Source organism: Gluconobacter cerinus (assembly GCF_025961355.1).
GTDB lineage: Bacteria > Pseudomonadota > Alphaproteobacteria > Acetobacterales > Acetobacteraceae > Gluconobacter > Gluconobacter cerinus.
Genome location: NZ_JAOQNM010000001.1, coordinates 920,331 through 1,035,673 on the forward strand (window position 1 = coordinate 920,331; position 115,343 = coordinate 1,035,673).

General features: G+C 56.5%; 98 protein-coding genes, 1 tRNA gene, 1 other RNA gene, 1 pseudogene and 1 riboswitch (2 of these 102 cut by a window edge). Of the genes and pseudogenes, 36 read left to right on the forward strand and 65 right to left on the reverse strand.

Annotation, left to right across the window (positions count from 1 at the left end):
* Nucleotides 1-594: the 3' end of a hypothetical protein gene (locus M2305_RS04305; RefSeq protein WP_408871488.1), read on the forward strand. The gene continues 1,350 nt to the left of window position 1, outside the view; 594 of the gene's 1,944 nt are visible here — the last part of the coding sequence; its start codon lies beyond the left edge, outside the window; the stop codon is at nucleotides 592-594.
* A gap of 53 nt (nucleotides 595-647) precedes the next feature.
* On the opposite strand, the gene M2305_RS04310 is transcribed toward M2305_RS04305, so the two are convergent.
* From M2305_RS04310 to exbB, 4 genes are all read right to left on the reverse strand, one after another.
* A complete protein-coding gene (locus M2305_RS04310) occupies nucleotides 648-1,388 on the reverse strand; it encodes a siderophore-interacting protein (protein WP_264648662.1) in 741 nt (246 codons plus the stop codon).
* A 196-nt stretch (nucleotides 1,389-1,584) separates the two neighbouring features.
* Nucleotides 1,585-2,421: an energy transducer TonB gene (locus M2305_RS16280; protein WP_264648663.1), complete on the reverse strand. Its 837-nt coding sequence runs from the start codon at nucleotides 2,419-2,421 to the stop codon at nucleotides 1,585-1,587.
* Nucleotides 2,418-2,852: a TonB system transport protein ExbD gene (gene exbD, locus M2305_RS04320; protein WP_046900084.1), complete on the reverse strand. Its 435-nt coding sequence runs from the start codon at nucleotides 2,850-2,852 to the stop codon at nucleotides 2,418-2,420. Before exbD ends, M2305_RS16280 begins: the two co-directional genes overlap by 4 nt.
* Before the next feature lie 8 nt (nucleotides 2,853-2,860).
* On the reverse strand, nucleotides 2,861-3,574 hold the full coding sequence (gene exbB / locus M2305_RS04325) for a tonB-system energizer ExbB (protein WP_264648664.1): 714 nt from the start codon (nucleotides 3,572-3,574) through the stop codon (nucleotides 2,861-2,863).
* A gap of 236 nt (nucleotides 3,575-3,810) precedes the next feature.
* Here exbB and M2305_RS04330 point away from each other — a divergent pair, with 236 nt between their 5' ends.
* A complete protein-coding gene (locus M2305_RS04330) occupies nucleotides 3,811-4,494 on the forward strand; it encodes a Fe2+-dependent dioxygenase (RefSeq protein ID WP_264648665.1) in 684 nt (227 codons plus the stop codon).
* Between the two features lie 42 nt (nucleotides 4,495-4,536).
* Here M2305_RS04330 and M2305_RS04335 read toward each other — a convergent pair whose 3' ends face one another.
* The 6 genes from M2305_RS04335 to M2305_RS04360 all read right to left on the reverse strand — a co-directional run bounded on the left by M2305_RS04335 (nucleotide 4,537) and on the right by M2305_RS04360 (nucleotide 11,745).
* Nucleotides 4,537-5,091 (reverse strand): hypothetical protein, encoded by a 555-nt coding sequence (locus tag M2305_RS04335; protein WP_264648666.1) that lies wholly within the window; start codon nucleotides 5,089-5,091, stop codon nucleotides 4,537-4,539.
* 47 nt (nucleotides 5,092-5,138) lie between these two features.
* Nucleotides 5,139-5,744: an O-methyltransferase gene (locus tag M2305_RS04340; RefSeq protein ID WP_211499880.1), complete on the reverse strand. Its 606-nt coding sequence runs from the start codon at nucleotides 5,742-5,744 to the stop codon at nucleotides 5,139-5,141.
* Nucleotides 5,737-7,548, reverse strand: coding sequence for a tannase/feruloyl esterase family alpha/beta hydrolase (locus tag M2305_RS04345; RefSeq protein WP_264648667.1), 1,812 nt, complete (start codon nucleotides 7,546-7,548; stop codon nucleotides 5,737-5,739). Before M2305_RS04345 ends, M2305_RS04340 begins: the two co-directional genes overlap by 8 nt.
* 109 nt (nucleotides 7,549-7,657) lie before the next feature.
* Nucleotides 7,658-8,011: an SEL1-like repeat protein gene (locus tag M2305_RS04350; protein WP_264648668.1), complete on the reverse strand. Its 354-nt coding sequence runs from the start codon at nucleotides 8,009-8,011 to the stop codon at nucleotides 7,658-7,660.
* Between the two features lie 223 nt (nucleotides 8,012-8,234).
* Nucleotides 8,235-10,562 carry a TonB-dependent receptor gene (locus tag M2305_RS04355; RefSeq protein WP_264648669.1) on the reverse strand — a complete coding sequence of 776 codons (2,328 nt, stop codon included), beginning with the start codon at nucleotides 10,560-10,562 and terminating at the stop codon, nucleotides 8,235-8,237.
* 235 nt (nucleotides 10,563-10,797) lie between these two features.
* Complete coding sequence (locus tag M2305_RS04360; RefSeq protein WP_099210867.1) at nucleotides 10,798-11,745, reverse strand: LysR substrate-binding domain-containing protein; 948 nt, start codon at nucleotides 11,743-11,745, stop codon at nucleotides 10,798-10,800.
* 190 nt (nucleotides 11,746-11,935) lie between these two features.
* Between M2305_RS04360 and M2305_RS04365 the strand changes: the two genes are divergently transcribed.
* From M2305_RS04365 to M2305_RS16285, 4 genes are all read left to right on the forward strand, one after another.
* Nucleotides 11,936-13,594, forward strand: coding sequence for an MFS transporter (locus M2305_RS04365; RefSeq protein WP_264648670.1), 1,659 nt, complete (start codon nucleotides 11,936-11,938; stop codon nucleotides 13,592-13,594).
* Nucleotides 13,595-13,612: 18 nt separating this feature from the next.
* Nucleotides 13,613-14,689 carry an HlyD family secretion protein gene (locus tag M2305_RS04370; protein WP_264648671.1) on the forward strand — a complete coding sequence of 359 codons (1,077 nt, stop codon included), beginning with the start codon at nucleotides 13,613-13,615 and terminating at the stop codon, nucleotides 14,687-14,689.
* An 8-nt stretch (nucleotides 14,690-14,697) separates the two neighbouring features.
* Nucleotides 14,698-16,203: an efflux transporter outer membrane subunit gene (locus M2305_RS04375; RefSeq protein ID WP_264648672.1), complete on the forward strand. Its 1,506-nt coding sequence runs from the start codon at nucleotides 14,698-14,700 to the stop codon at nucleotides 16,201-16,203.
* Between the two features lie 318 nt (nucleotides 16,204-16,521).
* Entirely contained in the window at nucleotides 16,522-18,324 is a 1,803-nt protein-coding gene (locus M2305_RS16285) for a sensor domain-containing protein (RefSeq protein WP_211499873.1), read from the forward strand.
* Between the two features lie 85 nt (nucleotides 18,325-18,409).
* Here the strand turns inward: M2305_RS16285 and M2305_RS04385 are convergent, their stop codons facing one another.
* Nucleotides 18,410-20,674: a TonB-dependent receptor gene (locus M2305_RS04385; RefSeq protein ID WP_086633769.1), complete on the reverse strand. Its 2,265-nt coding sequence runs from the start codon at nucleotides 20,672-20,674 to the stop codon at nucleotides 18,410-18,412.
* Between the two features lie 169 nt (nucleotides 20,675-20,843).
* On the opposite strand from M2305_RS04385, the gene M2305_RS04390 reads away from it, so the two are divergent.
* Nucleotides 20,844-23,111 carry a TonB-dependent receptor gene (locus M2305_RS04390; protein ID WP_264648673.1) on the forward strand — a complete coding sequence of 756 codons (2,268 nt, stop codon included), beginning with the start codon at nucleotides 20,844-20,846 and terminating at the stop codon, nucleotides 23,109-23,111.
* 9 nt (nucleotides 23,112-23,120) lie between these two features.
* Here the strand turns inward: M2305_RS04390 and M2305_RS04395 are convergent, their stop codons facing one another.
* Nucleotides 23,121-23,774: a TetR/AcrR family transcriptional regulator gene (locus M2305_RS04395; protein WP_046900097.1), complete on the reverse strand. Its 654-nt coding sequence runs from the start codon at nucleotides 23,772-23,774 to the stop codon at nucleotides 23,121-23,123.
* Nucleotides 23,775-24,242: 468 nt separating this feature from the next.
* Between M2305_RS04395 and M2305_RS04400 the strand changes: the two genes are divergently transcribed.
* Nucleotides 24,243-24,566 carry a hypothetical protein gene (locus M2305_RS04400; protein ID WP_264648674.1) on the forward strand — a complete coding sequence of 108 codons (324 nt, stop codon included), beginning with the start codon at nucleotides 24,243-24,245 and terminating at the stop codon, nucleotides 24,564-24,566.
* 23 nt (nucleotides 24,567-24,589) lie between these two features.
* Here M2305_RS04400 and M2305_RS04405 read toward each other — a convergent pair whose 3' ends face one another.
* The 4 genes from M2305_RS04405 to M2305_RS04420 all read right to left on the reverse strand — a co-directional run bounded on the left by M2305_RS04405 (nucleotide 24,590) and on the right by M2305_RS04420 (nucleotide 28,845).
* Nucleotides 24,590-25,135, reverse strand: coding sequence for a cupin domain-containing protein (locus M2305_RS04405; protein ID WP_064273653.1), 546 nt, complete (start codon nucleotides 25,133-25,135; stop codon nucleotides 24,590-24,592).
* Nucleotides 25,136-25,408: 273 nt separating this feature from the next.
* Complete coding sequence (locus M2305_RS04410; protein WP_086633767.1) at nucleotides 25,409-26,176, reverse strand: sulfite exporter TauE/SafE family protein; 768 nt, start codon at nucleotides 26,174-26,176, stop codon at nucleotides 25,409-25,411.
* A 15-nt stretch (nucleotides 26,177-26,191) separates the two neighbouring features.
* A complete protein-coding gene (locus M2305_RS04415) occupies nucleotides 26,192-27,877 on the reverse strand; it encodes a bifunctional protein tyrosine phosphatase family protein/NAD(P)/FAD-dependent oxidoreductase (RefSeq protein WP_264648675.1) in 1,686 nt (561 codons plus the stop codon).
* A gap of 41 nt (nucleotides 27,878-27,918) precedes the next feature.
* A complete protein-coding gene (locus M2305_RS04420; protein WP_264648676.1) occupies nucleotides 27,919-28,845 on the reverse strand; it encodes an MBL fold metallo-hydrolase in 927 nt (308 codons plus the stop codon).
* Nucleotides 28,846-28,950: 105 nt separating this feature from the next.
* Between M2305_RS04420 and M2305_RS04425 the strand changes: the two genes are divergently transcribed.
* The 4 genes from M2305_RS04425 (at nucleotide 28,951) to M2305_RS04440 (ending at nucleotide 31,578) form a co-directional block, all read left to right on the forward strand.
* A complete protein-coding gene (locus tag M2305_RS04425) occupies nucleotides 28,951-29,595 on the forward strand; it encodes a peroxiredoxin (RefSeq protein WP_099210887.1) in 645 nt (214 codons plus the stop codon).
* The gene (locus tag M2305_RS04430) at nucleotides 29,592-29,993 is read left to right on the forward strand and encodes an ArsR/SmtB family transcription factor (protein ID WP_046900104.1); all 402 of its coding nucleotides are present in this window, start codon (nucleotides 29,592-29,594) and stop codon (nucleotides 29,991-29,993) included. The genes M2305_RS04425 and M2305_RS04430 overlap by 4 nt, the downstream gene beginning before the upstream one ends.
* A 96-nt stretch (nucleotides 29,994-30,089) precedes the next feature.
* Entirely contained in the window at nucleotides 30,090-30,347 is a 258-nt protein-coding gene (locus M2305_RS04435) for a hypothetical protein (RefSeq protein WP_408870796.1), read from the forward strand.
* A gap of 142 nt (nucleotides 30,348-30,489) precedes the next feature.
* Nucleotides 30,490-31,578, forward strand: coding sequence for a LacI family DNA-binding transcriptional regulator (locus M2305_RS04440; protein WP_264648677.1), 1,089 nt, complete (start codon nucleotides 30,490-30,492; stop codon nucleotides 31,576-31,578).
* Nucleotides 31,579-31,589: 11 nt separating this feature from the next.
* Here M2305_RS04440 and M2305_RS04445 read toward each other — a convergent pair whose 3' ends face one another.
* Genes M2305_RS04445 through M2305_RS04455 form a run of 3 tightly spaced genes read right to left on the reverse strand, consistent with a single transcriptional unit; the run spans nucleotide 31,590 to nucleotide 34,121 of the window.
* Nucleotides 31,590-32,252: an HAD family hydrolase gene (locus M2305_RS04445; protein WP_264648678.1), complete on the reverse strand. Its 663-nt coding sequence runs from the start codon at nucleotides 32,250-32,252 to the stop codon at nucleotides 31,590-31,592.
* A gap of 46 nt (nucleotides 32,253-32,298) precedes the next feature.
* Complete coding sequence (metF, locus tag M2305_RS04450) at nucleotides 32,299-33,165, reverse strand: methylenetetrahydrofolate reductase [NAD(P)H] (RefSeq protein WP_264648679.1); 867 nt, start codon at nucleotides 33,163-33,165, stop codon at nucleotides 32,299-32,301.
* A gap of 29 nt (nucleotides 33,166-33,194) precedes the next feature.
* Nucleotides 33,195-34,121 (reverse strand): ArsR/SmtB family transcription factor, encoded by a 927-nt coding sequence (locus tag M2305_RS04455; protein ID WP_264648680.1) that lies wholly within the window; start codon nucleotides 34,119-34,121, stop codon nucleotides 33,195-33,197.
* Nucleotides 34,122-34,188: 67 nt separating this feature from the next.
* Nucleotides 34,189-34,392: riboswitch (cobalamin riboswitch) on the forward strand.
* A 116-nt stretch (nucleotides 34,393-34,508) separates the two neighbouring features.
* Here M2305_RS04455 and metE point away from each other — a divergent pair.
* Nucleotides 34,509-36,821, forward strand: a complete 2,313-nt coding sequence (gene metE, locus M2305_RS04460) for a 5-methyltetrahydropteroyltriglutamate--homocysteine S-methyltransferase (RefSeq protein ID WP_264648681.1) — start codon at nucleotides 34,509-34,511, stop codon at nucleotides 36,819-36,821.
* A gap of 43 nt (nucleotides 36,822-36,864) precedes the next feature.
* Here the strand turns inward: metE and M2305_RS04465 are convergent, their stop codons facing one another.
* From M2305_RS04465 to M2305_RS04485, 5 genes and pseudogenes are all read right to left on the reverse strand, one after another.
* A complete protein-coding gene (locus M2305_RS04465; RefSeq protein WP_264648682.1) occupies nucleotides 36,865-38,934 on the reverse strand; it encodes a M13 family metallopeptidase in 2,070 nt (689 codons plus the stop codon).
* Between the two features lie 134 nt (nucleotides 38,935-39,068).
* On the reverse strand, nucleotides 39,069-41,219 hold the full coding sequence (locus M2305_RS04470; protein WP_264648683.1) for a beta-N-acetylhexosaminidase: 2,151 nt from the start codon (nucleotides 41,217-41,219) through the stop codon (nucleotides 39,069-39,071).
* Between the two features lie 69 nt (nucleotides 41,220-41,288).
* On the reverse strand, nucleotides 41,289-42,245 hold the full coding sequence (locus tag M2305_RS04475; protein WP_264648684.1) for an ABC transporter substrate-binding protein: 957 nt from the start codon (nucleotides 42,243-42,245) through the stop codon (nucleotides 41,289-41,291).
* Nucleotides 42,242-42,949 (reverse strand): annotated as a pseudogene (locus M2305_RS04480) (ABC transporter ATP-binding protein); the annotation flags it as partial. The pseudogene M2305_RS04480 and the gene M2305_RS04475, both read right to left, overlap by 4 nt.
* A gap of 71 nt (nucleotides 42,950-43,020) precedes the next feature.
* The gene (locus tag M2305_RS04485; RefSeq protein ID WP_099210907.1) at nucleotides 43,021-44,043 is read right to left on the reverse strand and encodes a FecCD family ABC transporter permease; all 1,023 of its coding nucleotides are present in this window, start codon (nucleotides 44,041-44,043) and stop codon (nucleotides 43,021-43,023) included.
* Nucleotides 44,044-44,473: 430 nt separating this feature from the next.
* Between M2305_RS04485 and M2305_RS04490 the strand changes: the two genes are divergently transcribed.
* Genes M2305_RS04490 through M2305_RS04500 form a run of 3 tightly spaced genes read left to right on the forward strand, consistent with a single transcriptional unit; the run spans nucleotide 44,474 to nucleotide 48,616 of the window.
* Nucleotides 44,474-45,808: a c-type cytochrome gene (locus M2305_RS04490; protein WP_211498799.1), complete on the forward strand. Its 1,335-nt coding sequence runs from the start codon at nucleotides 44,474-44,476 to the stop codon at nucleotides 45,806-45,808.
* Nucleotides 45,809-45,834: 26 nt separating this feature from the next.
* Entirely contained in the window at nucleotides 45,835-46,311 is a 477-nt protein-coding gene (locus M2305_RS04495; RefSeq protein ID WP_046900117.1) for a (2Fe-2S)-binding protein, read from the forward strand.
* Complete coding sequence (locus M2305_RS04500; RefSeq protein WP_264648686.1) at nucleotides 46,304-48,616, forward strand: xanthine dehydrogenase family protein molybdopterin-binding subunit; 2,313 nt, start codon at nucleotides 46,304-46,306, stop codon at nucleotides 48,614-48,616. The genes M2305_RS04495 and M2305_RS04500 overlap by 8 nt, the downstream gene beginning before the upstream one ends.
* A gap of 71 nt (nucleotides 48,617-48,687) precedes the next feature.
* Here the strand turns inward: M2305_RS04500 and M2305_RS04505 are convergent, their stop codons facing one another.
* Nucleotides 48,688-49,704: a 1-aminocyclopropane-1-carboxylate deaminase gene (locus tag M2305_RS04505; protein WP_264648687.1), complete on the reverse strand. Its 1,017-nt coding sequence runs from the start codon at nucleotides 49,702-49,704 to the stop codon at nucleotides 48,688-48,690.
* A 141-nt stretch (nucleotides 49,705-49,845) separates the two neighbouring features.
* Here M2305_RS04505 and M2305_RS04510 point away from each other — a divergent pair, with 141 nt between their 5' ends.
* A complete protein-coding gene (locus M2305_RS04510; protein WP_211501855.1) occupies nucleotides 49,846-50,322 on the forward strand; it encodes an Lrp/AsnC family transcriptional regulator in 477 nt (158 codons plus the stop codon).
* A 98-nt stretch (nucleotides 50,323-50,420) separates the two neighbouring features.
* Nucleotides 50,421-51,599 (forward strand): nucleoside hydrolase, encoded by a 1,179-nt coding sequence (locus M2305_RS04515; RefSeq protein WP_264648688.1) that lies wholly within the window; start codon nucleotides 50,421-50,423, stop codon nucleotides 51,597-51,599.
* Nucleotides 51,600-51,639: 40 nt separating this feature from the next.
* Here M2305_RS04515 and M2305_RS04520 read toward each other — a convergent pair whose 3' ends face one another.
* The 3 genes from M2305_RS04520 to M2305_RS04530 all read right to left on the reverse strand — a co-directional run bounded on the left by M2305_RS04520 (nucleotide 51,640) and on the right by M2305_RS04530 (nucleotide 54,201).
* Nucleotides 51,640-52,566 (reverse strand): lysophospholipid acyltransferase family protein, encoded by a 927-nt coding sequence (locus tag M2305_RS04520; protein ID WP_264648689.1) that lies wholly within the window; start codon nucleotides 52,564-52,566, stop codon nucleotides 51,640-51,642.
* 219 nt (nucleotides 52,567-52,785) lie between these two features.
* Entirely contained in the window at nucleotides 52,786-53,841 is a 1,056-nt protein-coding gene (gene add, locus M2305_RS04525) for an adenosine deaminase (RefSeq protein WP_264648690.1), read from the reverse strand.
* 81 nt (nucleotides 53,842-53,922) lie between these two features.
* Nucleotides 53,923-54,201, reverse strand: coding sequence for an MliC family protein (locus M2305_RS04530; RefSeq protein WP_264648691.1), 279 nt, complete (start codon nucleotides 54,199-54,201; stop codon nucleotides 53,923-53,925).
* A gap of 239 nt (nucleotides 54,202-54,440) precedes the next feature.
* Between M2305_RS04530 and M2305_RS04535 the strand changes: the two genes are divergently transcribed.
* Complete coding sequence (locus M2305_RS04535; protein ID WP_264648692.1) at nucleotides 54,441-55,034, forward strand: DUF4339 domain-containing protein; 594 nt, start codon at nucleotides 54,441-54,443, stop codon at nucleotides 55,032-55,034.
* Nucleotides 55,035-55,043: 9 nt separating this feature from the next.
* On the opposite strand, the gene M2305_RS16290 is transcribed toward M2305_RS04535, so the two are convergent.
* Together M2305_RS16290 and M2305_RS04545 are read right to left on the reverse strand one after the other, a co-directional pair.
* Entirely contained in the window at nucleotides 55,044-56,075 is a 1,032-nt protein-coding gene (locus tag M2305_RS16290; protein ID WP_264648693.1) for a glycosyltransferase, read from the reverse strand.
* A gap of 12 nt (nucleotides 56,076-56,087) precedes the next feature.
* A complete protein-coding gene (locus tag M2305_RS04545; RefSeq protein WP_046900126.1) occupies nucleotides 56,088-56,621 on the reverse strand; it encodes a hypothetical protein in 534 nt (177 codons plus the stop codon).
* 145 nt (nucleotides 56,622-56,766) lie between these two features.
* On the opposite strand from M2305_RS04545, the gene M2305_RS04550 reads away from it, so the two are divergent.
* On the forward strand, nucleotides 56,767-59,466 hold the full coding sequence (locus M2305_RS04550) for a M16 family metallopeptidase (protein WP_099210923.1): 2,700 nt from the start codon (nucleotides 56,767-56,769) through the stop codon (nucleotides 59,464-59,466).
* Nucleotides 59,467-59,511: 45 nt separating this feature from the next.
* Here the strand turns inward: M2305_RS04550 and M2305_RS04555 are convergent, their stop codons facing one another.
* From M2305_RS04555 to aroA, 7 genes are all read right to left on the reverse strand, one after another.
* Nucleotides 59,512-59,841 carry a hypothetical protein gene (locus M2305_RS04555; RefSeq protein ID WP_046900128.1) on the reverse strand — a complete coding sequence of 110 codons (330 nt, stop codon included), beginning with the start codon at nucleotides 59,839-59,841 and terminating at the stop codon, nucleotides 59,512-59,514.
* 73 nt (nucleotides 59,842-59,914) lie between these two features.
* Entirely contained in the window at nucleotides 59,915-60,937 is a 1,023-nt protein-coding gene (locus tag M2305_RS04560; protein WP_086633807.1) for a CgeB family protein, read from the reverse strand.
* Between the two features lie 47 nt (nucleotides 60,938-60,984).
* The gene (locus M2305_RS04565) at nucleotides 60,985-63,966 is read right to left on the reverse strand and encodes a glycosyltransferase (RefSeq protein WP_264648694.1); all 2,982 of its coding nucleotides are present in this window, start codon (nucleotides 63,964-63,966) and stop codon (nucleotides 60,985-60,987) included.
* Between the two features lie 19 nt (nucleotides 63,967-63,985).
* Complete coding sequence (locus tag M2305_RS04570; RefSeq protein WP_264648695.1) at nucleotides 63,986-67,336, reverse strand: glycosyltransferase family protein; 3,351 nt, start codon at nucleotides 67,334-67,336, stop codon at nucleotides 63,986-63,988.
* 234 nt (nucleotides 67,337-67,570) lie between these two features.
* A complete protein-coding gene (rpsA, locus tag M2305_RS04575; protein WP_086633806.1) occupies nucleotides 67,571-69,280 on the reverse strand; it encodes a 30S ribosomal protein S1 in 1,710 nt (569 codons plus the stop codon).
* Nucleotides 69,281-69,531: 251 nt separating this feature from the next.
* Nucleotides 69,532-70,170, reverse strand: coding sequence for a (d)CMP kinase (gene cmk, locus M2305_RS04580; RefSeq protein ID WP_264648696.1), 639 nt, complete (start codon nucleotides 70,168-70,170; stop codon nucleotides 69,532-69,534).
* On the reverse strand, nucleotides 70,167-71,492 hold the full coding sequence (aroA, locus tag M2305_RS04585; protein ID WP_408871490.1) for a 3-phosphoshikimate 1-carboxyvinyltransferase: 1,326 nt from the start codon (nucleotides 71,490-71,492) through the stop codon (nucleotides 70,167-70,169). Before aroA ends, cmk begins: the two co-directional genes overlap by 4 nt.
* A gap of 150 nt (nucleotides 71,493-71,642) precedes the next feature.
* On the opposite strand from aroA, the gene M2305_RS04590 reads away from it, so the two are divergent.
* Both M2305_RS04590 and M2305_RS04595 read left to right on the forward strand, forming a co-directional pair.
* The gene (locus tag M2305_RS04590; RefSeq protein WP_046900134.1) at nucleotides 71,643-71,975 is read left to right on the forward strand and encodes a TIGR02300 family protein; all 333 of its coding nucleotides are present in this window, start codon (nucleotides 71,643-71,645) and stop codon (nucleotides 71,973-71,975) included.
* The gene (locus M2305_RS04595; protein ID WP_244974508.1) at nucleotides 71,917-72,516 is read left to right on the forward strand and encodes a chorismate--pyruvate lyase family protein; all 600 of its coding nucleotides are present in this window, start codon (nucleotides 71,917-71,919) and stop codon (nucleotides 72,514-72,516) included. Before M2305_RS04590 ends, M2305_RS04595 begins: the two co-directional genes overlap by 59 nt.
* Before the next feature lies 1 nt (nucleotide 72,517).
* Here the strand turns inward: M2305_RS04595 and M2305_RS04600 are convergent, their stop codons facing one another.
* From M2305_RS04600 to M2305_RS04635, 8 genes are all read right to left on the reverse strand, one after another.
* Entirely contained in the window at nucleotides 72,518-73,264 is a 747-nt protein-coding gene (locus M2305_RS04600) for an SDR family oxidoreductase (RefSeq protein WP_264648698.1), read from the reverse strand.
* Nucleotides 73,261-73,854 (reverse strand): recombination mediator RecR, encoded by a 594-nt coding sequence (gene recR / locus M2305_RS04605; RefSeq protein WP_264649931.1) that lies wholly within the window; start codon nucleotides 73,852-73,854, stop codon nucleotides 73,261-73,263. The genes M2305_RS04600 and recR overlap by 4 nt, the downstream gene beginning before the upstream one ends.
* Before the next feature lie 33 nt (nucleotides 73,855-73,887).
* Nucleotides 73,888-74,211, reverse strand: a complete 324-nt coding sequence (locus M2305_RS04610; protein ID WP_264648699.1) for a YbaB/EbfC family nucleoid-associated protein — start codon at nucleotides 74,209-74,211, stop codon at nucleotides 73,888-73,890.
* 16 nt (nucleotides 74,212-74,227) lie between these two features.
* Complete coding sequence (locus M2305_RS04615; RefSeq protein ID WP_264648700.1) at nucleotides 74,228-76,171, reverse strand: DNA polymerase III subunit gamma/tau; 1,944 nt, start codon at nucleotides 76,169-76,171, stop codon at nucleotides 74,228-74,230.
* A gap of 100 nt (nucleotides 76,172-76,271) precedes the next feature.
* Nucleotides 76,272-76,368, reverse strand: an RNA gene (gene ffs / locus M2305_RS04620) — signal recognition particle sRNA small type.
* A 45-nt stretch (nucleotides 76,369-76,413) separates the two neighbouring features.
* Nucleotides 76,414-78,213: a gamma-glutamyltransferase gene (gene ggt, locus M2305_RS04625; protein ID WP_264648701.1), complete on the reverse strand. Its 1,800-nt coding sequence runs from the start codon at nucleotides 78,211-78,213 to the stop codon at nucleotides 76,414-76,416.
* The gene (gene map / locus M2305_RS04630; RefSeq protein ID WP_046900141.1) at nucleotides 78,210-79,013 is read right to left on the reverse strand and encodes a type I methionyl aminopeptidase; all 804 of its coding nucleotides are present in this window, start codon (nucleotides 79,011-79,013) and stop codon (nucleotides 78,210-78,212) included. Before map ends, ggt begins: the two co-directional genes overlap by 4 nt.
* 86 nt (nucleotides 79,014-79,099) lie before the next feature.
* The gene (locus M2305_RS04635) at nucleotides 79,100-80,155 is read right to left on the reverse strand and encodes a D-alanyl-D-alanine carboxypeptidase family protein (protein WP_046900142.1); all 1,056 of its coding nucleotides are present in this window, start codon (nucleotides 80,153-80,155) and stop codon (nucleotides 79,100-79,102) included.
* A gap of 247 nt (nucleotides 80,156-80,402) precedes the next feature.
* Between M2305_RS04635 and clpS the strand changes: the two genes are divergently transcribed.
* Together clpS and clpA are read left to right on the forward strand one after the other, a co-directional pair.
* Nucleotides 80,403-80,831: an ATP-dependent Clp protease adapter ClpS gene (gene clpS, locus M2305_RS04640; RefSeq protein WP_408871459.1), complete on the forward strand. Its 429-nt coding sequence runs from the start codon at nucleotides 80,403-80,405 to the stop codon at nucleotides 80,829-80,831.
* Nucleotides 80,832-80,955: 124 nt separating this feature from the next.
* Nucleotides 80,956-83,268, forward strand: coding sequence for an ATP-dependent Clp protease ATP-binding subunit ClpA (gene clpA / locus M2305_RS04645; RefSeq protein WP_264648702.1), 2,313 nt, complete (start codon nucleotides 80,956-80,958; stop codon nucleotides 83,266-83,268).
* A gap of 46 nt (nucleotides 83,269-83,314) precedes the next feature.
* On the opposite strand, the gene M2305_RS04650 is transcribed toward clpA, so the two are convergent.
* The 14 genes from M2305_RS04650 to M2305_RS04715 form a co-directional block, all read right to left on the reverse strand.
* Nucleotides 83,315-83,779: a DUF3465 domain-containing protein gene (locus M2305_RS04650; protein ID WP_211499846.1), complete on the reverse strand. Its 465-nt coding sequence runs from the start codon at nucleotides 83,777-83,779 to the stop codon at nucleotides 83,315-83,317.
* A gap of 72 nt (nucleotides 83,780-83,851) precedes the next feature.
* Nucleotides 83,852-84,871 carry a type I glyceraldehyde-3-phosphate dehydrogenase gene (gene gap, locus M2305_RS04655; RefSeq protein WP_264648703.1) on the reverse strand — a complete coding sequence of 340 codons (1,020 nt, stop codon included), beginning with the start codon at nucleotides 84,869-84,871 and terminating at the stop codon, nucleotides 83,852-83,854.
* A gap of 91 nt (nucleotides 84,872-84,962) precedes the next feature.
* On the reverse strand, nucleotides 84,963-86,363 hold the full coding sequence (locus tag M2305_RS04660) for a sugar porter family MFS transporter (protein WP_099210947.1): 1,401 nt from the start codon (nucleotides 86,361-86,363) through the stop codon (nucleotides 84,963-84,965).
* A gap of 122 nt (nucleotides 86,364-86,485) precedes the next feature.
* Nucleotides 86,486-88,138, reverse strand: a complete 1,653-nt coding sequence (locus tag M2305_RS04665) for an electron transfer flavoprotein-ubiquinone oxidoreductase (RefSeq protein WP_264648704.1) — start codon at nucleotides 88,136-88,138, stop codon at nucleotides 86,486-86,488.
* Nucleotides 88,139-88,172: 34 nt separating this feature from the next.
* On the reverse strand, nucleotides 88,173-89,099 hold the full coding sequence (locus M2305_RS04670) for an electron transfer flavoprotein subunit alpha/FixB family protein (protein ID WP_264648705.1): 927 nt from the start codon (nucleotides 89,097-89,099) through the stop codon (nucleotides 88,173-88,175).
* Nucleotides 89,099-89,860: an electron transfer flavoprotein subunit beta/FixA family protein gene (locus M2305_RS04675; RefSeq protein ID WP_203548268.1), complete on the reverse strand. Its 762-nt coding sequence runs from the start codon at nucleotides 89,858-89,860 to the stop codon at nucleotides 89,099-89,101. Before M2305_RS04675 ends, M2305_RS04670 begins: the two co-directional genes overlap by 1 nt.
* A gap of 16 nt (nucleotides 89,861-89,876) precedes the next feature.
* On the reverse strand, nucleotides 89,877-90,734 hold the full coding sequence (locus M2305_RS04680) for a sugar phosphate isomerase/epimerase family protein (RefSeq protein WP_264648706.1): 858 nt from the start codon (nucleotides 90,732-90,734) through the stop codon (nucleotides 89,877-89,879).
* A gap of 2 nt (nucleotides 90,735-90,736) precedes the next feature.
* Nucleotides 90,737-91,885: a dihydrodipicolinate synthase family protein gene (locus M2305_RS04685; protein ID WP_264648707.1), complete on the reverse strand. Its 1,149-nt coding sequence runs from the start codon at nucleotides 91,883-91,885 to the stop codon at nucleotides 90,737-90,739.
* 9 nt (nucleotides 91,886-91,894) lie between these two features.
* Nucleotides 91,895-92,662, reverse strand: coding sequence for a 3-ketoacyl-ACP reductase (locus M2305_RS04690; RefSeq protein ID WP_264648708.1), 768 nt, complete (start codon nucleotides 92,660-92,662; stop codon nucleotides 91,895-91,897).
* Complete coding sequence (locus M2305_RS04695) at nucleotides 92,659-93,801, reverse strand: acyl-CoA dehydrogenase family protein (protein WP_046900154.1); 1,143 nt, start codon at nucleotides 93,799-93,801, stop codon at nucleotides 92,659-92,661. Before M2305_RS04695 ends, M2305_RS04690 begins: the two co-directional genes overlap by 4 nt.
* Before the next feature lie 160 nt (nucleotides 93,802-93,961).
* Nucleotides 93,962-95,221 (reverse strand): glycerate kinase type-2 family protein, encoded by a 1,260-nt coding sequence (locus M2305_RS04700; RefSeq protein WP_211516293.1) that lies wholly within the window; start codon nucleotides 95,219-95,221, stop codon nucleotides 93,962-93,964.
* Nucleotides 95,222-95,265: 44 nt separating this feature from the next.
* On the reverse strand, nucleotides 95,266-96,837 hold the full coding sequence (locus M2305_RS04705) for an acyl CoA:acetate/3-ketoacid CoA transferase (protein WP_099210963.1): 1,572 nt from the start codon (nucleotides 96,835-96,837) through the stop codon (nucleotides 95,266-95,268).
* A 91-nt stretch (nucleotides 96,838-96,928) separates the two neighbouring features.
* Complete coding sequence (locus M2305_RS04710) at nucleotides 96,929-98,521, reverse strand: GMC family oxidoreductase (RefSeq protein WP_083956318.1); 1,593 nt, start codon at nucleotides 98,519-98,521, stop codon at nucleotides 96,929-96,931.
* A 2-nt stretch (nucleotides 98,522-98,523) separates the two neighbouring features.
* On the reverse strand, nucleotides 98,524-100,020 hold the full coding sequence (locus M2305_RS04715) for an aldehyde dehydrogenase family protein (protein WP_064273575.1): 1,497 nt from the start codon (nucleotides 100,018-100,020) through the stop codon (nucleotides 98,524-98,526).
* Nucleotides 100,021-100,056: 36 nt separating this feature from the next.
* Here M2305_RS04715 and M2305_RS04720 point away from each other — a divergent pair, with 36 nt between their 5' ends.
* Nucleotides 100,057-100,197 carry a hypothetical protein gene (locus tag M2305_RS04720; RefSeq protein WP_211495841.1) on the forward strand — a complete coding sequence of 47 codons (141 nt, stop codon included), beginning with the start codon at nucleotides 100,057-100,059 and terminating at the stop codon, nucleotides 100,195-100,197.
* Nucleotides 100,198-100,498: 301 nt separating this feature from the next.
* The gene (locus tag M2305_RS04725) at nucleotides 100,499-101,152 is read left to right on the forward strand and encodes a TetR/AcrR family transcriptional regulator (protein WP_264648709.1); all 654 of its coding nucleotides are present in this window, start codon (nucleotides 100,499-100,501) and stop codon (nucleotides 101,150-101,152) included.
* Nucleotides 101,153-101,249: 97 nt separating this feature from the next.
* Here M2305_RS04725 and M2305_RS04730 read toward each other — a convergent pair.
* Together M2305_RS04730 and dksA are read right to left on the reverse strand one after the other, a co-directional pair.
* A tRNA-Thr gene (locus M2305_RS04730) sits at nucleotides 101,250-101,324 on the reverse strand.
* A 55-nt stretch (nucleotides 101,325-101,379) separates the two neighbouring features.
* A complete protein-coding gene (gene dksA / locus M2305_RS04735; protein ID WP_046900902.1) occupies nucleotides 101,380-101,793 on the reverse strand; it encodes an RNA polymerase-binding protein DksA in 414 nt (137 codons plus the stop codon).
* A 231-nt stretch (nucleotides 101,794-102,024) separates the two neighbouring features.
* On the opposite strand from dksA, the gene M2305_RS04740 reads away from it, so the two are divergent.
* From M2305_RS04740 to M2305_RS04750, 3 genes are read left to right on the forward strand one after another with little or no spacing between them, the layout of a single operon-like run.
* Nucleotides 102,025-103,155, forward strand: coding sequence for a flagellar basal body P-ring protein FlgI (locus M2305_RS04740; RefSeq protein ID WP_264648710.1), 1,131 nt, complete (start codon nucleotides 102,025-102,027; stop codon nucleotides 103,153-103,155).
* The gene (locus M2305_RS04745; RefSeq protein WP_086634242.1) at nucleotides 103,155-103,454 is read left to right on the forward strand and encodes a rod-binding protein; all 300 of its coding nucleotides are present in this window, start codon (nucleotides 103,155-103,157) and stop codon (nucleotides 103,452-103,454) included. Before M2305_RS04740 ends, M2305_RS04745 begins: the two co-directional genes overlap by 1 nt.
* Nucleotides 103,451-103,858: a flagellar protein FlgN gene (locus M2305_RS04750; protein WP_233126204.1), complete on the forward strand. Its 408-nt coding sequence runs from the start codon at nucleotides 103,451-103,453 to the stop codon at nucleotides 103,856-103,858. The genes M2305_RS04745 and M2305_RS04750 overlap by 4 nt, the downstream gene beginning before the upstream one ends.
* A 12-nt stretch (nucleotides 103,859-103,870) precedes the next feature.
* Here the strand turns inward: M2305_RS04750 and M2305_RS04755 are convergent, their stop codons facing one another.
* Nucleotides 103,871-105,163 (reverse strand): hemolysin family protein, encoded by a 1,293-nt coding sequence (locus M2305_RS04755; protein WP_064273570.1) that lies wholly within the window; start codon nucleotides 105,161-105,163, stop codon nucleotides 103,871-103,873.
* 155 nt (nucleotides 105,164-105,318) lie between these two features.
* Nucleotides 105,319-106,515 (reverse strand): adenosyl-hopene transferase HpnH, encoded by a 1,197-nt coding sequence (gene hpnH / locus M2305_RS04760; protein ID WP_099210969.1) that lies wholly within the window; start codon nucleotides 106,513-106,515, stop codon nucleotides 105,319-105,321.
* A gap of 302 nt (nucleotides 106,516-106,817) precedes the next feature.
* On the opposite strand from hpnH, the gene M2305_RS04765 reads away from it, so the two are divergent.
* From M2305_RS04765 to M2305_RS04785, 5 genes are all read left to right on the forward strand, one after another.
* A complete protein-coding gene (locus M2305_RS04765; RefSeq protein WP_264648711.1) occupies nucleotides 106,818-107,474 on the forward strand; it encodes an ABC transporter substrate-binding protein in 657 nt (218 codons plus the stop codon).
* Nucleotides 107,475-107,532: 58 nt separating this feature from the next.
* Nucleotides 107,533-108,747, forward strand: coding sequence for a bacteriohopanetetrol glucosamine biosynthesis glycosyltransferase HpnI (gene hpnI, locus M2305_RS04770; RefSeq protein ID WP_264648712.1), 1,215 nt, complete (start codon nucleotides 107,533-107,535; stop codon nucleotides 108,745-108,747).
* The gene (hpnJ, locus tag M2305_RS04775; RefSeq protein WP_086634238.1) at nucleotides 108,744-110,168 is read left to right on the forward strand and encodes a hopanoid biosynthesis associated radical SAM protein HpnJ; all 1,425 of its coding nucleotides are present in this window, start codon (nucleotides 108,744-108,746) and stop codon (nucleotides 110,166-110,168) included. The genes hpnI and hpnJ overlap by 4 nt, the downstream gene beginning before the upstream one ends.
* A gap of 97 nt (nucleotides 110,169-110,265) precedes the next feature.
* A complete protein-coding gene (gene hpnK / locus M2305_RS04780; RefSeq protein WP_264648713.1) occupies nucleotides 110,266-111,090 on the forward strand; it encodes a hopanoid biosynthesis-associated protein HpnK in 825 nt (274 codons plus the stop codon).
* A 101-nt stretch (nucleotides 111,091-111,191) separates the two neighbouring features.
* The gene (locus M2305_RS04785; protein ID WP_202206239.1) at nucleotides 111,192-112,004 is read left to right on the forward strand and encodes a c-type cytochrome; all 813 of its coding nucleotides are present in this window, start codon (nucleotides 111,192-111,194) and stop codon (nucleotides 112,002-112,004) included.
* A 56-nt stretch (nucleotides 112,005-112,060) separates the two neighbouring features.
* On the opposite strand, the gene M2305_RS04790 is transcribed toward M2305_RS04785, so the two are convergent.
* Together M2305_RS04790 and M2305_RS04795 are read right to left on the reverse strand one after the other, a co-directional pair.
* Nucleotides 112,061-113,041, reverse strand: coding sequence for an adenosine kinase (locus M2305_RS04790; protein ID WP_264648714.1), 981 nt, complete (start codon nucleotides 113,039-113,041; stop codon nucleotides 112,061-112,063).
* 134 nt (nucleotides 113,042-113,175) lie between these two features.
* Nucleotides 113,176-113,442 (reverse strand): hypothetical protein, encoded by a 267-nt coding sequence (locus M2305_RS04795; RefSeq protein WP_167386095.1) that lies wholly within the window; start codon nucleotides 113,440-113,442, stop codon nucleotides 113,176-113,178.
* Here M2305_RS04795 and M2305_RS04800 point away from each other — a divergent pair.
* Nucleotides 113,336-114,019, forward strand: a complete 684-nt coding sequence (locus M2305_RS04800) for a bactofilin family protein (protein ID WP_249211332.1) — start codon at nucleotides 113,336-113,338, stop codon at nucleotides 114,017-114,019. The genes M2305_RS04795 and M2305_RS04800 overlap by 107 nt on opposite strands.
* Before the next feature lie 302 nt (nucleotides 114,020-114,321).
* Nucleotides 114,322-115,343, forward strand: partial view of an efflux RND transporter permease subunit gene (locus M2305_RS04805; RefSeq protein ID WP_064273557.1) — the start only. It continues 2,152 nt past the right edge of the window; the window shows 1,022 of its 3,174 coding nt (coding positions 1-1,022); the start codon lies at nucleotides 114,322-114,324; its stop codon lies beyond the right edge, outside the window.

Sequence of the window (115,343 nt, forward strand, 5' to 3'; positions counted from 1 at the left end):
ATCCTGCATTTCCCACATGATCGGGTGACCATCAATCATACAGGCCACAACAACACCGCCATTGCCGGTGGCGCAGGAGGATCGCTGATCCTGCCAATCATTTCAGGCAAGCTAGAATTCCGCGCAGCCGGTCTCGCGGGATGGGGCATCAACCGCTACGGTTCCGTGCTGCTTCCAGACGCGACACTGAATGCCAAGGGCGACCCGGTGCCCCTCTTCGGTCTTCAGGCACAGGCAGGCCTGATTGCACATCCCAACCCGCATATTGATGTGTATGGATATTTTGGAACACAGCGCGTGGGACATGCTTATTTCAACAGTGAAGGGTCGTCTTACGGCTACGGCAACCCGCTGTACTCAAATGCGGGCTGCCTGCAGGAGCTTTCGTCCCTCACCTGCTCCGCCAACACACGCGGCGTTTCAGAGGCGACGATCGGTGCCTGGTGGCGGTTCTTCAAAGGTCGTTTTGGTACCGTTGAAGGTGGCACCCAGCTTGCCTATGCACGGCGAGACATCTGGAAAGGCATTGGCGGCGATCCGCATACCAGTATGAGCCAGATCTTCTTCGACTTCCGCTATCTGCCCTTCCAGTAACGCACGCCTGCCCTAAAAGCCGCCTGCTCAATACACGCGGCTTTTTTTCATTTTCAGCCCTTCGTCCAGTACCCAGACGCCTTGATCCACTGCGGCGAAATTCCACGCTCGTTTTCCAGAACACTTCGGATAGAGCGTGCAACGGATGCTTCAGCCGCAACCCAGATGAATGTCTGCGGCACGATCTGAATGGTTTTCAGGGCGCGTAAGAACGGCTCCGCCTGATGCGCCTGTTCGCTTGGACGATGAACCCAGACAGGTGTGTAGGACGCCTTCGTTTCGAAGGACTGTTCCTCTGAAGCATCTGTCACCGCAGCCAGTGTGGTGACAGGCGTTCCGGCATCCAGTTCCTCGACGCGCCTGCCAATAGCGGGAAGTGCGGTTTCATCCCCGATCAGAAGCCAGTTGCGAATATCCCCCGTAATGACGCGCGATCCTTTAGGGCCACCAATGGCCAGATGATCACCGAGCTTGGCATTCCGGGCCCAGTCCGCCGCCGGTCCGCCATCATGGTCCACAAAATCCAGAACCAGCGTCCCAGCAGCGCGGTCAAACACGCGCGGCGTGTAATCCCGACGGGCCATGTCCCCATCACCCTGTGGAACAAAGATCTTGATGTGATCATCCGGTGACAGGCTGGGAAAATCCCGAAGGCTCTCATCCTGAAGCGTGATGCGGATCATGTGTGGCGTCACACGCCCGACGTCCACAACGGTCAGGTCTCGGCGCTTCAACTCGTGCATGACACGACGGATTTCCGGGGGAGCAATGGTTGTGGTGTCAGTAACGGTCATCTTCTCATCCTTGCATTAACCCTGAGCAACGGGTCTGAGGACTGCATGACGACAGACGCACAGGCCCGGCACAGCGCAGGGGGGCTGTTCGGTTCTGTGCGTTGATTGACGTTAACGCTTACGGAAACTGGAGACGTCCAGCCTCGATGTCATCTCCAGCCACGATCTGACTGGAGCATTCCTTCAGCTTTTCCCCTTACTGGTCCTCGACGGAAAATTCGATAGGAACAGTGAGAGAAACTGTCGTCCCTGCAATCTCTTCCGGCGGCGGCGGGAACGGTTCTGCACGCCGGACAACCGCCAGTGTTTCTTCGTCCAGCAATGCAAAACCACCACTTTTCCGGATTTTTGCAGACAAAACATGCCCGCGTCGATCCATGACGAAAAACAGCACAGGAGTTCCTTCCTGATGCTGCGCCAGAGCGTCTGCCGGATAACGCTTGAAGCGTTCGAGACGCGCCAGAATATCGCCCTGCCAGGTCACGGGCGCGTTGCTGGAGTGACTCGCGTGAGAGGCAGACGCCGCGCTGCTGCTCTGGGAGGGCGTACTATCGGCAGCAGGCGGAGCGGTCATCTTATCAGCAACAGGAGCTTGCATCGGGATCGGTTTCACCGGCTGAGGCAGGCTCTTTGCTGTTTTCTTGTGAACCTTGACCTTCTCCACCTTTGGAACAGGCACGGGCGGATGCGGTGCCGGAGACGGCGGGGCATCCACCTGTTGAGGCGTATCCGGCTGCGGTTCCGGCGGCGTGACCATCTGCTGCGGCCCGGGATCGACATCCTGTGGAGGAGCCGGCGCAGGTGTCGGCATGGGGGACATGTCAATTGCAATGGCAGGCGGGGGGGCAGCACTTGGGGCCGCAACCTGTGGCGGCGCATGTGTCACGGCCCACCAGAGTGCGATGCCTGTCAGAACAGTCATGGCAGCACCAGACAGACCCCAGACACGGACACTCCGCTGGTCTTCGGTCTGCTGATACCACTGATACCAGTCCCGGAAGGTTGTGGGGAGAGACGCGGGTGAAGAACTCACGGCCCTTCCCCAGCCTCCTGCCCCTGGAGCGTGACAAGCGCGACCTTGAGGAAACCGGCCTTCCGAAGCTGCCCCATCACATCCATCAGCGTTCCATAATCGACGGTCTTGTCCGCCCGCAGAAAAATGCGCTCTTCCTTGTTCCCTTTGCTCGCTTTGCCGAGTGCATCAATAAGCTGATCCGAACTGACGGCATCTTCGCCCAGAGCCAGCGTATGGTCAGCCTTGACGGTCAGGAAAACCGGTTCATCCGGGCGGGGAGCAGGCGTTTCAGTAGAAGATGGCAGATCAACCGGGACATTGACTGTCGTCAGAGGTGCAGCAACCATGAAGATCACGAGCAGAACGAGCATGACGTCGATAAAGGGCGTCACGTTGATTTCATGCGCTTCCAGCACCGCCTCATCGGCATGACGAATATGAATGGCCATGCCTGCGATTACTCCGCGGCAGCCATGAAGCGGACGACATTGCCGCTTGCTGCAAGCGCCGTGCGGGCCAGATCACGGGAGACCAGACGCATCACAAGTGACGTCAGATCCGCGACGCAGGCGCGACAAGCCGCGGTCTGGCGGGCCAGATGGTTGTAAATCACAACGGCAGGAATAGCCGCGACCAGACCAAGCGCCGTGGCCAGCAGGGCTTCTGCAATGCCTGGAGCAACAACGGCCAGGCTGGTCGCATGAGCGGCAGCAATGCCGGTAAAGGAGGACATGATGCCCCATACCGTTCCGAACAGGCCAATGAAGGGAGACGTCGCACCAATCGTGGCGAGCACGCCGGTCCCCCTCATCAGGCGGCGGCCTTCAGCAGCTTCCAGACGCTCAAGATGCAGGACAATCCGCTCCTTGATGCCGTCACGATCGGCAGGAATATCTTCCGAGCGGCGGCGCTCCGCTTCTGCGGCCAGCACCATGGCATGAGCGATACCCGCACCATCGCGCGTCCATTCTTCTCCCAGATGCAGTGTGTCTGCGTCTTCCAGCGCCGTTTCTGATTTTTTGAGCTGCGCCCGCAAACGGATCAGCTCAACAGTTTTGGCAATGAAGATCGTCCATGTGACGACGGATGCCGCCGCCAGAAGCGTCATGACGCAGCGGACAACCGGCCCGGCGCCAAGAAACATCTGCCAGGGGGAGAAGGTAAGAGACATTACTGTGCCTGTCGGGGCGACACGCTGCGCCCTCCTGTCTCGGGGTTGAACCATACCTGTTCTTTGCTGGATGCTGACGCGGAACGCGCTCAACCCCCTGACACAAAACGCCACATGGATTGCAGAAATCCGCAAAGAGTTTTATGAACGATAATGAGAGTCATTCTTATTTACAAGCGAGTTTTTGAACCGGCCTTGAGAAAGGTCGAATCTCAAAACAAGGAAGCCCCGGAAACATGCTGATCCACGTCCCGAATGTTCTGTCCGTAGAGGAAGTCCGCTACTGCCGTGAACGCCTGGAGGCAGCGGAATGGACGGATGGCCGCGTCACGGCAGGGGAGCAATCCGCGAAGGCAAAACTGAACCTGCAGGTCCCTCAGGATTCAGAGGTGTGTCGGGAACTTGGGGACATTGTTCTGCGTGCCCTCGGCCGCAATCCTGTCTTCAACAGTGCAGCCCTGCCCCTGCGGGTGTATCCGCCGCTCTTCAATCGGTACGATACCGGAATGCATTTCAACGCTCATGTTGATAATGCTATCCGGCCTATTCCGGGCGCAGGTTTCCGCATCCGGACGGATGTTTCCTCAACGCTGTTCCTGTCTTCGCCCGGAGATTACGACGGTGGAGAACTCGTCATCCAGGACACGTACGGCAATCAGAACGTCAAACTCCCTGCGGGCGACATGGTGGTCTATCCGTCTACCAGCCTGCACAGCGTTAACCGCATTACGCGTGGGAGCCGATGGGCATCGTTCTTCTGGTCGCAATCCATGATCCGCGACGATACAAAGCGCGCTCTTATGTACGATTTTGACCGCTCCATCATCGAGACCCGCAAGGCGCTTCCCGATGATCACCCAGCGGTTCTGGGTCTGACCTCAACCTACCACAACCTTCTGCGGCAATGGGCTGAGCTTTAAGCTGGATTGCCCCGTTTCCTGAACGGGGCAATCCAGCGTTTATCAATGCTCGTGATGGTCGTGTTCTGATGAGCCATGCTGATGTCCATGGCCACCACTCTGAAACGCCATGGCCAAAACATCGTTGGTGTTCTTGCCATTCGCCTCAGCAATCTGCGCAATCGACTGGTCTTCAGATGTCACCGTCAGGCCATGCGCAGAGAGCTTATGGGCCAGCATTCCCCCATCCATATGCGCGAGTGGAGCGACCTGAGACAGAGTAGCCTGCGTCACCAGCGGTACCAGCATGAAGGCAACCTGCTTGTTGCCAGCATGGCCTGAGGACGATTGCGGCAGGAAGAAATAGGCTGTTGAAGCCAGTGCCACCAGAAGCGGAATGTAGAGTGTTCCGCGCCGGGCGTAATTGACGAGTGACGTCCAGTTCTTGATCAGATGCAGCGCGAACGGCACGAGCAGGACCATACTCAGCCATTCATGCATCGGATGGAAAGCGCCGGGGCCCCAGTGGAAGAAAAGTGCCACCCCGGTAATGGCCGAGATCAGGAAAAATCCTGTCGTCAGTGGGGTTCCGTAACGGTTCATGAAAGTTCTGAACATTGAGCTTTCCAGAAAAGGACGCACACGCCCTGTTAGAGAATGAAAATTTAGCCGGGCAGAAAACGGCTGACTTCCAGCCCGGTCCCGACGGAGAGCGGAACACTCAAAATCCCCGGCTGTGAGCGAACGAATTCCTGGTAGCGCCGGGCGTCCTCACCGCCCGGAATAATCATATTATCCGCGACCAGAACGGCGCCTGGCCGCAGATGCGGCATCAGGGCTTCAAGGCAAGGCACATAGAGATCTTTCCAGAGATCCAGGAGGACGAAATCAATGCTGTCCTTCAGCTCTGAAATCATCTCAACCGCATCACCGATACGATACTCAATGTGTTCTTCCACACCGGCACGCGCTGCCATGTCTCTGGCGAAGGCAACCTTCTCCCGCTCCAGTTCCATGGTGATGACACGCCCACCCGTCCGGCGTGCTGCTTCCGCTAGCCACAGGGTGGAGTAGCCAAAAGACGTTCCCAGTTCGAGGATCGTCGGCGCCTTGAGATTGCGCGCCAGGATGTTGACCAGTTGCCCGGTCTGCGGGCCTACTGCCATAAAACGCTCGGACGCGGGGCGGGAAATCCCGTCCGCATGGTCCTGCCGTTCTTTCAGGATCAGCTCATAATAAAGATCCAGAACGGCGTTCAGTTTATCATCCATGAGTATGCTCCTGTACGGCCAGCTTCCCATCGCGCACCGTGTAATCCTTCTGATTATCGGGCCCGATCAGAGAGTTGGAATAACTGTCAAACGTCATTGGCAGGACGCCAGATGTCTTCACAGGATGGTAATTCGCAGCGGAATTCACATCGCCATGCCCCGTATAGCGGGCAATAAACGGGTAAGGATAAACCGACCGGCTGGCAGTTGGTGCAGCGTTGGGTCGAGCATACGGCTGACTGGGCATCACCGCTGCATGGATCTGACCGCCCCCGGCTTTCCCTGCGCTTCCCGCCTTTCCCATGGGCATATCGGACTGTGCGATTTTTTCCGTCAGGATCGCGTTCGGTGCAGTCCCGGTTTCCGTCCACGCCATCAGCGGAGACAGGAAGTCCACCTGCGGGAAGCCGTCACCATTTCCACAATGCCCAACACCCGGCAGCAGATAGAAACGCAGGAAACGGTCCGTCAGGGTACGTCCCATTTCCTTCTGCACACCCTGATAATAGGCAATCGTGTTGACGGGGGAAATCGACTGATCGGCCAGTCCATGCCAGAGGATCAGATGGCCGCCGCGGCGCTGAAACGGATGAAGGTTCGTATTCTCGGCATTATAGAGCGGTGCCAGTTCGTTCATGACGTCGAACGTCGCATGATCGAACTGGAACAGCGTCAGATCCGTGGCCTTTTCGTTCACCTCTGGTGAAATGACATAGGCAATGGCAGACGCGGCAATTCCATTACTCATGCTCTCGCCCGTTGGGGACGAAGGCAACGCCCACTGCGTTTCAGAACCGGGGAATGGCCCGTGCAGAATATAGGACCGTCCGGAAGCGTCGGTTGCACCACTATAGATCCGGAGGGCTGCCTGTGTTTCCTCTGCTGTCAGGCAATGGGACGTATTGGTCTGACCGGCCGGACACCGCACCCACGCAGGATCGAAATGACAGGCTCTCGGCTCTTCCAGAATACCATCCGCAACTCCAGACAATGTGGAGCAGTGCTTAACAACCGCGTCATGCAGAATAGAAACACGATCCTGTAGCAGGATGCTCGTGCCATCAGCGCGCTGGTTCCCGCGGACATTCCACGCATGGTAGAATGAGTTCTGCACGGTGAAGAGTGCGGCCGGAGCACCAGCGGAAATACCGTCAAAATCATCCGGGAAACGCTGCGCTTCCATAAGAGCTTCGCGTCCGCCATCCGAACAGCCCACAAAATAGGAATATTTTGGAGCCTGTCCGTAAAACGCTTTCGTCAGCGCCTTGGCTGCAACCGTCGTCAGATGATTGGCGCGATATGCAAAATCGATCCGCTTCTGCGGGTCTTTGCCGAAGAAGCCCTGTTGTAATCCCATCATGGGACCAGTGTGACCCAGATCATCACCGGCCATGACAAATTCACCATTCAAAGCAGGAGCGCAGGCGCCAGCATTGCTGACACCGACGCGCGTCATGCCACACAAGCCACCGCAACCGCCCAGCAGAAACCGCTGCGTCCAGTGTTCCATGGGCAAGTCAACTTCAAAGGAAATGGTCGGAGCGATCTGCCCGGTAACCTTGCAGAACTTGCCTTTTGGCGTTTCCAGAACAACCGCACCCTGATGATCAACAGACGCACCGACAAACGGTGCCAAATCCGTTTTTCCAAGCATTTCACACGATATGACAGGCGCAACCGGAAGCAGACCTGCAATGGAGGCGGCCTTTGCAGACTGCCCGATCCCAAGAGCCAGCATGATCGGAAATATCGCGGCCAGCAGGCTCCATACCGGACGCCGACAGTATTGGAAAATAGACCTCAAGACGCACGTCTCCATGAACAAGGTTTAAATAGCTCGATCATATGACATCGCTTGCCCGTCCCGCGCTGCGACAGAAGTGTATGAATTTGTAAGCCCAAGGCAGACGTCGCTACTCCGCACATAATCTTTCGCCGGACGAAAGCTGACCCAATGTGGTGGAGACAATGCGCGGCGGCTCTTTCTGTACAAGCTGCCGGATGGCCTGTGCTTTCACGGCGTGCAAAGCAGAATTTTCACAAAGCCCAATCAGACCAATAATAGCCTGGGAAACATCCGGGAAACCGGATTGCAAAGCCCTCTGGAAACAGGATACCGCAACAGGGACATCCTGCTGTGCCAGCGCAAGACGAGCGAGATTAAGGTCTGCCCAGCAGTCCCCTCCTTCCGATGCGGCCTGAAAGAAAACTTTCGCGCCTTCCGGATCAGGCACCCCGCTGATGCCGTCTTCGTGCAGCCGCTTCAAAATATGGAAAAGCCTCAGCCAACCATCCCCTGTCTACATGCATTTGGCCCAAAAGTAATTGAGCCTGTACCTGCGGAGGGCAACTCACAACTGGCATTTCGTTTTCAAAATCTGGACCAACGGGCTGTCCGCACGACGCCATGATATTTCACCGATACTCACCATAAAAACCCTCCCGGCCAATGACCGGAAGGGCTGCAAACAGTTCTGTCTGAAGCTCGCTTCAGAAATTGAGGCCAAAGCTTCCCATGAACGTCCGCCCTGACATCGGAACAGCGCGGCTTGAGCTGAACGCTGAACCATAATTCAGATGGTTAGTCAGATTATTGGCATTAAACTGCACATGATAACGGCTGTAGTCGTAGGACACGATACCGTTCAGCGAGAAGTTGTAAGGCATGCGCGCCGTATTGGCCTCGTTAGCCCAGTAGCCGGAGCTATACTGTGCACCGCCGCCAGCCTTCAGCGTACCCTGACCAGCTCTTAACACCAGATGTGACAAGTTGTAGGTGCTCCAGACCGAGAACGTATTGTGCGGAAGCTGGGGCGCCTGATTGCCATACATCGTAGCGCTGTTCGTCACTTTGCCGCCCATATATGCGTAGGTGGCATAGATATCCCAGGCCTGCGTGATCTTGCCGGTCGCACTCAGCTCGACACCCCGGATCCGGCGGCCTGTTCCAGCATCCTGGAAACCCGTGATGATGCTGCCATCGTCATCATACGTGTAAGAGTTGTTCTGGTTGATCTGGAACAGTGCTCCCGTCACACCGAGGCGCTTGTTGAAGAAATCCAGCTTGCTTCCAACTTCAAACAGATCACTGCGCTGCGGCTTCAGATCACGACCATTGACCGCAACGTCTCCGACGCTGGCCTGATTGGTAATCTGGGAAGACACATCGGTTCCGACAGGCTTGTAAGAGCGAGCAAACGTGAAATAGACGGTCGCGTCTTTGGTGATGTCATACATGATGCTGGCAGACGGACTGAACTTGTTGGAGCTCTGCGCCTGAGTACCAGAAGAGGCAGCCGCAGCACTCCAGTACGTGCTCTTATAGCTATCCCAGCGGAACGTTCCAAAAATGGACAGTTTCTTGGTGAGATGAACCTTGTCTGCCAGGAACAGGCCCAGATCCCGGAAATCTGCGGTCCGATGCCCGCTGGATGGCCAGGTGATATATGTGCCTGGCGAAGAGTAGTATGGGTTGCGGATGGTCTGATTGTTCGTCCGGTTTACGTACGTGCCCATGATCCGGTCGTCCTTGGTGTAGTTGATATCCACACCCGCCCGCAGATCATGCTTCAGGAACCACGTGTCAAATTTCGACCGCGTCATCATAACGTTCTGAATGCCCCAGCCATCCTGCTGGTAAGCAGCACCACCGCCTGCACCATAGGCCAAAGACGGATTTCCGCCGGCAAGAAAACTGGAAGCACAGGTGCCGGAACAGGCACTGGGATTGGTCGCTGCGTAATCACGATGATAATGGCTGAAACGCGTGTCGTTGCTGAGTGTCAGCCACTTTGCAATTTCAGTTGCGAATTTCGACGTGACCATGTGGATATTGGAATTATCCCGGTCAAAATTGCGCGTATATGTCGTGTTTCGGTTCAATCCGTGTTCGGTAATTGGCGTGTACGTATTGCCAATCTGGATCATCGGCACACCGTAATCCGGCGTTCCGCGGCTTCCGAGCCACTGGTAGTTCAGGTGATAAGTCGTTTTCGTTCCCAAGCCAAAACCAAGATCAGCCGCCACACCATAGCGGTCTGACCGAACATTATTCCGGTCTGTCACGTCCTGCTTGTTGTACATGCCGTTCACGCGAAGAGCAGTATGTTTGCCAAGCTGGTAATTAACGTCTGCGGACCCACGATACTGCATCCCGCTTCCGATGGACTGATCCAGTGCGTAATGATTTCCCAGATGCGCCTTTTTCAGCGTCTGGTTGATCACACCGCCCACGTTGCCCGCACCGAAATACTCGCCGCTCGGACCTTTGACCACTTCAACACTTTCGGTGTTGAACGTGTCACGCACATAGGTGCCGAAATCCCGCAAACCATCTTCGTAAATGTCGCCGCGGGCCTGCTGGCCACGAATACGGAACTGATCGCCATTCAGGCCGCCGTTCCCCTCACCGGTAGACATGGTGATGCCCGGAACATTGGCCAGAGCCTGATCCAGCGTGAACAGACGCTGCTGTTCGATCAGCGCTTTGGGAACGACGCTGATGATCTGAGGCGTTTCCCGAACGGTATCCGGCATACGCCCGATATCGAGTGTGGTGTTGTTCGTATTGGTCTGTTCCGGCGCAGCCGTGTCGGTCTGTCCGTGAACTTTAACAGCAGGAAGACTGACGGAAGCCGCATCGTTGGCAGCCCCGGCATCCTGAGCGTCTGCCTCTCCGGTTTCCGTCACGCCCAGCCCGGCTCCCAGAGCCAGAAGAGCCAGTTTCTGCCATTTGACGGTGGAGGATTGACCTGCCTCGGTGGAAATCAGGCTATCTGTCAGAGATCGCGGGCTGAGATGTTCGTTTTTCGAAGGCATGAAACCACCTGAACTGATTGGCCGACAGCACACAGACGAAACAGTCGCCAGCCTTGATCACCCGGAACAATCCCGTCGCCATCATCGCATTCCAACGGACGGCTTATTCGGGAAATGCATTCCTCCAAGACCATGCACATCACATCTGCATGCCGAAACTGGCGCTATCTTCCTCAGAACGAGTGCGAATGCAAATGATTCTCAACAATAATATAAAATATTCTTCAAACACATCTCACACAGTGCGAATTCGCCACAGTTCCTGCCGCACGGCATGATGCACGGTTTCACGTAACCAACGATGCAACTGGTCCATGTCAACGCGTGGATGCCAGGCCTGAAAAGGCCGAACGGGCGGCAGTTCGAACGGAAATTCGAAGCTGTCCAACCCCATGCGTTCAAGCGGAAAACGCTCAATAACAGTTCTGGGCAAAGGCAGAATGAGATCAGTTTCGCCAATGGCTGCGATCAGAGAATGATAGGTCGGCACAACCATCGCAATCCGGCGTGACAACCCATAGCGTTCCTTCAAGATCGCATCGATCGGTCCGTTTGAGCGGCCTTTTCTGGACACACTCACATGGTCGTACGCGGCCAGAGACTGGGGCGTTATCTTATCCTTCAGGATAGGATGGCCTTTCCGGACCAGCGCACTAAACGACGTTTCAAACAGGGTTTGTCGCATGATTTCAGGACTCAGTTCATCCGTCGCGCCAATATAAAGATCAATCTTGTTCCCCCGCAGAGCTTCACTGGCCGTGCCTTCGGATTCCGGTGAGAACACGATCCGGCAGTCAGGACATTCCTTTTGCAGCGCCTGAAGAATGGGTCGGCCGAACGCTCCCACCACAATATCATTCGCCCGAATGGTAAACTTCGGGGACATGGCTTTCAGGTTCAGCGTGGCGCCATCATTGAGCAGGTCATCCGCTTCCCGAACGAGCGTCTGCACACGATCCCGAATACGGTTCGCAAAGGCTGTCGCCACCATGCGCCGCCCTGACATGACAAGGATCGGATCCCCGAACACGGTTCTCAAACGCGCCAGATGCCGGCTCATGGCGGGCTCACTCACCTTGAGACGGCGCGCCGCAAGGGAGACGCTCTGCTCCTCCACCAGCACCTGAAGGTAACGCAGGAGATCCAGATCATAACGACGTCCGAGAGGCTGCTTGTCTGACATGCGACATCCTTCCTGCGTGTAACGGCAAACGTTCCTGTGAGCATAAACAGGAACGATGCGGTCCAACATACAGAAATGAAAGACTTCTCGCTCACCCTTCCGAAAAGTGGAATCCTCACTTACCTGAAGTGAGGGTTTTCTGCGCCTGCCATGCCTCGATAGATGCGCTCAGACACCAAGAGAGCAGCTGATGGCATTACCTTCACAAACCGCAGCGCCACCCGCGCAACCCTCTTACATGCCGCCCTTCGGGATGCGCACCCTGATCGGGTGCCTTGGCATGTTGCTGGCCGTTCATGTTGCGGGGTTCAACGAACACATCACCGAAATCGGCCTGTCGGACATTTGTGGCGCCATGCATATCGGCCATGATGAAGGCACCTGGTTCATCTCGACCTATGAAGCCTTTAACATTGCCGCCATGGCCTTCACGCCATGGTTTTACATGACGTTCTCGATCTACCGGTTTTCGATCTTCATGACGGCAGTGCTTGCCCTGCTGTCCATTCCGCTGCCGTTCATGCCGGACATGATTTCCCTGTGTTTTCTGCGCGCAGCACAAGGCCTGAGCGCGGGATGTCTGCCGCCTGTCCTGATGACGGTCATGCTCAAATACCTTCCGCCGCCCATCAAGGTGTTTGGTATTGGGGGTTACGCCATGAGTGCGACCTTTGGCCCTAATCTGGGTGGCCCACTGGAAGCCTTATGGTTCGAGCATTTCGGCTGGCACTGGCTGTATTGGGAAGTCATCCCTCTCAGTGCGATAGCCATTGCGATGATGGCTTATGGCCTTCCCAAAGACCCCGTACACCTCGAACGTTTCATGAAGTTCAACTGGCGCGGGTTCTTCATTGGTGTGCCGTCCATTCTCTGTGTCGTGACGGTTCTCTATCAGGGAGACCGGCTGGACTGGTTCCGCTCTCCCATTATTTCCCACCTGACATTCTGGGGAGGCGCCCTGTTTCTGGGCTTCCTGTTCCACGAATGGCACCATCACACACCATTTTTCCGGCTCCAGTACTGGAAGAACCGTAACATTGCCATGTCGATGCTCACGCTTGTGGGTGTCCTGGTGATCTGTGGCCTCATGATGGAGGTTCCATCCACCTATCTGGCAGAAGTCCGGGGGTATCGCCCATCGCAAACGGCACCTATTGCGCTCATGGTTGCCCTGCCACAGCTCATCATGCTTCCGCTGACAGCAGCTCTTTGCAACATGCGTTCAGTGGACTGCCGCTATCTGCTCGGCATTGGCATGAGCTGCCTCGGACTGGCTGCATTCCTCGGAACGTGGCTCACCCCGGACTGGGTGCGAGACAATTTCTATCTTCTGCAGGGCCTCCAGATCGTGGGGCAGCCCATGGTGGTCATTCCCGTCCTGATGCTGGCCACGATGTCTCTCGGACCGGCAGATGGACCATTCATTTCCGGCATGGTGAATATGCTCAAGGGCATGGCGAATGCTGTTGCTGCCGCCTTGTTCGAAATCCTGCTCAGACGGCGTGAGCAATACCATTCCAACATGCTGCTCGACCGCTCCGGCAACAATGCGACGGCATTGTCAGGCATGGGAAATCCGATCGAGAACGCCATCCAGAACAGCTCACCTGACAGTGCACATGTCTCACGCAATGCGCTGCAAATCTTCCACACCTACGTGCATGAACAGTCCGTCGTGCTTGCTCTGGCAGACATATACCTCGTGATTGCAGTGCTGTGCGCAGCTTACGTCGTTCTGGCCATTATCCTTCCAAAACGCGTTTATCCGCCCGGTAAAGGCCCGGCGCCCAAACCTGCACCCACTCCCACCTCTGTTCCAGCGGCTCCCCTCACCGCCCCCGCCCATTAAGATCCGGATCTCTCAGACATGATTTATGGAAAACCTCTTCTTCTCGCCGGGTGTGCCGTCGTTGTGCTGGCCGGACTGGCCTGGAGCGCCGATCGCTTCTTCGTGGGTGATGGCGTGCACCAGAAAACCAATGATGCTTACGTCACAGCCGACTTCACAGCCGTCGCCCCGAAGGTGTCCGGCCGTATCGACCGCGTTCTGGCGGAAGACAACGAATACGTTCACGCGGGGGAAGAACTCGCCCATATCGAAGACGATGACTATCGCGCAGCGCTTGCAGCAGCCAAGGGCGATGTAGCCGCAGCCGAAGGCGAAGTTGGTAATCTACAGGCAGCCCTCGCACGGCAGGACAGCCTGATCGCCGCCGCATCCGATACCGTCAAAGCCGACGAGGCCAGCCTTGTTTTCGCCCAGCAAAATGCAACGCGCTACCACAATCTATCTGCCCGGGGGGCCAGTACTCTGGAGCAGCAACAGGGCGCGGATGCCCGTCTTCGTGAAGCCATGGCGGCCATCGCGCGCGACAAAGCCGGCGTGGACAGTGCGAAACAACAAATTCCCGTTCTTCAGGCACAAATCCAGCGTGCTCAAGGCGCTCTCCTCAAGACACAGAGCACAGAACATCAGGCCGAACTCAATCTGTCTTATTGCACCATTCCTGCCCCGGTTGATGGCATTATCGGTGAGCGTGGCGTCCGCGTGGGTGCCTATGTGCATCCCGGCACAGGCCTGCTGGCTGTCGTGCCGGTACAGAAAGCTTATGTCCTCGCCAACTTCCAGGAAACCCAGCTGACCAAAATGCAAACAGGTCAGCGGGCAACCATCTGGGTCGATACCTTCCCCGGTCATCCCCTCCATGCCCACGTGGACAGTCTGGCTCCTGCGACTGGCGTGGCCTTTGCGGCAATCCAGCCCGATAATGCAACTGGCAACTTTACGAAGGTGGTCCAGCGCGTCCCGGTCAAACTCACATTCGATGCAGGTCAGCCTCTCGCCGCCAAGGTCCGTGTCGGCATGTCTGTTGAAGCGGAAGTCGATACAGCCTCACAGCCTGAGGGGCCCCACGCCCGCGACAACCGTTACGCCTGGCAGTGAGACACCCCATGCGCCTTTCTTTCTTCTCTCGGGTTACGGCCCTGCTGTCCGTCACGGCCCTGACTGCGTGTACGGTCGGTCCGGACTATCACGCCCCACCAGATCACGCGCCTGCGCAATATCATCAGAGCGTCACACCAGCCGCGGATCATCCGACGCAGGCTGCACTCGATCCACAATGGTGGCGTCTCTACAACGACCCGGTGCTGACACAGCTTGAAGCTGACGTGGCTCGCAGCAACCTTGATCTGCGAACAGCAGCCCTGAATCTGGCTGAAAGCACCGCAGAACGACGGATTGCCAGTGCCGCGCAAATGCCCCGCCTGGATGGAGCAGCGTCCTACGCACGGGAGCGCGCCAGCACCAACGGTATCCTTGGACTTCTGGGAACAACCGAGCAGGCCAGTCCCGGCGATATTGCCAGTGGTGCGCAGGGATTTGGCCCTGCCGCCGCTGATGGCGCGAAGGGCAATCCTTCGTTCAACCTTCCCCAGTACGGCTTGAGTGCTTCTTGGGAAGTTGATTTCTGGGGGCATGTCCGGCGGCAGGTTGAAGCCGCCACAGCGGCCATGCATGCAACGGAAGACATGCAGCGCAATGTGCTTGTCTCCCTCATGGCGGAGACCGCACAGGACTATATTGCACTCCGCAATGTGCAGGCTCAGATTGCCATTACTCAGCAGAGCATCGAGATTGCCCATCACAGCGTGAACCTGACAACGCTGCGCTTTACACAGGGAACTGCCACCAAACTGGATGTCGCCTATTCCCGTGGACAGATGCACAGCTTCGAAGCCCGTCTGCCTCCTCTAAAAAGCCAGAGCGTGCATCTGATCAATGCCCTCAGTTTCCTTGTGGCACGTGAACCCGGTGCCTTGGCCAGCACACTGAACAAACCGGGCATTATTCCGCCCGTCCCAACCAACATTCCAACGGGCCTCCCATCTCAACTCGCGGACCGGAGACCGGATATTCGCGCGGCCAAAGAACGCCTGCATGCTGCAACGGCAAGTATCGGTGTGGCGATTGCAGACTTCTACCCGCGCATCACATTGTCTGGCAGCCTGGATATTCAGGCACTCCAGTTCAGCGGACTTGGATCATGGGCGTCGCGTCAGTACGGCTTTGGCCCAACCATGACATTGCCCCTCTTTGAGGGCGGCCGTCTGACAGGACAGTTGCACCTTCGCAAGGCCCAGCAGAAAGAAGCCGCCATTGCTCTGCAGCGCACAATCCTCCACGCATGGGAGGAAATCGATGATGCCATGACGGACCTCAGTACAGCTCAGGACCGGCAAAAACGACTTGAAGAAAGCGTTACCGAGAACGAAACAGCCGTTCACATTGCGCAGCTACAATACAGTCAGGGTGCAGGCGACTTCCTGAACGTTCTCACCGCACAAAACGCGCTTCTCGCAACACGCAGCGCCCTTTCCGAGGCAAGAGCAGGCGTTTCCGTTTCAATGACAGATCTTTACCGCGCTCTAGGGGGCGGTTGGGAAGGCTCTCTTTAAACACTCCGGATATTCCCAATCCGACATTCTGTCGTTCGGTACCCCACCAGCCGGACGACAGATCTGACACCTTTTCGGTGCATCCTCTGCTGAGGATAAATTCAGCAAATCCATGAAATATCGTGCGCTAAAGCCCTTCTGTATTTCCCAGAAAGCTATTTCTGGCGAACAGAACGGTTTTGCCTTAACGCTTATGACCTGAAAAAAGGTCTTTTTGTGATATTATCTTTCAGATATACCCACACAAAAGAACGTTGTTAGTATTTTTTTAGTGTTTTCTCGCGACACTCGGATTTATGGTCAAGCGGGACAGGCTTAGTGAACACTTTTCAGGAACAGAATTTCGGAACTTATCTTGAATCACTTCAGGCATGGTCCGAAAGTTCTCACGATTCCTTTGTTCTCCATGCTCTTGATTGCTCGGCTATTGTTGCCGTAACGAATACTAAAGGAAAAATTCTTTCCGTTAATGAAAAATTCGTCGAAATCAGTGGCTATTCCAGGGCTGAACTGATTGGGCAAGATCATCGAATGCTTCATTCAGGCGTTCATGATTCCAGTTTTTTTCAGAAGATGTACCGCACCATCGCGCAAGGTGGCGTTTGGCACGGTGAGATCTGCAATAAAAAGAAGAACGGAAAATTATACTGGGTCGATACGACTATTGTTCCCCGATGCAATGAAAAAGGGAAAGTCATCAACTATGTGGCCATCCGCTTTGACATCACCGCCCGCAAACGTGCCGAACAACGCCTGACAGCAAACCGGCTGAAACTGCAGGAAGCCGTCAACACTGACTTCCTGACCAATATCTCCAACCGCACATCATTTTCACAGTATCTGAAGGTCCTTTTCGCACAGGAACATCCGGACAACCGGCATTTCTGCCTTTGCCTGCTCGATATCGATACGTTCAAGATCATCAATGATACATCGGGCCATGAATCCGGTGATCGCCTGCTGAAAAAAATTGCAGGTCGTCTGAAGACCTTTCAGTCGACCGACTGTTTCATCGCACGCATTGGCGGCGACGAATTTGCCATCATCATGGTGTCAAACGATCCACAGATCTTTGAAATCAAGCTTCAGAAAATTCTTGAGGCCATGCGATTTCGGTTTCGTAGCGGAAGTTTGACGCATCTGTGCAGTGCCAGTCTGGGATATGCCGTCTCAAAACTGAATGACAGTCGGAAGCGCGAAATTCTGCGCTGTGCAGACCTTGCACTTTATGAAGCCAAAGCAGACGGCCGCAATAGAATCAAAAAATATGCTCCCTTCATGAAAGAAAAAACGGAGCGTCGGTCGCGGCTACGGACAGCCATGCAGGCCGCGTTGAAAAAGAAGCAGTTCAAACTTTTCTATCAGTTGGTCCTCCCTTTAAATCAGGAACGCCCTCCCTCCTTCGAGGCTCTCTTACGGTGGGATCATCCAGAGCGCGGTCTTCTCAGCCCGCAATATTTTTATGATGCTTTCGACGATGCGGAGCTTAGTATTGCAATTGGGAATTTCGTGCTGCGACAGGCTCTCACGGACATCCGGTATCTGCTGCAACACAAGATTCCTTTTGACCGCATTTCCATCAACGTAACGTCAGATGATTTTCGGGATCATAATTTTACGGAACGGCTTTTCCGTGAAATGAAGAAATATGCTGTTCCGGCTGAAAAACTGACAATCGAGATTACGGAAAAAATTCTTTTCGGTCAGCACAACCAGCATATTCTGGATGAACTCAAGAAACTCAATCGCGCAGGCGTCCAGATTTCACTGGATGACTTCGGAACCGGCTTTGCATCTCTCACCCATCTCCGAACCGTGACATTCGATCATATCAAGATCGACCGCGTCTTTACCTCAGGCGTTACGGAACGCGGTATCGATACAGCCATTATCCAAGGTGTTATCGATATTGTTCACAGCATGAACCGTGTTGTTGTCGCGGAAGGCGTAGAAACAGCTGAGCAAGCAGAAGAGCTGCGTCTGATGGGGTGTGACTTCCTGCAAGGCTGGCATTTTTCAAAAGCCGTTCCCTTGTCTCAAATCCCACACGTTCTGAATATGGACGGCCCACCCTGGATCAGAAGTGAGTCGATCGTCCCTGAAATGGATGTTGCCGAATAGGCCTTTTCAGCCGCGTTCCATACAAAAACGGAGGCAAACTGCTTTCGCAGCTGCCCCCGTTTTCAACTCTGGATAGTTCAGACGATCAGAACCGCTGATCAATACCGGTCAGGATTGTACGGCGCAGACCATACTGTGGCGCACCAACGCCAATTCCACTGCCATCACGCAGAAGATACGTCTTGTCGAACAGGTTCGTCACATCCAGACGAACCTGCGTCTGCTTCAGGAATGGAACGTGGAACAGATCCTTGAAAGACTGGACCAGCGACAGGTTGAACGTCGCATATTGCGGGACAGAAGCACCATTCGGCGTCGCCCCATCCGCTCTCAGACCACTTCCATAAACCATCGTTGCTGACAGACGCAGCGGATGACCAGTTCTGTAGAAAGCCGTGTAGCTCGTCCCCGCAGAAGCCGTCCAACGCTGGTCATGATCAAGATGGACCCAGTGCTTCTTGATATACGACAGATCTTCCGGATCGAAGTTCCATTCACCAGACACCACATCCTTGCCGATGGCGCGCGACCAGGAGAAGTTGCCGTAAACACTGAAGGCACCCCGTGTGTAGTCTGTGGAGAACTCGTACCCGTGGACCTGTCCGCGACGATAGTTGAACACAGACAGGATGACTGGGGAGCCGAACTGCCCTTCGTCGATCATGTTCTTCGCCAGTTTGACGTAGGCATCAAACGACGCATGCCAGCCCGGCAGGATCGTCTGGGAGAAACCTGCGTCAAAGTAATGGTCGCGCTCAGCCTTGACCGTGCTGTTTTTGTAGTTCGCGGGCTGTGCAGAGGTGCCCGTATATTTGTACAGGGCCGTTCCGGTCACGAGTTCGAACGGCGGTGGCGTGAAGTAACGCGAATAGCCCGCGTGGAAGGTTCCACCATGCCAGGGCTTATAAACGATATTGATGCGCGGGCTGACCTGCTTTGAATGGGTGTATTCATCCACACCATCAAAGCGCAGACCGTAATTGATGGTCAGGTTTTTGATAGGGCGCCATTCATCCTGAGCGTACAGACCGTACATCCAGCCAGTCCGGCCAGAACCATCATGAATATTGGTCGTATCGCCGGAGTAAACGGCATTGCCGTCATCATCTTCACCCGTCTGCGTATAAACGGTTGAATCAGACTTGGACGTATTACGCTCAACATAGACCTGATATCCGAAACGGACGGTATGGTTCTTCGCGGCCTGCCAGGTCGCATCCGTCTGGTTTCCGGTTGAGAAAACCGAGCGTGCTGCGCGCTGTGCAATGCCGTTATAAACCAGATCGCCCAGCGGATCAGGCGAATAACGCAGGGAGCTGTATCTCAGCACGGCAGACGTCTGGAAGCTCAGGCGGCCCATGTCCTTCTGAAGGGACAACATGCCGAAATCCGTGATTTCCTTCTGGTGCTCGCTCAAGCTGTTACTATCGCCGTTTCCATACTGGTTCTGGGACAGAGTGCTGCCCGTATAGGACGGATTGGCAAACTGGCGCTGCTGACCCGGATTATTCGGGAGTTGATATTCGGCATTGGACACACCGGCGGTCAGGCTGATCCGGGTGTTCTCGTCAACCGTGTAACGGGCGTGACCGAGGAAGTGATACTGGTTGGTCAGATCGTGAATCGCATTGAAGCTGGGGGTCGTGTTTTCAATGCCAACACGGTTGTGGACATAATCAGCCGTAGCGAACCAGTCCCACTTCCCCTTGTGACCACCATATTGCAGAGACGGGAAGAAATAGTCGCGCGCGCCACCGTAGATGGAGATGCTGCCGCCGGGATCGGAATAGCCGTTCTTGGTGTTGATATCGATCACACCGGCCTGAAGAAATCCGTACTCGCTGGGAAGCGCGCCCGTCGTCAAAGACATGGAATGTGCGAAGCGGGTCATCAGCGCCTGCCCGAAAACACTCATGCCTTCCGGTAGGGCAACGCCATCCAGACGGAACTGGACTTCGTTATGGTCGCCACGAACATGGATCTGTCCATAACTATCCTGCGCAACACCCGGAGCCTGAAGCAGAACGGACGTGAGCGGGGCATTGTCACCGCCCGGATTGGTCTCAATATCCTGACGGCTGAAATGATAGGTCGTGGCACCCGTGGAAGACTGAAGCGCGTCGCGGGCACGTTCCAGATGGGCATTGACGACAATATTGTCTTCACCCTGACGGCTCGTTTCCGTCACGGTTGTGCCGTGCTGGTCGTCAGAATGACCGAAGCTGGAACGGGACGTTTCCGTATCGGTTGTCGTGCCTGTCGTTGCGTCCTGAGCATATGCCGTACCACACAGGGCAGTCGTGCACCCAAGCAGCAGAATAAAAGATCGAGCAGACACAAAAGGCAGCATGTTGTCCTCAGAAGGCGAAGAAGGTTCTAAGTGCGACTCCTTATTATGTTATATCATAACAAATCAAGCGGAACTGGACCTTTTCCCTCCTGATTGTTGGCTCTGCAGTTCACGTGCGGTATAAAAGCCACAATTTCCCGTTCTTCCGCTCCCGGAGACCAGTGTCCCCATGTCGTTCCGCAGGGTTCTTCTTCTCGGAGCCAGTCTTGCTGGCCTTCCATCAGCCCTGTGGGCAGCGCCTGCCGTACAGCAGCATGACAAGACACCCCGGCACACACACCCGAAATCGGTTAATGCGCAGGCTGATGAGACGATCAAAGTCAGCGTCAAACGAACGGATTTCGCCTTCCAGTCCGCACAGAAACAACCGGACGCAGACACGCGTCTGACTGCCGAGCGGCTGATTGAACGTGGCGTTGTCACGTTACGGGATGTCGAACGCGTGGCACCCAATCTGACGATCCAGTCCATTAACGGCACGGCTTCCACAAACTTCTACCTTCGCGGGATCGGCTTCAACGATTTCACACAAAACAATATTCCGACCGTTCTGACCTATTTCGATGACGTGCCTTTTGCGTTCTCAACCATGGCCAGTGGCCTGATGTTCGATCTGGCAGATGCAACTGTCACTCCCGGCCCAGTCGGCACCATGCACGGACAGTCTGACACAGGCGGCGAGGTCCGCTTTCGGACAGCGGACCCAACAAGCACCTGGCACTATGGCTCGAGCGAAGACATTGCGTCCTACGCCCGTAGCCGGAGCGAAGCCTATGTGTCCGGCCCCTTGGCGAAAGGACTGGATTTCCGTCTTGCCGGTCAAACGCGACAGGGCGGTGGCTGGCAGACCAATCCTCTCACGGGCGCACATCTGGGGGACGCAGATTCCTGGGCCCTACGCGGCAAGCTCCGCTGGCGCCCCGATAGTCGCACGACCATCATGCTATCCGGTCATTTCGTGCAGGATAACAGCGAAGTCGTCACCGGCGTTCCGGTCTATCGCCTGATCGGCTCACAGAGCCTGCCCTCACTGGGGCGACAGCAAGCTGAATGGTCTCTCAAGCCACAGTTCGCCGATTTGATCGGCCGACCTCGCAGCCTCAAACCAAGTGAGCACAACCAGTTCTGGGGTTTTGACCTGCATATGGACCGTGATCTCGGCTTTGCCAAAATCACGTCCATCAGCGCTTTCGAGACGGAACGCCAAGGGGAATATACGGATCAGGACGGCACATCTGCGTCACAGGCGGATACGTACAGAACGATCAGTGCGAACGCATTTACGCAGGAGTTGCGCCTGTCTTCAAACGACCCGAACAGTCGTTTGCAATGGGTTGTCGGAGCATTTTATCAGCGCAGCCGTATGAAACAGCGCTTCCTGTTCGATTACACAGACTACTCGGCCCGTGGCTATATGATGTCCACCAATTTTGGAATGAACCAGGAAAGTACGTCCGAGTTCGGTCACATCAGCTATCGTCTGCCGCATAACGTCACGCTGTTTGGGGGCCTACTGCACGAGATCGACGACCGCTCTCTGACGGGTCTGAAATCAGAAATTTTTGGTGGCTCGACACATATTTTCCAGCCTGAAAGCACTGCCTCGGCTCAGTTCGCAGGACAGGTCGGCGTGTCTTGGCAGATGTTGCAGAGCACGATGGTGTATTACAAGCTGAGCAAAGGTTTCAAACCCGGCGGGTTCAGCGCCAATAATACCCAGATTCAGGCGCAGCTTGATCCGTTTGGCCCGGAAACGGTCCTGACCCACGAGGTTGGCTTCAAAAGTGATCCAATCCCGGGAAAGCTCCGCCTGAATGGCGCGGCATTCTATAATGATTTCCACGGACAGCAGGTTGTCGGGACCGTGATGATCCCGAATTACGGCCCACTCAGCGAAATCACCAATGTCCCAAAGTCCGAGAGCTGGGGCTTTGAGGGTACGGTGGAAATGCACCCGGTTCGGCATGTCTTTGTCACGCAGAACATTGGCTGGCAGCGTGGCAATTATCAGGATTTTCCGAACGTCAATCGTGCTGCCACAAACGCCTACTATGCCAAGACAGGTGTCTGGAAGGCCATTAACAATAACTTCGCTGGTGTTGATAACGGCCAGCCAAAACTCACCCTGAACGGACAGGCAGAGTGGCGGCAGGCACTGACTGACCATCTGGGACTGGATATTGGCCCGGATTGGTCTTATCGCGGCAGCCAGGCCATTGCCGTAGGAGGCACCGGCTTTTATCGCCTGCCTCCCTACTTCCTACTCGGCGCCCATGCGACCCTTCGCCCCTCATCCGGGCATTGGGAAGCAACGATTTACGCCTCGAACATTCTGAACCGCCAGTATTTCGAAAGCGGAGGAATGGCGACAACAACGTATTTCTACATTCCCGGCACACCACGTTTCATCGGCGGCCGCGTCTCCTGCGGCTTCTGAAACACACCCCTATTGGCGCGTCCCAATCAGGCAGCGGGTCAGAGCCTTGAGGTCACGGATGTTTACTTCCGTTTCGATGCTCTTGTTCCACAGCGTATCCATGGCACGGAAGTGGATGGTGCTGAGAATGACATCCAAAACTGTATCCGCCGGATAGCAGAAAGCCTCTTCGTCTCGCTTCTTTGCGCGCTCAAGAAAGCGATGCATCTGCTGTCGAGCTGGCTCAATACTGACTTCGCGAAGCACAGTGCCGAATTCCGGGTTATGCACGGCTTCACCCAGGAGCGTACCATATGTGCGGCCCAGCGGAGTTGCCAGGAAGCGAATACGCGCTTCGATCAGCTGGTCGACGTCTCCCAGAAAACTGCCCGTATCGATTTCAGGCGTGAGGCTGAACTTCCACTGACGGATGGCATCAAAGAACATGGCCTGCTTGGTAGGCCAGCGGCGATAGACCGTCGCGGTAGACACACCTGCCTGTTTGGCAACTTTTCCGATCGTGAGGCCCTGATAGCCCTCTTCCGTCAGGACCGTGGCAATCGCTGAAAGAATCGTATCCTTCAGCAGAAGATTGATAGGCCTGCCCGGTGAGCGACTGACCCTCATATCTGCCAGATGCGGCGGAAAAGCTTCCTTTACCGCTAAAGATGATGACTGGGACATGCCCTGCCTCCCTGATTGAATAAGGTCTTGCATCTAGCCTTAACGAAACCGAGAGGCTTTCCACAAGCCTTAAGATTGGTGCGTTTCTCCTAAAAAACACCCCTCATGAAATTGTGAGCAGTGAACGGTAAAGTTCAGGGCCAATCATTTCTGCCCATTTTGGACGGGATAGCGAAGTGGGTCCGATCTCTTTATATATTTCTATGAACACGAGCCGGACCCTGCGATCAGACGCATGACCTGTCTGCACTGGCGCGATGGATCACGCATTACGCCTGGCTCTTCGGGTTCGAAAACCTCACCATTCTCGATAACGACTCAGTCGATCCACAGACAATCTCCATCTGTGATGACGGGCAACATGAGCCGCGCTCAGCGATCCGCGATGAGTTCAAGAGTACTGTTTTCACTTATCTGCATGACCATCACCTTCCCTATGCGGCCTGGAGAGATCGTCTGAAAAACAAGGTGACGGGGCTTGTTGATGCTGATGATGAGGCTGCTCTCCGCGCATACCTGACCAAACCTCATACAGAAGGTGCTCATGCTGTTCAGGCTCTTCTGGTAACAGCCGAAGAATACACGCATCTGTATGATGACAGCGTGCGCGTTTTCATAGGGATTGGCGCAACAGAGCTCGCTTTCGTTGAGGGGCCGGGACTAGCCACGACATTGTGGAACAGTGAGGCCTATCTTGCTGCCCATCGTGATGTAAGGCGCCACTACACAATCGGCCCGCTACAACATTATCTACGCGACGGCTTCAGGGAAAAGCGCGCTCTGACGGCATAGAGCCATTAGCGCTTGCGGCGTTTTTAAAACGTCGGAGGTGTACACGAACTGATCACTTCGCAGGCTTCGTCGCTGATACAGCGAAAGCGATGAGGCTTGCGACTGTCAAAGTAATAGGCGTCTCCCGGCCCAAGAATATGGGACTGGTTCTCCACCGTCACTTCCACCTGACCGCGAATGACAACGCCAGCTTCTTCACCGTCATGCGCATACGCGACACCGGTGTCAGCCCCAGGGTCATAACGCTCGTGCAGGACCTGGAGTGCGCGACCAAACAGGTTCCCGCCGATTTGCCGCAGAGAAATACCACTCTGCCCGATTTCAGTTAAATCATCAGCCAGATAGAAGTATTTTTCCTGCCCTTCTGTTTCGAAACTGAAGAAATCGCCAAGGGTGACGGGAATACCGTCCAAAACACGCTTCAAAGTGCCGATTGAGGGGTTCATATCCCCCGACTCAATCAAGGAAATTGTGGAATTGGTGACACCGGTACGCTTGGCCAACTCACGCTGGGAAAGATTTTTTGCAACACGAACGAGCCGCAACCGCTGACCAACATCCGTCACCATTCATTCTCCCAATCGTCTGACCATTACATCTCAGTATGTCATAACGATTGAGGAATGGAACATGAAAAAAGCCCGATACACCAATGAGATGCTGGCAAATTACTTTTCCGGTGACCTCGTTTTGACAGACGCGTTCAAAAACCCCTCACAGGTTTCTTTCAGCTCTTCCTGAAGCGTAGTATTTCCTGCATAAACGGGATAATTAATTTAATTATGAATGCCTCAGCACCACATCACAGATGATGGACGTCGCCAGAAATCCAATATGCAAGTTTAGATGGCAGTAAGACTCCGCCAGATCATATACGTAGCCACCACAAAGATCACACATGCAAAGAACGTAGTCAGAGTACCACCGGCTCCCGCCAGGCGTCGGGCTGCTGAGGTCCCAAGCGTACTACCCACCACACCGCCAAGAACAAAAAGCGCGCCCATCGTCCAGTCAACGTACCCGGACAGCATGTAGCTGAGAGCAGTACTGGCCCCAAAAGCAGCGACGGCGACCAAAGACGTCCCTATTGCATTCAGAATGGGCATCCTCGTGCAGGCAACCAGCGAGGGCACAATAAGAAACCCACCACCAATGCCAAAGAAGCCCGACAAAAGCCCTGTGGCCGTTCCGCTGGCCATGACCTTGGGCATATTGTCGCGATTACAGGCGGCGCCCGCGATGCCAGGATTCCGACGTCCCCTAAGCATCAGAATACCGACAACAATCATCAGGACTGCAAAGCAAAGCAGCAGTTTTTGCCCGTCAACAGCCTTACCTAGCGCAGCGCCCACCAAGGCGCCGACAACACCAAAAGGCGCAAAAACCGCGGCACACCGCCATTTGACGGTTTTCTGTCGCGCATGACTGACAAGCCCCGCCAGTGCGTTGACGGCAACAGCCATGGCGCTTGTCCCGATCGCGACATGGGGATTTTTCACTCCCACGACATAGACCATCAGCGGAACAGCCAAGATTGATCCGCCACCGCCAATCAGCCCCAGCGTAAAACCGATAATGACACCACAGAACAGCTCAAGCGCGATTTGCATCAGTCTGGCCGATACTTATTTCTTACCGGACTTCAGGGACTTGGGCGCAACGAAGAGCTCATGCCCCTTGAGCATTCCTTTCCAGTACAGAGCCGGCATGACGTATTTTTTGAGCCACCAAGCGAGGCGGGTCGCCTTCTGGCCATTGAGCAGCCACTTCGGCAACGTGGGCGCCAGCTTCCCGCCATAAGCGAACTCAGCAAGAACAATCTTGCCGTTCTCAACGGTCAAGGGACATGCGCCATATCCGTCATATCCAGACACCGGATCTTTGCGCTTCAAGAAAGCCAAAACATTCGTTGCAACCACAGGGGCCTGTACCCGCACAGCGGCTGCCGTTTTGGCGCAGGACGTTCCAATCACGTCCCCCAGAGCGAAGATCTGCGGATACCGGACATGCTGGAGCGTCTCCGGATTTACCTCAACAAAACCGTCCGACCCGGCAATGGCACTTTCCCTGACAACCTTGGGGGAAACCTGAGGTGGCACGACATGCAGCATGTCAAACGTGCTCTCCACACGCTCCACGCCTGCGTCCGTCTTCCGCTCAAAAACGGCAGTCCGGGCAGGACCATTCACCTCGACCAGCTTTGATCCCAGATGGAGGGCGATACCGTAATCCCGCACATAATTCATCAAAGGGGGAACAAACTCTTTCACCCCAAACAGACCCGGTGTGGCCGTGTTGAATTCGACGGAAATATTTTTCAGAACGCCCCGACGACGCCAGGCGTCACTGGCCAGATACATGGCTTTCTGTGGAGCACCGGCGCATTTGATGGGCATAGGCGGCTGCGTAAAAATAGCCTTACCGCCCTTAAGCTTTTCAACCAGCTGCCATGTGTAAGGCGCCAGATCAAAGCGATAGTTGGACGTCACCCCGTTCTTGCCCAGCGTTTCGCTCAGGCCAGGGATAGCGTCCCAGTTCAGGGAGATGCCTGTCGCTACAATCAGCGCATCATAGGACAGAACCGTGCCATCCTTCAGGACAACCTCACGCGCCTCGGGGCGGAAAAGTTCAACAGACGTTTTCAGCCAGACAGCACCCTTGGGAATCAGGTCCTGTTCCCGACGACGTGTTTGAGATGCCTTGAAAACACCGCCCCCTACGAGGGTCCAACCCGGCTGATAGAAATGCTCTTCTGAGGGTTCAACAATCCCCAGAGCCAGGGCAGGATTACGCTTGAGCAGACTGGCGGAGGCGGAAAGGCCGCCCGCACCGCCGCCGATAACCAGAACCTGAAAATGCCGCGCGCCTTCACGTGCAGCCATGGTCGGCGCAGGCACAGAATCCAGACGCGACTTCAACCCACCCAGATCAATACCGGCACGCGCGGCATCTGCGAGAATTTCCGAAGCAGGACGCGTACCAGCTTCTGCGAGCGCCCAGATCTGGGCGGCCCGTGTTCCTGACCGACAATAACCAACAACCGGAGCCGGAAGAGACGCCAGTGCCTCTCTGGCCTGCAACACCTGAGCATCGCTTGGCACCGTTCCCGCCTTCACAGGAATTGCGATAAACGCCAGCCCTTCCGCCTTTGCAGCCGCTTCGACGGCAGCCGCATCCGGCTGATCCGGCGCTTCACCATCCGGGCGAAACGAAACGATGCTCCGGAAACCTTCGGCCTTAAGATCCGCAACATCCTGCGGCGTGACCTGAGGGGAAACAGCGTAGCGATCCGTTAAAGACGTGGTTGGCATGACGTGCTCTCCGACAAAAATATCTGAATCGGTCAACCGGCTCAGAGGCGATTGACGGGTATCTTGATGTAGCTGATGCCGTCAGCCTCTGGTTCTGGCATATGACCGCCACGCATATTGACCTGCACTGACGGCATCAGAAGCTTCGGCATCGCCAGAGTGGCGTCACGCGTTGTGCGCATCGCCACGAAATCTTCCTCGCTCACACCATCATGAACGTGAATATTATGGGCACGTTCCAGAGCCACAGTGGTCAGCCATGCGTAGTCATCGCGGTCCGGCGCTTTATAGTCATGGCAAAGAAAGAGGCGGGTTTCTTCCGGAAGGGACAGAAGCCGACGGATGGACTGGAAAAGCTGACGGGCATCCCCGCCGGGAAAATCGGCGCGTGCGGTCCCGAAGTCTGGCATGAAGATCGTATCGCCCACAAAGGCGCAGTTTCCGATCACGAACGCCATGTCTGCTGGCGTATGGCCTGGCACATGCAAGACCGTGACCGGCAGATCACCAATGGAAAACGTCTCACCATCCTGGAAAAGATGGTCGAACTGAGATCCGTCCCGTGCAAAACGCGTACCCGCGTTAAAGATTTTTCCAAATACATTCTGGACGCGCACGATGTTCGCGCCAATTCCCAGTTTTCCGCCGAGCTGCTCCTGAAGCCAGGGTGCTGCAGACAGATGGTCGGCATGCGCATGGGTTTCCAGCTGCCAGTCAACAGACAACCCTTCCCGGCGCACATAATCTACAATCGCCTGTGCAGAACCATTGGATGTCCGGCCCGCAGCAGCATCATAGTCCAGCACGCTATCGAGGATCGCAGCGCGCTTGGTAATCGGGCAGTGAACAACGTGACTGGCTGTATTTGTCGCTTCATCAAAGAACGTGCAAACTACAGGGGATGGAACCTCACCACTCTGCACACGTCCAATCTGGGCAGTTGCAGCGTCAATGGCAGCATCAGGCATGGCGTTTTCACCTCTGGAGTTACACATTTCCAAGAAAACAATTATGTGTTTAATAAAGTAATAAACTATCAACAGTCAAGACCCGGACAGGCTGGATACAGCATCATGACAGGCCCACTCACTGAAGACTCCGCCTTTTTCCCCCTTCGCATAGGCGACGAGGCCCCCGATTTTACGGCACGCACAACCCACGGTGAATTCGTACTGAGTTCGCTGAGAGGCCGCTGGGTCATGCTGTTCGCACACCCGGCGGACTTCACACCCGTTTGCACGAGCGAGTTCATTGCCTTTGCCAAAGTGGAGACCTTTTTCCGCGAACGGAACTGCGTTCTCCTTGGGCTTTCCGCTGACAGTCTTCCCGCTCACCTGGCGTGGATTACGGCCATTGAAGAACGCTTCAATGTCCGCATTCCTTTCCCGATCGTTGAAGACCCCTCCATGGAGGTCGCCCGCGCCTACGGAATGATGGATCTGGAAGCACAGGACAGCGCCACGGTACGGTCCGTCTTTTTCATTGATCCGACGGGAATTATTCGCGCCATCCTGAGCTATCCTGCCAGCGTTGGCCGGTCAGTGGCCGAGTTGCAGCGTATGCTTTCCGCCTTGCAGGAAGTGGATCGCTCCAACGTGCTGACACCGGAAGGCTGGCAGCCTGGACAGGCTGCTATTGCCCCCCCTCTTCAGACCCAGGAAGCAGTTCAGAAAGCAGGTCCGAACTGGTTCCTTCAGCCGAAGAAGCCGCGCCCATGACTCTTCTCGCCCTCGAAGAAAGCCGAAATCTTGCCGAATGGCTGCGCCTGCTCGCGCAGCCTCAACGCCTCATGATCCTGTCGGCCCTGCTCGATGGCTCACATGCTGTCAGTGAAATCGAGACCATGACGGGCATTGGCCAACCAACACTGAGCCAGCATCTCGGCACCCTTCGCCGCAGCGGACTGATTGAGTCTCAGCGAGAGTCCCGCGCCATCAGTTACTGCATGGCTGATACGCCCGATGCCGCTCGCGCCAGAATGCTCATCATGACACTCCGCCCTGACGGACTGGCAGTCTCACCAACGGCTACAGCCCCTTCACGCAAACCCGGTGCCCAACGCTCTTCCCTGGAAGGCGCAAGGTTTGCGCGCATCGTCCGTCCGCTCTCCCGATGACCAGAACCCGGCTTGCACCGCCCCCTGTTTCACCGTGCGAGCCAACGGAAACTGTGCTGCTTTTCAAACGCTTTTAGATGGAAAAGGAGAAGGTCCATGACCCGCTATCTGATGCTTCTGGCCTGCCTGACCGGTTTTGCCGCCCTGTCTGGCACGGCGTCAGCCGCGACACGCGACGAGCAGAAACAGGCCTGCCAAGGTGATGCCATCCGCCTGTGCACGTTTGCCATTCCTAACGAAGCCAAGATTACAGCCTGTATGAGAAAGAAGATGGATCAGCTCAGCCCGAAATGCCGGGCGATGTTTGAACCAGCTCCGCAGAAAAATACTGCGACAACAAAGCCCAAAAACTGAGACGTTTACCCTCTTGTCGTAATCGTGAAGATGGGCAGACGACGTTCAGACCAGCATTTACCTGAGGCACTTGCATATTAGGTGCCTTCTCGTTCTTCCGTCAGGATTGCACGAAGGCAGCGTTTTCATTATTGGATAACATATGAAAACACCCCGTCAGTACGGTCGTCGCAAGGTTACGCTCAAGGATGTAGCGGCACAGGTCGGGGTGTCCCACACGACAGTCTCGAATGCCTATATCCGGCCGGGCCAACTCTCGGCTGCGCTGAGGGAAAAGATCTTCGCGGCGGCACAGGAGCTTGGATATACAGGCCCTGATCCGGCAGCGAAACAGCTTGCGACCGGGCATTCCGGGGCACTGGGCTTTCTCTTCAGTGAAGATCTTCCATACGCATTTTCTGATCCTGCCGTTCTCGCCGTGCTGAACGGCGTCGCAAAAAGCTGCGATGAGATGGAAACGGATCTGGCCCTGATTTCAGCAGGCAGCAGCCTCCGCAACATGAACACACCTGTTTCGCTAGGCAATGCTGCGGTCGACGGGTACATCCTTTATTCCGTGGCCCCCGATAGCCGGTGCGTTTTGATGGCGCAGCAGCGGAACGTTCCGCTCGTTGTGGTGGACCAGCCCCGTTTGGACAACGTGCCATATGTCGGCATTGATGACCGTGGAGCCGCCTACAACGCGGCAAAGACCCTGCTTGAGCTAGGACACCGTCGCTTCGGTATCCTGTCTCTCAAAACAGCCCATGACGACTATTTTGGCATCCTGACAGCCAAGCGTCGCGCCAATATTGCACACAGCACGATTGCCATGCGTCTTGAGGGGTACTTAACAGCCCTTCAGGAAGCCGGTATTGCCCCCGAAAACGTGCCGGCCTGGGAAATTCCGATCAACTCTGAAGAGTCCGGTGCTGAAGGCGCGCGCTTTCTACTGAACCGACAGAATGCGCCGACAGCAATTCTGGCAATGAGCGACCGCGTTGCAATTGGCGCCATGCAGACAATTCGTGCGGCGGGTCTCAGCATTCCTGAAGACGTGTCGATTTTTGGATTTGATGACATTCCTGCCGCTGCCCTGTCGGACCTCAGCACAATCCGCCAGCCTCATGAGCGCAAAGGCATGGAGGCAGTCCGTCTCCTGACCCAGCAGGACGGCCGCCAGAACAAGAACGTCATTCTGGAAACAGAACTCGTCGCTCGCGGCAGCATTGGTCCAGCCCCCAAGGGCTGAACCGCACTGTATTAGCGGGCGACGTTCAGAAGCCCGGCAATACTGTCGATCTGGAAATCCGGCTTCAGATCAATGCACTGCGTTGCAGACCCGTGCCCATAACTCGCCCAGCAGGATGCAATGCCACTATTGCGGGCAAACCCAAGATCTGCCGCCGTGTCACCAACCATTAGAAAATTCGATGCAGGAACTTCCGGGAACAACGGCCGCACACGGTCCGTCATAACGCGGGGGTCTGGCTTGTGCGGGTAGGCTGGTTCGGACGCAATCACATTGCTGATCCACCCACCAAGCCCGAAGCGCTCGATACTGGCATGAACAGTTGGAGCATGTTTGTTGCTGAGAATTACCAGCGTTGCCCCGTCAGCCTTAAGATCGTCGAGTACTGACTTCACCCCGTCAAACAGAACGGTCTCTTCCTGATCGGCTTTAGGGTAATATGCCCGATAGTGACGAACAAAAGCCTGTGCATCATCAACATCACTGTCGGGAACGATCGCCTGAAACAGCGTCTGAAGCGTCCCACCCTTTGACAGCTGATGCTTCAGGGCGTCTGATGAAGGGCCCTTGTAGCCGCTGGCTTCAAAGGCTTCCTTCAGGCTGCGAAGAATGGCCGGCTGCGTTTCCGCCAGAGTACCATCGTAGTCGAGAAGAACGATCGGGAATCTTGTCATTCCCTTTTGTCACCCCGTTTACGCAGGAAATCCAGCCCTCTCCGTTTCAGATCGGACGTCGCCCAAGAAGGCGGCAAAGGGCTGATGCTGTATCTGCATGATTCAACGTATAGAAATGGAATTGCTCCACCCCTTCAGCTTTAAGTGTCTGACAAAGCCGGTCTGCAATCGTGGCCGCGACAAACGCCCGCGCCTGGGGCGTTTCATCCAATCCATCGAACAGGTCGCGCATCCACTTCGGCACGTTTGCACCACACATATCGGCAAACTTCCAGGCCTGCGCAGCACTTCCAACCGGAAGAATACCCGGCACGATCGGCCGCTCGATTCCAATGGCCGCAGCGCGGTCCCGGAAGCGTAGAAATGTGTCCGCTTCGAAGAAGAACTGCGTCAAAGCCCGGTCCGCACCCGCATCAATCTTCGCTCGCAGATGCTCCAGATCCGACTGCGGGCTAAGCGCGGCAGGATGCGTTTCCGGATACGCCGCAACGGAAATTTCGAACGGCGCAATCTCCTTCAATCCGCGCACCAGATCCACAGCCCCCGCGTAGCCTTCCGGATGAGGCTCATAGACGCCCCCGGCTGACGGTGGCGGATCGCCACGCAGGGCCACAATGTGCTTCACACCCGCGTCCCAGTACGCTTGCGCCACAGCATTGACGTCTTCCTTGGAAGCCCCCACGCAGGTCAGATGCCCAGCCATTGGCGCGCCAGTTTCCCGAACCATGTCTTTAAGGGTGGCCAGGGTGCGGTCCCGTGTTGACCCACCTGCCCCATACGTCACGGACATGAACTGCGGACCAAAAGCAGCTAGCGTTTTTGCGTTTTCCAGCAGCGTGGCGGCTGCCTTTTCCGACTTTGCAGGAAAAAACTCGAACGAAATTGCGGGCAGAGGCCCTGTCTGTGCGGGCATCACGCCAGCTCCTTATTCAATAATTCAGCTTAGTTGGGGCGTTGGCCGAGCCAGAGTTTCACAGTCAGTTCGCCCTCAAGAGCCACTGGCTCTGCGGGAACTAGACCCGCAGCGCGAAACCACATCGCCATCTGCGCATCGGTGAACCCAAGCCGGACATGCGCATCCCGTGTGCGAAGTTCTTCCCGGTTATGGGAGGCAAAATCGATAATCAGCAATCGACCGTTGGCATCCAGAATACGCGCGGCTTCCGCAATCACAGCAGCCGGATGTTGCGCATAGTGCAGAACCTGATGCATGACCGCGACATCGGCTGAATGCTCCGGCAGCGGAAGGGCCTGAAAGTCCCCTTGCCGCAGATCAGCCTGCTCCAGACCAGCTTCCGCCAGTTTGGTACGCGCCAGCCGCAGCATGGCGGGACTGCGATCAAACCCGATGACTGTTTGAGCGCCGACCCCCAGCAGCTCCATCATGCGACCTGTTCCCGTGCCTATATCCACGAGCCGGCCGATCGGAGATGCTGAAAGCGTCTTTACGATCGCTGCTTCGACCTCCTGTTCGGACACATGCAAGGAACGCAATGCGTCCCATTCTGCTGCGTGGGTTTCAAACCAGTCTTCCGCCGCGAGCGCACGAACATCCCGAATGGCCTGCAAGCGAATACGATCCGCACGGATTTCCGCCGGTTCCCGCGCAGTCCATCGATCCAGCGCCATAAAGACAGGCTCCAGACGTTCCGGAACACCCAAAGTCAAAAAGACCCAACTTCCTTCCTTGCGGCGCTCAATCAATCCCGCATCTGCCAGGATCTTCACATGCCGTGACACGCGGGGCTGACTTTGCCCGAGCACCTGCGCCACCTCGCCGATGGACAGTTCCATCTCGCGCAGAAGGGCCAGAATCCGCAGACGGGTCATGTCTGCCAGTGCCTGGAAAATGATGAGGGCCTGTTCCATACGGATTTACATATAAGGAGTTCTTTATATGAGCAAGAGCTATTGACTCTTTTTCAGAACATGCGGCAGTCATAAGGCTTGTCATGGATCCATGTCGGATGTTCACGCATCCGGCTTGGCTAAGAGGGAAGCCGGTGCAAAGCCGGCGCTGCCCCCGCAACTGTCAGCGGCGAGTGCCGATTCCATACAGGCCACTGGGCGAAAGTCCGGGAAGGCGGAATCAGCGCGGAGACCCGTAAGCCAGGAGACCTGCCACGGCACATAACATCCTCCGGCGGGGCGTTCCGGACGGGTCACGCATGTCTCCACGCCGCACATTTCCTGTTCGGGGCGTGAACGATCCTGCATGCCCTGCGAGCGCACTGCCACGAACCTGTCGAGGCTTTCATGACCGTCCGCGTCGCAACTCTGGGCTTTCCGCGTATCGGCACCCGCCGTGAACTGAAAACCGCTCTTGAACAGTACTGGGCGGGAAATTCCTCCGCCGATGATCTACTTTCCACAGCCGCATCCCTTCGAGCGTCCGCCTGGCAGCGCCAGAAAGACCTCGGTGCCGAGATCATCCCTTCCAACGATTTTTCGCTTTACGATCATGTGCTGGATACATCCGCAATGGTCGGTGCTGTTCCTGCCATTTACGGCAACGTGCAGGGCAAGGTGGACTTGGGAACCTACTTCGCCATGTCCCGCGGCTCCCAGACGACATCCGAAGAGTGTGGCTGCGGTCATGCTCATGGCGCACCTCAGGACGTTCCTGCCGCCGAAATGACCAAGTGGTTTGACACGAACTACCATTACCTTGTCCCGCAATTCACAGCAGACCAGACGTTCCGCCTCGCCTCCACAAAAGCGGTGGACGAATATCGGGAAGCCAAGACGCTTGGGATTGAGACACGCCCTGTTCTGCTCGGTCCTGTCAGTTTCCTGCTTCTGGGAAAATGTGACGGCCCGGCGTTTGCTCGCCTTGATCTGCTCCCTGCCCTGCTACCCGTTTATGAACAGGTTCTGAAAACCCTCCAAGCAGAAGGCGCAGACTGGGTTCAGATTGACGAGCCGTGTCTTGTTCTGGATCTGCCGGACAATGCTGCCGCAGCTTTCAAAACGACCTACAACACTCTGACAGCCGCTGTTCCAGACCTCAAACTGATGCTCGCCACTTATTTCGGTGCGCTCGGAGACAATCAGGACATCGCCCTAAGCCTGCCAGTTCACGGCCTGCATGTAGATCTTGTCCGCGCTCCCGAGCAGCTTGCATCCATCCTGGAAAAAGCACGACCTGACCTACTGCTATCTCTCGGCGTAGTGGATGGGCGAAATATCTGGAAGGCCGACCTGAACGCGCTTCTGGACCATCTTGAACCGCTGGCGCGCCAGCGTGACCTGATCCTTGCGCCGTCCTGCTCTCTCCTCCACACACCGATTGATCTGGAACGGGAGACAGATCTGGACGCGGATGTGAAATCCTGGCTCGCATTCGCCGTTCAGAAAATTGAGGAGTTGCACACACTGGCGCGCGCGCTGAATGAAGGCCGGGGCGCTGTGCAAACCACTTTAGCCGAAAATGCTGCGGCGCTTCAGGCACGTCGCTCTTCCACAAAAATCAACAATCCTGCCGTTCAGGCACGCTCTGCAGATCGCAACCCAGCTCTCGCCCAGCGCCATTCACCCTTCCCCGCGCGCCGTCCGTTGCAACAGGCCAAACTCAAGCTGCCTTTGTATCCGACGACAACAATCGGTTCCTTCCCCCAGACACCTGAAGTCCGCAAAGCCCGTGCGGATCATGCACGAGGAGAGCTCTCTTCCGAGACTTACGACGCCTTCCTGCGGGAAGAAACCGCCCGGACCATCCGCTGGCAGGAAGAGATTGATCTTGATGTGCTGGTGCATGGCGAGTTTGAGCGCAATGACATGGTGCAATATTTCGGAGAGCAGCTTTCCGGCTTTGCGTTCACGAAGCACGCCTGGGTTCAGTCCTACGGATCTCGCTATGTCCGGCCCCCCATCATTTTCGGAGATGTGTCACGCCCAAAAGCCATGACGGTTGAGTGGTGGGAATACGCCCAATCCCTCACCAACCGCCCTGTGAAAGGCATGCTGACGGGGCCCGTCACGATCCTGAACTGGTCTTTCGTACGAGACGATCAGCCGCGTGCGGAAACATGCCGACAGATCGCTTTCGCGATCCGGGATGAAGTGTGCGATCTGGAAAAAGCCGGGTGCGGCATCATCCAGATTGATGAAGCCGCCTTGCGTGAAGGCCTGCCGCTCCGTCGCGCAGACTGGCAATCCTATCTGGACTGGGCCGTGGAGAGCTTCCGCATTTCAGCCTCGGGTGTGCAGGACGCCACACAGATCCACACCCATATGTGCTACTCGGAATTCAACGATATTATTGCCGCCATTGGCGCAATGGATGCGGATGTGATTTCGATTGAAACCGCCCGCTCCCGCATGGAACTACTCGATGCGTTCGCAGCCTATCGCTACCCTGCGGAAATCGGGCCGGGCGTTTACGATATCCATTCCCCACGCGTGCCGTCTGTCGAGGAAATGGTGGACCTGCTTCGGACAGCCAGCAAAGTCATCAGCCCGGATGCCCTTTGGGTCAATCCGGATTGCGGACTGAAAACCCGCCAATGGCCGGAGACGAAAGCTGCACTCATCAACATGGTTGCGGCAGCCCATTATATGCGCCCATAAACCAGCGAGTAGATGGGGTGGATCACCACCCCATCATACGCAATTACCAGATTTTGACGCGCTGATCCGGGGTCAGATAGAGCTTGTCACTCGGCTGTACATTCCAGGCTCTGTACCAGAGATCCACGTTGTGCATCGGGATGTTTACCCGAGCTTTCGGCGGCGAGTGCGGGTCGATAACAACCATCTGCTTCTCCGTGTCTGGACGAACCTTCTCACGCCAGACCTGTGCCCATCCCATGAACACGCGCTGATCGCCCGTCAGACCATCAATGACCGGAGCTGGCTTCCCATTCAGGGAGGCATGGTAAGCATCCAGCGCCAGTGTCAGCCCACCAAGATCGGCAATGTTTTCGCCCATCGTGAGCTTACCGTTCACATGCACGCCCGGCTGAACCTCGAACGCGTCATACTGCGCACCAAACCGATCTGCGAGCTTCTGAAAGCGCGCTTCGTCTTCCTTTGTCCACCAGTTCCGCAGACGCCCCTTGTCGTCGTACTTGCGGCCTTTGTCATCAAAAGAATGGGTCATTTCATGCCCGATGACACCACCGATCGCCCCGTAATTCACAGCCGGATCAGCCTTCGGGTTGAAGAACGGCGGCTGAAGGATCGCCGCAGGAAACACGACTTCCACAAAACGCGGATTGTTGTAGGCGTTCACCGTTGCGGGCGACATCAGCCACTCGTTGCGGTCAACAACCTTGTCGAGATGGCTTAACTGATAGTGCCAGTCGAAAGCGAAAGCGCGCTCGGCATTGCCGTACACATCGCCCTTCTTCACAACCAGATCGGAATAGTCCCGCCACTCATTCGGGTAACCCACCTGGATTTCAAAGCTGGCCAGCTTCTTCAGCGCGGCTTCACGCGTCTGCGCGCTCATCCATGTGTTGTGTTCGAGGCGGTTGTGGAAAGCCGCCTTCAGGTTACCCGTCAGCGTCTGCATGGCCGCACGATCCGAAGCCGGGAAATAGCGCTCCACGTAGATTTTGCCGAGCGCCATTTCCATGGCGGAACTCGTGAAATCCACACCACGCTTCCAACGCGCTGCCAGAGCAGGCTGGCCTGACATGGCCTTCACATAGGCGAAACGCGTTTGCACAAAAGCATCCGGCAAGAACGATGCAGCATTGCTCGCCGTATGGAACGCCTGCCAGGCGCGCAGCGTATTCAGATCCGTCTTTGCAATCAGGTCCGCTTCCGCCTTGATGGCGGAAGGTTCACCAACAATAACAACCCGCTGCGCCAGCCCGGCCTCAGGCACACCTGACGCCCGCAACCATGTCATCCAGTCAAAAGAGGGAACACTCTTGACCAGAGCTTCTACCGTCATCGGGTTGTAGGTCTTGTCCGGATCGCGGAGTTCCGTGCGCGCCCAATGAACTTTGGCAATCTCGGTTTCAAAAGCCACAATGTCTGCCGCTGACTTGGCGGGATCAGCCCAGTGAACAAGCGTCAGAAGCTTCGTAACATACGCCTGATAGGCCGCTTTCTTGGATGCAAATTCCGGCTTCAGATAATTGTCCCGATCCGGCATCCCGAGCCCGGCGTGATCGACACTGAGCGCATATTTCGTCGGATCTTTCGCATCCACATCCACGTCCAGCGCGAACGGCGATGATCCGAACGTATCGGACGACGCCCCACTAAACTGCGCAAATGCCTTCAGATCCGTAATTGTGTGGATGCTTGCGATTTCAGCATCCAGCGGCTTGGAACCCAAAGCTTCGACAGCCTTCTCATCCATGAAAGACGCATAATAGGTGCCCAGCTTCTCATCGATCGTCTGAGGCTGAGCGACCGGATGCGCGGACAGGTCTTTCAGAATGGACTGAATGCGCTGACGGGATGCTTCAGCCAGCGCGTTAAACGGGCCGTAGCTGCTCATATCCGACGGAATTTCGAGCGCTTTCAGGAAGCTGCCATTGGCATAATCGAAGAAACTGTCTCCCGGCTTGACGCTCACATCCCGCCCGGCCAGATCCAGACCATACTGGTCATAAGTAATCTGAGGCGCTGCGGGCTTGGCAGACGCAATCGAAGGCAGCGCTGCCAGGCCAAGACTGGCGGACAGCAGCAAAGCGGCCTTGGGGGAGAGTTTCTTCTGATGCATATGAGAGGCCTAAATGTGAAAAACAGGCAGGCCTTTTGGTCCGTCCGCGGGCCTGTAACTTAAGTTTACAGTCGAAACGACCTGGACGCCAAGGGCCATACCTCGCCCCAAAAAGCGAGGTATGGAAAAAGGCATTAATTCTGGCTGGAAATAAGCGCTTTAATGCCAGGGAGAATGGCAATGAGCAGCCCCCCGGGAGGCTGCTCGCGCCTCAGGGACAGCAGATGGTTGGATGAGTTGTGAAACAGCTCTTCCTGTGCAGCGATCAGATGCTGCGCATCCAGCCGCCAAGCTGTTCCTGAAGCTCCGTTCAGAACGTTCAAGCCAGCATTGGAGAGGGCCGCAACCGTATGAGATACGGGCGTAACCTCCTCCAGAGCAGGCACATCTGCGGCAATTGCGACAAAAGCTTCATCATTGGCAGCCCAGCTTGCCAGCATGGCCTTCAAGGGAACCTTCAGGCTCTTTTCACCCGCGACATACCGTTTAGCCATATCGTTGAAGCGGATAGCCTCAAAAGCATCCGGATCAGCAATCGCGACCGGCGCCGACAGCATGGCATCGCCACTTTTGGACGCCAGACGATTCAAGGCGTAATTGCGCACCGGAACCGTAACGCTCAAAAGCGTGGAGAGAGGGCCAGTATGCGCAGGTGCCAAAGCCTCCTTCAACGCATTTTCATGCTGCGCTGCTTGCAAACCTGTTGATTGGAGTTCTGCCATGACCACAGGTAGGCGGCGCTCCAGATCATCCACATCCCGCACGTTTTCAGAAGACCAGAACCGCTCAGCCAGAGCTGCAGTACGGGGCCACAGACGGGCATCCAACATGTTTTCGGAGACAACTTCTGTCCAGAGCGCGCCTTCTGCACCCAGAACCATTTTCTTCTGGTCATCGGTCAAAGGCGCTGCATTCGGGTCCTGGATGAAAGCCTGAAGCAGCGGGGTGATCTTCGGATGTGTCTCCGCCAGTTCTTCTGGCGTGATGCCATTCGCCTTGGTGTCATACGGATCAATGGCGTAATGCGTCCGGGACGGCGTCAACATATCCAGATAATAGCCCGAAGACACGACAACCGGATGCCCGGCCTGTGTGGCAGAACCCGTCCACTTGGAGCCGCGCCACCCTTCCACAACAACATTTTTGGGAATTGGCGCTTCGCTGACTTCGTCCCACCCCATCATGACGCGGCCCTGGCTGGACAGGATTTTTTCCACCTGCGCCGTGAAGGCTGCCTGAAGGGCTGGTGCATCCTTGTATCCGTGCACCTTCATATAGGCCGCAATTTTTGGATTGCTGGTCCACTGAGTGCCGAGAACCTCGTCACCACCCGAATGAAAATAATGATCCGGAAAGAGTGTTTCCATTTCCGCATATAGAGCACGAATGAATGTCAGCGTTTTGGGATTGGTCGGGTCCATCGCCGGGTTATTCAGGTTTTCACCAACAGCGTTGACCTCCGGCAGCGGCTGTGCCGCCAGTTCCGGATAGGCCTGCAACACTGCGAGTGCATGACCCGGCACGTCAAATTCAGGCACAACGCGGATACCGCGATCCGCAGCATAGGCCACAATGTCTCGAACCTCAGCCTGCGTATAATACTGCCCGTGCGATCCAACGCTCGTCAGCTTTGGGAAAACACGGCTCTCCACACGGAAGCCGGTCCCGTCATTCAGATGCCAGTGCAGCACGTTAAGCTTCAGAAGCTCCATGGCATCAAGCTGGCGTTTGACGGTCTCTACAGAAGCGAAATGCCGGGACACATCCAACAGAAGGCCACGCCATGCAAAGCGTGGAGCATCATCAATATGCAGCCGTTCTACCACAACTCCATCTGATGTTTTCTGAACAAGCTGCAGAAATGTGGCCAGCCCATGCACAACGCCTGCCGGTCCATCAGCTTCCAGATGGGCGCCATCTGCTGATGTCGTGAGAGCATAATGCTCTTTGGCCCCAACCGTGAGATAGGCCGGATCATAGGCTGCACTGATATGCAGAACGTATGGGCCACCATGCGCAGAAGATGCGCCTGTCAGAGCACCAAGTCGTTGAGAAAAACGGGCTGCAGCTCTTTGCAAAAGGGGGGACGGCGGGGTGGCCCAGACAATCCGGACACCTCCTGCAAGGGATGCCACACCATTGGACGCCGAGACGGATTGCGGCACAGGCATCAGAGCAGGTGCCGCCTGGGCCAGGCCTCCAAAAACCGTGCCAGCCAGCAAAGCACTCCCCAGACACACTTTCTTCCAGAAAGAACCATAAGGGAAAGGCGTGGTCCGGGTCATTCAAGGCTTCCTTGCAGTTACGGATCAGTCTCTGAAACGATTTTCACCGTATCACTCTGCCGTATCGTGTCACTCCGGCGGCAGAGCTGCAAGCATGCGACGCGCATCCTCAGTCCGGAGCGTAATGCCGTAAAACTGACGATAGAACTGCTGCATCTTTGCAATCATTCCAGCTTCATCCACATGACCCGTCTGAACAATCTGACGGGCCCAGTCGACCTGCAAGAGTAATTCAGGGCTGTACCGATCCCACGGGAAAATTCCCGCCGGATTGCGGTAAACACGGCCAGCTTTGACAGCTACGAGCTGAGACCAGACGCCATCGCTGGCAAGCTGGGCAGGATCCCCTGCATTGGCACCCACAATAATGATGTCCGGGTTCCAAGAGAGCACCTGCTCGACAGAAACAGGCTGCTTGTTTCCATGCACGCCCACAGCCGCATTACGTCCACCAGCAGAACGGATCCACTGATCGATAATGCTCTGATCTCCATCCACGCGCAGAGGTTTCAGAGATTCAACGTGAAGGACTTTGGGCCCTTGCGGGTTGGTTGCCGCCTGCGAAATTTCCTTAAGGAAAGCCACACGATAAGCCTGCGCACGCTGCGTCGCCAAGGGCGTCTGAAGAAGGGTGGCCGTGCTATCCACACATTCCAGAAGCCCTATGAAACGATCAAAGCCCTCAGGGACAACATGCAGACCAACCTTGGAGAGCGCCGCGACGGAATGGCTCGACGCCGTGACAAACACCAGATCCGGTGCAAGACGTAAAAGCTCTTCTCCGTTCAGATTTCCCGGGTCCAGAGGCTGAGCTTTGGAAAGCGACGGCACCAGGCGGAACATCCACGGCATGATTGATGGCTTGGCGACCGTCGCGATGATCTTGTCCTGCGCGCCGAGCATAATGAGCGTGGCGTTATGGGCATACCATCCCTCCACCAGACGTGTGGGAGGAGCAGCAAATGCTGTGGTGGCCATGAGCGAAAGACCCAGAAGCCCTCCAGCCAGTCGAGACAGTCTCATCATTCACTCTCCTCACGATGGAAAAAACGTTTCCCGGCATGATCAATCTGCGCCAGAGGAACGCCATAAAGACGGGACATGCGTTCAGCCGTCACAATAAGCTCGGGTGGGCCGTCCGCCACAATTTGCGCTTCCTCTAAAATAAGGGCGCGATGGCCGGCGGAAAAGAATTCTTCCGGCCGGTGGGACGTCAGAAGAATGAGATGTCCTTCAGCGGCCAGTTCTGCCAGCAGACTCATCAAACGAAGCTGATGACCATAGTCCAGACCGCTCATTGGCTCATCAAGAAGAAGCCCGACAGCCTCCTGTGCAAGGGCTCGCGCCAGCACGACACGCTGCTTTTCGCCGCCAGACAGCTCCGTCACCGGACGCTCTGCCAAGGCGAGAAGTCCCAGACGATCCATGGCCTGATCAACGCGGAGCCGGTCTTCCGCTCCGAGGCGCCCTGACACGCCATGATGGGGAATACGCCCCAGCTCGACCATCCGCCGGACCGTGTAAGGGAACGTCATCGCGTGTGCTTGAGGCACATACCCCAGACGCCGCGCCACGTCTAAAGGCCGCAGAGATGATAACAGCGTACCTTCAAGATACACCTCACCGGACGTCGGTTTGAGCAATCCCATCAGAATGCGCAAAAGGGTGCTTTTGCCCGCACCATTAAGGCCAAGAAGCCCAATCAGTTCACCACGCCGGAACGTCAGGCTGACATCATTCAGCACCACGGATCGAGACGACCGTTTCAGCGTAATACCCTTGCAGGACAGAAAATCCTCACTCATGTGGCATCCCCGCGGAGACGCCGGAGCACGAGAATAAAGGCAAGGGCCCCGAAAAGCTCCGTCATGATCCCGAGTGGCACTTCTCCGGAGGTTAGGCTGCGCGACACGGTATCCGCCAGCAGAACACCGGCGGCTCCCAGCAAGGCACAGACCGGCATCATCCGCCGATGCTCTGCGCCCGCCAGCATTCTGGATATGTGCGGCACCAGAAGCCCGACCCAGCCAATAATACCCGCCATGGAGATCGTCATGGCACAGGCCAGCGTTGCAAGCAGAATGACGAAAGGCCGCATAATCTGAATGGGAACCCCAAGGCTCCGCGCTTCATCGTCTCCGAGAGAAAGTACATCCAGTAAAGGCGCAAGTAAAACCAGTACAGCGACCAGAACAAGCACTGGAACAGTCAGCCAGGAAAGCTCTTTCCATCCCGTCTGGGACAGTGTCCCCAGTAGCCAGTTCACAACAGCGGGCAACTGATCCATCGGATCAGCGGTATATTTCACAAGAGACAGAAGCGCTGTGAAAACGGCATTGGCCACAAGCCCCCCCATCAGCAATGTCAGAAGGCCGCCCTGTGGCAACAGACGCGAAATGGAAATTCCAGACCCCACGGCCACGACACCACCAGCAAACGCACCGATCTGAATCCATGCAGGGGACGCACCCAGAACAATCATGAGTGCCGCCCCAAAGGCAGAGCCACTCAGAACACCTAGAAGATCAGGCGAAACAAGGGGATTCCGAAGGACGGCCTGATAGGTTGCGCCACCGCAGGATAGCGCACTTCCCACCAGAATTCCGGCCACAACCCGCGGCAACCGAACCTGCTGGACCACAGCATCGGCAACAGGATCCTGCCCTCCCCAGAGGTGAAGTAACCGCCCAAGCACCATCACCACACGATGCGGAGACAGCGGGTAACGACCGCAGCACAGGGCCAACACAATGGACAGCACCAGAGCCCCTCCAGCGAGGCTCCGGACGTAAGTCGGACGAATGATAATGAGCCGCCCTTTCACACAACGATCTGCCCCACTCTACTCCGGCTCAGACGCGCTCGGAAACAGGGAGGTTCTTCTTTTCATGCGACAGGATTGCGAACAGCCCCAGAAGAACGAATTCATTTTGGCACCGAGTGACAAAATATTCAATTGCTCCGAATCGTTTTTTCAAGAGTGAACAGACAATGACACGCCGATATAGGACCAATAAAATCCCTATTTTGAAATATGAATATTGACGCATCATCTCGTAAATTTGAGTGAACACCCTCCCCATTTGTGTGACATTGAAACCCGATCCCGATGAAAACTGCACTTTGACCTCGATCAGACCGAATTTTGAGTTATCTCAATCTTCCCTTTCCGGTGCCCGTGCCATATTGAGGGGAACAATCATCCGTCACGTTGTGGACGGCAGTTTTTCAAACAGTGCCGGGACAGTACAAGAATGCTCAAACGGATAGCCGCCAGTATTGTGGGCCTCGGTGCAGTGGGCGGCCTCGGTTTCCTCGCCTATGCGTGGTACCCCGCAATCGCCCCCATTTCCCCTCCCGCTGCGGCCTCTTTTTCCGCAGACGCCATCAAGCGTGGCGAAATCGTTGCCGCCGGTGGATACTGTGCCGAATGTCACACCCGCGTGGATGGCAGCCCCGGCCCCGAGTTGGCCGGTGACTTCAAGATGGCCACCCCATTCGGTGACATCTTCTCTTCCAACATCACGCCTGACCCGGAATGGGGTCTCGGCAACTGGTCTTTGGAAGCCTTCAAACGCGCCATGAACAAGGGCATTGCCCGTGATGGTTCACAGCTTTATCCGGCGTTCCCGTTCGACCACTTCACGAAGGTCAACGATCAGGACGTCTCGGACCTGTATGCGTATCTGATGACGCGTCCGGCCGTACACCTGAAGCCGCGTGACAACACGGTCCCCTTCCCGATCAACATCCGTCTGATTGGTCAGGGTTTCTGGAAGCTCCTGTTCTTTACACCAGGCCGCTACCAGAACGACCCAAAGCATGATGCGCAATGGAACCGCGGGGCCTATCTGGCCGAAGGTAACGCCCATTGCGGTGCCTGCCATACGCCACGTAACCTTCTGGGCGCCGAGAAGCTGAGCCATGCTTATGACGGCGCTGTCATTGATGGCTGGATTGCTCCACCGCTGAATGACCACAACCCAACACCGGTTGTCTGGACGGAAGACGAGTTCTTCCAGTACCTGCGCTTCGGCGTCGCTCCGCTGCATGGTTCTGCTGCTGGCCCGATGTCTCCGGTGCCGCATCGCTTCCTGTCCAAGATTCCGGAAGAAGATGTGCATGCCATTGCTCATTATTATGCAGACGTCGCGAAGGCTGCACAGCGCTCTCAGGGCGATCAGGCTGCCATTGCTCGCGCCATGCAGATGTCCGGCAAGGATCTGACTGGCCCGCAGACACTGGATGCGGATGCGCGCCTGTATCAGGGGGCGTGTGGCGCCTGCCATTACAATTCCGGCCCGATGCCGGTCTCCGGCCGCCCGGAACTGGCTCTGAACAACGCGCTTTGGCTGGATGAGCCGAACAATCTGTTCCAGGTCATGCTGCATGGCATCGGCGCTGCCGAAGGTCAGGACAATATCGCCATGCCAAGCTTCTACACGGCCCTTTCGGACCATGACATGGCCCGTATTGCCGCGTATCTCCGCCGCACCCGCACCACTCTGCCCCCCTGGACGGATCTGGAAAAGAAGGCCGCGGCTGCCCGCGCCACGCTGTCCGCACCGCCCGTTAACGCCTCGCACTGATCCGGGCAGGACAGGGAAAACGAAATATGACCACGAAATTTGAACTCAACGGACAGCCCGTTTCGGTCGATGCACCGGATGATACCCCTCTGCTGTGGGTCTTGCGGGATGAACTGAACCTGACCGGCACCAAGTTTGGCTGCGGCATCGGCGAATGTGGTGCCTGCACCGTGCATGTCGGTGGGCGCGCCACACGGTCCTGCATCACGCCTCTGTCTTCCATCGAAGGCGCCTCGATCACCACGATTGAGGGGCTGGACCCGGAAGGCAATCACGTCGTGCAGGTTGCCTGGCGTGACCAGCAGGTGCCGCAGTGCGGCTACTGCCAGTCCGGCCAGATCATGCAGGCCGCAAGCCTTCTGAAAGATTATCCGAAGCCAACGGATGAAGAGATTGACGGCGTCATGGGCGGCAGTCTCTGCCGTTGCATGACGTATGTCCGCATCCGCAAGGCCATCAAGGAAGCAGCTGCCGCGCAGCAGGGAGGCGCCACCAATGGCTAAGATCGAACAGATCGCCAAGAGATCCGACGCAGGCCGCCTGTCTCGCCGCAGTTTTCTGATGACGGCAGCAGGCGCAGGTCTGATGTTCGGCTTCGCCCGTAAGGCCGAAGCTGCGCAGACCTATCCGTCTGCCATGCCGCCGGAAGCCGCGTTCGAGCCGAACATGTGGTGCGCCATCGCGCCGGATGGCTCCATTAACGTCAATGTCGTCCGTGCCGAGATGGGTCAGCACGTCGGCACCGCCCTCGCCCGCATTATTGCGGACGAAATGGAAGCCGACTGGGATCACATCAAGATTACGGAAGTGGACACCGCTCCGAAATGGGCTGGCAAGTTCGTGACCGGCGGCTCCTGGTCCGTCTGGGATACGTGGGACACATTCCGTCAGGCTGGCGCCGCTGCCCGCACGATCATGCTGGAGGAAGGCGCAAAGCTGCTCGGTACCACGCCGGACAAATGCGTTGCCCGCAACAGCACGGTCACGGCAGGCAGCAAGAGCGTCTCTTATGGCGAGATCGTTTCCAAAGCCAAGCCGACGCGCAGCTTCACGGCTGACGAAATGGCCAAGCTGCCGCTCAAGCCCGCCAGTGAACGCCGCCTGATCAGCAAGCCGGTTCCTGCTCTGGACATTCCAGACAAAACGACTGGCAAGGCCATCTACGGCATCGACGTGAAGCTCGAAGGGATGGTCTATGGCCGCCCGAAGATGCCCCCGACGCGTTACGCCGCGAAGGTGCAGTCCGTCGATGACAGCGAAGCCAAGAAAATCCCCGGCTACATTCGTTATGTTGTTCTGGATGATCCGTCCGGCATCGTTCCAGGCTGGGTTGTGGCGCTGGCCAAGACCTATCCCGCCGCTATCAAAGCTGCGGACGTTCTAAAGGTTCAGTGGAATCCCGGCCCGACGATCAATGTCTCGGAAGCAGACATCATCGAGCATGGCCGCAAGCTGATTGCAGATCAGAGTACTGGCGCTCGCGTCTTCAACGATAAGGGTGTGGACGAGGCATTTGCCCATCCGACACACTCCTTCGAACGCAGCTACACCTGTGCCTCTGTCGCGCATTACCAGCTTGAGCCGGTCAATGCGGTGGCCCGTCATATTGATGGCATGTGGGAAATCCATACCGGCAACCAGTGGCAGTCCCTCGTTCTGCCTCAGCTCTCCAAGGCGCTTCAGGTGCCAGAAGAGCAGGTTGTCATGCGCACTTACCTGCTGGGCGGCGGGTTTGGTCGTCGCCTGAACGGTGACTATTCCATTCCGGCGGCTCTGGCGTCCAAGGCCATTGGTGGTGCACCAGTCAAGCTGATCCTGACACGTTCGGACGATATGGCGTTTGACTCCATTCGTTCTCCCTCTCTTCAGACGATTCGCGTCGCCCTCGATGCAGACCAGAAGAAGATTGTGGCGATGGATTATGCTGCAACAGCAGGCTGGCCCACACTCGTCATGGCACCGGCGTTTCTGGCCAAGGGCGAAGACGGCAAGTCCTACGATCCGTTTGCGATTGCGGGCGCTGATCACTGGTACGAAACCGGGCCAACCCGCGTGCGCGCCATCACGAACGATCTGGCCAACAAGACTTTCCGTCCGGGCTGGCTGCGTTCCGTGTCCGCAGGCTGGACGCCCTGGGCGCTTGAGTCCTTCCTCGACGAACTGGCTCACCAGACGAAGCAGGACCCACTGGCATTCCGCCTGTCCATGTTCACAGCGACAGGACGGAACGAAGGCTCCGCTCCCAATGCTGTAGGCGGCGCCAAGCGTCAGGCCGCAGCCCTTCAGCGCCTTGCCGACAAGATCAACTATGGCAAGACGCAGCTTCCGGCGGATACCGGCATTGGCATCGCGACCAGCTTCGGACAGGAACGCGGTATGCCGACCTGGACGGCCGGAGCGGCACAGGTCCACGTTGATCGCAAGACCGGCGTCATCACCTGTCAGAAGCTCTGGCTGGTTCTGGATGCTGGCACGATCGTTGATCCGGGTGGTGCACTGGCACAGACCGAGGGTGCAGCTCTTTGGGGCCTGAGCATGGCGCTGTTTGAAGGCACCGAGATCGTCAATGGCACGATCAAGGACAGCAACCTCAACACCTACACGCCGGTCCGTCTTCCGGACGTGCCGGACATGGACATCGAGTTCGTCCAGAACACCGAAAAGCCTACGGGCCTTGGTGAACCGGGGGTGACGGTCGTGGCTCCTGCCATCGGCAATGCCGTGTTCAATGCCATTGGTGTGCGTCTGCGCCATCTGCCAATGCGTCCGGCAGATGTGCTGCGTGAACTGAACGGTCACAACAGCTAAAACCCGGCTTCACCGCCGAAAAAAAGAAACGCCGCGCCCCGGACTGGGACGCGGCGTTTTTTATGGCTGCATCAGCCGTTGCGGTAATAGTAGCTGTAGCCGTTCAGGGCCGGTGCGCCGCCCAGATGAACGTACAGAACCTTTGACCCGTCCAGGAAATATCCCTTCTTCGTCAGATCAATCAGGCCCTGCATGGATTTCCCTTCGTAGACAGGATCCGTCATCATGGCTTCCGTGCGCGCAGCCAGCCGAATGGCTTCGTTCGTTTCCTCGGATGGGACCCCGTAAGCAGGATAGGCGTAGTCCTCGAGGATAACGATCTCATCGTCCCGCACTGTCCGACCAAGCTCTACCAGCTCGGCTGTGCGGTCCACGATCTCCCGCACCTGCTCGCGCGTCTGCTCCGGCGTTCCGGAAGCATCAATACCGATGACCCGATCTGCACGATCCTGCGCGGCAAATCCGACGATCATTCCCGCCTGCGTCGAGCCCGTCACGACACAGACGATAATGTAATCGAACGTGAAGCCGAGTTCCTTTTCCTGCTCCGCGACTTCTTCCGCAAAAGCAGCGTAACCAACGCCGCCATATTGATGAACGGATGCACCAGCCGGAATGGCATAGGGCTTGCCGCCAGCATCCTTCACGGACTGGATGGCATCTTCCCAGTTCTGACGGATACCGATGTCAAAACCATCTTCCACAATGCGGGACTCAGCCCCCATGAGGCGAGTCATGAGGATATTGCCGACACGATCATAAACAGCATCATAATGCGGGACCCATTTCTCCTGCACGACGACGCATTTCATACCCAGCTTGGCCGCTGTCGCTGCGACCATGCGCGTATGATTGGATTGCACACCGCCGATGGAGACCAGCGTATCTGCACCAGAGGCCAAAATATCCGGAACAATATATTCCAGCTTGCGGAGCTTGTTGCCGCCCATCGCCATGCCCGAATTGCAATCTTCACGCTTGGCATAGATCTGCACTTTGCCACCCAGGGCTTCGCTCAGACGTGGAAGATGCTCAATAGCCGTTTTTCCAAAAGTCAGCGGATAGCGCTCAAATTTCTCAAGGTTCACAGACAGCCTCCCAAGGTGTTCACACCCGAAAGCAGTAGTGAAATATTCTTCGAAGGTGCTTTCTAATTCAGGCAATAATTTCTGTATTTTAGTCTTAAAATAGAATTTTAATGGATGTTTCTCTTATCTTTTGAGGAAATAATGAAAGATTCCATCACACCAGATCTGGACGCAATCGACCGGAACATTCTTCGCCTTCTGCAAGGCAACGGGCGCATGTCCAATGCCGAACTGGCCGAGCGTGTGAACGTGAGCGCCGCGACATGTCATCGGCGCACCCAGAGATTGTTTCAGGACGGTTATATCCGTGGCGTTCGCGCCGAGATTGATCCCGTCAAAGTCGGGCTGGGAACGATCGCTCTGGTGGGCGTCGTGCTAGACCGATCCACTCCCGAGAGCTTCGCAGAACTGGAAGAGGCTGTGAAAACCATGCCCATGGTGCTGGACTGTCATCTGGTCGCGGGCGATTTCGATTATCTGCTGAAGATCCGTGTGGAAGACATGGCGGATTTCAATCGGCTTCACGCAGAAAAGCTCATTGCCTTTCCGGGAGTGCGACAGGCACGGACGTTTTTTGTCATCAAGGAAGTCAAGGACAGCGGGCCACTCGCGTTCTAGAATTGCGTTCGCATGGAACGCCCTGTTGCCTCTGTGCAATGATTTCCTTTGCGGTATTGTCACGTCCTTGCCTGCCACCAGCTATGGAACCTCTGCCTATGCCCCTTCACCCCACCGTCCCGAAGCCGGAACGTTTTAGAAAAACGCGGAAGGCCCTGCGCCGCACGCTGGCGCTTGGACTGGTCGCTGGCGGCCTGCTGGCAGCCTCCGCGCAGGCGAAAGCTGACCCCCGCCTTGTCATTTTTGACGATGACGGCTTCAGCATCGCCCAGTGGATGATCATCAAGGCTCCCAACGTCCGCGTGCTTGGCATCACGACTGTCACGGGTGACGTCTGGCAGAAAGAAGCGACGAATGACGCACTCCGTGGCGTGGAAGTGGCAGGCCGGGCAGACATTCCCGTTGTTCCGGGCGCCACCTACCCGTTCCTGAACTCGGAAAAGCTGACGGACCGCTGGGAAGCCCTTTACGGAAAGCTGATCTGGAAAGGGGTGTGGATGAAAAAATGGGTCGAAAAGACCGAGCAGCCCCTTCCCTACTATCATGGCCCGGATGTTGTTCCGGACCTGCCATATGGCAATCCGGTCAAGAAGCCGGAAACCGAGCGCGCAGCTGACTTCCTCATTCGGATGGTCCATCAATACCCAGGACAGGTCAGCATCATTGCAACGGGTCCGATGACCAACATCGCACTGGCCCAAACACTTGATCCGGAATTTGCGAGCCTTGCAAAAGAACTCGTCTACATGGGCGGTGGCCTGAACCCGCGCCAGACACGGCCCGGCGTTGTGGCGCATCAATTCGCGCGCGAATTCCTGAACAGCCCCCGTCGTGAATTTAACTTCCGTCTGGACCCGGAAAGCGCAAGTGCAGCTCTCCGCGCACCGTGGAAGCACATCGTGATGGTTCCGGCCGATCCGTCGACAGATACGGAACTGACGCCGGAATTTCTGAAGAAGCTGGAAGCCACAGGCACGTCCATCGGGCATGTCATGAAGTGGCATCTGAGCGGCTTTCCGCTCTGGGATGAAATTGCAGCATCCGTCTGGCTGGACCCAAGCATCATCACGGAAAAGCAGGATCTGTTCGTGGATGTGAACAGCCAGTTTGGCCCCGGCTATGGAGACGTTGTCTCCTGGACTCCGGGCTATGAGCCAGGGCTGGGCGAGCGCAAGAACGAAGTTGTCCTGCGCATCAATGTTCCGAAACTTGAAAAGCAGATCCTTGATCTGATTGGCAGCCCACAGGCTCCTGTCAGCGGACATCCTCTCCCCTGAAACAAAAAAGCCCCGCTGCCATCCGGCCGCGGGGCTTTTTTCACACGGCGGGAAGAGCGACCTGCTCTTTGGGCCAGCGGCGATGAAGCCAGAGCCATGCTCCCGGCCTTTCGCGGATCCACCGTTCCAGCGTCTCGTTCATGGCGATGCAAATTGACCGGATATCCGCATGACGATCGCCCGTTCGTTCAGCCTGAAGCGGGGCTTCACATACCATACGGAACCGACCGTTCCCCAGCCGCACGATATGGACGGGTATGATGGGCAGATTAAAGCGCAAGGCCAATTGCGCCACCGCTGGCGCCGTCATGGCATCCCGTCCCAGAAACGGAATGGCGAGCCCGTCATTCATTTTCTGATCGACCAGAAAACCCAGTGAGCCACCGCTTTGAAGATGCGTTAAGGCCTGCCGGGCCCCCTTGGGTCCTTTAGGAAACATGGTCCCGGTCGGGCCTAGAGCCTTCTGTCGCATTGTCTGCGTCACAAGATCGATGACCGGATTGGACGAGGCCCGATAAAAACCCGCAACTGGCATACCCAGACTAGTTGCGATGGGCAGAATGAGCTCCCAGTTCCCCAGATGCCCTGAGAAAAACAAAGCCTGTGAGCCGTTCTCCTTCAGGGCATCAATATGCTCTTCACCCTCGATCTCCCATCCCGGTCCCATTTCCGTACGGGTAAAGGATGCAAGATGGGGGAGTTCTGTCACGTTCCGCCCCAAGTTCGTCCATACATCCCGGATAATCTGCTGTCGTTCCGGTAGGGATAAATCAGGAAGAGCGAGTTGAAGGTTCCGATCCGCAATGCGGGTTGCCCGGAGCCTCATTCCGACATTCCGCATCAACCAGCCGCCCGCTGTCGAGGCGTATTGCGGCCCCACACTGCGCAGGAGGCCAATGACGCTCCACAGCGCTGCCGATTGCACATGCTGAGACAGACGGGACAGAACAGGAGCGACTGGTGCCATGCGACGATAGTCGCTTTAAAAGAAAGATAATCAATTCTTGTTTTGTATCTAATTAATACCTGAGTTTCTTAATTTATACTTTATTGGTAATTTTTCAGAAATAATAAAACATATTTGAATTTTTTAATAAATAATAATTCCTGATTTTATTTTTAAACTTCCAGATTTATGCCCTGTGGCAAAGGGCATAAATCTCGGGGACGTCGCTGCGCTCCACGTTCAGGATGACATCTCAACCCTATGGTTTCGCGCGAATGTTTCCAGTGCGTCGAGATAAAGCGCCCGCTCGTCGTCCGAAATCCAGGCCGCCTGAAAGGCATTTCGGCTAATCTGTATGAGTTCGTCTTGTGTCAGGTCCGCTGCACTTTGAGCCTTGGCGAAACTCTCCGTCATATACACGCTCTGCATGTAACCCGGGTCGTCGGAGTTGATGGTGATTTTCAGTCCCGCTGCCAGCATGTCCCGAATATCCTGACGGGACCGCCCCGGCCTGATGACATCGTTCGGAGACGGACACAGCGTGAATGTCACGCCCTTGTCCCGAGCCATCGCAATCAGTTCGGGCTTTTCCAGCACATTCAATCCATGATCGAGGCGCTCGCTGCCCAGATCCTGAAGAGCCTGCCGGATATGCTCATGCGTATTCTGCTGATCGAGATCGCAATGCATGGTCAAGTGAAGGCCCAGCGCTCTTGCGCGGGCGAATGTTTTCGCAAATTTGGCTGGCGGATTACCCTTCTCGTCTGAATCCAGCCCCACACCAATGATGCGGCTCCGACCCGGTCTCTCAAAATAAGGGAGAGCCTGGGTAAAGGTCTCGTCGGCAGAGTCCGCACTCATTTCACGTATGAAGCACATGATGAGGTGAGAGCAGATGCCAAAGTCCTTCTCTGCTTCCTCCTGCGCCGCATTAAAGCCCCGGATGACCGTTCCGAACGCTATCCCGCGACGAGTGTGAAGCTGCGGGTCAAAGAACATCTCAGTATAAAGAACATTCTGCTGCGCGACTTTTTCCAGATAATCATAGCAGAGGTCATAAAAATCCTGCTCGGTCTGCAGAAGCTCGACGCCTTCGTAATACAGCGTCAGAAAAGAGGGCAGATCATGGTAGACGTAACCCTGTCGGATTTCTTCCGCAGAGCTGGACCTGAGAGGATGATTATTCCGTTCAGCCAGCTTGATTTTCAAGTCCGCTTCCAGCGTTCCTTCCAGATGAACATGAAGTTCAGCTTTGGGGAGCTTTTCAAGAAATTCCTGCATGCAGACAACGGACATGACCTGCTTTCCTTATCAGTCGTGATAAGCCCGCATCATGCATGTTTGCTGAAAAATTGAAACGATACCGACATGATATCTTTATTTTGAAACGGCATGGCACGTCACAAGTGCTTTGTCGTCCATCTCACTGGAAAAGAACGCGTCGTTTCCTTTGTTCCACCAGACATACTGAGCCGCAGCATATTTGGCGCCATCCGCAGCAATTACGTTTGAAAACACCTGCGTGTGCCCTTCAATTGGCAGGACAGCCAGACTGATGGCATCTGCATTGATATATTGAACGGCAACGCGTTTTTGCGGCAAGCGCGAGAGAAGCTGCGTGGCTGCATCACCGTTTCCCTGACAGGTATAAAGCACTATCTGGCGGTCAACTGTTGTGGGAGAAGCGAGTTTGATCTGAAAACTAGTGGCCTTTGATGCAAAAGCTGGATTTATCCCCAGACAAAGAACAGCCATTAAACCAAACGAATATTTTCTCATCACTTGACCCTTCCCAGCAGATTGAAGCCTTCAGTATTGCCTGAGACATCTCTTTCAGTCAGATTGAGCCGCCATTCTGTCAGCATGATGACAACTGCCCAAACCAAGGACGGACTGTGAGCTGGTTTTACGAAGAACACGGAAGCCGCAAAGGCCCGCTTTCTGAAGATGGTATGCGTGCCCTCATCTCGACCGGCAGTATTGAGCACTCAACTCTATGCTGGACCGAGGCCTTTGGTGCGGAATGGCATCCGGCCGGCAGTTGCGCGTTTTGGCCGCCGCAGCCCGAAGGGGTCCCGCCTGCTCTGCCCCCCAGCAGGGTCTCGAACCGCTGGGCATGGCTGAGTATTCTTGGGCCCTTCGTCAGCAGTATGATCGTCAATGTTCTGGCCTGGTTCGGTAACATCCCTGACCGCCAGTCCAGCATCATCGCCGTTCTTCTCAGCTTTGCGATCATCTTCACCTCCATGCTGACAGATCGCCGCGCCCTGATTGCTGCAGGCTTCCGTCCCGGCTCTGCATTCTGGATCCTGATCCCGCCACTCTATTTCTGGCGGCGTATCCAGTTTGTCGGTAGAGGAATGCTGCTGTTTTTTCTGTCGCTTCTGGTCTTCCTGTTCCAGTTCGTGCCCTCTTTTTCAGAAAGCTGGCACATCATGCACAACCCGAATGGCCTCTCCAGCTACGTCTCCAAACACTACGATCTCTGATCGCGATACTCAGCAGAAACGGCGATAGAACTGCTCTGTCTTTAAGGCCTGCTCTTCCAGAACATGGAAGGACAGGTCCCATGTTCTGCCCGGCTGCTGCCTCAGGCGCACAAGCCCAGCAGCAAGTGCGTCGATACAATCCGGCTTAACCAGACAGTCCGATACATTTTCGAGAATATCCAGAACACCGCCCGCTGCTGTCGCGCAGACCGGTAATCCTGCCGCCATCGCTTCCAGCAGCACCAGCCCGAACGGCTCCCGTCTGGAGGGCAGAACAAATCCGTCAAACGCACAGAACACGTCCGGCACATCTGACCGGTAACCCGCAAAAATGATGCGATCCCTGTACTCTACGCAGACGTTTTCAAGCCGCGCACGTTCTGGACCGTCCCCAATCAGAACAAGATAAGTGTCGGGTGGCAGAACAGCCTGTCTCCAAGCCTGAAGGAGACAATCAAACAGTTTCTCTTCCACCATTCTTCCAACGGCACAAATTACAAAAGCGTCCGGTGGAAGGCGATGCTCCTGCCGGAAGCCTTCCCGAAGCCTGGTACGCTCCAGATGGCAGAGGACGGAAGGAATGGTCCAGTTTGCAATCACTGCGCTCTGGTTCCGAAAGCCTGCCGGCAGGCTGGCCTGTTGCCACCGGGCAATGCAGATCAGGCCGTCATGCTTTCCATAAGTTCGGGCACGATAAGCATTGTGGAGCGTACCGATGACGGGAGTCTCACCCATCAGTCCCAGAATCTTCAAAACTCCTGCCCGGATCGACGCCTTACCCAGATGAGTATGGATGATATCGAAGGTCTCGTTCCATACCAGCGCCGTCAATGTCGGCAGATATCCTGCGCGATAAGCCCTTACGATACGGACTGAGGGTGAAAAGTGATGCGCAATATCTCCGCCTGTTCGAAGATCAGCGGTATGGCGCTCCAGAAGGACCGTCACGTCATGTGTCAGAGCCTGCTGGTTCGCGAGCTCCGCAACGTGACGCTCAGTACCCGCGAATTCCCGCGTTAGAAGACAGTGAAGGATTCTCACTGCCCGTCTCCTTCAGCGAATACTACCGTTTCCGGCCCAGACGCCTTCAATGATAGGGCCTGTCCGCGAAGACATCCGCTGTCGGGGGGGCTGAGGCTGGCAGGCCACAAAATACAGACCGATCACAAACGTCAGCTGAGACAGCGTCATGAGCTGAGACAGAATCCAGCCAATTCCAACCCCGTCTAGGCTGCGGAAAAGCTGATAGATGAGGAATGCCATAGCGATCATCCGCATGCTCAGCATCATGGGGCGAAGGGGATTCAGCATGTTTGGCCGGATCATCGGGATCGTTTTTTTCATGCCCAGAAAGAATGCAAGGTTCATGAACCAGATCAGCGATGTATCCACCACCCCGCCCATCGTTGCGCCAAACAGCACAATCGGCAGAAGCAGCGCTGCGCCGTTCAGCATTAATGAGCCGAGCTGAAAGCTCATGCCCAACTGCACAACGGGAAGAACTGACGGCAGTCTGTTTGCGACGGGCTGAAAGAGCCGGTCAATCAGCCAGTCATCAAAGCGGACGATAAAATTGGAAGCGGTCATAGTAGTTTTGTTCTTAGCGGCCTCTGATTGACCGCGTCACATGATTTTTTATTCATCCTTCAGCAATCCTCCCTCGGTAGACAGCATCCCTGACAGTCGATTTACTGCTTGGCAGAACATTTTACCCGTAGGAAGTTAATAACCTATGCCCGGTTTCTCCCGCCTGACCCGTGTGACACTGCTCGCAGCCTCCATGCTGGCCCCGCCTCTCCTGACGGGCGCACATGCTGCCCCTGCGGTGCCTCAGGCTGCCACGGCAGCACCGGCCTCCGTCACCCGCGCCACCTTGCCCAATGGCCTGCGTGTCGTGATTGTGCGGGATACTCTGGCACCCGTCGTACAGACGATGCTCAATTATGAAGTGGGCTCCGTCAACGCACCCAAGGGTTTTCCGGGAACGGCACACGCCCTTGAACATATGATGTTCAACGGCTCCGAAACACTCTCCCGGGACCAGCTTTCCACCATCAGCGCTCAGCTCGGCAACAATGATAACGCCGATACGACGTCTGACGTCACGCAATACTATTTCAAGGCCCCTGCTGCGGACCTTGATGTCCTTCTGCGGATCGAAGCCGGTCGTATGCGCGGGCTGAACATCACAGAGAAAGAATGGGCCCATGAAAGAGGCGCCATTGAGCAGGAAGTCTCACGCGACCTGTCGAGCCCCATCTACCGCTATCTCTCTCAGGTGCGTGCCGCACTTTACGCAGGCACACCTTACGAGCATGACGCACTCGGGACGCGTCCCTCTTTCGATGCCACGACTGCCCCGCTGCTGAAGCAGTTCTACAACTCCTGGTATGCTCCCAACAACGCCATCCTCGTCATTACGGGCGATGTGGACCCGCAGGACACCCTGAAGAAAGTTCAGGCAGCCTTTGGCAATATTGCAGCGGCTACACTTCCTGCCCGCGCTGCTGTCACACCCACGCCAGCCAAGGCACAGTCCCTGTCGTTGGATACAGATCTACCCATCGGCCTTGTCACCATGGCCTGGCGGATGCCGGGACAGCGTGACCCGAACTATGCTGCCGTAACACTGCTGGCCGATGCCATTGCCAGCCAGCGCAGTGTGCTTTTCGGTCTGGTGCCGGACGGTAAGGCTCTGGACGCCGGGTTCATGTATGACCCGGATGCGCAGGCTGGCCTCGCTGTCGCCTACGCAGGATTCCCCAAGGGAGCCAACCCGGACGACCTCCGCCGGACGCTTGCGTCTCTTATGGATGGCTTTCGCAAAAACGGAATTCCTGCGGATCTGATCGAAGCCGCCCGTCGCAAAGAGATTGCGTCTCTGGAGTTCAATGCGAATAGCATTTCGGAACTCGCAGAGAACTGGTCCCAGGCTGTCGCCATCCAGCATCTTGAAAGCCCGGATGATATGATCGCGGCCTTCCGGAACGTCACAAAGGCACAAGTGGATGAGCTGGCCAAAACGCTCCTTGATCCACAACACGCCATCAGCGCCACCCTGACGCCGAGTGAAAAGGGCAAAGCCATTGGCGGTAAAGGATTTGGTGGCGCAGAGTCTTTCAACACGCCACCATCAGGCAAAGTCAGCCTCCCCGCATGGGCGGAAGAAGCCCTCGCACGGTTGAGCATTCCGGCCGCCGCACCTCTTCCCAAGGCCTATACGCTTTCGAATGGTCTGCACCTTCTGGTCCAGCCCGAGCATGTCAGCCATACCGTCGAGCTGATCGGCTCCATCCGGCAGAATGCATCCCTGCAGCAGCCTGCTGGCAAGGAAGGCGTCGCGGGCCTGACATCTGACATGTTCCTGTATGGCAGCACCTCCCAGGACCGTCTGGCCCTGGCCAGCGCGCTTGATGACATCTCGGCAGACGAAAGCGCTGGCCCTGGTTTCAGTCTCAGCACACTGACCCAGAATTTCAGCAAGGGTCTGTCCCTGCTGGCAGAGCACGAACTGCACCCTGCCTTCCCGGAAAAGGCCTTCCATGTCACGCAGATGGAAGCCATTCAGGCCCGGGCGGGTGAGCTTCAGTCTCCAACCTACCGCTTTGGCCGTGCCACGCGCCGGGCACTCGTCCCTGCAACTGATCCGACCCTTCGCGAGGCCACTCCAGCTACGTTGAGCAAAATTACACTCGCTGACGTCAAAGCCTATTACACCGCCACATATCGCCCGGACCTGACGACGATTGTGGTTGTCGGGGACATCAGCCCTGAAGATGCTCATGAACAGGTTGAAAAGGCTTTTGGCGGCTGGAAGGCTGAAGGCCCTGCCCCTGTCGTTGATCTACCGTCCATTCCTCTCAGCAAGGCCTCTCAGGCTGTCGTCGCAGATCCAGGACGGTCACAGGATGACGTGAAACTCGTGGAGACCATTGGCATGAAGGTCACGGATCCTGATCGTCATGCTCTGGCTGTCGGAAACGAAATTCTTGGGGATGGGTTCTCTTCCCGCCTGATGCAGGATCTGCGCGTTCGCACAGGCTACGTGTACGGGGCAGGAAGTGCCTTCAGTTACTCCCGGACCCGCGGCTCCTTCGGCATCAGCTTCGGTGCGGACCCGGACAAAGTGAACAAGGCGCGCGCCCTTGCAATCAAGGATGTGCAGGATATGCGCAGCCAGCCTGTCTCTCAGGAAAGTCTGGATCTGGCCAAGGCGTCTCTGCTGCGTCGCCAGCCCATGGCACGCGCCAGCTTTGGCGCTCTAGCTGGCAGCTATCTGGATCTGATTGATCTGGGGCTCCCCCTGAATGCGCCAGCAGAAGCAGCTCAGGCGATTTACGACATGACACCTGCGCAGGTGCAGGCCGCGTTCAGCAAGTGGGTTCGCCCAGATGATCTCGCGCAGATCGTCCTTGGCCCACAGCCGAAGTAAACACTCTAACTTCAGGCCGGGATATCATTTTCCGGCCTGATCCCTTCAACGCCAGACCGTCATCAGAACACCACCTGAGACGATCAGCAGTCCACCAATGCAGACAGGCAAGGTCAGGGTCTGACCAAAAGCAAAATACGCCACGACCTGAGCTGCGATAAAAAACAGTGCGACATACACGCCCATCAATCGTCCGAAGTCCCAGTCGGGAAGATTGACGGTTATTCCGTAAATCAGCAGTACAAGCGCACCAGCTGATATAAAGCCCACACGTCCCAGACCGGCTGTATGCAGGCCAGTTCGTACGAGGGCATCACCGCCGACCTCGAGAAATGCAGCAATCAGCAACAACGCCATAAGCCAGATGGTTTGCATTTCCGAATATCCTTACAAAAAAGCCGGGCACAACAGCCCGGCTTTTAATAAAATCACAAATTCCAGTCGCTTTTCAGCCAAGGAAGCCCTCAGCCTGAAGAACCGACAGGGCCTGCTGGATACGGTGCTTGTAAAGATGCTGCTCCATCGTTCTGGCCTGTGCCTTACGGCTCATAGCCAGACGGGCTTCATCGTCTCCGATGTACTTCTCCACAAGCCGCTCAAAATCGATCCGGTTTGAGAAGACCGGAATTTCGTCTGCATTATAATACCGACGAAGCTCATGCGTATCTTCATGAAAGACCTGGAACGCGCCTGCCAGAGCAGCCTCGAACGTCCGGGGACCAGGCGTGGAAGGAGCAATCACAAACCGCTTGTTCTCAAAGTGAAGTGAACGGCCAAGGTTCAACACCAGCTTGGAACGGCGATACAGCTCTACCAGCTGGGATTTTTCAATACGGGCATCCGAAAAGCCAATGCCCAGTTCGCCCCAGCCAGGACCAACAATCTTGATGTTCAGGTTTCGCAGAACCGGAAGCAGATTGCGGACAATGTCCTTACGGCTCGTGAACGCCACACCACAGAACAGAACATCGATCGTCTTTTCGACATTCTCTTCAATTGGCATGTAATGCAGACTCGGGCTTGCAGCCAGCGGCAGGTGGAACACCAGATCACGCTGATAGAAGTTATGGCCCCAGCGATCACAGGAGAAAACGACATCGAAGTCATCGGCGATGCGATAGTTCGCATCCTGTTCATAGGGATCTTCTGTGGCCCAGAAAACCGTGACAGCGCCAATCTTCTTGGCCTCACGGCAGACCTCACCAAAATAGGTGCTTTCCGGCAGATATGACCCGATGGCGAAAACAATCGTTGGCTTCAGGATCTTGATGGACGCTGCTGCCGCAGAAATGTGAACAGCCGTAACGTTCTCTTCGCCAAAGCACTCACCCCATCCATCCATGATCGATTCACGGATCTGGGCATTGGCCTGACTTTCATAGCGGCCGCCACTGCACACCAGAACACGTCCGGTCAGGCCAGACACTTTCCGCTCCGTTTCAGAGGAACGATCTTTCACTTCTGTCGACATAGCCTCACCTGTTTCCTTAAACTTCATGCCCCGGGTGCGTGGCGTCTTCAAGCTATACACGCCTCAAGGATCTTGGACAGATCCTGTCGGAACCGCGCTGGTGCGCAATCCCGCTCCACCGCCTTCAGCGCTTCACTTCTCAGTCGGGCCCAGAGTGTGCTGTCCTGATAAAGACGGGCGACATCAGACGCAAATTCTTTGGCATCATCCGCAGGCGCAGACAGCAATTCAACATCGTCTGTCCAACCCACCTGCCCCGCCAGCAAAGTCGTTACAACCATCGGCACGCCAAATGCGGCAGCTTCCTGCACTTTAAACGGTAAGCCACCGGCAAACCGCGTAGGCGCAACGAAGACGCGGTGCCTGTTGAACAGCGGTGCAAGATCATGCACCGGACCAACAATATCCACACGAGGGTGCCGCGCAAACGCACTCACATCCACCGAGGGATGAATGAAGCCCGCAATCGTGAATCGAACGTCTGACGGCACAAGATCATCCAGTGCAGGGAGAACCTCCCCTACAAACCACTCCAGACTGTCATGATTCGGCGCACCTTCATCATGCAACGCACCGAGGAAAAGAATATCTCGCCGGGCGTCGAATGTGGCCTTCGTCGGACGGGTCCGCATTTCATGTCCCAGAACGGAGACATTTTCGTACCCGGCGCGACGCACCAGATCTGCATCCTGCTCAGTGACCGCAACGATCTGCTGGCAGTAATGAGCGCATTCCAGTTCCCGACGTAGCATCTCATCAAAGCTCAATGCCGGCTTCGGCAGATTGAGCACCTTGATGCGCTCCAGCGTGCGTGGCGTAGAAATCACTTCCGTATCCAGCACCGCACCCGCTGTCGGCAGATAGCGGCTGGCCTCGTTCATGATAGGCAGGAGGCGCGCCATGTTGTGCGTGCGGCCAACCCATACCAGATCGTAATATCCGGCACGCGCCTGAATAAAATCCGGGAAGGTAGAAAGATGCTGATCCGCGATCAGCTCTACCGTCTCCGGGAAATCTCCAAACAGGTCCAGTTCACTCTGGTCCCTTGGAAGGAGGGGAAACACGGTGACCTGATATCCCAGCCCCGCCATAGCCCGCACCACGTCATTGGAACGGACGTACCCTGAACCCAGACGCCTAAGAGGAAGGCGATCTTCAATGAACAGGATATGCTTGCGATCTGAACGACGCTCCCGCGCCTGCACAGCATTTCGAATATGAGCCGGCTGCTGATGCCGTAGAAAATCCTGATGTGCACGCGAAAAAATGCGCAGATTGGCGTGGATCAGCGTCTGAGATCCTACAGAGCCGGAACTGCCGTACTCAAGGTGCTCCACCACGACATTAGGATCATAAACAATCCGCGCGCCCATTTTGAGAATGCGGACACACAGATCCGTATCTTCAAAATAAGCAGGACGGTACCGCAGGTCGTAGCCACCCAATTGAATCAGAATGGACGACCGCACCATCAGAAATGCTGCCGAACAGTAATCTACGTCCCGGACAAAGTTTGCTTCAGGAAGGTTCGGACTGTCTTCCCGGCGATATCCATAAGTTGCGCCATCACGCCAGATGATGGAGCCTGCTTCCTGCAAGCGCATATTCGAACGAATGAGCTTGGCACCAACCGCACCAATGTCATCACTTGAACGCAGACGCTGCAAAGCGTGTGCAACACTGTTTGGATAGAGCCGTAGATCGTTGTTCAGATAAAGAACAAACGGCGCATCGACTTCTGCAAGACCAATATTGCAGCCTTCCAGATATCCAATGTTATATCTGAAGCGCAGGATTTTAGCGCCATGAACCATTTCGTCGAGACGACGTGTCTGATCGTGTGAACCAGAGTCCACGACAATAAGCTGGATGGCCCCGGAGTAATTTGCGCGCAATGACGCCAGAGCCTGCATTGTCAGCGCAATCCGGTCATAGACCACGACAATGACACTGAGTTCCGGAACGCCCACGACGGTGAAATCCAGCGGATGGCGAGCCAATGCCGGCAGAAGCGCTTCTGCTTCGCGCTCGAACACCTGCCTTGACTGGCTTTCTTCAATCTCAGGGGTTTCGACCAGCGAAGCACGCTGCCCCTCACCCATTCTGGCCGCAACCAGATGAGCAAAAGGGCTGTCATAAAGATGGTTCCGCACATCGTTACGGACCTGCGGACGGCTCAGATGAGCGGCGAGATCTACATCGGCTTCAGGCGCACGCCCCTCATGTGCCCCGAACAGCAAAAAATGCTCATAGCCATTGCGGAAAGAGCCCATGTCCAGACAGGCGACCACATCTGGATGAGTGTCTGCATAGAAGCGCTCGGAGAACATTTCCTGCGGATCAAAGAGCCGCGGCGTTTCGTTGGTGAGATAATGATGAAGCGCGCTGCTATAGCGCCCTTCAGCAATATCGCGCCGAACGTCCGGATAGCGCTCCAGATACCAGACCGGATCAAAATACCAGGAGACACGCCCCGCATCCGCGATATCAGACGGGAGGCTGAGCCACGATGCAAACAGGCCAATCCGGCTGTCAAAATAATCAGGATAACGTAAAGCAAGCCGGCGACAGAGTTCATCGTCAAAAAAACGATGCCCGCTGTAATAGCGCGCTTCGCCAACTTCAAGATAATGATCATAGCCGTTGGAGAACCCCTGCTCCTGCAAGGAGCGTCGGGTCAGTTCCGGATAACGGCGAAGATAATCGACTTCGTCAAACAGCCAGTGTGCCGAATGACCATGATAGCCCTCGGCACAATAGTGCTCAAACCCTGACCGGTATTTTTCCTGGATCAGGTCCCGGCGGACATCCGCATAGGTTTCCCGATACCAGATCTCGTCGAAATACCGGTTAGGAGAATGGCCGTAGCGCTGGCCCGTCTCAAGATAAAACGCATGAAGATCCTGATGGCCTTCATCGCGCATCCAGTCCCCAACCTCCGGATAGCGCAGCAGATACCACTGCGCATCAAACTGGCGCCAGCGAGGCTCGCGCGCAGCGGGAGAAGACTCAGGAACCGGATCGGACATGAAAAACTGACCCCCAGGTTCAGGCTATGGCTTTCTCATTCAGAAGCCGCTCCGAACGCTCAGCCTGTTCCGGTGTCAGACCTTCACGGCCTGTCGATACAATCCGTCCACCATCAAACGTCGCGACCAGATCCGTAATATGCGTTCCGAAAACGTCCCCGGTCACATTGATCAGCGCGACCCGATAGACGCCATCCATCGGGCGAGCATAACCCTGCGTCGGGCTTAGTGTACCCGAAAAACCTGCGCAGAGCGGAGCATCACGATGCACGCCTGCCACGTCCTGACGCGCAATACGGTCTGTCGCGAACAACGTCACTTCGTCACGCTCCGTCTGAATCAGGCCAACATAAATTTGCCCTGCGCGAGACAGACTCTTCAGGAAAGCCCAGCCGCGAACATAGATGCTTCCAAAAGGCTCAATCTCTTGAACCGGCTCTCCAATGACGCCCGTGAATTCGTCAATAAAGTTTTCCAGCATGCCACTGCCATACGGATGCAGTTCATTCTTCTGGAAACCAGACAGCTTGATACCGCGAAGCAGTCCATCGCTATGGGAAACACGATTGAAGTCAGAAAGGATCACGTCGTTCGAGGGAGCTGAGCGATGAATCGCGTCAATCTTGCCGCCCTCAACTTCGATCTGAATAGACGTCAGTTGGAAAGCTGCCTGACCGTTGATGACATTGATCAGACCAACACGGAAACGACCTTCACACCATTTTCCACGCAGGGCTGTCTTACCAGAGAACCCTGAACGACGCGGAGATCCGTTGAACATTTCAACAATGTCACCACGAATTTCACGTTCGCATTCAAGGAAAATCAACGGACTGTCTGCGCCTTCTTCAATCAGCACAGTCAGCATACGCCCTGCTGTGCTGACACCTGGAAGCAGGAACCAGCCACGGATATGGAACTCATTGGCGCCCTTGAAATCTTCGTCTTCGTTCGTGGCAAAGACATGATGACAAACGTCGTCAATGTAGCATTCAGCGCCCTGGATGGAGAACCAGTCCGATACGGGAATGGGGAGCTCGACAGAGAGATCGCGCGTGGTCGGCGGGTCAAAAATATGACGTGGCGGAGCCTGATGACGCCATGATGCGTGCGGCAGAAGATGCACCTGCCCTGCATCCAGGCGAAGATCTGCAACACCCATCGGACGACGTGGCACGACATCCTGATAAAGTTTCAGCAAGCCGTCCGCATAGTCACGGGCATGCGTCCAAAGATGCGGGCCAATGTTTGCCATAATCTTTTTACGGACAGGCTCGGAAGAACGCAGAAGTTCGAGACGTTCCAGAACCATGCTTGGGCGATTGATGGGGACCTTGAAACCGTTGACGCCGTCTTCAACACGATCCCCCAGAGCGCCCACATCGGTCACAATGGGGATCAGACCGTTCTGCCAGGCCTCAGACAAGGAAATGCAGTAAGTCTCCGGCCAGATCGACAGGTTGAGCGCGACATCAGCCTTTTTCAGAGCCTCGATGTCACCCATGTCATAACGGCCATAGAGCTTCACATTCGAGCGGCTGCTTGCGTTCAGAACAGCTTCATACTCGGGGTGCACATAACCGAAGATGTGGAAGACAAAATGATCCGGATGAGCGATCTCGATCAGGCTCAGGATCGTATCTGCACCCTTGGTTCTCAGGAAGTTACCGACAATCGCAACGTTCAACGGCGCGTCACCCAACGGAGCATAGCTCTTCGGCTTGACGGGCACAGTGTTCTCAGGGCTCGGGATGCCCGTGATCAGACTGATTTTCTCGTTGAGGATCGGATAGATCTCATGCGTCAGATCACGAGAGTGCTGTGTCCCAAACATGATGGCATCAACAGAGTGAAGCATCTTGGCGACAAAGGCCCGACGCGTCTGTTCACCACCATGATCAACATTCTCAGAAGCCTTCAGCGTGATATCTGCCGACAGGACTGACCGAACCTCATCTTCCACATAACGCAGTTCGTGGTTCAGCAGGTTGTAACGAGCCGAGACCAGCCAGAAGTCATGCGCGGAGAAAACCACGCCCACACCATTGGCTTTGGCGATGATGGGCAATGAAAGTGCGTGATGTCCAAGATGCTGAAAATGGACGATGTCCATGTTGTACTGACTGATTACGCTCGAAAACGCCATTTCTTCAGGCGCATCGCACATCGCGTCCTGCCAGCCCACTTCCGGCACGTCAAAGCGTTCGAGTTCCTGCCCACTCGCAGTCGTCAGACGGCAGAACGTGCCACGACGCAACCAGTAGAAAAACTCAACGTCGCGTCCAAGCAGGGAACAAAGTGCCTGCTGGTAAACTTCAACACCGCCCCACGCCTGCTCATGAATTGTGGAATGCGTGCACATCAGCACCCGCAGACGACGGCGACGCTCGACCGGCACGATGTCGGCGGCTTTGCGGCGGCCAAAATCAGCCCCCGTAATATCACGCATTTTCTCGAGACGATGCTCGTACAGATGATGCGCCAGTACTGACTTCTGGGACGCCTGCGCCGCTTTACGGCGTGTGTTCTTGTTGTTCAGGATACGGGCAACGGCATCCACGACGCCATCAGGATCACGCGCAAGGCTGATTCCTTCGACCGTATCGAAATGCTCGCTGCCCATGCTTTCCGGCGCTTCGACAACCTGTGCCGTACCGCCCAGAGCAAGTTCGAAAAAGCGTGGCCCCGGAGCTGTGGCCTGGCTGACGTCGCCATGACTGGCGTAATCACGGAACATCGTCAAAGTGACAGCGCTGACATTCGCGAAGTCAATAAACGCTTCGTGGCTGATCGGGCGCTGGATCGCAAGAGCTGCAAGATCTGCGGGGAGCGGCGGCAGATATTCGTTACCAGGACAAACAAGCTTCAGCTTGGCATCCGGGAAGGCAGCAATCACGCGTCGCAGGGTTTGGACGCGGTTCGGCCACATCGTGCCAGCAAAAAAGATATCATATTCCAGCTCAGCAGCCGGAAGAACCTTACGCTCATGAATGGAGCGGCTCGCTGCCAGAGGCAGGTAGTGCCCCTTGCCGTGGTAGTATTCGGCGCAGGACGGATCGTTCGTAAAGACGAAATCAAAAAGACCGGCATTTTCAACATTGAAGTCCCGCATGAACGGGTCTTCAAACGTCCAGAGAATCAAGGTCTTGAATGCAGGTCGAACGCGACGGATCAGTGGAAGATTAATCCGCTGCGCGTCCAGGCAGATCAGAACATCATGTTCACCAGAAGCAGCAATACTGCCCAGGGACATATTGTCAGCGACAACAACCTGGTCATTACCAAATAGAGATCGCGCCGCCCGTTCAACCGCCAGCGTAAGGTAGGAATTGGGATTGTGGGTATAATTTGTGTTGTAAATAACCGCCATCAATCTCCTGAGCGCAAAGCGCCCACTCCCATCTCAAACCGACGCAATCAGTCTTCCGGGCAAGAGACCACAAGACCGCTGCCATCACGATACTCAATTCTTACCTGAAGGTTTACAGCAACAAAAGCCCCTGACAAGAAAGAAGATCATTACATCTCAAATACAAAAAAGGGCCGCTTGCGCGGCCCTTTTCTAAAATCATGACAACATAGAGTTATCTGATTTTCAGTCTCTTCAGACGTCTGTAGTACGACGACGGATTGCCGCACCCAGAATGTCACCCAGGGAAGCGCCCGAGTCAGAAGAACCGTATTCGCTGATCGCAGCCTTGTCTTCCTCGACCTCACGGCCGCGGATCGTCAGCGCGAGCTTGCGGGAAGCACGGTCAACGGAAACAATCTTCGCATCGACCTTTTCGCCAACTGCGAAACGCTCCGGACGCTGCTCAGCCTTGTCACGAGCCAGCTCTGCACGACGGATGAAGCCGGTCAGCAGATCGTCGACCTTCACTTCGATACCGTTTGCCTGAACTGCCGTCACGACGCAGGTCACAACAGCACCCTTCTGGATGCGGGACAGGGTGTCGGCTGCCGGATCTTCCTGAAGCTGCTTGATGCCCAGGGAGATACGCTCCTTCTCAGGATCCACGTCGAGGACCTTGGCCTTAACGACCTGACCCTTCTCGTAGTTCGCCATAGCTGCTTCGCCAGCTTCGTCCCAGGACAGGTCGGACATGTGAACCATGCCGTCGATGTCTGCGGAGAGGCCAATGAACAGACCGAACTCGGTGATGTTGCGGATTTCGCCTTCGATGACAGAGCCAACCTTGTGCTCTTCTTCGAACTGCTCCCAAGGGTTGCGCTGAACCTGCTTGAGACCAAGCGAAATACGACGCTTGGAGCTGTCCACGTCCAGAACCATGACGTCGACTTCCTGGGAAGTAGCGACGATCTTGCCTGGATGGACGTTCTTCTTCGTCCAGGACATTTCGGAAACGTGCACCAGACCTTCGACGCCCGGCTCCAGCTCGACGAATGCACCGTAGTCGGTGATGTTCGTGACGCGACCCGTGAAACGGGCGCCAGCTGGGTACTTGATGGCGACGTTTTCCCACGGATCAGCTTCAAGCTGCTTCATGCCGAGGGAGATACGCTGCGTGTCCGGGTTGAAGCGGATGACCTGCACGCGAACCGGCTGACCGATCTGCAGAGCTTCGGACGGGTGGTTGATGCGCTTCCATGCGATGTCGGTGACATGCAGGAGGCCGTCAACGCCGCCGAGGTCAACGAACGCACCGTAGTCGGTGATGTTCTTGACGACGCCGTCAAGGATCATGCCTTCCTTCAGGCCCTGGATCAGCTCGGAGCGCTGCTCTGCACGGGTCTCTTCAAGAACGGCACGACGGGACACAACGATGTTGCCACGTGCGCGATCCATCTTCAGGATCTGGAACGGCTGCGGCTGACCCATCAGCGGGCCGACGTCACGAACCGGACGGATATCAACCTGGCTGCCCGGAAGGAACGCCATTGCGCCGCCCAGATCAACCGTGAAGCCACCCTTGACGCGACCATAGATCGTGCCGTTGACGCGCTGGTTGTTGCCGAATGCACGCTCCAGAGCGGTCCATGCTTCTTCACGACGAGCCTTCTCGCGGGAAAGAACGATGGAACCGTCACGGTCTTCGTAACGCTCGACATACAGCTCGACAACGTCGCCCGGCTTTACGTCCGGAGCAGCGCCTGGCGGGCCGAATTCCTTAAGGGAAACGCGACCTTCGCTCTTGAGACCAACATCAACGATAGCGAATTCGTCGGTCAGACGGATCACGCGGCCAGTGACGACGGAGCCGTCAAAACCGGTGTCGCGGCCCAGGGTCTCTTCGAGGAGGGCTGCAAAATCTTCCATGCCGTGAGCGGCAGGGGCCTGTGTGGCTGAAGCCATGTAAATACAATATTCCCGGATTTTCGGCCTGAAACCGATCATCCACGTCTGCGCCACGCGGATCGAAATCTGGCATGACGACTCCCCGCTGCCTCAAAAGGTCAGACCGGGTCCGTTAAATTATGGCCCGCACGCAAAACGCATGACGGACGACACTTCCCCCCTTCGGGCAAGGTGCTAACCCGCAACAACACCTTCCACAGGCGCTCTGTCAATAAAAAAACAGGTGTCAGACGGGCAGATACCGCAACTCAGATCCGAGTTATGCGCCGCCTGATTTCTTCATGCGCCTTTTCAAGCACTTGTTCTGCAGAAAGTTCATCTGTCTCAATCAGAAGCGCATCTGCGGCCTGCACCAGAGGGGCAGTATCCCGAGAAGAATCCCGCGAGTCACGCGCAATGATCTCAGCGACTGCAGCGTCCAGTTCCGCCTCTGTGATTGCTGCGTCCCCATGCACTTGGCGATGGCGGCGAAGGGCCCGCGCCCTTGGGGAGGCCGTGATGAAAAACTTTACGTCCGCATCCGGGAAAACAACTGTGCCGATATCCCGCCCGTCAACAACGGCCCCTGTCTGGGCGGCGAACACACGTTGACGCTCCAGAAGAGCTTCACGCACAGCAGGCTGGCTAGCTACGAGTGAGGCGCCGCGGTCGATTTCCGGAACGCGCAGATCGCTTCTCCGCAGATCCTCCTGCTCAAGCGCTCCCGCCTGTGCAGAAGCATCTCCCGCGGGGTCAAAACCGGCATCAATCATGCGCCTTGCAACCGCACGATACAGGAGACCCGTATCCAGATAGGGCAAGGACAGCCGGGAGGCGAGCGCCTTGGCCAGCGTCCCCTTTCCGGCAGCTGCTGGCCCATCAACGGCAATGACGAGCGGACGGCTCATGCCCGGATATCCGCACCCAGACCATTCATGAGGTCAACGAAACCGGGAAAGCTGGTTTCAATGAAGGCCGTATCATCAATATGAACTGGCTTTTGCGCCGCCAAACCAAACACGATCCCACTCATGGCCAAGCGATGATCCATGTGTGTTGTCACGCTTCCGCCACCCAGTGGGCCCTGAAAACCACGGACAATCAGGTCATCGCCAACCACTTCGGTGTCGGCACCATTCACATTGAGCAGGGAAACCGTAGCAGCCAGACGGTCACTTTCCTTCACCCGAAGTTCTTCCAGACCACGCAGGCGGGAGGAACCTTCCGCAAAAGCGCAGGCAACGGCCAGAACGGGGTATTCGTCAATCATGGACGGTGCGCGCTCTGGCGGAACATCCACACCTTTCAGCTTGCTGTATCGTGCGCGAAGGTCACCCACAGGCTCCCCGCCCTCAATGCGCTCGTTTTCAATGGTCAGATCAGCACCCATTTCGAGCAGGGTAGTGAACAGACCCGTCCGAAGCGGGTTCAAACCAACATTCTCAATCAGCAGATCGGAACCAGGAACCAGCAGCGCAGCCACAAGCGGGAATGCAGAAGACGACGGATCACCCGGAACTGTCACGTCCCGTGCGGTGAGCTTCACCGGTCCGGTCAGCTCGATTCGGCGTCCACCAGCATCCAGAACGGAAACATCAACATCCACGCCAAAATGACGGAGCATATTTTCCGTATGATCGCGGGTGGCGACAGGCTCTTCCACAACCGTCCGGCCAACAGCATTCAGCCCGGCCAGAAGAACTGCTGACTTCACCTGCGCAGAAGCAACCGGCAGACGATATTCAAGCGGTGTCGCCTGACCATTGCCACGCACGGCCATCGGCAAACGGCCGCCCTCACGGGACAAAAACTCGGAACCGTTCTTCGAAAGCGGGTCCATCACACGACGCATTGGACGGGAGCGCAGGGAAGCATCCCCGGTCATGACGCTGTTCATCTGGTGGGAAGAAAGAATACCGGACAGGAGCCGTGCTGCTGTCCCGGAATTCCCCATATCCAGCACATCTGCCGGCTCCGTCAGCTCACCGACGCCACGGCCGTCGATGGTCCAGACGGCGCCGTCACGCGTGATCGTCGCACCCAGCGCGCGCATGGCGTCTGCAGTGCGCAGAACGTCTTCACCCTCCAGAAGGCCGTAAACCTTCGTACGGCCATGTGCGAGGGAGGCCAGCATCAGCGAACGATGGCTGATGGATTTGTCACCCGGTACGAGGGTACGGCCGGAAAGTCCCTTCGGGGACGCGGAAACTGTCAGAGGTCGCGCTTGCATGTGCACTTTCATGCGAGGGTCATTCCTGTGTGTCAATCACCCTGAAATACGTCCCCTCATGCAGATTTCGGGACACTTGGAGTTTGACATGGCGGAAACAAGCTGGCATGGCCGCGTTCCTTATCCGAGGCATTGGCAGGCTTGCGCAACATGGCAAAACCCGAACTCGGTCTAAAACGGACGTGCGTTGAGTGCGGCGCCCGCTTCTATGACCTGAACCGCGTCCCTACGGTGTGCCCGAAATGTGGCACCACCCAGCCGAACGATATCGGCCGTCTCAAGCGTAGCGAAGGACCGCTGCCTGAGGAGAAAGATCCGAACGCTCCGAAGGACGAGAACGAGGATGATGTAGACGTCGATCTGGACACGGACGATGATGCAGATGACGATGTCATCGCAGCAGACGACGATCTGGATGATGACGATGATCTCTCGAACGACATCGAAGTTTCGACTGACAAGGACGACCGCGACGACCACTAAGGTCGTCCGTGCTCTTTCCTTTGCAGCAGTATTGAGCGGCTGTGCCGGTCCGGGAGACGCCTTGTCCCCGGATGGCGCAGCCGTTCGTGCATTAAAGGACCGTCTGGAGCGTCATCCCAGCGCAACAGCAGTTCTTCAGGAGCATTGCTCCGTTCCCATTCGCGTCGTGCGCCTCTCCGTTGGAGAACAGCCTTCACAGGAAACCCTGCGTCTTCTGGAGGTCTCAGACCCTCGGCAGGTTCGCACACGTCACGTTCAGCTGCTGTGTGGGGATGTTCCGCTCTCTGATGCCTGGAACTGGTATGTGCCGGAACGCCTGACAGATGACATGAACCATCTGCTGGAAACGACAGATACGCCTTTCGGCAAAGCTGTCTCGAAGACGAATTTTCATCGCCAGCGACTCGAAACACGTTTTCCAAATAACGCCACAGGAATCGTGCTCGAAAACCGTGCAGTACTCAGACGTGCTTCAGACAACGCACCAATTTCTCTGGTTGTGGAAGATTATCTACCTGGTGCGCTGAAACCTCAGCCCTGATTTATCGCGCAGGCGACCAATTCAGGTGTTGCCCGCCATCCATGGCCAGCATCTGCCCCGTGACGGACGGGAGAGAAAATAGCGCGAGCGCGGCTTCAGCGATTTCTTCGGGAGACGACCCACGCTTCAGAGGCGTTTGCGCGCACATCTTGTCAAAATGCTCCTGAGACTGTCGGCCTACTGTTGGCAGAACAGGCCCTGGGCCAATGGCATTAACGCGAATACGCGGCGCCAGTGCCAGCGCAAGCGTTTGAGTTAGCGTCCACAAGCCTGCTCGGGACACGGTATAGCTGATAAAATGTGGCGTCAGATTCCACACGCGCTGATCCAGCATATTCAAAATCAGCCCTTCAGCCTCTGCCGGCAGGGCTGCTGCCATCGCCTGAGACAGGACGAACGGGGCCCTCAGATTCGGCTCAAGATGCTGGTCCCAGCTTTCGCGAGTTACAGTCTCGACTTCATCACGAATGAACGCTGAAGCGTTGTTGATGAGCACACCGATCGGACCAAGCTGCTGAACTGCTTCAGCAGCCAGCCTGTTCACATCCGCTTCACACGACAGATCTGCGCCAATTACACATCCGCGGCCGCCAATGTGATCGAGCAGATCCAGCGCTTCTGTTTTGCTGTCGCGATAATGAATGGCGACAGAAAAACCCTGCCCGGTCAGCATTTCAACCAGCGCCCGACCAATCCGACGCGCGCCACCGGTCACAATCGCCGTACGGGGGACCAGAGCGGAAATCATAATGCGCGTCGTGCAATCAGGGCGGCAGCCAACGTGCCATCATCGAGCACATCCAGAGCGCCCCCCATAGGAACACCATGTCCGACACGGCTGACGACCACGCCCGTTGATGCCAGTTTTTCCTGAAGCCAGTGCGCTGTGGTGGCCCCCTCAACTGTCGCGCCAAGAGCGAGGATGACCTCTCTCACGCCACCTTCGGCAATACGGTCCAGCAGAGAAGAGACATTCAGATCTTCGGGCCCGAGACCGGCAAGCGCCGATAACGTCCCGCCCAGAACCTGATAGACCCCGCGATGTACGCCAGCACGTTCCAGTGCCCACAGATCGCCCACAGTTTCGACCACACACACCAGGCCGCCGTCACGGGTTGCATCCGTACAGATGTGGCAGGGATCAATGGTGTCGAGATTGCCACAAAGGGAACATGTGCGGACACTTGTGGCAGCCCGTTCCATGAGATGCGCCAAAGGCAACATCCGCGCCTCTGGCTGCCGCAGCAAACTGAGCGCAGCGCGACGGGCTGACCTAGGGCCAAGCCCTGGCAGGCGAGACAGCATGGAAATCAGCTGCTCGATGTCATTGCTGATCATCATGATGTGACGCCCGCAGAAAGACTGTTCAGATCAGAACGGAAGCTTCAGACCCGGCGGCAGATCCAGACCGCCCGTAACGTCGCGCATGGCTTCAGAGCTGGCCGCTTCAGCCTTGTTCTTGGCATCCGTATAGGCTGCCACGATCAGGTCCTGCAGCATTTCCATTTCATTCGGATCGGCCAGCTTCGGATCAATTTTCAGACCCCGCATTTCGCCTTTACCCGTAAGATGAAGCGTCACGAGACCAGCGCCAGCCGAACCATCTACCGTCAGATTTGCCAGATTTTTCTGGGCCTCTTCCATTTTGGACTGCATCTGGCTGGCCTGCTTCATCAGTCCTGCAAGGTTCTTCATAACGTCTCCTAGTCTTTCAGTTCAGATCATCTTCATCAAGGAAATCAGCGTCCAGAGGCGCGAATTCCAGATCCGGAGGAGAGTCCTCCGTCAATGGTGCGGTTATTTCGGGTGGAAGACCGTATTCATCAAGAGAGTGGTCTTGCACATCGCCGATTTTCGCACCGGGGAAAGCATCAAGAATGGCTTGGACCAACGGGTGCGCCTCAACCATTGCACGGTTGATGGCCACTACCTCCGCACCCTGTTCGTCCAGGGTTGGCTCACCTTCGGCTGTGGAAAGACTGATGCGCCACTGGCCGGGAAACATCTCTTCAAGAAAATTCTGAAGGAGACGGTCCGCCTTGGTGTGCGGGTCTTCCAGGCGAACCTGCACATCGGGGGGTGAAAAACGTACCAGATGCACCGACGAGCGCAGAACCCCATGCAACTGCGGCTGCTTGTCCCACACCAGAGCGACCATCTCGCGCCATGTTCGCGGCGGGGGCGGAGGAAGTTCGGGTTCCGGCGCCAGCTCAGGGGCAGCCTCCGCATAACCCGGCTCAATAATTTCGCCGCCATTGGCCACCAGACGAACATGCGCACGAGGGCCACCCGTGTCAGTGGACGATACGGACGTCGACAGCACAGGCGCAGTCTGCGATCCAGACGACATCTCTCCGGACGGAGCTGCTCCACCCGAAGGGCCTGATGGCAAGGAGAGATCGACCCCGCCTTCAGTCAACTGACGGATCAGACGGTCAGGCGTCGGTAGAAGGCTGGCGTGGCACAGTCGAATCAGGACCATTTCAGCCGCCTGACGACGATCCGGCGCGGATTCGACTTCGTTCACACCCTTCAGAAGAATCTGCCAGGCGCGTCCCAAACTGCTGGTTGAGAGCCTGTCTGCCAGCACGCCACCACGCAGTCTTTCGGCTTCTGGAAGGTCCCGGCTTTCACGAAGACCTGGCATCGCCTTGAGACGGGAAACAAGATGCAGAAGATCCAGAAGATCCGTCAGGAGAACGCCGAGATCAGCACCTCGCGCATAGGCCTGATCGGTAAGGTCCAAGGCCTCTGCTGCCTTGCCAGCCATAAGGGCATCAAGCAAATCAAAGACCAGTCCACGATCTGCCAGACCCAGCATGTCTGACACGGCATCGGCGTCGCTCGCACCCTGTGCAATCGCCTGATCCAGCAGAGATAGTCCGTCACGGACCGAGCCATCAGCTGCACGGGCAATGAGCGCCAAAGCGTCTTCGGAAAGAGTGGCTCCTTCCTTTTCGGCAATACGCCCAAAATGTTCGGTCAGCAGCGCCTGAGGCACGCGCCGGAGGTCAAACCGCTGACAGCGGGACAGCACCGTCACCGGTACTTTCCGCAACTCCGTCGTGGCAAAAATGAACGTAACCTGTGACGGAGGTTCTTCCAGCGTTTTCAACAGGGCATTGAACGCATTGCGAGACAGCATGTGCACTTCATCGATGATGAAGACTTTCATGCGCGCCTGCATCGGGCGGAAACGGGTCGCCTCAATGATTTCACGCACATCATCAACGCCCGTGCGAGACGCTGCATCCATTTCCAGAACGTCCGGATGCCGGTCCGCGAGGATGGCGGTGCAGTTTGCACAGACGCCACACGGCTCCGCGGTCGGTCCACCCTTCCCGTCTGGCCCAATGCAGTTCAAGGCGCGTGCGATAATCCGGGCGGTCGTGGTTTTCCCCACACCGCGCACACCCGTCAGCATGAAGGCATGCGCCACACGCTTCAGCTCAAACGCCCGACGCAGGATTCGTACCAGCGAGTCCTGACCAATCAGGTCATCGAGTGTCTGGGGGCGATATTTTCGGGCAAGGACACGATAAGGCGTGCTTTTTTCTGCCTGAACAGGAACTGGAACCTGCTCGGCCGGGGCTTCACCAAAGAAGCCACCACCGCTCTCGGGCGGCAGGGGAAGATCGTCGATATCGTCAGTCATGAAACTGGAAAGCCGTCAGAGCGGGGAATGAGACCGCACTCTGTCGGTCTTGCACCGGGGCGCCTAGCAGTAAAACTGCCGCGCCTACAGGCTGCACTAGGTAGGAGGCCGGACATTTAACCCGGATAAAACTCACTGCGGCTGCTTCCTTCCGGACCTGACCGGGTTGGCAAGGTATCCGTCCAAAGCCGACCTCCCGGCGCTCTCCTAACACAGAGATAGGGGTGTCTGACAACCCCCTATCATTCACCCGCGGCTTCACCCCCTGCATGACGCGGATCAGCAGCCCCATAAATGAGCCCGGTTTTATGTGCAGAGAGGCTTGGACGGTCCGCAAGAATACCTTCTGCCACACCCCATGGGCGGTGCAGAGACAGCGCATATCCCTCAGATTTCAGCTTATCCATAACGTCGTCCGTCAAGGCACCTGGTTCCAGTTCCACAGCAGACGGCTCCCACTGCTCGTGGATTCGCGGCAGATCCACGGCCTGCCGGATGTCCAGTCCGTAATCGAGCACGCCCAGAATGGCCGAGAGTGTGATCGTCGGAATGCGGGAACCACCGGGGCTGCCGATCACCATAATCACCTTGCCATCCTTGGAGACAATCGACGGTGACATGGATGACAGCGGTGTCTTGCCCGGCGCAATGGCGTTGGCTTCTGAACCGACAATCCCAAACATATTGGATGCGCCCGGCTTGGCCGAGAAATCATCCATCTCGTCATTGAGCCAGATGCCGGTGTTGCCACCCATGACACCTGAGCCGAACCACCCGTTCAGGGTATATGTCGCGGAAACGGCCATGCCGCTCTTGTCCAATACCGAGAACTGGGTCGTCTCGTGCTTTTCCTGCGTGTCGGAAGCAGCCTGGTCAGCCTTAACCGGCAGCGCTTCACCTGCGCGGAGAGTGCTGGACGGCAGGGCGCGATCAAGCGGGATCCCTGCCCTGACCTGTGCGGCATATGCAGGATCATTCAGATGTTCGATCGGGTTCTTGACGAATGCCGGGTCCCCAAGATCGCGTCGATCCGAGTACGCATGTCGCATGGCTTCAATTTCACGCTGCGCAGACGCCGCCGTGTGCAAGCCAAGGGCGTGCATATCGTAGCCGGAAAGAATGTTCAGAATTTCGCATAGCGCGATGCCACCACCGCTCGGAGGGGGGGCCGTGTCGATCATGTACCCACGATAGGTGCAGCGGATCGGCTCAAGAAACCGGATATGATAGTTCGTGAAATCTGACGGCTTCAGAAGGCCACCACCTTCTTCACTGGCCCGCACGATTTCAGCGGAAATCGGACCTTCGTAAAACGCTTTCGGACCATTCTTGGCGACCAGCTCAAGAGAATTGGCCAGATTTTTCTGAACCAGCCGGTCTCCAGGCTGAAAGGACGATCCGTCCTGGCGCAGAAAAATAGAACGTGCGTATGGGTCCTGACGGAAATACTTTGTGGACGTGTCGAGAAGTTGCACGTCGCCTTCATTGAGCACAAACCCGTCACGGGCGAGCGCTATGGCTGGGGCCATGACTTTTGCCCGCGGCAAACGCCCCCACTTCTGAAGGATCGTGTCCAAGCCTGCGACCGTCCCCGGAACGGCAACTGCTTTCCAGCCTTCCGTTGAAAGCCCCGGAATGACTTTGCCAGACGCATCCTGATACATGGTGGCTGTCGCAGCACCCGGGGCGTGCTCCCGGAAGTCCACAAACACTGTCTGCCCGGATTTCAGGCGGATCGTCATGAAGCCGCCACCGCCGATGTTCCCTGCAGCGGGATAAACGACAGCAAGCGCATAGCCAACGGCCACCGCAGCGTCGATGGCATTGCCACCTTCCGCCAGGATTTTGGCACCAGCATCAGAAGCGAGATGCTGGGCAGAAACCACCATGCCATGCTTGCCAGAGACCAGAACGCCCGGAGAGGTATGATCCGGGCCAAAGGCCAGTGGATCATGGGCAGAGCTCAAAGGGGCTGCCGTGGGAGCAGCCAGCGCCGTGCCCCCCGTCAGGCCCGCGACAATCAGGGCAAAGAGTTTTTTCATGCGCCAGCTCCGTATGGGGGCTTGTTGTAACCTTTCGGGGACAGCGTGAAGATTTCACACCCGTCGTCCGTCACGCCAATCATATGCTCGAATTGTGCAGACAGCGTCCGGTCACGCGTGACAGCTGTCCAGCCATCATCAAGAATTTTCACTTCAGGTTTGCCGATATTCAGCATCGGCTCAATGGTGAAAACCATTCCCGGCACGAGCTTTACGCCCTGCCCTGGCTTTCCGTAATGCAGAACATTCGGAGCGGCATGGAAGTCCCGGCCGATGCCATGCCCACAAAAATCGCGCACGATGGAGAAGCGGTTCTTTTCCGCATGGGCCTGAATGGCATGACCAACATCGCCCAGCGTCTTGCCTGGCTTGACCTGCTCAATACCAAGCATGAGGGACTCATACGTCACCTCAACCAGTTTTTCAGCTTTCTTGGGGGCCTTACCGACGATGTACATCCGGGAATTGTCCCCGTACCAGCCATCCAGAATGGACGTGACGTCAATATTGACGATATCGCCGTTGGCCAGCTTCTTCTCACCGGGGATGCCGTGACACACAACATGGTTGATCGAAATGCAGCAGGATTTCGGGAAGCCATGATAATTCAGGGGAGCCGGCGTGGCACCATGAGCCAGAGTGAACTCATGAATAAGAGTGTTGAGTTCTTCCGTCGTAACGCCCGGCTGCACATGCTCGGTGATCATATCCAGCGTTGCCGCTGCAAGATGACCGACCGTTCTTAGATGTTTGAAATCTTCACTGTCATAAAGAACAATCCCACGCGAACTATCATCCATGTCTACCGCCCGATCCTCAATCTCAAAACTGGTCGGGACAAAATGCGACCGTCACGAGCGGATCGCAAGGCACGGAGGCGAGTTTTTCACCCGCGTGGGTGACGACCTGCCTTGTGATGGGCAGCAACATGGTGCGCACTGACCATGCGAACCGAGACAGCATGATGCGCAACACGCCCATAACGACGTGGTGACGTTGGCGCATCCGCCACTTCAACAGGACGGCTGGATGCAACCATCGTCCCATGATGAGCGAAACGACCACCACGACGCGCAGACGCGATCATGACAGTGCGCGGAGCGACCGGATGAAGGAGAGGCTGTGGCGCGACGCCTTCTGAAGCAAAACCATCATCCAGAATGGACGCCATTTCCATGGACCGACGCGCATTCGAGGAAGACCCGAGCACCACACCAATCAGACGAACATTTCCACGAATGGCAGACGTGACGAGATTTCGCCCCGCAGCATCGGTGTAACCCGTCTTCATGCCGTCAGCGCCCGAATAGATTTTCAGCATCGGATCATGGTTGGGAACCAGATGACGATGGAAATAGAAGGAAGGCACACCGAAATAGTGATAATACTGCGGAAAATCGTTGATCAGGTGCTGTGCAAGAAGCCCTAGATCATGCGCTGTCGTAACCTGATCAGGGTCAGGCAAACCGGAGGCGTTGCGGAACGTCGTGTTGGCCATGCCCAGCGCACGCGCCTGCTGCGTCATGAGCTGAGCAAAACGGACTTCGTCGCCGCCACCCAGGAACTCACCCAGAGCGCACGCAGCATCATTCGCTGACTTGGTGACAAGCGCCAGAATGCCCTGCTCAACGGTCAGCCGGGTGCCCGGAACCAGCCCGAGCTTGGACGGAGCCTGCATGGAAGCATGAATGGAAACCGGAACTTCCTGATCCAGCGTAATCTGATGTGCTTCCAGCGCACGGAAGGTCAGATACAGCGTCATGAGTTTTGTCAGGGATGCAGGATACCGCTGAAGATCGGCGTCCGACTGGGACAGAACGGCGCCTGAATGTGCATCCATCACGAAACTGGACGTGTGGCCTGCGTATTGTGCCTTGGCAGAGCCCGCACCAACTGCAGTCAGAGCGCATAACAGAAGGGCCTTGCGGACAGGGAAACGCATTATGTGGCAGCCTCTGAACAAAACATTGAACGCTGGAAACATCGGACTGTTTAACGCAGTCCTTAATCCCGTTACTCTAGGCGCAACAAAAAGCGCCCGTCCACAAGGTTTGGGGCAGTTTGCTTAATTTTTCGTAAGCATGACCCAAACCCGACCAGAACATGTCAGGAAGATGGCGATATTCACGAAATGTACTCCTCCTTACCCCCTTCTCAAGTCGGGGGAAGCGTCCCATATCATACCAGTCATGTCTTCTTACGATCTCCCTTCACCAGCCACCTCCCATTCTGAAGCCGAGTCCATTTTGGGACCAGTCAGGATGGGGCCGGGATCATCGGACCCAAAAGGTCCGACAAATCCACGCCTGCCCGATGACGAAGATCTTGAGATCAGCGTTGTCGTTCGCCCTCGTACACGAACGCGCAAGCCGTCGATGTACAAGGTTCTTATGCTCAACGATGACTACACACCGATGGAGTTTGTCGTGCACGTGCTGGAACGGTTTTTTTCCAAGAACAGGGAAGAAGCCACCACCATCATGCTGCATGTGCATCAGCGGGGCGTAGGGGTCTGCGGCGTCTTCACCTACGAAGTTGCGGAGAGCAAGGTCGCTCAAGTTATGGATCTGGCCCGCCAGAACCAGCATCCGCTTCAGTGTACGATCGAAAAAGACTGATTTCCCGCCACAGTCATACAGGCATCGGACAATTTCTTGTTCAGCCTTACGTTTCTGACTGGCGTTACGTGTTGCACCACGACAAGATACCTCTTCCACGAGAGGTCGAGAGGAGCGCCACCCTATGCTGTCCCGTACGCTCGAACAGACGCTCCACCGCGCCCTGACATTCGCAGGTGATCGGCGTCATGAGTATGCCACCCTCGAACATCTGCTGCTGGCTCTGACAGAAGACGCCGACGCACTGACGGTTTTCCGCGCCTGCGGAATTGACCTCGAAAAGCTGCGCTCGGATCTGACGGACTTTCTGGACAAGGACCTTGCCGGTCTTGCATCCGACCGTCCGACAGAACCAAAACCAACGGCGGCTTTCCAGCGCGTGATTCAACGCGCGGCCATTCACGTGCAAAGCACAGGCCGCGATGAAGTTACGGGTGCCAACGTTCTCGTTGCGCTCTTTGCGGAACGTGAAAGCCACGCCGTGTACTTCCTGCAATTGCAGGATATGACGCGACTCGACGCCGTGAACTTCATCTCGCATGGCATCGCCAAAGCGCCGGACCGTGGCGCTGGCCGTAAGGCTGCCGCGGCATCCAAGGATAATTCCGAGCGTGAAGAGCGCAAGGAAACAGCCAAGGACGGGGCACTTGCGACCTATTGCGTCAATCTGAACGACCGTGCCCGTGAAGGGCGGATCGATCCACTGATTGGTCGCGATCAGGAGATCGAGCGCACGATCCAGATCCTGTGCCGCCGCACCAAAAACAACCCGCTGTATGTGGGTGACCCGGGCGTCGGCAAGACTGCGATCGCGGAAGGCCTGGCAAAGCGTATTGTTGAGAAAGACGTGCCTGAAGTCTTGCAGGACTGCACGATCTACTCTCTCGACATGGGCTCCCTGCTAGCTGGGACACGTTACCGCGGTGATTTCGAAGAACGCCTCAAGGCTGTCGTGACAGAAATGGACCAGACGCCCGGTGCGATCCTGTTCATTGATGAAATCCACACGGTCATTGGTGCGGGCGCGACGTCTGGTGGTGCGATGGATGCATCGAACCTGCTCAAGCCAGCTCTGGCTGCAGGCACGCTGCGCTGCATTGGCTCCACGACATACAAGGAGTTCCGTCAGCACTTCGAGAAAGACCGTGCACTAGTCCGGCGCTTCCAGAAGATTGACGTCCCTGAGCCGTCAGTCGAGGACACGATCAAGATCCTGCGCGGCCTTAAGGGCAGCTACGAGAAGCACCACAAGGTTCGCTATACCGACGAAGCCCTGCGTGGCGCCGTCGAACTGGCAGCCCGATATGTGCATGACCGCAAACTGCCCGATAAAGCCATCGACGTTATTGACGAAGTCGGTGCGGCGCGGATGCTGGTGCCTGAGAACAAGCGCCGCAAGACCGTGACGCTGCGGGATGTGGAAGATGCAATCGCCAAGATCGCCCGCATCCCACCCAAGAGCGTCACGGCGGATGACCGCGAGACCCTGCGCCACCTGGAGCGGGATCTGCGGAACATGGTGTTCGGGCAGGACAAGTCGATTGACGCACTGGCTGCGGCAATCAAGCTGTCCCGTGCGGGCCTGCGCGATGCTGAGAAGCCGATTGGCAACTACCTGTTCTCAGGCCCCACGGGCGTCGGTAAGACGGAAGTTGCACGTCAGTTGGCGTCGTCTCTTGGCATCGAACTGATCCGCTTTGACATGTCCGAATACATGGAGCGTCATTCGATCTCCCGTCTGATCGGCGCTCCTCCAGGGTATGTCGGGTTTGATCAGGGCGGACTGCTAACTGATGCAATTGACCAGCATCCTCATGCCGTCCTGCTGCTGGACGAAATCGAAAAGGCCCATCCGGACCTTTACAACGTCCTGCTTCAGGTCATGGATCATGGCCGCCTGACAGACCACAACGGCAAGACAGTCGATTTCCGCAACGTGATCCTGATCATGACCACGAATGCGGGCGCGGCTGACCTGTCCAAGGAAGCGATCGGTTTTGGCCGGACCAGCCGTGCGGGTGAGGATGAAGAGGCAATCAAACGCACCTTCACGCCTGAGTTCCGCAATCGTCTGGATGCGATCATTCCGTTCGCTAACCTGACGCCGGAAACCGTGGGCCGCGTGGTGGAGAAGTTCGTTCTCCAGCTCGAAGCCCAGTTGGCTGACCGTCACGTTACGATCGAAATCTCCTCTGCCGCCAAGGAATGGCTGGCCGAGAAGGGTTATGATCGCCTGTATGGCGCACGTCCTCTGGGACGCGTCATTCAGGAGCACATCAAGAAGCCGCTGGCCGAAGAACTGCTCTTCGGTCGACTGGCCAAAGGTGGGGCCGTCAAGATTGGCCTCAAGAACGACGTACTGGACTTCGAGATCATCGAAGGGACCGGCGTCAAAGGCGACAGCAGCGCCGAGAAGAAAGACGAAGCGACCAACTAGGCCGCCCGTCACGAAAAAGCCCGTAGGACATTCCTACGGGCTTTTTTTATTCGTAGCGGTGTCCGTTGACGGTCACATAGCCGGGCCACGGCCATTTGCGGCTGGTGCCGTGATGCGTCCAGTCAATCCCCTGCTTGCGCAGGCTGTCGTAGTAGTACCGCCCCTGAACCTCGACGGTGTCGCCCTTCTGCACCCAGGGCCATTGTGGGGCAGTCATTTCATCAAGCCCGGAGACAATCCGGATGGACACGCCCTGCCCTACATCCAGGTAGAAATAGCCATGCCATCCGCTGCGGGTCCGCTTCGCATGGGGTGCAATGGCGATGACGCGCCCGCAAATATGCTCGGGAAGATCCGTCCGGGTGGCGCCACGTTGCTCGAAGGTCTGCTGGTCACTCAGGAATTTGGCATTGTCACAGCTTGCCGGCATCGGCGCTATCGCCTGTGCCAGAGCAGGAAGTGGCGCACCAAAACACGCCATTGCAGCCAGAAGTCTCAGACGGGACATCATCAAAAGCACTCTCCAGTCAGGAAAGTGCTTTTATGCGCCGAAACACATCCTGAAACAAATGCCGTCGTCCGTTTACAGGGTACCGAACAGAACAGCTGTATCGATCATACGGTTCGAGAAGCCCCATTCATTGTCATACCATGAGCAGACGCGAACCATTCGACCACATTCCATGATGGCCGTCTGCGTGGCGTCAAAATTCGAAGATGCGGGTGAATGGTTGAAGTCGCTACTAACCAAGGGCGCGCTGCTATAGGCCAGCACACCTTTCAAGGGGCCCGCAGCAGCCTCTTGCATGACGCGATTGACGTCCTTGGCTGTTTCCGGTGGACGGCGGGACAGAAAGTCGAACGATACCAGCGAAACATTGGGCGTTGGCACGCGAATGGACGTGCCATCCAGCCGACCCTTCAAGTGCGGCAGAACCAGACCAATTGCCTTGGCCGCTCCCGTGGACGTAGGCACCATGTTGAGCGAGGCGGCTCTGGCACGGCGAAGGTCTTTGTGCCGCCGGTCAACGATCTGCTGGTCTCCGGTGAAAGAGTGGATCGTCACCATGTATCCGCACTCGATACCGTAATTGTCGTCGAGCACTTTCACGAGCGGCGCCAGACAATTCGTTGTGCAGGAGGCATTGGAAATGACCGTCATGTCCGGCTTCAGCATGTCATTGTTCACGCCGTAGACGATGGTTGCGTCCACATCCGTGCCAGGCGCTGAAATCAGGACTTTCCGGGCACCGGCCTGAAGAAGCGTGGAGGCTTTTTCCTTGGTGGTGAACAGGCCGGAACATTCAAGGGCTACATCAACACCGTCAAATGGCACCTTCGACGGGTCACGCTCGGATGAAATACGAATGGGACCGTAAGACCGCCCGTTATGGGTCAGGGTCAGCATATCGCCTTCGACGTGGACTTCCCCTAGGAGGCGGCCATGCACGCTGTCATATGTCAGCATGTGAATCTTGTCTTCAACGGACCCAGGGCCATTGATGGCGACGGGCACAACGTCATCCCGGCCGCTTTCAAGAATGCTGCGAAGGGCCAGTCTGCCAATACGGCCAAAACCGTTAATGGCGATCTTTACTGTCATTGTCTTTGGTCTCCGTCAGGGAAAACCGCCGCAAAGGCGGTTTGTCCCGGCAGGTGTGAAAGCGCCGGGACAGTCGTGCCGAGGGGCAGGATCACAGACCGATCCGGTTGAGTGGCTTGCCCGCCATCAGATTCCGCTCGATTTGCTCAAGAGAAACACCGCGGGTTTCAGGCACAAATTTCAGGGTGAGGTAGATGAAGAACGCATTGAACGCCGCGTACATCCAGAAGGTCTGGGCATTCCCGATGGTGTTCAGGAGCGTCAGGAACGTCAGGCCGACGATCATGTTCGTGACCCAGTTCGTGAAGGTGGAGCAACCAATGCCGAAATCACGCCCTTTGATGGGCTGAACTTCCGAGCACAGGATCCACACCAGCGGACCGGCAGAGAACGCAAATCCGACGATGAAGGCCAAGAGCATGATCACTGCGCCATATCGCGCAAGTTCGCTATTACCGGTTCCGAAGTAAAGCAGCGTCCCGACTGAAGCCATGCCGATCGTCATGATAATGAAGCCGGCAATCAGCATGGGGCGACGGCCCCATTTGTCCACGAAGCCAATGGCAATGAACGTCGACAGCACATTTACCAGACCGACAATGGCCGTGCCCCACATGGCTGCGTTATCGCCAAAACCTGCGACTTCGAAGATGCGGGGGGCGTAGTACATCACCACGATGATGCCCGTGAACTGCTGCATGGTCTGAAGCAGGATGCCCAGAAAAACAGAGCGGCGGAAATTGGCGTTGGCCTTGAACAGGCCGTAGCCACCTTCAATCTGCGCAAGCTGCTCTTCAATGTCCGAGATCTCGGCGCGTGCGTCGCCTTCATGGCCACGCAGCTGATGCAGAACCGTAAAGGCTTCGTCCTTACGGCCCCGCAATACGAGCCAACGGGGACTGTCAGGCAGCAGCAGAACGCCAAGCAGAAACACGACGCCTGGAATAGCGACAATGCCGAGCATCCAGCGCCATGACCCGGAATAAGCCAGCAGCGCATCAGAGATGAACGCTACAAAAATCCCGACCGTAATCATGAGCTGGTAAACTGAGATTAGAGACCCACGGTAGTGCTGATGCGCAATCTCGGAGATGTAAAGTGGAGCGGTAAAGCTTGCGATGCCAACAGACACGCCAAGCACCATACGCCCCACAATCAGCAGCGTGACGGACGTTGCCAGCGCGCACAGCAGCGACCCGAGAACAAACAGGACAGCTGAAGACAGCAGCAGGCGCTTCCGGCCAAAGAGATAGGACAGGCGCCCACCGCAGACAGCACCTACCGCCGCACCAACCATCATCGATGAGACGATGCACTCCTTGCCGAAGTCCGTGACGTTGAATTCCAGACCGATGAATTTCAGAGCCCCTGAAATCACACCCAGATCGAGACCAAACATCAGACCCGCAACAGCAGCCAGAATTGCCGTCAGGACACTTTTACCATTCAGAGACACTGGCGGCGGTGGTGCCGAAAGGTCGATGCCACTCATTGCCTTATTCCTTAATTCAGATTCCCATTATGGGAATAGTCTTTCAACGCAGCATGTTCTCAGGTTGTTTATTCAAGTAAAATCAAATAAAAGAGACGAGTTATATTTCTTTTTATTTGAGTTTACATGTTTGGATAGTTCGGTCCATCACCTCCCTGCGGCGTTGTCCAAACGATATTCTGGCTTGGATCTTTGATGTCGCAGGTTTTGCAATGCACACAGTTCTGGAAGTTAATCTGGAGCCGTGGCTGTTCATTCTCTGGACGCAGAACCTCATACACGCCCGCCGGGCAGTAACGCTGGGCAGGCTCAGCGTAGAGCGGCAGGTTCACCTGGATTGGGATGGATGGATCACGGAGTGTCAGATGGCAGGGTTGGCGTTCTTCGTGGTTGGTGAAGGCAAACGCCACATTTGTGGTGCGATCAAAGCTGAGTTGCCCGTCCGGCTTGCGATACTCAATCGGCTTGAAACTGGCAGCCAACCCTGTTGCCGCGGCATCGGACTTTCCATGTCCGAGCGTTCTGAAGGGAGAGTGTCCGGTCAGAGTTGTCATCCACATATCCAGACCACCGAGCGCAACACCGCCCAAGAGGCCAAACCGCTCCCACAGAGGTTTGACGTTACGGACGGCCTTTAAGTCTGTCCCGACAGGGCCGTTTCGCAGTTCTTCCTCATAATCCGTCAGTTCGTCCTGAGCGCGCCCAGCCGCTAACGCAGCGAGGGCCGCATCGGCAGCGGCAATGCCGGAGAAAATGGCGTTATGACTGCCCTTGATGCGCGGAACATTCACAAGTCCGGCGGAACACCCGAGCAGAACGCCGCCAGGGAAAGTCACTTTCGGAATGGACTGCCAACCACCTTCGGATAGCGCACGCGCACCATAAGCCACGCGTTTTCCGCCTTTCAGAAGTTCGGCCACCATCGGATGGTGCTTGAACTCCTGAAACTCACGGTAGGGGTCCAGATACGGGTTTTCATAGCCCAGATGGACGACAAACCCGACGCAGACCTGATTGTTGTCGAGATGGTAGATGAAGGACCCGCCACCCGCCTTGCTGTTCAGCGGCCACCCCATGGTGTGTGTGACCGTACCTTCATGATGTTTGGCGGGATCGATCTCCCAGATTTCCTTGAGGCCCAGTCCGAATTTCTGCGGATCCTTGCCCTCGGAAAGCGCGAAACGATCCATTAGCTGACGAGCCAGTGATCCCCGCGCACCTTCGGCGAAGAACACGTATTTCCCGCGCAGTTCCATACCAGGTTCGTAGGCATCACCCGGCGTTCCATCCGGGTTTTTACCGAACTCGCCAGCCACCACACCCGTAACGCGACCCTGATCGTCATAAACGACTTCGCTTGCCGCCATGCCGGGGAAGATTTCCACTTCCAGACCCTCTGCGACCTGTGCCAGCCAGCGGCAGACATTCCCCAGCGAGACAATGTAATTCCCGTGGTTGTCCATGAGCTTTGGCATCACAACATTCGGCAGGCGGATCTGGCTCTTTTCCGTCAGCAGGAAGAAATTGTCTTCCCTAACCGGCACGTTGATGGGCGCATCCATGGTCCGCCATTCCGGAAGCAGCACATCCAGCGCGCACGGATCAATGACCGCGCCTGACAGGATATGCGCCCCGACTTCAGACCCTTTATCCAGTACGACCACGGAGAGGTCCGGCTCATTCTGTTTGAGCCGGATCGCCGCGGAGAGACCGGCAGGGCCAGCGCCGACGATGACAACGTCATAGTCCATGCTTTCCCGTTCGATCGTAGTCATGGTCTTTCTCCTCCCTGCAGGCTGCCGGGGCCTGTCAGAGTTTTGCCGTCAGTTCGGGAAGGATGGTGAAGAGGTCTCCTACCAGCCCGTAATCCGCGACCTGGAAAATCGGGGCGTCTTCGTCCTTGTTGATGGCGACGATCACCCGGGAATCCTTCATGCCCGCCAGATGCTGGATCGCACCGGAAATGCCGACCGCGATATACAGATCAGGCGCCACGATCTTGCCCGTCTGCCCGACCTGCCAGTCATTCGGCGCGTAGCCTGCATCCACAGCCGCACGGCTGGCGCCGATGGCAGCGTTCAGCTTGTCTGCAAGCTTGGCGATGGTGTCGAAGTTCTCTTTCGATCCGACGCCACGACCACCTGAGACGATATTCTTCGCAGCCGTCAGCTCCGGACGTTCAGATTCAACGGCCTTGTCTTCCACCCAGGACGAGAGACCCGGAGCAGCCGGCACGGAGACATTGTCCACACTGGCTGAGCCACCTTCGCCAACAGCCGAGAAAGCCGCCGTACGAATGGTGAAAACCTTCACCGGATCGGAGGACTGCACCGTCTGGATCGCATTACCGGCATAGACCGGGCGATCGAACGTCTCGGCATCTTTCACGGCCGTCACATCAGACAGGATCATGACATCCAGCAGAGCCGCGACGCGTGGCAGAACATTCTTGGAGAATGCCGTCGAGCCCGCAGCGATATGACTATAGCCCGAGGCCAGAGACACGATGAGGGCCGCGACAGGTTCAGCCAGTTCATGAGCCAGAGACGCATCATCCGCCAGTAGGACCTTGGAGACACCCTCAAGCTTTGCAGCTTCGGCGGCAGCTTCCGCGCCGTTCTGGGTGGCAACGAGAACCGTCACATCGCCCAGCGCTTTGACGGCAGACAGGGCCTTGGCAACGGTATCGGTTACGAGGTGGCCATTGGCCACTTCAGCGAGCAGCAGAACAGACATCAGATCACTCCTGCTTCATTTTTGAGTTTCGAAACCAGCTCATCAACGGAACTGACCTTCACACCAGCCTGACGCTGAGGCGGTTCAGCCGTGCGGATAACCTTCAGACGCGGCGCAATGTCCACGCCGAGGTCAGACGCCTTGCGTTCTTCGAGCGGCTTCTTCTTGGCCTTCATGATGTTGGGCAGCGCGACATAACGCGGCTCGTTCAGACGCAGATCCGACGTGATGATGGCGGGCAGCTTCACGCGGATGGTCTGAAGACCACCATCAACCTCACGGCTGACGGTTGCACTGTCGCCCTCAATCTCGACGGATGATGCGAAGGTGGCCTGGCCCCAGCCCAGCAGGGCGGCAAGCATCTGACCAGTCGCGTTCATGTCATTATCGATGGCCTGTTTGCCTGCGATGACAAGGTTTGGTTTCTCATCCTCAATCACCTTCGCCAGCAGTTTGGCGACGGCGAGAGGCTCGATATCCACATTCACATCCGTCGTGGCTTCGACGAAAATGGCGCGGTCCGCGCCCATGGCGAGCACAGTGCGTAGTGTTTCTTTCGCCTGCGGCACACCGATAGAGACAGCGACCACTTCCGTGGCGATGCCTTTTTCCTTGAGACGGACGGCTTCTTCGATGGCGATTTCGTCAAACGGATTGACCGACATCTTGACGTTCGCAAGCTCGACCCCAGATCCGTCACCCTTTACGCGGATGCGGACGTTGTAATCGACGACACGTTTGACAGGGACGAGGATCTTCATGATGCCCTCCGATGGGTCAGCAGACAGTGCGGAAGCGTTCGACCATCGTGTCCAGCACGTCAGCCGGGTGGCGCTTCCACCAGTTGTTCGCGGAAAAGATTTCCACCTCGCAGAAGCCGGAATACCCGGCGGCTTCCACCTCCCTGCGGATCCCCCGCAGGTCCGCAACGCCGTCCCCCATCATCCCGCGGTCAAGCAAAATGTCGGTTGTGGGAACGAGCCAGTCACAGAGGTGAAAGCCCAGAATGCGGTTTCCCGCACGAGCGAGCTGGCGTGGCAGGTCCGTGTCCCACCACACATGGTAGATATCGATCGCAACGCCCACGCTATCCGACGCCAGAAGGTCGCACAGATCCAGGGCGTCACGGGTGGTCGTGAGGCAGGAGCGGTCTCCGGCATAGGCCGGATGCAGCGGCTCCAAGGCGAGTTTCACGCCACAGGCTTCGGCGTAGGGAATGGCCTTCGCCATCCGGTCCGCCACGATGTCCAGGCTGTGAGCCACGCCCTTCGTGCCGGTTTCCACACCACCGACAACGATGGTCAGAACATCGGTTCCGAGCGCGGCTGTCTGATCGATGGACTGACGGAAATCCGACAGGATCGCCTCTTCGCTCTGAAGCCCCAGCGGACCGACCAGAAAGGGCGTCCGGCACAGGCCGACAACCTGCACCCCGGCCTGACGCGCCCGGTCTCCAATTTCCGCAGCCCGGCCCTCGATCTCCCGCCGCCAGAACACGATCCCGCCAATGCCGCGTTCAGCACAGGCAGCGATCGTCTGTTCCGGTGACCACCCTGCCCCGACACCCTGCACATTATGGCCAAGCGTTGCGGTATTGAGGGCGAGAGCCGAATGATCGTGGCGAAAGTCCCGCATGATCAGGCCCCGTACACCGACAGAAGCGACTTCATGCGGTGCACAGCCAGATCAGGGTTCCGCAACAGGCCGCAGCCATCTGCTAGACGGAAAATCTCCGTGAAATGCTGGAGGGACCGCATGGACTGCGCACCATTCAGCATGACGAAGTGATCCTGAAAGCCATTTAGCCAGGCCAGAAACACCACACCCGTCTTGTAGTACTGCGTCGGGGCCTGAAAGATCACACGAGCGAGTGGAACAGTCGGGTCGAGTGCGTCGTGAAAACCTTTCACGTCCCCCTCGCCAAGCAGTTTCACACCACGCGCCGCCAGCGGTGCAATCGGATCGAAAATGCCGAGAAGTGCGTGGCTGTAGCCCTGCTCGTCACCAGCGATCAGTTCCGGGTAATTGAAGTCATCACCCGTATACATCCGCACGCCCTTTGGCAGGCGGCGGCGCATGATGATTTCCTTCTCCTTGTCGAGAAGGGAAATCTTGATGCCGTCCACCTTCGAGACGTTTTCTTCAATGATGCTCAGGACTGTTTCCAGCGCCTCACTGAAGTCATCCGTGCCCCAGTATCCTGCCAGAGCCGGATCGAAATCCTTGCCCAGCCAGTGCAGAACGACAGGCGCATCACAGGCAGAGAGCACCTCGCGGTAGACCCGCTTATAGTCCTCGGCATTGGACGCCACGCGGACGAGGGCTCGGCTGGCCATCAGAATGACGCGTGCGCCAACCTTCTGGATCGCCTCGACCTGTTCTAGGTACGCCGCCAGTACATGATCGACAGAGCGTGCATCCTTCGGGTCCAGATGGTCTGTCCCCGCACCGTTCACGACCATCGCATCCGGCAGTTCGGCCTTGGTGCGACGGATCAGATCCAGCGCGCCGGGCCAGTCCAGCCCCATGCCGCGCTGGGCCGTATCCATGGCTTCCGCAATGCCGAGGCCCATGCCAACGAGATAGCGACGGAACTCAAGCGTCTTCTTCCAGTCGATCGTTGCGCGGCCGGACGGTGCATTATCCGTGAACGGATCAGCGACGACATGGGCCGCCGAATAAACGATCCGGGCCGGATTAGCCGGAAGGACACTGCGAGGAACAGGAGTACCGATCAGATGGTAATCCATCTTCCGGCCGGTTTCGTCGGGCAGGATGATCTTCATAACCGTTTCTCAGAAGCGCGGCACAAGCATTCCGGCATCCGCCGAAATGACCTGGCCTGTGGTGTAAGGCAGTTTCCCGGTGGCAAGGGCCGCAATGATGCGCCCCATGTCCGAGGGCTCTCCAACACGGGGAAGCAGGGTCAGCCCCTCTTCCGCGCGCTGGCGGTAGTGCTGAATGACGGCAGCCGTCATTTCTGTAGCGATCAGGCCAGGCTGAACGTCATAAACCGCGATATTCTCGATCCCGAGACGCACAGCCAGAGCCTTGGACACCATGGCCGCCGCAGCCTTTGACGCGCAGTATTCAGACCGCTGCACCGCCACAGCCGTCGCGTTCGACGATGTGACGTTGACGATCGAATGGAACGCATCCGCTGACCGCTCCCGGCTCAGAAGGCGCTTTGCGAAAGCCTGTGAGAGAAAAAACACCGCCTTCGCATTGATCGTCAGGCACCGGTCCCAGCTTGCTTCGGACACCTCCAGCAGGTCACCCCGCTGGAGGACGCCGACGCCCGCATTGTTCACCAGCGTCGTCAGCGGGCCGAGTTCGTCTTCGATCCGCGCCAGAACACCCTCATGGGCGCTGATGTCGGAGACATCGAACGGCGCGGCCACAACCTTGACGCCCAGCCCTTCCAGACGGGCCACGGCTGCACGCAGTTCTGCGTCATCAACCGGTCCATTTACCGCTAAAAAAAAGCCTTCTTTAGCGAGCGCTTCCGCCGCGGCGAGGCCGATCCCGCGTGAAGAGCCGGTGACGAGAGCGACCTGTCTCATGTACGGGCGCCCTTCTTGAGCAGTTCACGCGCGATGATCATGCGCTGGATCTGGTTCGTGCCTTCATAGATCTGCGTGATCTTGGCATCGCGATACAGACGCTCAACTTCAAAGCCACGGATGTAGCCAGAGCCACCGAAGACCTGCACAGCATCCGCTGTACGGGCCACAGCCACGTCACCAGCAAAGCATTTTGCCATGGAGCAGGAGCGCGTGGCGTCCTGACCGTTATCGATCTTCACCGCAGCGGAATGAACCAGCAGACGGGCCGCTTCGATGTCCTTGGCCATATCGGCCAGAAGCCACTGAACACCCTGGAATTCGGAGATGTGCTTGCCGAACTGCTTGCGCGTTCCGGCATAATCGACAGCGGCTTCAAGACCAGCCTGTGCGATGCCAACAGCGAGCGCTGCGATGCCGACACGTCCCTTGTCCAGCACGCTCATCATCATGTGAAAGCCACGGTTCATCTCGCCCAGAAGAGCATCCGGGCCGAGGCGCACATCGGAGAAATCAAGCGCACCAACCTGGCTGGCACGCTGACCCATCTTGTGCTCTTTCGGGCCGCGCTCAACGCCTTTGGCATGCAGGTCCACAATGAAAATGGACATGCCACGGTTTCCAGCTTCCTTGTCCGTCCGTGCCAGAACGAACCCGAGATCCGCCACCGGGGCGTTATGGATCCAGATCTTGCCGCCGTTCAGAATCCAACCATCGCCATCACGTTCAACTGTGGTGCGAATGCCGGACACGTCCGTGCCGGCTTCCGGCTCGGTGATGCAATAAGCAACCTTGCGCTTCATGGAGAGAATGTCTGGCAGCAGTTTCTTCTGCTCATCCGTGCCGTGACGCACCAGGAGCGTGGAAATCAGTTCCACCAGGCCACACTGATCGGCGATGCTGGCATAGCCGCGGGACAGTTCTTCCATCACGACGGCATAGGTCAGGGTATCGAAGCCAGGCCCTCCGAGCTCTTCCGGAACAGCAATGCCGAACAGGCCAAGACGGCCCATTTCTTCGTAAATTTCGGCCGGAAAGCGTTCTTCACGGTCGAGGGCCTCAGCAGCAGGGCGGATGACTTCATCCACGAAGGACCGTGTGGTCTCGCGAACCTGCTCCTGCATTTCATTGAGAAACATAACCCGATTCCCTTAATTAGTAACTAACCAGTTAGTTAGTATAATGACTGATCTGTTTTCAAGTCCATTCTGCGTTTTGAAATCAAAAGAACTTGATGTTCATAATACCCAGAATGAATTCGTTCTCGCTAAGGAACAGTTTTTACTTCGCCATCTTTTTCTACCTCAGCAGAATAGCGCGAAAATCATTGACGTTTGTCCCGGTAGGACCTGGCACAAACAGGTCATCCAATGCCTCAAAGGCAGTATAGGCGTCGTTTTCCGTCAACAGGACGGACGGATTGATCCCGCGCGCGCGCAGTCGTCCCATACTTTCGCCATCTGCAAAGGCACCCGCATTGTCCTCAGACCCGTCAATTCCATCTGTATCCGCAGCGAGTGCGGAAACCGGAAGGCCCTCAGCCGCGAGCGCAAACGACAGGAGAAACTCCGTGTTACGACCACCCCGTCCACGTCCACGCAATGTCACGGTTGTTTCTCCCCCCGAGAGGATGACAACCGGCTTCTGGAATGGCTGATTACGAATAATCACTTCACGCGCGATCGCTGCATGGACCTTCCCGACATCCCGGGCTTCCCCTTCAATCGCGTCGGACAGGATGACAGCTGGAATTCCAAGATTCCGGGACGCTGCGGCTGCTGCCTCAAGAGACAGATGAGCCGATGCCACGATACGAACTTCGTTCCCGGCAAATGCCGGATCTTCCGGACGTGGCGCCTGCCCCAGTTCTCCGTCGAGCCATGCCTGCACTTTAGGCGGCAGTGCGAGCTTCCAGGCCTTGGCCATATGCCGCGCGTCTTCGCGTGTTTTCGTATCAGGCACGGTTGGTCCAGAGGCCACCTGTGCCGGATCATCGAACGGCACATCCGAGACTATGAGTGAAACGACTCTCGCCGGGGACGCTGCGGCGGCCAGACGACCGCCCTTAATCCCCGAAAACTGCTTGCGGATGCTGTTCATGACAGAAATCGGCGCGCCAGAAGACAGGAGAACCCGGCTGAGCTCTGCCTCATCTTCCAGCGTGAACCCTTCTGGCGGGCACGGCAGCAAGGCTGACCCACCTCCGCAGATCAGTGCAACGACCAGATCATCCGGACCTAATCCGCGCACCGCCTCAAACAAAGCCGCCGTTGCAGCCAGACCGGCTTGATCCGGAACAGGATGGGAGGCCTCCAGAACGCGGATCTGTTCTGTAGGGTAGCCATAGCCATAACGGGTGACGACAACGCCTTCCAGCGGACCATCCCACACGCGCTCAAAGGCTGCGGCAAGCTGGGCTGCCCCCTTCCCGGCCCCAACCACGACCGTCTTGCCTTTCGGGCGTTCCGGCAGGTTGGCAGCCAGCACGAGGTCTGCATCGGCCGCGGTAATGGCGGCATTGAACAGACCTGTCAGGAAACTGTGATCGTCGACTGTCATCGCTTCTTTCAGACTCCACTCACGGAAAGGACGGCCTGGGGCGTTCAGAGCGTGAGCCCCATCACGGCATCTCTGAACAGAACGGCATCCATTTCCTTCAGTTCAGGAGAAACCTTCAGAGGCGTGGATGCCTGATCGAGCACGTCTTTCTGCAAGTCGATGCCCGGCGCGATTTCCGTGACCGTCAGCTCACCGTTCAGAAGCTTGAGAACACAGCGTTCCGTCACGTAGGTGACGTCCTGCCCTGTTTCGGTGGCTCTGCGCCCTGAGAAGCTGACCTGATCAACCTCTGGCACGATCTTGGAAATCTTGCCTTCCCGATCAATCACGAGCCGGCCGTCCTCAATGTGCATCTTGGCTCCGGCATTGAAATTGCCTGAGAAGATGATGCGCTTGGCCCGTGCCGTAATATCCACAAACCCGCCTGCCCCTGCCGTGCGATGCGGCGTGGCAGCAAGGCGGCTGACATTGACCGACCCATCAGCCCCGATCTCAAGGAAGGACAGTAGGGAGCAGTCAAAACCGCCCGCCTGGAAGTAGCTGAACTGATGAGGAGAGGCGACGAAGGCCTCGGCATTACTCGCGCAACCGAACTTGAAATCCAGCAGTGGAACGCCGCCAACCGGCCCCTGTTCGATGACCCATGTCACGCTACCATGCAGCCCTTCTTCCAGCAGGATGCGCGGCACATTGGCGGAAATACCGAAGCCGATATTGACCGCCCAGCCATCCTTCAGCTCCTGCGCCACACGTCGCGCAATCACCTTGCCCGGATTGAAGTCCGGAATGGCGAAAGACGACAGAGGCCGGAAAATCTCGCCGGAAATTGCAGGATCATAAGGCGTGGCAGTCGTCTGAAGCTGATCCGGGGCTTCCACAACAACGTCCACCAGAATACCCGGCACTTTGACGTCATGCGGCTTCAACGTGCCCTGTTCTGCCACGCGGCGGACCTGCGCGATGACCAGCCCACCGTTGTTATGAGCTGCCAGAGCCATTTCCATGGCACCAAGGGTTGCGCCTTCCTGCTCGAATGTCAGATTGCCATTTTCGTCCGCTGTCGAGGCGCGAATGATCGCAACGTCCGGCTTGAGCGCCGGGAAATACAGCCAGTCTTCGCCCTCGAAGTCCATGTGACGCACGATGGGATTGGAGCGTGCGGTCTCATTCATCGCACCGCCTTCCCGCTTCGGGTCCACGAATGTATCGAGACCAACTTTCGTCAACACGCCAGGACGCAGAGCCGCACCTTCGCGCAGCATGTCGAAGATAACGCCAGATGGGAGGTTATAAGCGGCGACGTCCTCGGCCAGAATGCGCTGCCAGATAAGCGGTGGCTCAGCATTGCTGGGACCGGACGGGTAAGACCCGCCGATGATCTTTTTGATCATGCCAGGCTGGGCGATATGATCCACGCCCTTGGTCCCAAACATGTCACCCGTCGCGATCGGATGGATCGTCGTCAGGTTCTTCGGGGCCGCTTCCTTTTCAAAACGTTCCCCGAGCGCCTTCAGAACGTCGTCGGGGCACAGGAGCCCGGACGATGCGTTAATCGCAATGGTGGAACCATCCTTGATAAGACTGACGGCTTCCGCTGCGGTTCTGGTCTTGGTCATTGCCTTTGATCCACTATAACTATCTTGTTAGTTACTTATGATCTTGTAAAAATCGCGATGCATGAGGCGCCGCTTGAGAAGGTTATCGTTCTCAAGCATTCCCTAGAATAAAGTCCGCCGCTCGCTCACCAATCATGACCGTTGCCGCATTGGTGTTGGACCCAAGCAATGATGGCATGACCGAGCTATCGCAAATCCGGATACCCTCCAGGCCATGCACATGCAGGCGTGGATCAACAACGGCCATCTCGTCCCTGCCCATTTTGCACGTGCAGGTCGGATGATAGGATGTGCGCCCCTGCTGACGGGCATAATCCTCATATGCCTTGAGCGTACGGCCGCCGCCTTCTGGCAGGCAGACCTTGCTGATGTATTTTTGAAGCGAGTGGCTGCCGAACATTTCATAGCTCAGGCGAACGCCCTCTGCCGTTGTCCGCAGATCGTCCGGGTGCCCCAGAAAATTCGGATCCACAATCGGTGCTTCCCGGGGGTCGGACGAACGCAACGTGACAGACCCACGCGCTTTTGGACGGAGCGTATAGCTGTTGAGCGTGATGCCAGACGTCCCTTTCGGAACAGACGCCACACCCGCTTCCGCACCCGCACCCGCCAGGAAGTGGAACTGAAGATCCGGGCAGCTTGCAGCCGGATCGCCGTACCAGAAAGCTCCGCCTTCCACGACGTTCGACGCCACTGGACCACTTCTGAACAGCGAATATTGCAGGCCAGCCCACATCATCCACTTGTACTGGTTGTACTTGTCGAAACTGTCATGGCCTTTCAGCTCAGCAACGATATCGACACCAAAGTGATCCTGTAGATTCTGACCCACACCCGGCAGATCATGAACAACGGGAATACCGTGCTCTTTGAGATGCGCAGCCGGACCAACGCCAGACAGCATCATCAGCTTCGGCGTACCGATTGCACCGGACGTGACCAGCACTTCCTGCTCAGCACGCGCAGTGTGCATCTGCTTGTCCGCAATGTACTGCACGCCGACTGCGCGCTTCCCCTCGAAGACAACCTTCAGAACCATCGCACCAGTAATAACCGTCAGGTTCTTACGCTTCAGAGCGGGACGCAGATATCCAACGGCCGTAGAGCAGCGCCGGTTATTGCGCACCGTCAGCTGGTAAATACCAGCGCCCTGCTGAACTGGACCGTTAAAGTCAGGGTTATACGGAATTCCGATTTCCTGGCAGCTCTGTACGAAGGCGCGGCTGACAGGGTTCGGGCAATCCAGGTTCGACACGCCGAGTGGACCATCCGTTCCGTGCCATGATCCGGCAAGAATGGAATTTCCCTCAGAGCGGATGAAGTACTTCTGGATGTTTTTGAAGCCCCAGCCGTCAGCTCCCTCCTGCTCCCACCTGTCGAAATCAGATGGATGGCCACGCGTGAAGACTTCGGCATTGATGGATGAACCACCACCGAGAACACGCGCCTGCACATAAGGAATCTGGCGGTTATTGGCGTGCTTCTGCGGTGTGGTGACAAGCCCCCATGTCAGGGGACCCGTCGTCATTTTCGCAAAGCCAACCGGCATGTGAATGAGCGGATTGGTGTCACGCTTGCCTGCTTCGATCAGGCAGACGCGCACCGCCGGGTTTCGGGAGAGACGGGCGGCAAGAACACATCCTGCCGAGCCGCCACCAACGATAACGTAATCGAAACCAGTCATCATTATGCGATCCAGTGCGTCCGTTTGCCGAGATCTACGTGAACGGATTTGATCTGGGTGTATTCTTCCACCCCATACATACCCGCTTCACGACCCCAGCCAGACTGCTTGAAACCACCCAGCGGCATTTCAGGGCCGCCAGCCATGATCGTGTTGACCCAGAAGCGCCCGGCCTGAACCTTACGCGTCACCTTCAGGGCCTTGCTGATGTCCTTCGTCCAGACAGACGCGGCCAGACCATAAACCGTGTCATTGGCCAGCGAGATTGCTTCTTCCAAGGTGCTAAACCGGAAGACGGACAGCACCGGACCAAAGATCTCGTCCGTCGCAATGGACATATCCGGCTTCACATTCGTGAAGAGCGTTGGCGCAATGTACTGTCCACGACCCAGATCGACCTTGTTACCGCCACACAGAACGCGCGCGCCTTCGGCCTTCCCCTTCTCGATATAGTCGAGAATGGTTTTGTTCTGAGCATCCGTCGTAATGGCGCCAATCTGCGTTTCCGGGTCAAACGGGTCGCCCACGCGGATCTTTTCCATCTTGGCGACAACAAGCTTTTCAAACTTATCAGCCACAGACTCTTCAACGATCAGACGGCTGGACGAGACGCAGCATTGCCCGGTGTTGAAGCTGATCCCAAAGGCCACCGCATCGGCCGCATCTTCCAGATCGCTGTCCGCAAAGACGACAATCGGGTTCTTGCCACCAAGCTCTAGGCCAAGCTTCTTGAGGTTGCTGTCTGCGGACGCATGGATACAGGACCGGCCAACACCCGTGGAACCAGTGAAGGACAGCATATCCACATCCGGATGCTGCGTCAGAGCCTGACCGACACTCTTTCCAGTGCCTGTCACGACGTTATAGACGCCCTTTGGCAGGCCGGCTTCCGTCAGAATATCGGCAAGCATCAACGTGGTGGCGCTGGTGACTTCCGCTGGCTTCACGACGACCGTGCAGCCTGATGCCAGAATGAACGGCACGCGCTCACACAGGATCATGAACGGGAAGTTCCAAGGCGTGATGAGGCCAACAACACCCACCGGCTCGCGCAGAACCATTCCGAACAGGCTTTCGCCCAGATTGTTGAAGCTGTCGCCGTGCAGAAGGCGCGCGGCACCGGCAGCCATCTCGAAACAGGAAATACAGTTGTCGATCTCGGCCTTGGCCTGAGAAATCGGCTTGCCGTTCTCCAGCACTTCCCAGAAAGCGATGTCATCGCGACGCTGCTTCAGAAGCTCAGCCGTTTTCAGCAGGATCGCACTGCGTTCTGAGCTTGCCAGACCAGCCCATGTGCCATTCTCAAATGCACGACGCGCGGCGGCCACCGCATCATTCAGATCGTCTTCCGTGCAACGTGCAATTCGCGTGACAATAACATCATGACTGGGAGACTTGCGCTCGAACATCTCACGTCCGTGGCGCCACTCACCATCGATGAAAAACCCAAAGTCACGAGCCACTCCGGATGGAGCCAGTTTCTGTGCCATCTTGTTCATTGACGGCTTCTCCCTGTCTTTGTTGACGAGCACTCAATGACGCATCGTCGTTTCAGATTGTCCCGTGAGCAGACGGTCGGCGCACCAGGATTGTTTAACGGTCAAGATACTGTTGAACCGCCTGTTGTGAGCGGTGCGCTGGAAAAGGATTTATCTCTTACCCAGGCATCGGTTTGAAAATATTACCCTCCACAAGAAAGCCGCCCCTTCGAAAATGTTTCCGAAAAAACCGCCACCGCGGAATATTTTTCTCAATCCTGCCCCCTGGTTTCGCCCCTCCACAATGGAGAGATCAAAGCGCCTTTCGCACCATCTGGTTACTTTGGTAGCGCAGAATGAAAAATCTCATAAATCACGTTATAGTGATAAGTAAATCTCTTTTATATGTTATTTTTTATGTGATGTTTTGACGTCTGCGCGTTTCCGGCCATAAAGCGGGAACTTCAGGCCCGGCTCCAGCAAAAAGCGAGATTTCCCGTTGAGTGCACAGTCCCCAGACACACAGTCGCCCCGCCCTCGAATCCGCGACGCAGAAGCTACAAAAAGCCGGATTCTCGAGGCCGCAAAAAAAGAGTTTGCAAAAAACGGTCTTGAAGGGGCCCGCGTTGACGCAATCGCGCTAGAAGCCAATGCCAATAAGCGCATGATTTATCACTATTTTGAAAGCAAAGAGAAACTCTTCCAGACAGTTCTGGAAAATGCGTATTTTGATATTCGCGAATCTGAGAAAAAGCTGGATCTGGATAGTTTAGATCCCAGAGAAGCCCTTGAACGACTCGTTCGTTTTACCTGGAACTATTACATCCGGAACCCTGAATTTATTTCACTGGTGAATAGCGAAAATCTGGCACAGGCCCGACATTTAAAGTCTTCAGAAACCGTCAAGATTGTCAGCAGACGCTTCGTCGGACTCGTTGACACGATTTTAAAGCGCGGTGTGGCGCAAGGACTCTTCCGAAAGGGCGTTGACCCGGTCCAGCTCAATATCACTATAGCAGCCGTCAGCTACTATTACTTCACCAACCAATACACAGGATCGATCATATTCGAACGGGAACTGATGTCCGAGGCTGCTCAGGCAGAACGCATCCGCTTTAACATCGAGACAATTTTGAGAATTGTTTCTCTGTGAGCCTTAGCCCTAAAATTCACTGAGCGAGAAAACGCGTTTTCTGGGCCAGTTAAGCCTAAGAATTTTAATTGAGCATCATATTTCAAGAAGAAAAGACTGGTGCTGCTGGACAGGATTGAACTGTCGACCTCTCCCTTACCAAGGGAGTGCTCTACCACTGAGCTACAGCAGCAGTACCGGTGCCTTGGCGCGCTTCGTATCTCTTCAGCGCGCCAAGTGCAACCCCCTTAATCGTCGCGATGTACCTTTTCCATGCGCTCGTGACGTTCCTGAGCGTCAATAGAAAGCGTAGCAATCGGACGTGCTTCCAGGCGCTTCAGACCAATAGGCTCGCCGGTTTCCTCACAGAAACCGTAGCTTCCGTCTTCAATCCGGAGCAGTGCCATATTGATTTTGGCAATAAGCTTACGCGCACGGTCACGGGTTCTCAGCTCGAAAGCACGATCCGTTTCGACGCTTGCACGGTCTGTAATGTCAGATTCATGAATCCCGCCTTCTGAGAGACTGGCGAGTGTGCCGTCAGCCTCTTTCAGCAGGTCCGCACGCCAGCGCAGAAGCTTCTGCCTGAAGTACTCCACCTGGAGGGGGTTCATGAATTCTTCTTCGTCGGAAGGGGTATAATCCGGCGGTAGCGTAATCATGCGCATCCAATCCCAGCTAATCCGCCAACGTCCGATCGATAGCCGCGGGCGATAACGCGCGGCTTATAGCCATCACAGATCATTTCGCCAACCCCGTAGATCTTTATTCCATATCTCCTTCAACCGCAGAATTCCGCGCCCGTGTTAGGTGTTTCTTTACGATACCGCGTCATCCTGAGTGTCAAAGGGTCTTTGTTACAGTTTAACCCGTCAGGATTTCACTGAACTTTCATGTCTGTCCTCTTCAGCTCTCATCCAATTTTTCGGCGCCTAACCGCTATTTTCTGCGCTTTTATCCTGTGCATCCCGTCTCTGACGCTGGCTGCCACCGTCCGCATCAAGGACATCACGGACATGGAAGGCGTCAGAACCAACCAATTGATTGGCTATGGCCTCGTGGTGGGTCTCAACGGCACAGGGGACCGGCTGACAAATTCCATTTTTACCCGAGAGACTCTGATTTCCATGCTCAACCGGCTCGGTGTCAACATTCGGGATCAGGAGACACAGTTACAGACTCATGACGTCGCAGCGGTCATGGTCACGGCGGACCTACCGGCGTTTGCCCATGGCGGAAATCGGATTGACGTCACGGTCTCTGCCGCTGGGGATTCCTCATCGCTCACAGGGGGAACACTCCTCGTTACCCCTCTCATGGCAGCTGATGGCGAAGTTTACGCCGTCGCGCAGGGTAGCCTGGCGACAAATGCCTTCAGTGCCCGCGGTGCTGCTGCTTCCGTGACCCGCAACGTTCCGACCAGTGGCCATATCGCAAATGGTGCAGTTGTAGAGCGTGAGGTTCCGTTCGATCTCAGTCACCGCAAGAATCTGCATCTCAGCCTACGGAACCCTGATCTGACGACAGCAAGCCGAATGGCAGCCGTTATCAACCGCACAATAGGTCCCATCGCTGTTGTCGAGGATCCTCGAACAGTCCTGCTGGACCTCAGTACCCGTGACCCGGTCCCCACGCTGTCTCGCATTGGAGACCTGCTGGTGACGCCCGACAACCCAGCCAAGGTTATCGTGGACGAAGCCAGCGGAACAATCATCATGGGCGCTGACGTCCGTATCAGCACAGTGGCGGTTGCGCAGGGCAATCTGACCGTTCAGATCACGGAAACCCCACAGGTTTCTCAGCCTGGGCCGTTTTCAAACGGCCAGACCGCTGTTGTCCCTCGTACCAATGTCAAAGTTGATACTGGCAAGAATAACCATTTAGCCGTTCTTCCGGGTGGAACGACTTTACGGGAACTGGTGTCGGGCCTGAATGCACTCGGCGTTGGCCCTCGTGACATGATCAGTATTCTGCAGGCTATCAAAGCAGATGGAGCCCTGCAGGCAGAGCTGGAGATGCGCTGATGACCGTCTCAGATCTACCGTCGTTATCACAGGGCTATGCCCTGCATGACAATGCCCCCGATGCTGCCAAGACCCTCAAGGCAGCGAGGGATTTTGAATCCATGACCATCAACCAGATGCTTCAACCCATGTTCCAATCCAGCGATGACAGTCAGAATATGTTCAGTGGAGGAGCAGGAGAGCAGCAATTTCGTCCCATGCTGGTCGAGCAGATTGCGAAGCAGATGGAAAATAACGGCGGCCTGGGCATGACAGACGCCATCAATCGGCAAATGCTGGCTATGCAGGAACAGAAATGATGACCACGTCCATCATTACAGCAATGGAAGAGCTCATTGCGATTCTGGCACTTGAAAACAATGCTCTGTCAGAAGCACGACTTCCTGACGCTTTGAAGCTTATCCCTCAGAAGCAGGCTGCCGCGACGAAACTGGAGACGGCAATCGCAACCGCCTCTGAAAAGGATGCCTGCGCCTTTACTGGCACACCTCTCCTCCCCGAGCACAGTAGTCTCCTGGAAAAAATGATTACGCTGGGTAAGCGTAATGGCGAGTTACTCCAGCACGCAATTTCCTCGCAGAAACGCGTCATAGAGCTCCTGACCACTTTTCCATCGTCAGAAATGGTGCAGAGCTACGGGCATAAGGGGGCTTACGCCCATGAAGAGGGAAAACGTCAGGCACTGTTTGTGAGCCGCGCCTGATCGAGACTGGAATCAGTCTTCCGCCAGGACCTGCCGACTAACCTTGACCTTGGCAACACGACGACGATCCATTTCGAGCACTTCGAAAAGCCATCCTTCGAAAGCAACCTTATCGCCTCTGGCCGGAACACGGCGCAACAGGGCCAGTATCACTCCACCCAAGGTATGATAGCTGCCACCCCCTGGGAGCTCGGGTAAATCAAGACGCGAGCGCAGTTCGTCAGCAGGCATGAAACCCTCAAACAGGTATTCATCTCCCCCCTCAGCGGCCTGAAGCTCGAAGGAATTGGCTTCGGTTTTCTCTTCGCCGACGATGGCCTCGAAAACGTCAGACGGCGTCACGATACCTTCGAAAGAGCCGTATTCGTCCAGAACGAAAGTTATGCCGATATTTACCCCGCGCAGGCGTTCAATCATGTCCTGCGCGCTCAAACTGTCAGGAATGACAGGTGGTTCGCGCAATGCTGCCTCAATAGACACCGGCATTCCCAACAACAAACGATCCATGATGTCTTTGGCCAGAATGACACCAACCGGATGATCGACGTCTCCCTCACACACCACGATACGCGCATAGGATGACTGCCTAAGCTTGCGCACGAGCGTTTCCTGATCAGCGTGCCGATCCACCCAGAACAGCTCATTACGAGGTGTCATGATGGCACGGACGGGACGGTCAGCCAGCCGGAGCAGGCGTTCGATCATGGCCTGTTCGTCCGTTTCCAGAACGCCCGCGCGTGCGCCTTCAGCCAGAACCGCTCGGAGTTCTTCCTCCGTCACAGCGGCACGGGTCAGAGGTCCGACACGAAGCAGGCGCAGCACAAGCGATGACGTGCCGCTCAGAAGCCACACGACAGGCTGAGCGACGCGGGCAACGACCACCAGAAGCCAGGATAGCCGAGACGCGATGATCTCAGGCTGCTGCAAGGCAATCTGTTTGGGAACCAGTTCACCAAATACCAGCATCGCAAAAGTTATGATCGCAACGACCAGAACAATCGAGAGCTCACCCGCAAAGGGGTGCAGAGCGGGAACGGTTGCTATCCAGTCCCGGATGTTGGCTTCAATCTGGCTTCCACCAAACGTACCTTCCAGAATCGAAACCAGCGTCATGCCGATCTGAACGGTAGGAAGAAACGCATGCGGGTCTTCCGCAAGGCGGAGTGCTGCGGGCGCGCCCCGGAAACCCTGCTTTGCAAGGACTTCCAGCCGGGGGCGCTTGGCTGAAATAAGTGCCAGCTCTCCCATGGCAAAAACAGCGTTCAGAAGAATAAGCAGGCAAATAACAAAGATCGGGGTCAACATGGTCCGGCCGGAGTAATGAGACCCTGATGATAGTCAGGACTGCCGTTCGACACCATGACATTCATGCCACACTCGTAGTTCTGTATGACAGAATACAAAAAAACCGGCCTTGAAGGCCGGTCTTTCTGCATCATCCAGTCCAAAAAAAGACTGTGTCAGTCAGCGGCGTCAGCTGCCGCAGTCACAGTATTGGCTGCCGGACGGCCATTTACACGCACACGCGGGCCACGCGCCGGCTTGCCACCTGTCGTGATCTTTTCCATCTGCTGCTCAACCTGCGCTTCATAGCCGTATTCGGCAGGGCGCTGGTTGGCGAGCGAGATTTCCGGAACCATCGGCTTTTCAGTTTCCGGTCCGAACAGTGCGACCTTGGCGATGTGCCAGGGACGACGAACGGCATCCATCACAGCTGTGGATTCGTAGCCTGAGTGAACCATGCAGTCAGCGCATTTCTCATATGCGCCTGTGCCATACTTCTCCCACTCAGTGTCGTCCATCAGCTCTTTGAAGGTTTTGGCATAGCCTTCACCCAGCAGATAGCAGGGACGCTGCCAGCCAAACACGGTACGGAGCGGCTTGCCCCATGGCGTGCAGTGGTAGTTCTCGTTGCCAGCCAGGAAGTTCAGGAACAGCGGCGACTGTGTGAAGCGCCACTTCTTGCCTTTACCCAGACGGAAGACATCGCGGAAAAGCTGCTTGGTCTTCTGGCGGTTCAGGAAGTGAGCCTGATCCGGAGCGCGCTCGTAAGCATAGCCCGGAGCCGTCATGATGCCATCAACGCCCAGAGCCATGACTTCATCGAAGAACGCAGCCAGACGCTCAGGCACCGCACCATCAAAGACTGTGCAGTTGATGGAAACGCGGAAGCCACGAGCCTTGGCGGCCCGGATTGCTGCCGTCGCCTTCTCGAACACGCCGTCCTGACAGACCGACGAGTCATGCATCAGCTTGTCGCCGTCCAGATGCACGTCCCAGGAGAAGAAGTGGGATGGCTCGTAATCATCGAGCTTCTTCTCAAGGAGAAGACCGTTTGTGCAAAGGTAAACGTACTTCTTGCGCGCAATCAGACCCTTGATGATCTGAGGCATTTCCTTGTGCAGAAGGGGTTCACCACCTGCAACGGCAATGACAGGGGCGTCTGCTTCCGTGTCGGCATCCAGACATTCCTGCAAGCTCATGCGCTGGTTCAGGATCTGTGCCGGGTAGTCGATCTTACCACAACCGGCACACGCCAGATTGCAGCGGAACAGCGGTTCGAGCATCAGGACCAGCGGATATCGCTTGCGGCCCGTGAGGTGCTGCTTGACAACGTACCGTCCGACTCGGACAGCCTGCATCAAAGGAACGGCCATTATAATCCTCTGGTTCTAGCCACCGACAGTGTGCGCCATGACAGCGCGCCGGGGCCCTAAACATCTGAATGAGGCCCGTATGACCTAGGCAATGTCGGTTTGTGTTAACCGGCACCGAGAAGGCGCATCGGACTCTTGATTGACTGGCTATAGCCTCATTGCCATGTGGGCCTCAATGTCGTTGGTTGCAATTCTATGTAGTGATGTGGCCATTCGACCACAGAACGATTTCCGCATCCGGCGGTTGATACCGTGCAGCAAGAGCATGACCTCTTGCATAAAACGTCTCAGAGGACGAAAGCATGACCATGAATTCCCGATTTGCCCAGAACGCGACTCTGTCCCTTCTTGTGACCAGCCTCTTCGCAGGCGTCCCGGTGGCAGCAGCGCAAGCCCAGACCGCCCCAGCAGCCAGCGAAAGCTCTGCATCCGCGCCAGCCGCGCCAATTCAGGGTTTGTATGATGCTCTGAAAACTGCGCAGACGACGGGGAAGACCGCACAGCAACGCGCCACAATGATTGCGCCGGCCGTTGACCATGCGTTTGATCTTGAGGCCATTCTGCGTCGCTCTGTGGGGGTGCGCTATAATAATCTGAGCGCAGCTGATCGCACCCGCCTGCTTGGATCGTTCCGTCAGTTCACAATCGCGCGATATGCATCTTCTTTCAAACCGGGAAGCAACGCCGTCTTCACTATCCTGCCGCAGACCCGCCCTAACCCAACGGGTGGCCAGATTGTGGATACGACCATTGGCGGCGGTTCTGATGGTGGCACGCCAATCGATTACATCATGACGAGTGGTGCATCAGGCTGGCGCATCACAGACATTCTTCTGGATGCCCATATCAGCCAGGTTGCCGCACAACGTGCCGATTTCGGCGGCGCTCTGTCTCAGGGCGGTGCAAGCGGTCTTGCAGATCTGCTGGACCGGAAAACGACCAAATTCCTGCATGATTGAGTCTCGCGCGGCTACGAAGCTCTTCCTTCCTGATGTGAAGGGGAGATAAAAGACCGCCGTGCCTTCACCTCTCTCCATTGCAGCTGGCTTCTGTACACTCGTATCTGTAGCTGGAAATATTCAGGTCCTTACGGGGGCTACCCTTCTTGCACGTTTCCGCACGCGGGAACGTCGAGAGGACGAGGCCGTCCGCATGTCGGGCAGGCGTTGGCCAGCTGTTACAGTACTCAAGCCTCTTCACGGCAATGAGCCTTTGCTCCGCGAAGCGCTTGAGAGTGTCTTCGCGCAGGACTATCCGGACTTCCAGATTGTCTTTGGCGTTCACGACGAAGCCGATACGGCCCTGTCTGTCGTGCAGGATCTTCGTCAGAAATACCCTCAGATCCCAGTCAGCATTGTGATCAATGCTGACGAACACGGTCCGAACCGGAAAGTCAGCAACCTCATCAACATGTTCGATGAGGGGCGCCACGATGTTCTGGTCATTTCAGACTCTGACATTCACTGCGCTCCGACTTACCTGAAGCACGTCGTTTCCAGCCTCGAAGCTCCAGGTGTCGGACTTGTGACGACTCTTTATGCCGGGCGCACAGCTGGTGGAACGCTGGTCCAGCAACTTGGTGCCTGTCAGATCAACCACAATTTCCTGCCAGGCGTGATGATGTCACGCCTGCTGGGTCGTCAGGACTGTCTGGGCGCCACCATGGCTCTCACGCGACAGACACTGACTGACATTGGCGGCCTGGAAGCTCTTGTCGATCACGTGGCGGACGATGCTGAACTTGGTCAGCTTATCCGTCAGCGTGGTCAGGGCATCGCCATTGCGCCGTCCCTCACCCATACCACTGTTGGCGAACACACCCTCAGCGAGCTGCTCTCTCACGAGTTACGCTGGGGCAGAACCGTCAAGAATGTGGAACCCGTCGGCTATGGCCTGTCTTCCATTCAGCTTCCGCTGTTCTGGGCCGTCACAGCCGTTCTTTTTCGTCCCAATACATGGTGGACCTGGCTTCTGCTGGGGCTGACCTGGGCCATTCGTGGCCTTGGAAGCCGCATTATAGACCGTGCAACGGAGTGTCCTTTGCCCGCTGCGATCCCTCTTCTGGTCATCCGTGACTGGCTCTCCGCAGCCATCATGGTGGGCAGTGCAAGAGGGTCACGCGTTGCATGGCGCGGCAGAACGGTCCATATCGCCCGAAGAAAACGTAAATCTTCGGCGCGCGCCACAGCGTTCCAGTCTGGCGCCACCACCCACAGGAGTGTCCGATCATGATGAGAACCCTTTTTCTCCAGCCTCCTTCCTTCGACGGCTTCGATGGTGGTGCTGGTTCCCGTTATCAGGCCAAGCGTGAAATCAAGTCTTTCTGGTTTCCAACATGGCTGGCTCAGCCGGCAGCTCTGGTGCCCGGCTCCCGCCTGATCGACGCCCCCCCGGCGAAGATGGGCATGGATCCGATCCTTGAGGACGTGAAGAATCGCGACCTCGTCGTCATGCACACCTCCACGCCGTCCTTCGCATCGGACGTCCGCGTGGCGCAGATGATCAAAGACGCCAACCCGAAGATCATGATCGGCATGGTCGGCGCCAAGGTTGCCGTGCAGCCTGACGAGAGCATGAGACAGGGTGGCCCGATCGACTTCGTGGCGCGCAACGAGTTCGATTTCACGATCAAGGAAATCGCCGAGGGCAAGCCACTGGCAGAAGTGGACGGCATCACCTGGCGTAACGCTGACGGCGAGATCATCGCGAACAAAGAACGCGCGATGATCGAGGACATGGACAGCCTTCCGTTCGTAACGGAAGTCTACAAGCGTGATCTCAACATCAACGACTACTTCATCGGCTATCTGAAGCACCCGTACATTTCCATCTACACGGGCCGTGGCTGCAAATCCCGCTGCACGTTCTGCCTGTGGCCGCAGACGGTGGGCGGCCATCGCTACCGCACGCGTAGCCCGGAGCATGTTGCTGCCGAGATCCGTCTCGCCAAGCAGTACTTCCCGGACGTGCAGGAATTCATGTTCGATGATGACACCTTCACGGACGATCTGCCGCGCGCCGAAGCGATTGCCCGTGAAATGGGCAAGCTGGGCGTTACGTGGTCCTGCAATGCCAAGGCGAACGTCCCTTACGACACGCTGAAGATCATGAAGGAGAACGGCCTGCGCCTTCTCCTCGTGGGTTACGAAAGCGGCAACCAGCAGATCCTTCACAACATCAAGAAGGGCATGCGCGTCGAAGTCGCCAAGGAATTCACGAAGAACTGCCATAAGCTGGGCATCAAGATCCACGGCACATTCATTGTTGGTCTGCCGGGCGAGACGAAGGAAACCATTCAGGAGACCATCGCTTTCGCCAAGGAAATCAACCCGCACACGCTGCAGGTTTCCTTGGCCGCTCCTTATCCGGGCACGGCACTCCACAAGCAGGCAACCGAGAATGGCTGGCTGAACGTCGATGCGGCCGAGCTGATTGACGAGAACGGTGTGCAGATTGCTCCCCTGCATTACCCGCACCTGTCGCATACGGAAATTTTCGAGAGCGTCGAGGAATTCTATCGGAAGTTCTATTTCCGCGGCTCCAAGATCGCTTCCATCCTGAACGAGATGATCCGCAGCCCGCAAATGATGAAGCGTCGTCTGCGCGAAGGTGTGGAATTCTTCCAATTCCTCAAGGACCGTCACGCGGCCTGAGACCGTCCCTGACGGCCTCGTTTTCTCGAAAAGGGGCATGGCTTGACGGCCATGCCCCTTTTTTCATGACCCTCGCCCCCTGTTCCGGAGCTTCATCATGACCCGTCGCGCCATTGTTTCCGCCGATGATTTCGGCATGAGCCTGGAAGTCAACGAAGCCATCGAGGCAGCCCATCGCAAGGGCGTCCTTTCAACAGCGAGCCTGATGGTCGCCGGAGATGCCGCAGCGGACGCTGTCCGTCGGGCGAAAGCCATGCCTGACCTAAAAGTCGGATTGCACGTCGTCGCTATTGAGGGAAAGTCCGTATTGGATCTTCCCGCCATCACGGATGAACAGGGCTGGTTTGGCCGCAACCAGCTTCGGCTTGGCGTCGAATATTTCTTCAGCCCCCATGCCCGAAGCGCCATCCGCCGGGAAATTGAAGCGCAGTACCGCGTCTTTGCCCGTACAGGCCTTCCGCTGGATCACGCGAATGCCCACAAGCATATGCATCTCCACCCCACTGTCGGGCGCTTCCTGATTGAAATGGGGCTGGAGCATGGCCTGACAGCTGTGCGCTCTCCATTTGAGCCACCTGAGCCTGTGGACGCAAAAGATAGCATCGGTGATCGCGCCTTGCGTCGCTGGATTGGAGTCCTTCGCCATCAGATCCACAAAGCAGGCTTGAAGACCAATGACTGGTGCTTCGGGCTGCGCTGGTCTGGCCACATGACCCCTGACCGCATTCAAGCCCTCATTCCGAAGCTTCCCCAAGGCGTCAGTGAAATTTATTTCCACCCCGCCACGGCTCAAAACGCCATGATGCATCGCTTCATGCCCACCTACGATCAGGAAGGCGAACTCGCGGCGCTTCTCGATCCCGGTGTGCGAGATGCTTTCACACGTGAAAACGTGAAGCAGATTGGCTGGTCGGATCTTTAAGGCGTCGGACCGCTCGTTTTTTTGCTGTTTACTCACTCCGTTCCGAGATCATTATGATATCAGGGAACTGTAGACTTTTGAATTAACAAGGATTTAGAGGGGTGAAGGCAAGAATGAACGGACGGCATGTTTTCAAACGACTGTTTTTTCTCGTCGGGCTTGTAGCCTCACCAGCCTGGGCTAATCCATCCACAGTTCTGAGCGTCAAAGACGGCGATACCGTCCATAAATTCAGCGTTGAAGAGCTTCTGCACCGCCCGGAAACCCAGAGGCTCGATCTGTCCCATATCAAGCAGCCTCTTGGACCAGACGTTCCCGCGATCCCGCTTTCAGCGCTGATCCATCAGGATGATGCGCTGGCTTTTCAGGCCACAGATCTTTTTACGGCGGAAATTCCCAGGAGTGTCTTTGAGCAGGCTCGCAAACATCACGTCACTGCGTGGATCGCTATTGAAGACAAGGAATGGCCTAAACGCCGTCCTCACGGCCATGACCTTGGACCGTTTGCCCTTGTGTGGACCGGTGAGGAAGTTGGCATCATCAAGCAGGAACAATGGGTCGACCAGCTCGCTGCCATAACCCCATCCTCAAGTAATGAGCTGCCGTCTGGCACAAGTGAACCCGCCGCAAAAGGACAGGTCATTTTTGCGGAAAACTGTTTGCCCTGCCATCAGCTCATGGGCGTTGGCGAGGGAAGCATGGGACCGGATCTCGGGCGGCCCATCCCGGTAACAGAGTACATAACCCCCAAAGGCTTCAGGGCCATCATCCGCAACCCGAAGCAGGTCAGGAAGTGGCCAAGCGAACACATGGAGTCTTTTCCGGAAAGCGCCATCTCGGAAAGCGATCTGGATGCACTCTGGACCTATCTTCAGGAAGTCGGCCAGTCAGGATTGGCCCAGAAGCATCTTTGAAGCGCAGGGCTATGGGATGAACCGGGAAATAGCTTCCCAGGTCATCCCGTGATGTATCAGGCGCGCAGAGCAAAATCTTCCTGCGGCCGCGCACCAAAGCGCGTGATGATGGCACCAGCAGCCTGATTGCCGAGCTTCGCGCACGTCACAAGATCATGCTGCTTGCTCAGGCCAGCAAGGAATCCGGCCGCAAATGCATCACCAGCGCCGGTCGTATCCACAACCTTGACTGGCGTAGTCGGAACGTCGTGACGCTCGCCCTTGCTGATGACGACAGCGCCCTTTTCGCTCCGCGTGACGATAGCCAGCTGGGTTTCTGCAGCAACCTGACGCAGAGCGTCTTCGAAATCAGTCGTTTCATACAGCGCCAGAAGCTCGGCTTCGTTGGCAAAGAGAATATCGACGTGACCGGCAACGAGCCCACGGAATGCCGCGTGATGACGGCCAACGCAGAACGTATCTGACAGCGTCAGAGCAACCTGACGGCCAGCCTTACGGGCCAGCGTAGCGGCATGTTCGAAAGCCGCCTGAGCATGGGGCTTATCGTAAAGATAGCCTTCCATGTACGTGATGGCAGCATCCGTGACTGTCTCTTCATGAACGTCTGCCGGTGTAAATTCCGTACAGGCTCCGAGATAGGTGAACATGGTGCGTTGTCCATCGGGCGTCACGAGCACGATGCAGCGCGCGGTCGGAATTTTTTCAGACGCAGCGAGTGGCTGGGACGGGAAAGTCAGGCCCTGATCGCGGATATCCTGCGTAAAATGCGTCCCGGCCTGATCTTCAGCAACCTTGCCAAGATAAGAAACTTTTGCGCCCATACGAGCCGCAACCACCGCCGTATTGGCACCAGAACCGCCACCAGCAACACGTTCAACAGCAATACGGTTTTCAATGTCCTGCGCAGTTGCCGCATTGATGAGTGTCATGCTGCCTGGAGTTGCACCAAGATCGGCAATAACAGCCGGGTCAACAGAGGCAAGAACATCGACAATCGCGTTGCCGATGCAGAGGAGATCGTGCTTGGGGGCTGACATTAAGGCTCCAGAGTTCACAAAAAGGCAAAAAATCGTTCAAGACGCCATCTGCGCCATTAAATCAACACGATCATAGGTGCCCTCTGGGAACACGCCAACACCCGGGACGAATGCACTCTCCTGTTCTGCGCATGTCAGATTATGACATTTGCACGCAAGCGCGGGTTGTCCGTTCGGGGCGTGACCGTGTAAGCCTTGTCAGAGGCCGTTCCTGACGAACCCTGCACCAGCAGGTCCGGTGTCGAGCGGCCGAGACATAGTCCTTGTTCTTTCCAGATCCGTAGCGGGGTTTCCTTGTTCAGAAGACGCAAACCGGAAGAAGACGCAAAGCCTGCCGAGACAAGCAAGCTCGCCGGGCAGCCCATCTTTCCCAACCGGCCGGATGCTTCCAGCCAGACCACTCCTGCGTCCGGATCCGGAACAGCCAGCCCTCAGCCCAACCAGCAGAAGGACCCCGCATCTATGGGTCGTACCCCTTTCCCGGCGCCGCCATCCCCGAACAACCTGCCGGGCGCAACGCCGGCAACTGCGCCCCGTCCGGGTGCAGCAGGCGTACCGGGAGCACCGCGCCAGACGGGTCCGGAGCGTCGTACGCTGGTCGTCGGCCGTGGTATCAGCGTTCAGGGTTCGGTTCAGGATGCCGAGCGTCTGGTCGTTGAAGGGACTGTCGAGTCCAGCATGATTCAGGCGGCGGAAGTCGTTGTTGCACAGGGCGGTGTTTTCCGTGGTGCGATCGAAGTTGAAGATGCAGAAGTTGCCGGCACGATTGACGGCACCCTGACCGTCAACGGCAGCCTCACCATCCGCGGCAGCGGTCGTCTGATCGGCAAGGCAAAGTGCCGTCGTCTGCAGGTTGAAGATGGTGGCCAGATCACCGGTCAGCTCGAAATGATCACGGATGGCGTCGCCCCACGTTCCCCGATCGTGGAACCTGCGAAGGCTGCTCCGGAAGCTGCTGAGGAAAAAGCTGAAGGCTGATCCAGCCTCCATCTTTCTCTGAAGGTATCGAAAAGCCCGCTTCCCATGACTGGGGGGCGGGCTTTTTCGTATACACAATGACCAGAACAGAAAACTTCCGATACAAATCTGTTTTTTCTATAATAAATTTGCTTTTAATAAATATATATTCATTACACGCCGTATAGAATTTACGGCATCAAACAACAGATTAAATCTGCATTTAATTAAATCTCTGTATTAAATGGGAGTTTAAATCTAACTTTACAACATAATGTGTATATCGGCGCATCTACCTAAACCGCATCAGGACGCGCCAACCAATGAATGCCATTGTTGTCACCGCGCTAAGACGACCCTTAACGTTCGTCGTCCTGTCGATTCTGATTGTGATGCTTGGCATCCTCTCGATCCTCAGGACGCCAACGGACGTATTCCCCAATATCAAGATTCCGGTCGTCGCAGCGGTCTGGACCTATCCAGGTCTTCTGCCACAGGAATTTGCTGGCCGTATTACCTACAACTTCGAACTGGCTGTTACGACAACAGTTCAGAACATCGAACATATGGAGTCCAACTCCTATTATGGTCGGTCGATTGTAGATATTTACTTCCAGCCCGGCACGCCCATCGGGGAAGCCGAAGCAGAAGTGACGGCAATTTCGCAGACAGTGCTCCTGGGCCTTCCGCCCATGGTGCCTGCACCAATGATCATGGCCCTGAACCCATCTCAGGTTCCGGTCATTGCCCTACAGATCACATCTGACAAACAAACACCGTCCGATCTGTTCAAACTCGGCGTAATTACGGTTCGTCCACTGCTCGCAACCGTTCCGGGTGCCGTCGTGGCTCACCCGAATGGCGGTATGGACAGCTTTGTCATGGTTTCCATGAACCAGGCAGAGCTTCGTGCCCATCACCTTGCTGCTGCGGACGTACAGGCTGCCCTGCGCAAGCAGAACATTGTTCTGCCGGCCGGTGACCAGAAGATCGATGCGACCGACTGGATGGTGCAGACCAACGCAGCTCCGCAGAGCATGGAAGACATCGCCAATATCCCCGTCAAACGGGTTGGCAATGCGGTCATCTATGTGAGGGACGTCGCGGACGTCTATCGCGGTGGGCATCCTCAGACAAACCTGGTGCTGGTGAAGGGCCGTCAGGCTGTAGAAGTCATTACCCAGAAGGGTGGTACCGCCTCCACTCTGGATGTTGTGGCTGCGACCAAGGCGCTTCTTCCGCGTCTGCGTCGAATTCTGCCACCTGATGTGCATGTCTCAATCCTTGAAGACGCCTCCGTGATGGTGAAAGACCAGATCAAAGACGTCGTTCAGGAAATGATCAC

What these genes read in the sequence shown, in the direction of transcription:
- M2305_RS04670 (WP_264648705.1), bottom strand. Translation starts at nt 89,099, where the DNA reads ATGTCTGTTCTGCTGCTCGCTGAAGTGGCCAATGGCCACCTCGTAACC.
- M2305_RS04495 (WP_046900117.1), top strand. Translation starts at nt 45,835, where the DNA reads ATGACCACGAAATTTGAACTCAACGGACAGCCCGTTTCGGTCGATGCA.
- M2305_RS04520 (WP_264648689.1), bottom strand. Translation starts at nt 52,566, where the DNA reads ATGGCACCAGTCGCTCCTGTTCTGTCCCGTCTGTCTCAGCATGTGCAA.
- M2305_RS04660 (WP_099210947.1), bottom strand. Translation starts at nt 86,363, where the DNA reads ATGAGTGGCATCGACCTTTCGGCACCACCGCCGCCAGTGTCTCTGAAT.
- M2305_RS04390 (WP_264648673.1), top strand. Translation starts at nt 20,844, where the DNA reads ATGTCGTTCCGCAGGGTTCTTCTTCTCGGAGCCAGTCTTGCTGGCCTT.
- M2305_RS04680 (WP_264648706.1), bottom strand. Translation starts at nt 90,734, where the DNA reads ATGCGGGACTTTCGCCACGATCATTCGGCTCTCGCCCTCAATACCGCA.
- M2305_RS04740 (WP_264648710.1), top strand. Translation starts at nt 102,025, where the DNA reads ATGTCTGTCCTCTTCAGCTCTCATCCAATTTTTCGGCGCCTAACCGCT.
- M2305_RS04445 (WP_264648678.1), bottom strand. Translation starts at nt 32,252, where the DNA reads ATGACAAGATTCCCGATCGTTCTTCTCGACTACGATGGTACTCTGGCG.
- M2305_RS04330 (WP_264648665.1), top strand. Translation starts at nt 3,811, where the DNA reads ATGCTGATCCACGTCCCGAATGTTCTGTCCGTAGAGGAAGTCCGCTAC.
- M2305_RS04415 (WP_264648675.1), bottom strand. Translation starts at nt 27,877, where the DNA reads ATGCCAACCACGTCTTTAACGGATCGCTACGCTGTTTCCCCTCAGGTC.
- M2305_RS04560 (WP_086633807.1), bottom strand. Translation starts at nt 60,937, where the DNA reads ATGTCGACAGAAGTGAAAGATCGTTCCTCTGAAACGGAGCGGAAAGTG.
- ggt (WP_264648701.1), bottom strand. Translation starts at nt 78,213, where the DNA reads ATGAAAAAACTCTTTGCCCTGATTGTCGCGGGCCTGACGGGGGGCACG.
- recR (WP_264649931.1), bottom strand. Translation starts at nt 73,854, where the DNA reads ATGATCAGCAATGACATCGAGCAGCTGATTTCCATGCTGTCTCGCCTG.
- M2305_RS04555 (WP_046900128.1), bottom strand. Translation starts at nt 59,841, where the DNA reads ATGCAAACCATCTGGCTTATGGCGTTGTTGCTGATTGCTGCATTTCTC.
- M2305_RS04355 (WP_264648669.1), bottom strand. Translation starts at nt 10,562, where the DNA reads ATGCCTTCGAAAAACGAACATCTCAGCCCGCGATCTCTGACAGATAGC.
- M2305_RS04745 (WP_086634242.1), top strand. Translation starts at nt 103,155, where the DNA reads ATGACCGTCTCAGATCTACCGTCGTTATCACAGGGCTATGCCCTGCAT.
- M2305_RS04545 (WP_046900126.1), bottom strand. Translation starts at nt 56,621, where the DNA reads ATGACCGCTTCCAATTTTATCGTCCGCTTTGATGACTGGCTGATTGAC.
- metE (WP_264648681.1), top strand. Translation starts at nt 34,509, where the DNA reads ATGACCGTCCGCGTCGCAACTCTGGGCTTTCCGCGTATCGGCACCCGC.
- M2305_RS04650 (WP_211499846.1), bottom strand. Translation starts at nt 83,779, where the DNA reads ATGATGTCCCGTCTGAGACTTCTGGCTGCAATGGCGTGTTTTGGTGCG.
- hpnH (WP_099210969.1), bottom strand. Translation starts at nt 106,515, where the DNA reads ATGGCCGTTCCTTTGATGCAGGCTGTCCGAGTCGGACGGTACGTTGTC.
- M2305_RS04410 (WP_086633767.1), bottom strand. Translation starts at nt 26,176, where the DNA reads ATGCAAATCGCGCTTGAGCTGTTCTGTGGTGTCATTATCGGTTTTACG.
- M2305_RS04375 (WP_264648672.1), top strand. Translation starts at nt 14,698, where the DNA reads ATGCGCCTTTCTTTCTTCTCTCGGGTTACGGCCCTGCTGTCCGTCACG.
- M2305_RS04490 (WP_211498799.1), top strand. Translation starts at nt 44,474, where the DNA reads ATGCTCAAACGGATAGCCGCCAGTATTGTGGGCCTCGGTGCAGTGGGC.
- hpnK (WP_264648713.1), top strand. Translation starts at nt 110,266, where the DNA reads ATGACCCGTCGCGCCATTGTTTCCGCCGATGATTTCGGCATGAGCCTG.
- cmk (WP_264648696.1), bottom strand. Translation starts at nt 70,170, where the DNA reads ATGAGCCGTCCGCTCGTCATTGCCGTTGATGGGCCAGCAGCTGCCGGA.
- M2305_RS04425 (WP_099210887.1), top strand. Translation starts at nt 28,951, where the DNA reads ATGACAGGCCCACTCACTGAAGACTCCGCCTTTTTCCCCCTTCGCATA.
- M2305_RS04610 (WP_264648699.1), bottom strand. Translation starts at nt 74,211, where the DNA reads ATGAAGAACCTTGCAGGACTGATGAAGCAGGCCAGCCAGATGCAGTCC.
- M2305_RS04370 (WP_264648671.1), top strand. Translation starts at nt 13,613, where the DNA reads ATGATTTATGGAAAACCTCTTCTTCTCGCCGGGTGTGCCGTCGTTGTG.
- clpS (WP_408871459.1), top strand. Translation starts at nt 80,403, where the DNA reads ATGTCTTCTTACGATCTCCCTTCACCAGCCACCTCCCATTCTGAAGCC.
- M2305_RS04675 (WP_203548268.1), bottom strand. Translation starts at nt 89,860, where the DNA reads ATGAAGATCCTCGTCCCTGTCAAACGTGTCGTCGATTACAACGTCCGC.
- M2305_RS04430 (WP_046900104.1), top strand. Translation starts at nt 29,592, where the DNA reads ATGACTCTTCTCGCCCTCGAAGAAAGCCGAAATCTTGCCGAATGGCTG.
- M2305_RS04475 (WP_264648684.1), bottom strand. Translation starts at nt 42,245, where the DNA reads ATGATGAGACTGTCTCGACTGGCTGGAGGGCTTCTGGGTCTTTCGCTC.
- M2305_RS04765 (WP_264648711.1), top strand. Translation starts at nt 106,818, where the DNA reads ATGACCATGAATTCCCGATTTGCCCAGAACGCGACTCTGTCCCTTCTT.
- M2305_RS04405 (WP_064273653.1), bottom strand. Translation starts at nt 25,135, where the DNA reads ATGGTGACGGATGTTGGTCAGCGGTTGCGGCTCGTTCGTGTTGCAAAA.
- M2305_RS04440 (WP_264648677.1), top strand. Translation starts at nt 30,490, where the DNA reads ATGAAAACACCCCGTCAGTACGGTCGTCGCAAGGTTACGCTCAAGGAT.
- M2305_RS04435 (WP_408870796.1), top strand. Translation starts at nt 30,090, where the DNA reads ATGACCCGCTATCTGATGCTTCTGGCCTGCCTGACCGGTTTTGCCGCC.
- M2305_RS04395 (WP_046900097.1), bottom strand. Translation starts at nt 23,774, where the DNA reads ATGTCCCAGTCATCATCTTTAGCGGTAAAGGAAGCTTTTCCGCCGCAT.
- M2305_RS04570 (WP_264648695.1), bottom strand. Translation starts at nt 67,336, where the DNA reads ATGGCGGTTATTTACAACACAAATTATACCCACAATCCCAATTCCTAC.
- map (WP_046900141.1), bottom strand. Translation starts at nt 79,013, where the DNA reads ATGGATGATAGTTCGCGTGGGATTGTTCTTTATGACAGTGAAGATTTC.
- M2305_RS04755 (WP_064273570.1), bottom strand. Translation starts at nt 105,163, where the DNA reads ATGTTGACCCCGATCTTTGTTATTTGCCTGCTTATTCTTCTGAACGCT.
- M2305_RS04615 (WP_264648700.1), bottom strand. Translation starts at nt 76,171, where the DNA reads ATGACTGACGATATCGACGATCTTCCCCTGCCGCCCGAGAGCGGTGGT.
- M2305_RS04720 (WP_211495841.1), top strand. Translation starts at nt 100,057, where the DNA reads ATGACGCATCGTCGTTTCAGATTGTCCCGTGAGCAGACGGTCGGCGCA.
- clpA (WP_264648702.1), top strand. Translation starts at nt 80,956, where the DNA reads ATGCTGTCCCGTACGCTCGAACAGACGCTCCACCGCGCCCTGACATTC.
- M2305_RS04590 (WP_046900134.1), top strand. Translation starts at nt 71,643, where the DNA reads ATGGCAAAACCCGAACTCGGTCTAAAACGGACGTGCGTTGAGTGCGGC.
- M2305_RS04690 (WP_264648708.1), bottom strand. Translation starts at nt 92,662, where the DNA reads ATGAGACAGGTCGCTCTCGTCACCGGCTCTTCACGCGGGATCGGCCTC.
- M2305_RS04695 (WP_046900154.1), bottom strand. Translation starts at nt 93,801, where the DNA reads ATGTTTCTCAATGAAATGCAGGAGCAGGTTCGCGAGACCACACGGTCC.
- M2305_RS04635 (WP_046900142.1), bottom strand. Translation starts at nt 80,155, where the DNA reads ATGCGTTTCCCTGTCCGCAAGGCCCTTCTGTTATGCGCTCTGACTGCA.
- hpnJ (WP_086634238.1), top strand. Translation starts at nt 108,744, where the DNA reads ATGATGAGAACCCTTTTTCTCCAGCCTCCTTCCTTCGACGGCTTCGAT.
- M2305_RS04360 (WP_099210867.1), bottom strand. Translation starts at nt 11,745, where the DNA reads ATGTCAGACAAGCAGCCTCTCGGACGTCGTTATGATCTGGATCTCCTG.
- M2305_RS04465 (WP_264648682.1), bottom strand. Translation starts at nt 38,934, where the DNA reads ATGCATCAGAAGAAACTCTCCCCCAAGGCCGCTTTGCTGCTGTCCGCC.
- exbB (WP_264648664.1), bottom strand. Translation starts at nt 3,574, where the DNA reads ATGTCTCTTACCTTCTCCCCCTGGCAGATGTTTCTTGGCGCCGGGCCG.
- M2305_RS04550 (WP_099210923.1), top strand. Translation starts at nt 56,767, where the DNA reads ATGCCCGGTTTCTCCCGCCTGACCCGTGTGACACTGCTCGCAGCCTCC.
- M2305_RS04365 (WP_264648670.1), top strand. Translation starts at nt 11,936, where the DNA reads ATGGCATTACCTTCACAAACCGCAGCGCCACCCGCGCAACCCTCTTAC.
- M2305_RS04455 (WP_264648680.1), bottom strand. Translation starts at nt 34,121, where the DNA reads ATGGAACAGGCCCTCATCATTTTCCAGGCACTGGCAGACATGACCCGT.
- M2305_RS04515 (WP_264648688.1), top strand. Translation starts at nt 50,421, where the DNA reads ATGCCCCTTCACCCCACCGTCCCGAAGCCGGAACGTTTTAGAAAAACG.
- M2305_RS04705 (WP_099210963.1), bottom strand. Translation starts at nt 96,837, where the DNA reads ATGACCAAGACCAGAACCGCAGCGGAAGCCGTCAGTCTTATCAAGGAT.
- M2305_RS04565 (WP_264648694.1), bottom strand. Translation starts at nt 63,966, where the DNA reads ATGTCCGATCCGGTTCCTGAGTCTTCTCCCGCTGCGCGCGAGCCTCGC.
- M2305_RS04420 (WP_264648676.1), bottom strand. Translation starts at nt 28,845, where the DNA reads ATGCCTGATGCTGCCATTGACGCTGCAACTGCCCAGATTGGACGTGTG.
- M2305_RS04470 (WP_264648683.1), bottom strand. Translation starts at nt 41,219, where the DNA reads ATGACCCGGACCACGCCTTTCCCTTATGGTTCTTTCTGGAAGAAAGTG.
- M2305_RS04335 (WP_264648666.1), bottom strand. Translation starts at nt 5,091, where the DNA reads ATGTTCAGAACTTTCATGAACCGTTACGGAACCCCACTGACGACAGGA.
- M2305_RS04385 (WP_086633769.1), bottom strand. Translation starts at nt 20,674, where the DNA reads ATGCTGCCTTTTGTGTCTGCTCGATCTTTTATTCTGCTGCTTGGGTGC.
- M2305_RS04700 (WP_211516293.1), bottom strand. Translation starts at nt 95,221, where the DNA reads ATGACAGTCGACGATCACAGTTTCCTGACAGGTCTGTTCAATGCCGCC.
- M2305_RS04750 (WP_233126204.1), top strand. Translation starts at nt 103,451, where the DNA reads ATGATGACCACGTCCATCATTACAGCAATGGAAGAGCTCATTGCGATT.
- exbD (WP_046900084.1), bottom strand. Translation starts at nt 2,852, where the DNA reads ATGGCCATTCATATTCGTCATGCCGATGAGGCGGTGCTGGAAGCGCAT.
- M2305_RS04340 (WP_211499880.1), bottom strand. Translation starts at nt 5,744, where the DNA reads ATGGATGATAAACTGAACGCCGTTCTGGATCTTTATTATGAGCTGATC.
- metF (WP_264648679.1), bottom strand. Translation starts at nt 33,165, where the DNA reads ATGCCCGCACAGACAGGGCCTCTGCCCGCAATTTCGTTCGAGTTTTTT.
- M2305_RS04715 (WP_064273575.1), bottom strand. Translation starts at nt 100,020, where the DNA reads ATGAACAAGATGGCACAGAAACTGGCTCCATCCGGAGTGGCTCGTGAC.
- M2305_RS04310 (WP_264648662.1), bottom strand. Translation starts at nt 1,388, where the DNA reads ATGACCGTTACTGACACCACAACCATTGCTCCCCCGGAAATCCGTCGT.
- M2305_RS04510 (WP_211501855.1), top strand. Translation starts at nt 49,846, where the DNA reads ATGAAAGATTCCATCACACCAGATCTGGACGCAATCGACCGGAACATT.
- dksA (WP_046900902.1), bottom strand. Translation starts at nt 101,793, where the DNA reads ATGATTACGCTACCGCCGGATTATACCCCTTCCGACGAAGAAGAATTC.
- M2305_RS04600 (WP_264648698.1), bottom strand. Translation starts at nt 73,264, where the DNA reads ATGATTTCCGCTCTGGTCCCCCGTACGGCGATTGTGACCGGTGGCGCG.
- M2305_RS04500 (WP_264648686.1), top strand. Translation starts at nt 46,304, where the DNA reads ATGGCTAAGATCGAACAGATCGCCAAGAGATCCGACGCAGGCCGCCTG.
- M2305_RS04595 (WP_244974508.1), top strand. Translation starts at nt 71,917, where the DNA reads ATGATCTCTCGAACGACATCGAAGTTTCGACTGACAAGGACGACCGCG.
- rpsA (WP_086633806.1), bottom strand. Translation starts at nt 69,280, where the DNA reads ATGGCTTCAGCCACACAGGCCCCTGCCGCTCACGGCATGGAAGATTTT.
- M2305_RS04790 (WP_264648714.1), bottom strand. Translation starts at nt 113,041, where the DNA reads ATGTCAGCCCCCAAGCACGATCTCCTCTGCATCGGCAACGCGATTGTC.
- add (WP_264648690.1), bottom strand. Translation starts at nt 53,841, where the DNA reads ATGTCCGTTGTCTGCATGCAGGAATTTCTTGAAAAGCTCCCCAAAGCT.
- gap (WP_264648703.1), bottom strand. Translation starts at nt 84,871, where the DNA reads ATGACAGTAAAGATCGCCATTAACGGTTTTGGCCGTATTGGCAGACTG.
- M2305_RS04665 (WP_264648704.1), bottom strand. Translation starts at nt 88,138, where the DNA reads ATGACTACGATCGAACGGGAAAGCATGGACTATGACGTTGTCATCGTC.
- M2305_RS04685 (WP_264648707.1), bottom strand. Translation starts at nt 91,885, where the DNA reads ATGAAGATCATCCTGCCCGACGAAACCGGCCGGAAGATGGATTACCAT.
- aroA (WP_408871490.1), bottom strand. Translation starts at nt 71,492, where the DNA reads ATGCAAGCGCGACCTCTGACAGTTTCCGCGTCCCCGAAGGGACTTTCC.
- M2305_RS04710 (WP_083956318.1), bottom strand. Translation starts at nt 98,521, where the DNA reads ATGACTGGTTTCGATTACGTTATCGTTGGTGGCGGCTCGGCAGGATGT.